Here is a 115,343-nt window from a genome sequence, read left to right as displayed (position 1 = left end):
TATCTAGCGCCAATGCCAATTATAGTTTTACTATTATTTTTCTTGATGCGTAAAGACTTAAGTGGCGAGCGCGAATATCGTCCTTTCTTGTTGACTGTGGCACTGTTTTTGATGGGCTATATCGGGGTTTGTTTCGCAATGTTCCCATACATCGTACCGTATCAGATGACGATTTATGAGGCAGCCGCAGCTGACACCTCACTATCCTTTATGTTAGTTGGTGCCGTCATAATGCTACCGATTATCCTGAGTTATACCGCTTTTGCCTATTACACCTTTAAGGGTAAAACGGGACATGAGCATATGTACTAAGGGTAAACAAAGGATATAAAAATGTGGCTACTGCAAATATTAGCAGTGGCTACACTTTTTAAAGCGCATTAACACGTAGTAGGAGGCGAGCATGAAGAAGCTCAGTAAGAAACAGTCACAATGGGCATGGTTCATTGGGCTATATATAGCAGGGTTTGCAGTTATTTTTACGATTGCTCAATTGATCAAGTTGGCTATGGGCATCTAGCAATCATTTGCAGCCCACTTAGCCATGGCTATATCACATAAAAAAGCAGCGTCGATGAATCGGCGCTGCTTTTTTATGTGATTACTTATATAAGATTAATAAGAATTAGGCATCTTAATCTAAGCGCCTTGATGGTGATCAACACCGTTACTTTTGATAAATTCATTTACCTGCGCTAAGCGTTCAGGCGTGCCCACATCTATCCAATTATCAGAAATGATTTCAGCCGTGATTTGGAACTTTATCATCGCTTGCTTGAGCAATGGTGCCAACGCCGCTGGCTGACCTGATACCAACCCATCGACCAATCGTGGTGACATCACACTAATGCCAGCAAAGGTGTATTTGTCTGCATCACCAATCGGCTGCTCGCTGGCTAAACCATTATTGATGGCAAAATCACCGCCGTTATTATGCTCTGGATTGTCAATCAATAACAGATGTGCGCGCTGATCAGCGCCAAGCTTATAATCTCGCAACTGCGCAAAATCATAGGTCGTCCATACATCTGAGTTCACTAAGATAAATGGCTCATCGCGCAGCTTGCCAGTTTGTAACGCTCGAAAAATACCACCTGCGGTCTCTAGAGGCTCATCATTCTCTACTGACCAATGTAATTTAACACCGTATTGACTGCCATCACCCAGTGTATCCATCAGCTTATCAGCCAGCCATGACGCATTAATGGTGATATCAGTGATACCAGCCGCTTGTAGCGCTTTAATGTGCCAGACGATAAGCGGTTGCCCACCCACCTCTACCAGAGGTTTGGGCGTATCCAGTGTTAACGGACGCAGACGCGTGCCCTTACCAGCAGCCAAAATCATTGCTTGGGTAATCATTGCTCGGTCAATCTCAGACATGTGCGCTCCTTTTTTTATTTTATGGGATTATACATTCAGATTAAAATTTGCTAATGTTTTAACGTAACTTATCAAATGAGCATTACTTATCAGATGAGCATTCGCGTCAAATAAAGCTCGCAAGTGGTTCGTTCTAAATATATTGCTGTACAAACTTACTCTGATAAGCTGGCAGTATATTATCCCTGAGACTCTCATTAAACGGCGCTACTGCTCGTTGCATATGCGGTCTACCGTGCGCCTCTAACCATTCTAACTCGAACATTAAATCACGCATCACCTTAGGTATATCCGCCAAATAGCGGTCTTTGCCATCTCGCTCAGACAAGCGAATAAAAATCCCCAACACTTTTAAATGTCGCTGCACGCCCATGACATTCATATCGTTTTCGAGCTGCTTTATGCTATCTACCGTAGTCAAGCCTGCCTGCTTTTGCAACTGCCAAAAATCATTAATCCATGCAGAGACTTGGCTCTCTGACCATTCTACATAAGCATCTCGCAGCAATGACACCAAATCATAGGTATAAGAGCCGATGACGGCGTCTTGAAAGTCAATCACGCCTAAGCGCGAGCGATCCGCTTGGTCTTGCATCAAATTGCGACTGTGATAATCACGATGGACGATGACTTGTGGTTGCTGCAAAATCTCTTTTATCAAGGCTTCTTTTAAAGTATTCCATAATGCTTTATCAAGCTCGACACCGATATAAGGTATAAACCAATCGCTAAATAAATCCATCTCACGATCTAATAACTCGGTATCATAATCTGGCAGTTGATGTTGCGACTTTGCTGTTTCAACTGGCACGGTCTGTAGCGCGACCAACGTCTGCATTGCCAACTGATAATGCTCATCTATCTGCGCAGGCGTCGCATCAACGAGCAGATGGGCGAACTCTATCGCACCAAAATCCTGTAACACCAAAAATCCTTTCGTCACATCTTGCGCAATGAGTGTCGGCACATTGATCGCTGGTGCCATCAGCTTAGTCACATTGATAAACTGGCGCATGGCGTCTTGTTCGTCCGCTGAATCCATGACAATATAATGTGCGACTGTCGTGTCATTACTGTCTGACAGCTGGATTCTATGGTATTGGCGAGCACTTGCGTCACCGGGTAGACTATCGAGTTGGAACGTTTGACCAGCAAATACTTGCTGCAACCAGCTCTCTAATTGTTGTAGACGGCTATTGAGTTTGGTATCGATCATATTAGGCTCTAAAAGTATTTTATCAGTCATAATGGGCATCGCAGGTTAAATATAAGTCATAAACAATTAAAGTAGTGATAAGTCAGGCAAAACCTTGTTAAAATAGCAACGTCTTGAGCCAAAAAAAACTGCGATAGCAAGCGTATTGGGATATCATTCGACATCTAGCGCTGAGCATAACCTCAGCAACCATTCAAAAAACAGCTCGGCTATATTATAAATTTTGGTAAATAGTGTAGCTGATTTGGTTTTTTTTGACTATGATTAGTCGTCATTATATGTAAAACAGCCAAATTCTTAAGATAGCATTATCAATCAATGATTTTTTAGTCGTTTATTAACCGCCATACATGATTAATAATATGGTTACTAAATTCAGTATCGCAATCCAATAGGCTCTGCAATCATAGGTGTGCCCTTGTTATATTCTCCGCTTTACCAAAGCATCCGTTTGATCTTATTTGGTGCCTTAGGCTTGTCCAGCCTAACCGTTAGTGCTGCGCCCAGCAATGCTGACACACAGCAAACTGAGTCGCTAATCACTGACAGTAGCACCCGTTATGTCTCTGATGTTACACCTGATGCCAATCGCAGTAGCGTCCAAAAAGACAGCGAATATAATGATATCCGCTATCAAAAAACTGACTTTCAGCGTAATACGTCTCAAAAGGCTGCTACTGATAACAATATTTCAGACAGTAGTTTTGACAATACTTTTAATGAAAGTACCTTTAGTGAAAGCCCCTTTAACGACAGCATCTCTAATGAGCGTGCTATTAATAAAAGCCCCTTAGACAACCGCCCTCTAGAAATTACCGCCATTAACGAGAGTGATGATCAAGGTTTTATACCAGCAGCAGATACGATTTCGACCACTCAAAACAATAGCACTGCCCAGCTTGCTGAAACCACTGCACCTAAAGCCGCACAGAAGACTGGTAAAGTTGATGTGAGTGATGAAAGTATTCAAGATAGTCTGCTGCGTTTAGCAGAGTTTTATGAGCTGACACCTGATACAGATGCCTCAACGTTAAACAATAGTGATAATGCTAACCAAGATATCATTCAAAACGAGCTAACACCTACCCCGCAAACCATTCCAAAAGTGGGTAAAAACTTACAGTTATTACCGAATGCCGTAGATAGCGCCCAACGCTGCGAAGGTCAATGGGTTTATCCAAAGAGCAACCCCAACTATCAACGCGCGGTCAATGAGGCGGGAGCAACCAATGGACAGCCTGCGCCAAACTTAAATGGTCTCCCGAATAATCAAGCGCCGCTGTTTTCAGAATCAGATTATGGTTATTACGACAATGTCGACTATGCAGAGCTGTCGGGCAATGTCATCATCAATCAGGGTACCCAGCAGATAGAAGCAGAAAAAGTCTTGTTAGATTTGAGCAATGGCATTGCCGCCGCTCAAGGTAAAGTCATGTTTACTGACCAGGCGACAGGTCAGCAAGTATCACGCAGCAACGCACTAAAGAGCAATACACCAAACCGCTCATCGAATAACCCCCAAGCCAATTTCACTGAAAAAGCATCAAAAGGCGGGCTTATTGGGGTCGCCGATAGTTTAAATTATAATACTGAAACTGGACAGTCGACAGCCAATGATGTGGCTTTTGCTAGTGTAGAATTGCAAGCTCATGGTTATGCCAAGCGCTTGAACAGACCGAATGACAGTCAATATGAGCTAGATGATGTCATGTTTAGTACCTGTCCACCAACCAATCGTAAATGGCAGTTTGATGCCAAAAGCATTGATTTAGATACCGATACAGGTCGCGGCGAAGCCTATAACACTACTTTCCGTATCGCTGACGTGCCTGTGTTCTATTTGCCTTATTTCAACTTCCCGATTGATAATCGTCGCACCAGTGGTTTTTTATTGCCGAATGCCAGTATCAGTAGTGAAAGCGGTCTTGAGGTTGATATACCCTACTATTTCAATTTGGCACCCAATTATGATGCCACGCTCAATACCCATATTTATACCGATCGCAATCCTATGGTGTCAGGCGAGTTTCGCTATCTGACCGAAAGTTACGGCGAAGGTATTTTTAATGGTTCATATTTGCCTAATGACAAAGAGTACAATGACGAAGACCGCTCTAGCTTCTTTTATGATCATTATTGGTCATCTAAGAGCATTCCACGCTTAAGCGGTGATGCAAAATACAGCTATGTGTCAGATTCAGACTACCTCAATGATTTTGACACACTGGGTCTATCAGACAGCACCATAAACTTACCACGCCGTGCGCGTGTCAATTATTATAATGACTATGTTGATGGTGAATTGAAGGTAGAAACCTTTCAAACTCTAGACGCTTTTACCAGTAATGGTAAACCCTTAGAAGATAAAGATAAGCCTTACTCAAGATTGCCGCAGCTCAAGCTCGATTATCGACTGCCTTGGGCGAAGAGCTTCGATATCACTGGTGTACACGATTCCGCTTATTTCAAAAAATCCATCGACGATGGCTCTGAGAATGAAAAAAGTGGCGGGCGAATTTATAATAAACTCAGCGCCGTTTATCCAATGGAAAAATCTTGGGGTTATATCAAGCCCAAACTGAGCTTACAACATCTCTATACCTCTTATGACGAGGACAGCTTAGCCGACAATCAGTTGAGTGATAAAGATGGTAGCCAGTCGGTATTTGTACCGCAAGCCAGTATCGATGCAGGTCTGAATTTCTATCAAGCAGGCTCGCCTTTTGGCGCATTCGACGATACCATGGGTGGCTATCGCTTGCTTAGCCCGCGATTGAAATACACCTACTCGCCATATGAAGACCAAAACGATATTCCAAACTTTAATACGCGTATTGCCTCTATTAACTATGAACAGCTGTTCTCTGACAGTTGGTTCTTAGGGCATGATCGCTTGCAAGATTTGCATTCGCTTACTCCTGGTATCAATTATCGTTACATCGACGCAACGGGTGTGACACGTTTTGATGGTAGCATTGCAGAGCAGTTTTATATCGATAATGGACGTGTTACGCTTGATGATCAGCAACCTGTCTTCACCTCTTCATCTTCAGGGATGGTTTGGGATACCAGCACGCAGCCTTACAACAACTTTTGGGTTGATGTTAGTGGCGCACTGACCAATGATTATGATTTAAATTATATTACGACTGAGCTGCGTTATCAGCCGTCTGACAACAGCTTGTTTAATGTTGGATTTGTCAAACGTCAACGTGATGAAAACACCGATCAGCTGCCGCTCTCTGCTTTTACCGCATCGGCTGTCTTTCCAATCAATAACAGCTGGCGAATTTTGGCTCAAGGTCAATACGATTACAATCGTGATAAAGTTCTTGATTCGTTGGTCGGCGTTGATTACGAAGATTGCTGCTTTGGTTTTGCAGTTTATGGTCGTCGTTACTATAATGACTTAAATGTCAAAGACAAACCAACGCAAGCTATTATGGCAGAGATTAGATTGAATGGTTTGGGTAGTGGTAGCAGCCGCCTGACTCGCTTACTCTCTGATAAAATCTTGGGCTTTGAACCTGTCCAGACTGCTTGGAAAGATTAAGACCGTGCTTGTATAAATATTTTTGCTATGTATTTCATAACCTAGTTTGTAACCCTATTATGGTCAACGCTGCCTAATATTTGACTGTTAAAAGTATTAAACAGCGTTGACCAACTACCATCCGATGCGATGACATTGATGAGGAGCATCATGAGATTTTTTTCTTTACGTCAAACCAGCCGTGCTGTATTGCTATCTATGAGTGCCAGCCTTGCGCTTACATTGAGCGCCCAAGCTGCCACCGTTAAACCTGCAAAATCACAAGCGCCTCAAGCAAATGCCGTGACCGCGCAGAATAACGTCAATCGTTTGACGCCAGCCAATAGCACCGACGGCATTATTGCTTTAGTCAATGAAAATGCTATCTTAAAGAGCGATTTGATCGATGCTATCACCCAAGCACAAGCACGTGCACAAGCGGCTGGTGAACCAATAGCAAACTCAGCACAGCTACAGTCTGAGGTGTTAAATGCGCTCATATTGCGTGAGTTACAACTGTCCATGGTCAAGCGCGTCGGTTTAAACCCTGATGAAGCGGCTATCAATCAACGCCTCGGTCAAATCGCTCAAGCAGAAGGGCTGACGAGCATCTCAGCTTTGCAACAGCGTTTGGACGCAGCAAAACCTGGTAGCTATGCGGCGCTACGTGCGCAATTAATCGAAGATGCAGCCATTCAAGCCTTGCAACAGCGCCAAATCGGTAACCGCGTGCGCATCAGCGAACAAGATATTGATGCATTTTTGGCCTCGCCTGAAGCCAAGCGCTTAAACCAGAGTGAGTATCAAACGATTCATGTACGAGTACCTTACATGGATGATTACAGCCGACTATCAGAAGCCCAACGCAATGAAGCGTTAAAGGTAGCAGAAGCTCTGCGTACTCGCCTGCTTGCACCAAACGTTGATGTCGCTGAAGCGGTCGCTGCTAGCCAAGGCAACTATCCTATTCCGCTACAAGGTGGCGATATGGGCTTTCATAAAGCTGCTTCTCTACCTACAGAGCTATCAAGTGAGATTACCAAACTTGAGGTTGGCGCGGTCAGCGCACCATTAATAACGCCTGAAGGTATCGATATCATCAAACTTGCTGACAAAAAAGCCAGCGACACCATGCTGATACCGCAGTGGCGTACTCGTCACATATTGGTGAAAGTTGATGAGCTACAGACAGACGCGCTTGCTGAGCAAAAGATTAATGATTTGTATGAACAGCTACGCAGCGGCGCTGATTTTGCTGGTTTAGCATCGACCTATTCAGATGATCCCGGTTCCGCTGGCCGCGGTGGCGATCTTGATTGGGTGAGTGAAGAAGATATGATTGGTCCATTCGAAGCCATGATGAAAAACACGGCGGTTGGTGACTACTCTGCTCCTTTCAAAACCCAGTTTGGCTGGCATATATTGAAAATAGAAGGCAAACGCCAACAAGATGTTAGCGATCAATATCGTCGCAATATGGCACGTCAAGCGCTTTATCAGCGCTTAGCACCGCAAGCCAAAGAAGACTGGCTACAAGAGCTACGCGCAGGTGCTTACATCCAAGTACTTGGCTAACTGATATAGGCATCGATAAGTCAAATCTAATAATGCTTTGTCAAAAAGGGTATATGCTAATGCATGTACCCTTTTTTTATTGACGTTCATTTATGCGCTAAAAATAATCAGAAGGTCATCTCAAATATATTGCAGCATGTCCAAACACAAGAATATCGAATAAAATAAATGTAAGCATTACACACACAAAGAAAAGCCCCGAACCTAGGGCGATTGGTTAGGGGCTATGGCGCTTCATATTGTTGTTATTATTTCTTCCATGCTGACTCATCCTAAGTCATAAACAGTATCCTATAAGACAGCGGGCTGACCTGTGCTTTTATTGATACTGTCTCAACACTGCATCCATGCGTATCCTTGTGTTGATGCAGGTATTGTAGGGTAATCAGTTTAATGCGACTAGAGGCTAAAGACCTTATTTAACGTAAGCATATGCTTACAGCCTCTTTTAACATTGCATCATACGATGGCTATAGTATTGGCAGGCTATCAACCCTAACTTCTCTGCTCTTCTGCATGTTCCTTTGAGACTTTTTCACCTTCTTTTTTACCTTCTATTATTTTATGATCGGTCTCTTCAATATCTTCCGCTTCTGCAGTAGGGGCATTTTGCGCTTGATTGCTCTCCTCTTCTGGTTCGTATTGTAAAGTCGTCATAACAGGAAAGTGATCCGAGCCTATCGAAGGCATACGCCGAATATCCACTACCGTAAAGCAAGCACTATGGAAAATGTGATCAAGCGCCCAACGTAAAAATGGATAGCTGACATGAAACGTATTGATAAAATGTCGACCAATACGCGGATCCAACAATCCTGAGATACGTTGAAAGCGTCGAGTCGTCTTTGACCATGCTACATCATTGAGGTCGCCTGCCAATATCGCCGTTTGCTTGTTTTCTTTGATGTGTTTGCCAACCATCAATAGCTCAGCATCGCGGGTAGTAGACTTATCCGCTTCCGTCGGGCTTGGCGGCATGGGATGCAAGCAATACAACCAAATCACGCGACCACTTTGCAGGCGCAGTTGGGCATGAATAGAAGGTATGTCATCAATCATCAAGTACTTAACTTCAGGATCAATCAGCTCAAGCTTAGAATAAAGATGCATCCCATATAGATTGTCTAGTGGCACTTTCACGGTGTAAGGATAATCAGCCTCGATTTGATACAGTGCTTTTTCCCATTTGTCATCACTCTCTAGCGTAATTAAAATATCAGGCTGTCTTTGCTTCACCAAATCCACCAGTTTTTGGGTGTCATCATTGGGCGTTAGTACGTTTGATACCATTATTTTTAGTTGATGCACCTGCCCTTCTGGCTTGTCTTTTGCCTTTTGAACTTCTTTTTTCCATAGCTTGGTATAAGGCAATACCATCCTGAGCTGAAAGGCTAATGTAATGCTTAAGACGATAAATAACAGCCACTGTCCCAGCTGCCACTCTGACCAAAAAATCAGCATACCAATCCAAGCGATGACACCCAACACCATGATCTGAATACGCGGAAATTCAACACCGCGCACCCACCAATTATCCAGTGGTATCCAGCCCCAAATCGTCACAAATGCAATGAACCCTGCTAGCCACTGTATGCTGTAATATAATAGTGAGAGATCCATAGTATGTATTAGCCGTCTATTAAATGATGAATATCGCCATGGTTTTAACTGAACTGACGTTAGCTGTTTACTTTAGCATTTCAGAAGGTTATCGCCTACTAATGAGCATGGATTATTCGTTAACCGCTATAAAACATTACACTTTTAATTCGCCCACCATAACGGGTACTATGGACGAACTTATTTTTAGGGCTATCTATTTGTGGCGAGTGAGGCGTCGATACTATCGCCATTAGGTTAATAACTTAAAGTTATACTGAACATCATTAATAGTGTATGAAAAACCACTAAAAACGGCCAAAACGCCTTGCTTTTTATGGCTATTCACGGCATTGTTATCGGCTGGCAATGCAACAATTTATGGTAAAAAGGATTGAGTTTCATGAGTAATTTAACAGTAGGCTTGGTAGGCTGGCGCGGCATGGTCGGTTCAGTATTAATACAACGTATGACTGAGGAAAAAGATTTTGACGGTATTACACCCGTGTTTTTCTCAACCAGCAACGCAGGTGGTGATGCCCCAAGCCTTGATGGTATTCATACCGGCCAATTAAAAGATGCTCATGATATTGACGCGCTAGCTGCTTGTAATGTCATCATTACCTGCCAAGGCGGCGACTATACTTCGCAAGTCCATCAACCGCTACGTGATAGTGGCTGGAATGGCTACTGGATTGATGCGGCAAGCACCTTGCGAATGGAAGATGACAGCATCATCATTCTCGATCCAGTCAATCGCGCCGTTATTGACAGCGCCCTAGCCAATGGCAAAAAAGACTTTATCGGTGGTAACTGTACCGTGTCATTGATGCTCATGGCGATTGGTGAGCTGTTTAATAAAGGCTGGGTAGAATGGGTCAGCGCCATGACTTATCAGGCTGCTAGTGGTTCTGGTGCTAACAACATGCGCGAATTAATCGCTGGCATGGGCGTGCTACACGATGCGGTCAAAGACGAGTTGGCTGATCCTGCCAGCGCCATCCTTGAGATTGATAAAAAAATCGCTCAGACTCAGCGCTCAGATGACTTTCCTAAACAGTACTTTGGTGTGCCATTAGCAGGTAGCTTGATCCCCTATATCGATGTTCAGTTAGAAAACAAGCAATCCAAGGAAGAATGGAAAGGCGGCGTCGAGACCAATAAAATCCTTGGTAACGCAGAAGCTGATAAGATTGCTATCGATGGCATGTGTGTGCGCGTTGGCGCGATGCGCTGTCATGCGCAAGGCCTTACCATCAAGCTCAAAAAAGACATTCCGCTAGAAGAAATCGAAGCAGCACTTAAAAACAGCGGCAATGAGTGGTTGGACTTGGTCGAAGACGACAAAGAAGCGACTATGAACCGCTTAACGCCAGTAGCCGTGACTGGTACATTGACAGTTGCACTAGGTCGCTTGCGTAAGCTCAATATGGGCCCTGAGTATCTAGGCGCATTTACCGTTGGTGATCAACTATTATGGGGTGCAGCCGAGCCGCTACGTCGTATGCTGAATATCATCCGTGAGCAAAAAGACTAAGTTTATTTTCTTAAAAAGTCAGTACAAAAAAGACAGCAAATGCTGTCTTTTTTTATGGGCATGCCACTTCCAAAAATTTGAATAGCACGGCAAACAAATGCAAGTCCTACTTATAATAAGCTCAGCAAATGTGACAACGCTCATCTTATACTTTGAGGCTAGTATTACTTTGGCTTGTAAGCAATCATCACTTCATTACGGCGCAAAAAAGGCAGCGTCCAAGGCGGATTATAACGTGCCAGTTCAGGCTCGCCCGTTATAGTCAAATTTTGGGTTTGCATCCAAAATTGTAGCTCTTCCGTTTTAGTCGCTACTTTTTTACTGCCTGCTAACCCTGAAAACTTAATCACACCATACGTCTGTGCTGGCACCTCGGTAATCGTGATGTTTGGATTATTTGGCTTTGGCAGTGTTTGCATCGTGTATTTACTGGGCATAGTAAATTGTACACGCCACTTACCATCGTCTTGCTGCATGCTTACTGGTGCTGTCATCGCAATTTTTTGTGATTCGCTATCACTCTTTTTGTTATTGGGCTGCATCGTAACGGGCGCAGTCATGCTAATTTTACTACTGCCGCCAGCTGGCGCTGTATTATTGCCAAATATATAGTCGGCTAACACTTTAAACCCTTCGCGACTCGCTGAGTCTTGGTCACCACTTACCAACGTTTGCGCTACTAGCTGCTTATCGTAACGACGCAGCTCAAAGTCATCCATTTGCGACAACACTGTATAATTCGGCTCTTCGGTCGCCATAGCTGCTCCTGAGGTTAATAATGAACCACTTAATAATAAGTAGGTTGCCTTTTTCATAGTATGTCTCCAGCAGTTAAAACATCGCTTAGCAATGGTTACTGTCTCGCCATTATGATTTCTACTTTACCAACTACTCATAAGCACTGTCTGTGTCTTTTGGTTATGACAAAATACTATTAACCAAAAGACATATTTGTCAGATATATCAATACCTCATAAACATCCATGTCCAAAAAAACTGCTAACAATGCTATAATTAGCACCATTTTCATAGCTTACATAGCGGTTATCATATGCAATTTGTCTTACATAAAACGGCCAGCGGCGACACGCGTGCGCGCCGTGGTACGGTTCATCTCAATCATGGCGACGTACAAACGCCAGCGTTTATGCCTGTTGGCACTTATGGCACGGTCAAGGGCATGCTGCCACGTGATATCGAAGCCATCGGTGCTGATATTATTTTGGGCAATACCTTTCATCTATGGTTACGTCCAGGTACCGAGGTGATCGATAAGTTTGGCGGCTTGCATAAGTTCATGCATTGGGACAAACCTATATTGACCGATTCAGGTGGATTTCAAGTATTCAGTCTGGGTGCCATGCGTAAAATCACCGAAGAAGGGGTCGACTTTAAATCCCCTATCGATGGCGCTAAGGTATTTCTGTCGCCAGAAAAATCGATGCAAATTCAATATAGCTTGAACTCAGACATCGTCATGCAATTCGATGAATGCACGCCCTACCCAGCCACTCATGATGAAGCCAAAAAATCATTAGAGCTCTCATTACGTTGGGGACAGCGCTGTGTTGATGAGCATAATAGGCTGGGCAGCACCAACGCATTATTTGGTATCGTACAAGGCAGTATGTATCCTGATTTACGTCAGCAATCACTTGAAGGCCTGCTCGATATCGGCTTTGATGGTTATGCCATCGGTGGCCTGTCTGTTGGTGAACCAAAAGATGAAATGATAGATGTCCTAGATTACCTCCCTGATGATATGCCAGCAGATAAGCCACGCTATCTGATGGGCGTTGGTAAGCCTGAGGATTTAGTTGAAGGTGTACGTCGCGGTGTCGATATGTTCGACTGTGTGATGCCGACGCGTAACGCGCGTAACGGTCACTACTTCGTCACAGGCGATGCAGACAATGCTGGTGTGGTACGTATCCGTAACAGCCAGTATCGCAATGACGAAGGTCCATTAGATCCTGAGTGCGACTGCTATACTTGCCAAAACTTTAGCCGTGCTTATCTCTACCATCTTAATAAGTGTAAAGAGATGCTGGGCGCTCAATTAGCGACTATCCATAACTTGCGCTATTATCAGCGTTTGATGCAAGGTATTCGTGATGCCATTGAACAAGACAAATTTGATGAGTTTGTCAGCGAATTTTATAACAAACGTGGACAAACAGTACCTGAGTTAAATCTACGCTAATCATATTTTTGCCATTGTCATAGCTATAAAAAGGGCTTAAGAATTATCTTAAGCCCTTTTTAGTGTGTTGCTTTTATTATTTCTAGTTAATCAGTACTAGCCCATTAACGAGGTTACAAATACCACGAGCACGGCAATTGGTGCTACAAACTTAGCAATGATTTGCCATAATTGCCATGCACCATTAGACAGACCAAGCTCTTGCTGAATACTGCGTTGATCCATTTGCCAACCAACGAAAATAATTGCAGCAAGACCAGTTAGAGGGAGAAGAAATTTACTAGTAATTTTATCCAATGCATCAAAGATGCCATTACCCATGATAGTAAAGTCAGACCATAGGTTAAATGATAGTAGTGCCGCAACGCCTAATAGCCAAATCACCGTACTGGCAACGATGGTTGATACCGTACGACTCATCGGTGTACGTTCTTCTAAAAACTCAACGGTTGGCTCAAGCAATGAGATTGATGAGGTAATAGCAGCAAAAGTAATAAGTAAGAAGAACAATGTACCAATGATCGTCCCTGCACCCATGCTACCAAAAGCGATCGGTAGGCTGACAAAGATAAGACCAGGGCCTGAAGCAGGGTCTAGACCATTGCTAAAGATGATTGGGAAGATTGCTAGACCAGCAGCCAAGGCAATAACCGTATCTAAAATTACAACGGTACGGGCGGTTTTTAGTAAGTTCACTTCACGACCCAAATATGAGCCATAAGCAATCATAATACCCATACCAATAGATAGAGTGAAGAAGGCATGACCCAATGCTGCAAGCATCACATCGCCAGTCAACTTGCTAAGATCTGGTGTAAATAGATAAGCCACTGCTTCGCCAAAACCACCATTAATCATGTTATAACCAACGATGACGAACAAAATCACGCCGAGTAGTGGCATTAAAACTTTAGCCGTAGTTTCGATACCTTTGGTCACACCAATACCGACAATCAAAGCAGTAATAGCCATAAACACGGTATGCCAAATCGTCAACGTCCCTGCTGAAGCCAACATAGCATCAAAGGTCGCAGCAATAGAATCACTGTCTTGACCAATAAAACTGCCTGTACCTGCTTTAGTAATATAGTTGAGTGCCCAACCGCCAATCACACTATAAAACGATAGAATTAAGAAACCACCTAAAATACCTGACGCGCCAATGACGCCCCAACTGCGCGACTTACCTTCACTTGCTGCAACATCCGCAAAAGTGTTGACTGGGTTCTTTTGCCCACGGCGACCAATCAGCCATTCAGCGACTAGAATCGGAAAACCTACCAGCGCGATACAGAATAAATAAGCGATAACGAAAGCTGAACCACCGCTTTCACCGACCATATAAGGAAACTTCCATATGTTTCCCAAACCAACTGCTGAACCAACCGCTGCCAATACGAAGCCAAAACTTGAGCTCCACTGTGCATGTTCTTGTTTATTAATAGCCATTTTTTCCGTCCTCGTGCTTCAATTAACATCACTGATAATCTTCCTTGATTATCATAAATAGCCATGAGAAATATCAGGCTATTCAATAAACACCTCAATGTGAGGCGTCCAGCAACATTAAGAAAGAATTGTTTACAATATCGTAAAGGCTCAGTTTCTGCTAAGCCACCAAAAAAGTCAAGCGCTCATAAACATAAAAAGCCATAACAAATGGTTATGGCTTCTGGTAATTTTATCTATAACTGACAAGAGTTTGGCTAATTAATGAATGCATACTATATATGATCTTAAGTAAAAGCCAATCGCCGTTCTAGCGCACCACACCACGACGACTTTTTTGTAGTGAATCAATGAGCAACTGGATTTTCGGCTCTTTTGGTAGCAGCTCATTATTCAAAACCTCAAGCGCTTGCACGGTCGTCAGACCAGATCTAAAAATCATACGATAAGCTTGACGCAATACCTCAATTGTCTCTTTTGACCATCCTTTACGACGCATGCCTTCCACATTGAGACCATGAGTCGTTGCTGGATTACCAGATACCATGGTAAAGGCAGCTACATCTTTTAGAATCAGACTTGCGCCCCCAATCAAGCTATAGTCATCAACCGTACAAAACTGATGAATACCTGAATTACCGCCAATAATCGTGTGATTACCAATAGTCACATGCCCTGCAACGCCAACATTGTTGGCCAATACATTATGATCGCCAATCACACAATCATGAGCCACATGAGTGTTCACCATCAGTAGATTATGGCTACCTATTTTAGTGAGCTCACTATCTTGTGCGGTGCCGCGGTGTAAACTACAGGCTTCTCGAATGGTATTATGATCGCCAATCTCAAGCCAAGTACGCTCACCAGCATACTTCAAATCCTGAGGATCTTCGCCAATGCTCGCAAATTGATAAAACTCATTGTGTTGACCAATACGAGTCAATTTGGTAACAACTACATGGCGATGCAGAACCGTGTGAGCGCCAATAGTGACCTCATCACCGACGATACAATACGGACCAATGATAGCAGTCTCATCAATTTGGGCGGACGGTGAGATGAGTGCTGTTGGATGGATCTGACTCATAATGTGGGCCTTTGTATGATCTGATGCGAGTAAATGGTAAAACAAATACAGCCAATTTAGTTTTATGGAAAAACCTAAGCATGGCTCTGCTGTTAAATGCGAGTGTCAATTATAATGCTTATGACCCGCTTTGACCTAATTCTTTAGATGCTTTGTTTAAAGAATTAGGTCGGCTACGAGCCACAATAACTATTGGTAAACGTTATTGTTCTTGGCGAGCAATCATTATTTGCGCACTGGCGGCTAACTCATCGTCAACATGTACAGTACAGTCGAATTTATAAATACCGCGCTTCTGCATCACTGTTTTAGCACGGATAGTCAGCTGATCACCAGGAATCACTCGACGCTTAAAACGGACTTTATCAACACCTGCAAACAGATATAAATAACCATCTTCTGCGGTTAGACCAGCACTGATAAATCCGAGCACGCCTGAGACCTGAGCCATGCACTCAACCATGAGTACCCCTGGCATAATCGGCTCATCAGGAAAATGACCATTGAAAAATTCTTCATTGATAGTCACATTCTTAATACCTGTAATGCACTCACCAGGTGTGCAATCAATAATCTTATCTACTAAAAGAAAAGGATAACGGTGTGGCAAATAATGCTTTAACGTATGATAAGTTAATGGCAGCGTAAGACCTTGCTCAGCTAAGCTTTTCATTTCTTTATCATTCAAAATATCGATATCGGTGCTGCTCATAATGGTGCTTCCTTGCTATGTTTCAAATCGCTATGATTTTACTGTGTTTGTATATATGCATTGATATTTGCGCTAATCACGCCCAAGCTGACGGAAGCGTACAGCTGCCCGTCGCCAGTTAGCTGTCGGCATAGCAGCCGTTCCAGAGGAGTATGAACCAGCGGTTTTGATAGATTTGGTTACCATGGTCATCCCAGATAAAGTGACATCATCTGTAATCTCGATATGACCTGTGATACCGACCGCACCGCCAATAATACAGCGCTTGCCGATACTAGTACTGCCCGCGATACCCGTTTGAGCCGCGATGGCTGTGCCATCACCGATACGCACGTTATGAGCAACTTGTACCAAATTATCAATAATAACGTGATTGCCAATGATCGTATCATCAATGGCACCTCGGTCAATGCAAGTTTGACTACCAATTCGCACATGGTTGCCAATTACGACCCGTCCTAACTGAGCAATACGCTCCCAGCCACTGGTACTAGGATCTTTGGTTGGTGCGAAACCAAAACCTTCTGCACCCACACTGACACCCGCGTGTAACCTCACATGATCACCAATGACACAATCATGCCCAATCACCACTTGTGATTTGATAACACCATCAGTACCAATAGTCGTATTTTCTTCGATCACCACATGCGCCGCAAGTGAGCTACGCGCACCAATTTGCACATAATCGGCAATCACACAAAAAGGTCCGATATTCACCTGCTCACCAATGACAGCACTATCAGCAATCACAGCGCTAGGATGAATACCACCAGACAGTGACTCACGAGCAAACAACTGGCTAGCTCCAGCATAAGCTAAGTATGGGCTTGCGACGACTAACGCTATCGCTGTGGAGGGCACTTGGTCGCGATATTCTGCAGTAACCAATACAGCCCCTGCCTCGCTGATAGCCAGACTAGAAATATAATGAGGATCGGCCAAAAAGCTTAACTGATTATGACCAGCCGTGGTCAAACTACCAATACTACTGAATTTTTGACGTAACTGTTTAGCGCTGATTTCAGCCTTATTGGTAATGGGCTGACGCTGCTCAATCCGAGTGATAAGTTGCTCAATCGTTATCATAGTGACTATTAATATAAATATTGTTATGAATAAGACAATCGCCAAGCTGAACAATCACCTTGGCGATCTACTAATATCTAACAGATGCTGCGTTCATGTAAGTAACTGCTATGGTTAACGACATGAACGCAAACAATCATGCTACGTTAAAACGTATTACCAATCTGGAACTGAACTTTTTCAGTTTCATCGCCTTCTTTATCACCAATAGGTATAGCATAACTTAATGAAATTGGACCAATTGGCGTATACCAGGTTATACCTGCACCCGCACTAAAGCGCATACTATTGTCTTGCGTCAACAGTGGTACGCCCGTATCAGTACCGTCATTAGGATTGATAAAAGTGCGATCTTCCTTATCAGTCGTATCAAATACCTGACCACCTTCAGCAAACAATACCGGACGCACTTGATCTGCCCAATCGCCCTTAAACGGCATTGGCAAAATTAGCTCACTACCGAAGCTGACTAGCGCATTACCACCGATATCTTCGTCTTTGTAACGCACATCATCATTTATGGCATCATAATACGTTTGTGATTTTGGCCCAAGGGTTGAGGCCTCATAACCACGTACAGAGCCATAGCCACCAGCATAAAAGTTTTCATAAAACGGCAAATCATTACCATAGCCAAGCTTAGTATAACCGCGTGCTACCCAGTCTTTGTAGAAGGGATAATAGATGTTGCCGCTATAAACAAGTTTTTGATAGTTGGTATCACCCAAGCCAATGGTGGCATCGACCGTATGGCTCATACCTTTGGTCGGGAACACTGGACGATCTAAGGTGCTATAGTCCCAGCCGAATAGTAGGTTATAAGTATTGTAATCATTTTTGAAGCCTGTGCGTCCAGAAGCTTCATTTTCATCATTGACAAAGTTCTCAAACGTACCGCCATCATCAATAATTTGCTGAACGTTTGATACACCCAAGAAGCGACCACCACGTACTGAAGTATTATCAACGTTCAAACCGGCACTAACGCGTTTGGTTTCATCAACAGGATAACTATAGTTCAGCGTAGCACCATAAGAATCGGTGACATAGTTACTGACGTTTCTATCATCGTATTTCGTTTCACGATAATAGGCACTAAGACCTTGTGAGACGCCGTTTTCGGTAAAGTACGGATCGGTATAGCCCAAACTATAAGAATCACGGGTTTCTGAGCGCGATAGTGCCGCTTTCACACGATTACCTGTACCCATAAAGTTGTTTTGTGTTAGATCTAACTGGAAAGTCACACCGCCGCTTTGCGAGTAACCCGCAGCAATCGTTGAGCTACCAGAAGGCTGCTCTTCAACCGTATAATTGATGTCTACTTGGTCTGGTTGGTTCGGTACTGGTTTTACATCAACGTTGACAGCTTTAAAGAAGCCAGTACGCATCAGACGTGTCCGTGACAACTGGATTTTGTCACTAGTCGCCAATGCGCCTTCTAATTGACGCATTTCACGGCGCAGTACTTCGTCTTGAGTTTTGATGTTACCAGTAAAGTTAATACGACGAACGTAAATAGGACGTGCAGGGTCGATGAAATAATCGATATCCACTACTTTGGTTTCGTCATTGATACGTGGTACTGGTCTCACCTGCGCCAAATAATAGCCTTCATTACCGTAACGACTCTTAAGTGCCGCGGTGGTTTCATCGAGCTTGGCTTGCGAGTATTTTTCATTGGGTGCAAAAGTCACCAACTCTGTTAGTTCATTGTTCTCAAAAGTCGGCTTACCTAAGAAATTCACTTCGCCAAACTGATATTGTTCGCCTTCGCTTAGACTCACTTCGATAAACACACTGCTCTTATCTTCACTGATGTTAAGCACCGCATTATCTACTGCAAAACGCACATAACCATCATTTTGATAAAGCGCTTTTAGATTCTCTAAACTGGCGGCCAGCTTTTCTTTGGCATAACGATCAGATTTAGATAACAGACGTGTCCACGAGGACTCTTTTACCGCAAAAACGTCTTTGATTTCTTCATCACTAAAGTGTTTATTGCCAATGATATTGATATCGACCACTTTGGCAGGTTTGCCTTCGACAAAACGCACGTCGAGCTTGACGCGATTGCCATCAAGTAACGTTTGATCAACCTCGATATTGCTGTTGTAATAGCCTTGGCTGATATATTGCTGCTGTAGCTCATTGGCGACGCCTTGTAGCGTGGCTTGTTTCAGCACATTGCCCGCAGACAGACCAGCATTGTCCAACCCTTGCTCTAGCCCTTCTTTTGGAATGAGCTTATTGCCCTCAAAATTGACTTCAGCAATCGTTGGGCGCTCAACGACATCAAACCGTAGCTGTCCACCTTCGATACGGCTTTGAATATCAGCAAAATTTTCGGTCGCATAAAGCGCCTTAATACTGGCTGCTAAACTACTGTCATTTACCGTATCCCCTACCGAAATAGGTAGAACCGGATAGAGGCTATCGGGGGTTAAACGTTGCAAACCATTGAAACCGATGTCAGTGACTACAAATTCTGCAGCCTGTACTGGCATACTCATCATCGCTACAACTAACGGCAACCCTGCCGCGCTCATAAATAAAGGCGTACGCATAAACACTATCCGTCAATAAAAAACTTGCTTAAGTTAAGTTAAAAAGCCCATATTGTCTAGCGCATCTCGCATGAAATTTAAGCGCATACGCAGCAGACTCAGAACACTTTATATAAAATGCATCACAAAATAAACTAAAAATTACGATTAGTACAGAGGCCATGATACAAAGCATGCTACCTATCATGGTCATAATCATCCCATAATAGGCGTAAAACCATTAGTATCTCGTGCCTTATCGATCATATTAGCGATTCGCTGGTCAAAACAGCCGACTGATATCATTACCAATTGCTAACACCATGAAACCTGCCAGCAAGAGTAAGCCGATATTTAGTCCAATCATTTGCACCCCTTCCGAGAGTGGCTTACCGCGAATCAATTCAATAAGATAATACACAATATGACCGCCATCCAACACAGGAATGGGTAAAAGATTGAGTACACCCAGACTCAAACTAATCAAAGCCGCCGTCGATAACACCATCTGCCAACTGATATCAAAACTCTGTTTGGCCACTTTGGCAATGGTAATCGGACCTGACAAATTATCCAAACCAATCATGCCTGATAGCATCTTACCCATTGAGCTGACGGTCATCACTGCGAGCTGTTCAGTTTTCTCAAATGATTTCACCAATGACTCACCAGGGCCATAGGCTACGGTGGTCTTGTAAGCGTCAGGAATAATAATTTCGGACTGCGCCACCATAGCACCAATTTGCCCATAATCGTTACCCAAATTGTCTTTTTTGCCTTGCGGCATAATCTGAAGCTGTACGGTTTTACCATCACGCAATACTGTGAAATTGAGCAAAATTTCAGGACTGTCGCGGATGATACGAGTGGCACTGATCCAATCTTTAATTGGTTGATCATTGATAGCAATAATACGATCACCTACTTTTAGACCTTGGCGACTGGCGGCACCATCAGCGGTCAAATCACCTACTATAGGTGCAATATCTGGTTGCCATGGCAGCATACCAAAGCTGGTCAACGCATCTTTACCTTGCGCGCTGCCTTGCATAAACTGAGTTACGGGCGCTTGATAAGTTTTGATCGCATTATCAGCTTGCGCCTCTGATTGCAGAGTAATACTGACATTATCCGTCTCACCCATCCGTCCGGCAAGCCGATAGTTGATGCCTTCCCACGTTTGTACCTCATGCCCATCAATCGCAACGATTTTATCACCAACTGGCAACTGTGCCATAGCAGCAGGCGTCTCGGGTAATACCTGCCCAATCTTCGTCGCCAGCTGCTCTGATGGTGTCATAAACAACACCCAAAACAGCGCAATAGCAATGATGAAGTTCATGATAGGACCAGCGGCGACAATCGCAATCTTTTTTAGTGGATGCTGACGATTAAACGCCAAATGTTGCTCAGCTTTTGCTACCTCGCCTTCGCGCTCATCGAGCATTTTGACATAACCACCAAGTGGCAAAGCGGAAATACGATAATCAATACCGCTTTTTTTGCTCGTCCAGCCAAAAAGTTTAGGACCAAATCCGATAGAATAGGTCAAGACTTTAACGCCGCAAAGACGAGCGACGATATAGTGTCCCCACTCATGTAAGGCAATAAGCGGACCTAAGACAAATATTGCCGCAAGGAGCGTTAATAAAAACGTCATGATCTTTTCTCAGTATGGTTTCTCAGCATTCTTTCTTTGCATCTTTTATTAACATCATTTTTTAACGACGCAGTTGTTGAGACATTCACACCAACTTTGCCATAAGTTTTTCTGTAAGGTGACGTGCTATTTTATCAATTGCTAGTATATCTTCTATGTCAGCCGTTTCGTTTAACGGTGGCAGCTGTATGTCATTCAAAGCCTGCTCGTTGATATCAGCAATGTCAGTCAGGCGAATTTTTCCAGCCAAAAATGCCGCCACGGCAATTTCATTCGCTGCATTTAAGACAATCGTCGCTTGTGTGCCCGCCTGCATCGCCTGTCTTGCCAAATGCAAACACGCAAATTTTTGCAAGTCAGGCTCAATAAACTCTAAACCACTAAGTGCAAATAAGTCTAACGGCTGCGAGCCGCTCTCAATACGATCAGGGTAACTGAGCGCATGGGCAATGGGCGTTTTCATATCGGGACTGCCGAGCTGCGCCAAAAAGCTACCATCGCTATATTCTACCATTGAGTGAATGATACTTTGTGGATGAATCACCACATTTATCTTATTTTCAGGCAAATCAAACAAATGGCAGGCTTCGATTAACTCTAAACCCTTATTCATCATCGTTGCTGAATCGACGGATATCTTTTGACCCATTGACCAATTTGGATGTTTGACCGCTTCAGCAACGCTCGCTTGCTGCATCTGTGCAAACGATTTTTGCAAAAACGGTCCACCAGAGGCCGTTAGCCATAACTTGCGCACGCCGTGATTTGGCTGATGGATTTGGGTATTGTCCTGCTGAATAGCCAGTGGTAAACACTGAAAAATAGCGTTGTGCTCAGAGTCAAGCGGCAGCAAAGTAGCGTTATGCATTTTGACCGCAGTAATCATCACTTGCCCTGCCATCACCAGCGCTTCTTTATTGGCTAGTAAAATACGCTTACCTGCACGAGCAGCGGCTAAAGTAGAAGGCAGACCAGCTGCGCCTACGATCGCAGCGACAACGGTATCCGTCTGCGAATCAGTGGCAATGTCGACCAGCCCTGCTTCGCCGCCTACCACATCGATGTCAAGACCTGCCGCACGGAGTCGCTGGGCGAAATCATCGACTGCGGCGGTCGGTACACTAACGCGCTTTGGCAAAAACTGCTGGCAAAGTGCAAACAGTTTGTCTAAGCGGTGATACCCTGACAGAGCGTAGACCGTGTAAAGCTGTGGTTGCGCTGCTAATATTGCTAACGTGCTATCGCCAATTGAACCTGTCGCGCCTAGTACGGCGATGCGTTGCGTCATAACCATCAGTGCCTGTAAATGATACTCTAAAAAATTAAATAAGAAATCGATAAAACGCCTGATAAATAAGAGATGGACGATATCCAATGTATTGACTAGTCACTCATCTTAACCACTATAATTAGGGCGTATCATCGTCTATGAATTATTTTTTCAGTCCTAAACCACTATCAAACCTAACTGCTGTATCGCCCAAAAACCAAGCGCAAATATCGGTGTGGCAGAGAGCAGTGAGTCGATACGGTCAAGCACGCCGCCATGCCCCGGTAAAATCGTTCCTGAATCTTTGACATCAGCGCGGCGCTTAAGCATCGACTCAAATAAATCGCCAAGTACCGAGGCTAAAATGGTCAAGGCTGATAATGCTACAAATGCGACTAACGGCACACCCGTCAATTGCAACTTAAATACACTGATGGCAATGACCACGAGCAGACCGGTGACCAAGCCACCAGCCAGCCCTTCCATACTTTTATTGGGTGAGACGTTCGGTGCCATTTTGCGGCGACCAAGCTTACGCCCCACAAAATAAGCGCCACTATCTGCGCACCAGACCAAAAGGAACACATAGAGCAACCACCATGCTGACAGTTGCCACAAATAAAACATCGCCGTAATCGATGCGGTCAATATCACCGCACCCATCAATGCCAGTTTTTTGCCATACCAATTGGTATGAGTCGGGAACACTCGCACCCAAGACAGCGCCATTAGCCATATAGCCAGTGAAGCCACCCACCAAAATAACCATGTCACTTTAAACATGAGTGATACTAGGGTCAACACCAAAACCAATAGCACAAACAGCGCAGGATGACGCCACTTGGGCATCAGCTTAGTCCATTCGTGAGCGGCGATAATGACGCCAATCGCTAACAGCGGTGCAAATAAAATAGGAGTTTGGCTCGCAAACATTGCAATACCAACGATAATAACGAGAACAACTGCCGTCTTAATTCGTTGCCACATACTTATTGAGCCTTATAATAATGAAAAACGCATGGTCAAAACGTGCATTATAGCAGCTAATCTACAATAGCCCACTAATAGCAGTTGACGCTTATTGACGCGGTTTATTATTTCACAAACAAGCAATATTAACTACTTATACGATAGCGGCTTTGTAAGAGCTTTTTCCTTTACAAAATAACAGGCAAATGCTTAACACCATTAACGACTTGCTTGCTCTATCACTATCTGCTCACTGGTTTTGCCAAAACGGCGCTGCCGCTGAGCAAACTCTTTTACCATTGCTGCCAGCTCATCGGCTGCAAAATTTGGCCATAATGTCTGGGTAAAGAATAGCTCGGCATAGGCTGACTGCCACAATAAAAAGTTAGAAATTCGGTATTCACCGCCTGTGCGTATCAGCATATCTACTGCTGGTGCATCTGCTAATTGCACATAGTTACCGAGCAATTCTTTATTAATATCATCAGCACGTAACTGACCAGCCTCTACTTGCTGCGCCAGCTGTTTTGCCGCATGGGCAATATCCCATTGCCCACCATAACTGATAGCGATGACTAGAGTCATGGCTTTAAAGTCTGCTGTTTTCGCTTCAGCGTCCGCCATTAATGCTTGCAAATCATCACTCAGCTGACTGCGGTCACCAATAAAACGTAGACGAATACGATACTCATTCATGCGTGGTATTTGCTCATGAATGGTCGAGGCTAACAGTTGCATGAGTAGTGCCACCTCACTGGGCGGGCGTTGCCAATTCTCACTAGAAAATGCAAATACCGTTAATACTTCGATACCCGTATTAACGCAATACTCGACGATAGGATCGAGTGCATCTTTGCCAGCCACATGCCCTTGGCCTTTGCCCAAATCATTGGCTTTACCATAACGATTGTTGCCATCCATGATGATAGCGATATGGCGTGGAAGAAGATCAGGAGCCAAAACGGCTGAAGTGGACATAGGCGAAAGTGCTTATTGTTGAGGTAAAATAATAATAACGGCTGCGATAACGATTAGAAAGCGTCATAACCATAATTCACAAACTTATCATAAACCCATCTATGGGCGTGATTTAGTTTGCAAGATAGCGCTTATAAAATACAGTTTACAAATCTGAGAAAGCCTATTGCCGTATCCGATTGATATAACATTGACGCTATTATCGGTCCCGTCTACACAATAATAAGCAGCCAATAGTACTGACAGATTGGCTGCTTATTATAAGGATATGACATAACGGATTTTTTCTAAAATGATCGAAAAACCAGTGCTTTACACGTCCATCAAGTCAGTTTCTTTTTTGCTCAAACGTTTATCGATGGTTTCGATATACTTGTCAGTGATTTTTTGAATGTCATCACTAGCACGGCGCTCGTCGTCTTCTGAGATCTCTTTTTCTTTGGCCAATTCTTTGATGTCATTCATCATGTCACGGCGAATATTACGGATAGAAACACGGCTACTTTCTGCTTCTCCACGCGCAAGCTTTTGCATGTCGCGGCGTGTCTCTTCTGTCAATGCTGGCATTGGCACACGAATCACATCGGCGGTCACTGGGTTGAGACCCAAATCTGCTTCGCGAATGGCCTTGTCAATTGCTTGTACCATGGTACGGTCAAACGGCTGAACCATGAGCGTACGTGAGTCTTCAACGTTGACACTCGCCACTTGATTCAAAGGTGTAGGCGACCCGTAATAGCTAACCATCACGCCTGACAACATACCCGGATGCGCGCGCCCTGTACGGACTTTGCTAAAAGTACTCTCAAGCGCTTCCAGTGTTTTTTGCATACGCGCTTCGCCGTCTTGCTTAATCTCTTTGATCATTAGATATCCTTATTTATCGCTGTCGATAAATCATTCATTTGTTAGTAAATATACGGTTGTTCACTACTAATTATTAGCGACTGGTAGTTATTAACGACCAATCTAAGTTTAATGACTGGTATTCTCGTATTAATATTTAGAGTATTTAGGCAAATCAGTGATAAACGCGTGTGCCTTCATTTTCGCCCATAATGACGTTTAATAACGCATTAGGCTTGGTCATATCAAACACTTGTAGCGGTACGTTATGCTCACGGCATAATGCAATAGCGGTCAAATCCATCACGCCAAGCTTTTGCTCTAACACTTCATCAAAAGTTAAACCATCATATTTAACTGCATCGTCATGTAAGCTTGGGTCTTTGTCATAAACGCCATCTACTTTGGTGGCTTTTAAAATCAAGCCCGCTTCGATCTCGATACCGCGTAAGCAAGCGGCTGTATCAGTGGTAAAGAAAGGGTTGCCCGTACCAGCAACAAAGATACATACTTCACCATTTTTGAGATAGCGAATGGCATTACGGCTGCTATAGCTTTCGGTCACTTCACCGATTGGCAAGGCTGACATCAGGCGAGTTTTAATATTGCGGCGCTCAAGCGCATCACGCATCGCCAGACCATTCATAACGGTTGCTAACATACCCATTTGATCACCAGTCACACGGCCGACTAAGCCTTCTTGTTGCAACTGCGCGCCGCGATATAAGTTACCGCCGCCGACCACGATACCGACTTGAACACCAAGACCACGCAAATGGGCGATAGACAAGCTCATCTTATCGAGCACTTCGCTATCAATTCCCATCTCTTTGCCACCAGCTAAGGCTTCACCAGAGAGTTTCAGCAAAATACGAGAGTAACGCGGGTTTTTGTCAGACATGAGGTCACCTTGTTAGCATTAAATTATAATTAAAATGAGCGGTAAAACACAAATAGAGTTTGCCTTCGAATTTACTCGAAGTATCATCACCGAGGTACTATATAGGAAGCACCGCAACTGATGACAAACGTGTAAAAAGGCTAAATTGCGCTAATTGTAGCAAAAACTGCCCGCGATTGGGCAATTTTCACTCGTATATTGTAGTGACTAATCAGCTACAGTGACTGCTTAGCCTTTGTAACTGGCAAACAAATCATACTCGCTAGCGTCGTCAATCGTAACCGTTAGGAATTGTCCGACCTTAACTTGAGCAGTAATGTCATCGACATAGACATGACCGTCAATCTCTGGTGCGTCAGCATAGCTACGACAAATCGCAACGCCCTCTTCACTATCAATTTCGTCGACCAATACCATCAAGGTTTTACCGACTTTCTCTTGTAGCTTTTGCGCTGAGATGTCTTGTTGCAGCGTCATCAAACGCTCATAGCGCTCTTGCTTAATCTCTTCTGGCACATGATTTGGCAGGTCATTAGCCACTGCGCCTTCGACTTCTGAGTAAGTAAACGCGCCAACACGATCAAGGCGAGCTTCTACTAACCAATCGAGCAAGCATTGGAAATCTTCTTCTGTCTCACCAGGGAAGCCCACAACGAAGGTTGAGCGAATGACGATATCAGGACAAATCTCACGCCATGCATGGATACGCGCCAAGGTGTTTTCGCTATGCGCTGGGCGTTTCATCGCTTTTAGGATGCGATGGCTGGCATGTTGAAACGGAATGTCGAGATAAGGCAGTAGCTTTTTCTCGCCCATTAGCTCAACCACTTTATCGACATGCGGATATGGATAGACATAATGCAAGCGCACCCAAATGCCTAAGTTATTTAAGGCTTGGCATAAGTCATAAAACTTCGACTTCAGCGGCATACCATTCCAAAAACTGGTCTTATATTTCAAATCCAGTCCATAAGCAGAGGTATCTTGCGAAATAATAAGCAATTCTTTCACGCCAGCATTTTTCAGTGCAAGCGCTTCATTCATCACGCTATCAATCGGACGTGAAACCAAGTCTCCACGTAAGCTTGGAATGATACAGAAAGTACAACGATGGTTGCAACCTTCTGATATTTTTAGATAAGCATAATGGCTTGGCGTCAATTTGATACCCGCTTCATTAATCAAATCTATCTTTGGATCATAACTAGCGTCCTGACTGCGGTCAGGCTTGGGCACATGCAACGCAACGGCTTTAATGACCTCATCATAAGCATGCGCGCCCGTCACAGCTAGCACAGCTGGGTGCATTTCACGGATTTTGTCTGCTTCTTTACCCAAGCAACCTGTGACGATGACTTTACCGTTTTTGCTAATCGCTTCGCCGATGGCATCAAGCGACTCTTGTACTGCTGACTCAATAAAACCGCAAGTATTCACGACAACTAGATCTGCACCTTCGTAATCACTCGCCACTTTATAACCATCACGGCTAAGCTCAGTGATAATGCGCTCACTATCGACCAAGGCTTTTGGGCAACCTAGTGACACAAATCCAATCTTTGGCGCTGTATTCACTGGCGCATTTTCAGTCGATAAAGCACCTGAAGTCACATCGCTGCTTTGCTCAATGCTACGGTTTTGATTGTGATTGGCTTTATGATGGTAAGGTTGGTTAGTATTTGCTTGACTGACATCTGCCTGATTGTCTTGTGCTATATTTGGTTTGGCAGGATTAAAAACGGTGGCAGTGTCTTTTAACATAGAATCTGTTGGCGTAGAAGTTGACGGTGAGGTAGTAACAGTCGTATTAACCGACTCGGTAGAAGTGTTGGGCATGGCTGACCTTGCTAGATATAAATTGGCTGTGCGCATTGTACGTTTTTTTTGCAAAAATCGCCAGTTTTGCCGTTCTATAGTGTTGATTTATGGTTAAATATTATATCGCGTCTTCTTTTATTCTAGGCAATAGCCATGACAACCCTTTTGACAACCGTAAAACCGACACCTGACTTAGCATTTATGTCACAGCATTTGTTCACCGCTATTTTATGGATCAATGATGACTTATCGATCACTTGGCTAAATGCCCAAGCCGAACAACTACTCGCTATTAGTAGTGGGCGCTTACTGGGTCAGTCTATACTGACACTGCTTGCATCCGAAACATCCAAAGCATTGAAATCAGCCGATAGCAATCATGACATTGACAACCATGTAACTGTCGATAAAAGTAGTGGTGAAGATACTCATGAACAAACTTGCTCTTTAAAAGAACGATTTCAGCAAGCAAAGCAGTATCAACAACCCTTTATCGATCATGATCACCTTATCAGCACACCGCTAAATGGTAATTTATCATTCTCGGTTGATTATAGCGTGACCCCTGTCATTTATGAGCAGCAACCTTATTTTATTATTGAGATGTGGGGCAAGGATCGCCAAAGTCGCATATCAGAGGAACAACGCCAGCAGCAACAATATAATGTTGCCCGTCATATGCTGCGCTCGGTCGCTCATGAAATCAAAAATCCGCTTGCTGGTATTCGCGGGGCGGCGCAATTATTACAGCGGCAATTCATCAAATTCAGTGACGCCTCGCCTCTTAATAGTGCTCCTCCTGCTATTCTTAGCACAAACCCTATGGTAAACCCGAATAGCCACCTGCAAAAAACGGCTGAAAAACTACGTAATTATACTGATATTATTATTTCAGAAACGGACCGTCTAACCCATCTTATCGGGAAATTCCTTGGCTCCAATCAATTACCAAATTGGCAAACGCTAAATATCCATGAGCCACTGGAGCATGTTTTATCTTTGGTCGTCAATCAATATCCGCAAGTGACGCTACAGCGCGATTATGATTTGTCATTGCCTGAGTTATGCGCTGATAAAGATCAGCTAATACAGGTGTTTTTAAATCTGATTAATAATGCCTGTGAATCGATGACTGAGTTTGAGCAAACGCTGCAGCAAAGAGAGTTGTCCGAACCTAAGGCGCAACAACCTGTCACTTCACAAATGAGCAATCACGACAGCGCCAGTTACAAGCCAACGCTACACATTCAAACCCGAATTGCCTTTCAACATACCATTGCTGGGCAACAGCACAAGCAAGTGCTACAAATCAATATTGCCGATAACGGTTCAGGCATTGATCCTGCATTGATCGGACAGATATTTTTCCCAATGGTGACCAGCCGTGCCGCAGGAACGGGGCTAGGATTGTCTATCGTGCAAGATATCATCAGTCATCACCATGGTATGATTGACGTGAGCTCCCAGCAATCAAAAAGCCTTAACGACAGTGTCAAAAACAATCATAAACATCAACATACCAGTTTTACGCTGTACTTGCCTTTCAATCAGCCAACGCACCATGCTTAAAACAGCCAGCACCCAAGGCTTAGAAACCATGACCTAACCGATGAAACAATCACCCTGAATCACTTGCTTATTAGGCCTGATAAATGACTGCATATAATGACAACGCCACATCTAACAGCGACAATCAAGGCTCTGCCCAAACATCAGACAATCAAGAATCTAGTAACCGAGAGTCTGATAATCAAGCTACAAAAGTAACGGTCAATAATGCACCTGATGCTAACCCTGCAACGTTATGGCTCATCGATGACGATGCGGCCCTGCGTTTGGTGTTGGCAGATACTTTTGAAGACGCAGGCTTAAACGTTATTAGCTTTACTCAAGCACAAGCGGCGTGGACACGCCTCAACGATATTTTGCAACAGCAGGAATCAGCCGCTCAGTTGCCCGATGTGATATTGACCGATATTCGTATGCCCATGATGGATGGTTTGTCTTTTAGTGATTGGGTACATGAGCATTTCCCTAAGCTGCCCATTGTCATTATGACGGCGCATTCTGACCTCACCTCTGCTATTAATAGCTATCAAACAGGTGCTTTTGAATATCTGCCAAAACCTTTTGATTTAGATGATGCAGTCGTCACGATTTATAAAGCCATTAATTATCAGCCCAATATGCTGGCAGCGGCGGCAGCAAAATCTACAGCTGAACCTGCTCCGAAGACAATTACCAAAAAACTATCAAGTACTTTATCTAATATGCAGGTAAAACCTGATACCAGACCCAAGCTTGCTAGCAAGGCTACTCTGGTCAGTAAAACCAATAAAACATCTAGCCCTAAAATCAAAGTTAAATCTGCCATCAGCGCTAATGACAATCCGAGCGGCATCATTGGGCAATCACAAGCGATGCAGACGGTGTTTCGTGCCATTGGCAGACTGGCACACTCACCCATTACTGTCCTGATTACTGGTGAATCAGGCACGGGCAAAGAATTGGTCGCCAGTGCGTTGCACCAGCATTCACCGCGTCACCAGCAACCTTTTATTGCCCTAAATATGGCCGCCATTCCACATGATTTGATTGAATCTGAATTATTCGGTCACGAAAAAGGAGCGTTTACTGGTGCGACGACGACGCGACAAGGACGTTTTGAACAAGCGGATGGTGGGACATTGTTTTTAGATGAAATTGGCGATATGCCTTATAGCACCCAAACTCGACTGCTACGAGTACTGGCCAATGGTGAGTTTTTTCGCGTCGGTGGACAGCAGCCTGTCAAAGTGAATGTACGCATCATTGCCGCTACTCATCAAAACTTAGAAGAACTGGTCAAACAAGGCAAATTCCGTGAAGATCTGTTTTATCGCCTTAACGTTATTCGCTTGCCCCTGCCACCATTACGGACACGACCTGAAGACATTCCAGCATTAGCCCATTACTTTATGCAGCGGGCTGCTGAACAGATGAACAGTGCAGAGAAACAGCTACACCCGACAGCACTACATATCATGCAGGCTTTTGAATGGCGCGGCAATGTCCGCCAACTTGAGAATGTTTGCCTTTGGTTGACCGTAATGGCCACAGGCGACACCGTGATGGTGGATGATTTGCCACCAGAGCTGCTTGAAAATATCTCGTCTGATTTAGAAGAATATCAAGAGCAAAGTCAGCCTTCACAAGCTATGACTCACAATGAGCAAATACGCCCTCATTCCCACAGTTCAAGTTGGCAACAAGCATTGGCTGCTTGGGCTGAGCAATCGCTACAAACAGGAGAAATCGATATTTTGCAGACGGCAACCCCTGAGTTTGAACGCGTTTTATTAACGGCAGCGCTCAACCATAGTGGTGGCAAAAAGATCGCCGCTGCCAATTTACTCGGTTGGGGGCGCAATACCCTGACACGCAAATTACAGCAATTAGATATCTCTTCAGCAGAAGGGCAAAATAATCGTTATTAAAGGCGCAAATCCATAAACATTAATACTATTAATATCAATAGCTTATAAAAGTAAGTGAAAATAAATGATAAATATTTAAAAATAATTGCAAATAGGGGTTGCCAAACGTTTCAAACTCTATATAATAGCCAACCACTGAGACGCACTACCGAATCAGTTAACTGTCTATACTGTGTTTGAGTTTAAACGCTAATAATGATAGAGTAACGGAAAATGGGGCTGTGGCGGAATTGGTAGACGCACCAGATTTAGGTTCTGGCGCCGCAAGGTGTGAGAGTTCGAGTCTCTCCAGCCCCACCATTTTCGGATAGTACATCTTAGACCAAATATCAAAGCCTGCTTTTTAGCAGGTTTTTTTGTGTCTATATTTTGTCGGAAAACAAACACTCACTTCAAAACTAATTCAGTTCTCCTTCGCTTTTCTTTAATACCAGATTAGTATTTTGGAATAAAAACCCACACCCATCTAATAATTACAATAAAACAATATTTATAATTAATTAGTAATACTAACGACTAATTGTTTACATTAGTTAACTTTTTGTTTACATTACCCTTGACAGGCTTAGGTATGAGATATTCTATAAACATCATACTTAAATAAGAGAGTTAAGTTTATTGATAGTCCAAAAGGAAAGATAATGAAAACTATAGTTGCCTTGTTGGCTGCCCTATCATTGGTTGGTTGTGTTTCAGCATCTGAGCATGCTACCCAAGTCCAAAACAATGGAAACATCTCTGTAGGGGTTGTTCAAAAACAGATTAAAGTTGGAATGAGTGGCGCAGATGTGTTGCAGGCGCTTGGCTCACCAAATATGGTTTCTACTGACGACAAAAGAAGAGAAGTTTGGGTTTACGATAAGGTAGCAACAGATACCGTGCAGTCATCAAGTACAGGCTGGGTATTTGCTGTTTTAGCTGGTGGCCAGACTAGCTCAGGAGCATCGTCTAGATCACAAAGAACGCTGACTATCATAATAAAATTTGATGAGCAAAACTTGGTAAGAGACTTTGCATACCATTCCTCAAAATTCTAAAGGCCAGCTAAATGAAAAAACTGAAATATATATTTGTTGCTTGTGCCTTAGGAATAACAGGCTGTGCAACCACTCCACCAGAAAACTTATTTCAAGTAGCAGAGACTTCATTACAAGATCGACAAATGCAATCGAGATTTTTTGAAACAAGCAACGAGGTAGAGCTTCTTTCGGCTGGGGTAGCTGTGTTACAAGACATGGGATATTCAATAGATGAAACAGAGACAAAATCAGGTGTTGTGACCGCATCTAAAACTGTAGATGCTACTAACAATGCGCAGATAGCGGGTGCTGTATTACTAGCGGTACTTGGTGGCGGAAACATGTCGATTGATAGCCAGCAACAGATAAAAGTTAGTTTCGTAACATTACCGTCTAAAAACAATAAAAATGGTTATTTAGCTAGAGCTACTTTTCAACGCATTGTGACGAATACACAAGGACAGGTAACCAAAGCCGAAACAATGAAAACAGAAGAGCTATATGCTGAGTTCTTTAACAAACTATCTAAATCAGTATTCTTAGAGGCTCAAAAAATATGAATACATTAAAAATAGCTTTATTCGCAGCTTGCCTAACTTTGATTACTGGTTGCGCAACAACTCATGATGCCAGAATTTTAGGCGCTGACAATCAAGTAGAATTACGTAGTATGCAAACTAGATCTTTTGATACTAGTGATAAAACTGTAGTTGTTAGAAATGTCATATCAACGTTACAGGATTTGAGTTTTGTAATTGATAAGGCTGATACCGACCTTGGTACTGTTTCAGCGACGAGATTGTATAATGGCAACAAGGTTAGAATGACTGTAACCGCGAGACCGTCTTCTTCTAGCAAGTCTGTAATCGTTAGAGCTAACGCTCAGTACAACCTAAAGCCAATTGAGAATCCTAAAATATATCAAGATTTCTTCTCATCTTTATCGAAGTCGCTTTTCTTATCAGATAATGCTGTAGAGTAAAACATAATATCCTAACCATTAAAAATAAAAAAACTCACTAAATAGTGGGTTTTTTATTTAACTTCTTCCACATAAAACTGTACTCTTAGTAAATTCGTAATTGCTCTAAACTCTTCAACACCTCTTCCATATTCTGATACCTTCTCTCCACCCGCTTTGCCAATGCTTTATTAATGATACTTTGATAGTGACTATATTTTAATGACAAGGTTGGAATAGGTTGTTGGCAATGCTCAATAGCCCATGCTTGTAATTTATCATCGCTGTTAGCACTTATCTGAAACGGTCGCTTGCCTGTTAGTATTTCAACCATCATGATGCCAAACGCATAGATATCACTTTGCACTGTTGCACTCTGACTTTGCCAGCGTTCAGGGGCAAGATACGCAGGTGTACCAGCAGGACTTGCCAAAATTGGGGCGTTAAGAAATTCTGCTAAGGCAAAATCGGTTAACAATAAATCAGCCTTGATACAGCTATTATCCGCATGATTTGGCAAAAAATCATCTAGCAAAATATTACTGGGCTTAATATCATTATGTAACCAGCCAGCACTATGTAGAGTGGCGATAAGGTGCGCAGATTGCGCAATAAAATGATGCTTTTTTTGAGTGGTTAATAACGAATGATTTCGAACATTAAGCTGAGTTGCTAAGCTACCACTGAGATAATATGGCATGGTAAGTATCGTCAGCTGCGAAAACTGATCTAATACCTGTACCCTTAGAGTTTCATAAGCGAGCATTGGCGGAGCAATAGCAAAAAGACTGTCTTGAAATCTATTTTGATTGGCTGATAAATTATTGATAGATTTTAGAACACCGATTTCATGGGTTAGGCCCGCCAAACTTTGATTGGTAGCAGCCGTTAACTGCCATTTAATCATCACTCGACCAAATTGTGGATGCTGGGCACGCGTCAAGCCTTGAAAGTCATTCTCGCTATTCTGAGCTTGCTGGCTGAGTCGTTGATGCGAAATATCGTTATAATTCAGGCTTAAGAATAACGTAGTCAATGTTGGCAACATTTGCTGCGCTTGCGTTTGTAATGCTTGTTTTGCACACGCTTTTGCATTAGAGGAATTACTGGCACTATTTTTCATGGTAAAGTGAAGCCTTTATACGTCTAGTATGCCACACGTTATTTTAATTTTTATGAGCGACTGAGTATTATGCCCCAATCCACTAAGCCTGTTACGAATTACGCCCTACCCGACCATTTATTGGATTTACTTGGACAGTATTTACAAGAGCAAGTCACGCCCACTATCGAGATTGATCCTGCACAGCTCGCCTATCGCTGGGTCGGTGGTCATAATGGACATTTGGAGCCATTGGCAGTGAACTTATTTTTAAGTTTAGATGATTTGCATGGTATCGATACGCAAAAGGCAAAACTGGTACAAAACACACGACAATTTCTAAAGGGCTATCCTGCCAATCATGTCTTGATGACAGGGACACGTGGTGCTGGCAAATCATCGCTGATTCGGGCATTGCTACAAGCCTATCATAGTGAAGGATTACGCATTATTGAAATTGCCCGTGATGACCTGCGCGTGCTTGATAAGATACGCGCCGCCATTAATGCACTGCCGACCGAGTGTGGTTGTCACTATGTGGTGTACTGTGATGACTTGGCGTTTAACGGTCAAGATGAAAGTTATCGAACATTAAAAAGCGTATTGGACGGCTCGCTAGACTCAGAGCAAGATAAGTTGTTGGTTTATGCGACCAGTAATCGCCGTCATCTATTGCCTCAGCTAATGAAAGACAATGTCAATATTTATAACGGTCAAACCGATGAGGTCAATCCTTATGAAACCATTGATGAGACGGTATCGCTGTCTGATCGCTTTGGGCTTTGGTTGTCCTTTCATCCAATGGATCAAAATACTTATTTGCACATCGTGCGCCATTATTTATCACTTTCGCCAAACCGCCATCTAGATAATGCGAATGACGTTAAAGAAAGTAATAATGAAGAAAAAAATAAGACGCTACCTGATAACATCAGAGCAGCAGCGCTACGTTGGGCATCAGAGCGCGGTGGACGTTCAGGACGAGTGGCGTATCAGTTTAGCCGCTACTGGATAGGACAGACACGATTAGCAGCTGAAGACAGTCCATCGTAAGCTTCATTAAAAGTTATTTTTATGATGACGCTCAGTGCTTAACGACCGCGTGCAGAACCCAAATATTGTACGCGGTTATTTTCGTTAATATCTGCTAAATCAACGGCACCATCGACCATATATTGGTCAAAATCTGCGGCTAACCATAGATTACCTTTGTAAACACTTTCGGCATCCAAGCGAATATGCGCCATGTTGGGCGTGCTGCTGCTTGGATTATCAAAACCCTGATAACGCGCGCTAAAGTGAGTCAAAATTAGATTATTTACGCCACTATTTTCTACAAAACCCGCCACCCATTGCGCACTACTATGCATTGGATCAAACTCTAGGTTTTTGCCTTGAATCTTAGTCAATACCTCATGCGTATACGTCGCTTCATGCACCAATAAATCCGTATCAACCAACGCCGCAGTGAGACACGCTGGCGTATCGTTATCACCAGCCACCACTACTCGCGTTCGTGATAGTTCATCATTGACATAATCTACTGCACATAACTGCTGACCATCTCCAGTGATGACATCGTGACCTTGTTGCAATTTACCCCATAGCGCGCTTGCAGGAATACCTTGCGCCAGCAGTTTGTCCGTATCAAGCATGCGATGATGGATAGTCTGTGTGATACCAAATGCATGAGAAGCAACCCGATGTGCTAGCAACGTGATATCAATATCAAGCTGATGCTGGTCGCTTAATCGGATATTCACCTTGTTTGTATCACTTTGCTCAGACAGTACCTCTTCAATGGCTACAAAATTGAGAGCAAAGGGTAAATACAATTCCGTGGTTAAGGTAATGGCTTCGAGCAATGTCGCGATGGCTTTTGGAGCAATAAGGGTCAATGGCTCATGGCGTCCTGACATCGCGGCACTCGCCAACAGTCCTGGCAGACCATAACAATGATCGCCATGCACATGGGTAATACAAATCGCTTGGAGCTGATGCAAAGAAAGCTTGGTATGCAATAGCTGCTGCTGCGTGCCTTCACCGCAATCTATCAGTAGCCATGGACGCGATTTTTTATTTTGATTGGCATTCTGTGATTGATTGCCTTGCTGTGCGCCAGATAAATAAGGATTCAGACATTCAATCGCCAGTGCGGTCACATTACGCTGCTTGGTTGGCACACCGGCAGAGGTACCCAAAAAAGTCAGCTTCAACATAGATTACCTCTCTTACACATGATACTTATCTGCTATGACAATTGGCACATCATGGTTTTTTGCGCTGCAACCATCTGCCCACCATTGGCCGTACATTCACTGACCATATTGGACTCATAAGATTTCCAGCCGCCATAAAAGCTGGCAACACATAGAATCACTACGAGCAATTTTTGTGACCATGCTTTAATGGATACCTGCTGATGGTTCACATTGTCAGCAGTAGTATCAAGCGCGGGCTTAGCAGCAATACCAGTATCGACATCAGTATGCTTGTTATGCGATTTATTTAAGTCTGTCATTTCTTATCCTAAAAAAGGTTTTGTCTATGAATAAACAAAACCCTTCATTTTAATATCAAATCAGTCATTTATGAACGATTAAATCCGCCGCTTTTAGAACTGCAAACGACCACCCTTTTCTTCTGCACGCTTAAAGGCATCGCGCTCTTCACAACGTTTTAGCCAAATTAAGATATTGGCGTATTTACTGCTATCTAATCCTGTACCAGCATTAGCACCCACAACCGCAAGATGCATTTGGATATCAGCGGCACTAAATTCAGCCCCTGCAAACCAATGATTGTCTTGCAAATGCTGCTCCATCATCGCCAATATAGCATCTAGACTTTTGCTTATCATATTTTTTTCGACTTGATTGCGAATGCTTTTGCTCACAGGCTTGATGAGCATGGGCGACTGCTCAACTACTTTGGTAAATACCAAACGCATGACCAATGGCGGCATCACTGATGCTTCAGCGAAATGTAACCAAAACGTGTAAGCCTCCCACGCCGCTTCATTATCATCCGCAGGCTTGAACTGTTTCTCGCTATCATAATGCTTCAACAAGTATTCGATAATAAAACCTGATTCGATGAGCACACGGTCATTTACTTCTAACATGGGTGCGTGACCGAGCGGATGTATTTTTTTTAAACTGTCAGGCGCACGGTATGCTTTATTACGCTCATAGCAAGTCAATTGATAATCGACGCCAAGCTCTTCTAACAGCCAAATAATACGAAATGAGCGCGAATTTGCTAAATGATGAAGGTGTAACATAAACCATCCTAGTTATAATGTGAATAAGTTATCGTATGAATAAGTCATAATATGTATAGTTGGTGCCACGCATTCCATTAATAAACGTTGTTAAACGTGGCAGCAATGCTATCGATAATAGCGTAATTAATGCCTCTTTGACACAGAAACTGTGTAGAGTAATGACGAAAAATACTGCCCGCTAAGTCAAGTCTATATCGACTTGCTGGCAGGTGCTACTTTGAATGCAGCTCTTCAATTTTGCGTGTCATCTTATGTATTTTTTGCTGATACTTTCTAATTTTGCGGAAACGATGCGCGGTTAATACACCTTTAATACGGCGGTTTTTCAGACGGCGACGTGGCGGGAAGCTACCCACTTGTGGCTCATTATAACCATGCAAACGGTCATCACGCTTACGTGCCAAGTAACCAAGCGCACTATCCACAATCATCATCAACAACGCGACAAAAATCATGCCGTACATAAATAAAGAGCCGCCCTCATCGATACTTTGATGCAAAATCGTGATGGAAAATATAAATAAAAATATCGGCTCAAGGTAGCATAAGGTGCCAAATAATGAGACGGGCAGCTTTTGACTGGCAACCATGGTCAATGACATCGCAGCCGTACTGATAATGCCTAATAGTGGCAACAGATACCAAAACTTATCGGTAGATATCGCCAGCGCAAATCCGCCATTGAGATATAAAGCAATCAACACCACCGGCGTCAATAAAACAAGGTCAGAGATAAGCCCTGTAATCGGCGGCACTGCCAATTTACGACGCAGTAGATAATAAGGCGGATAACCCAAGCAAACAAATAAAGTCGCCCAAGAAATACTGCCGTACTGAAAGACGTCATAAGCAATACCTGCGCCTGCACAAATGGTGGCAATCCATTGTAACAAGCTCATATCTTCGTTATAAAAAAACCGACCAACCATAATCATAATCATTGGATATAAAAAGTAACCCAATGTCACCTCAAGTCCCAACTCATTGACAGGTGCCCACATAAATATCCAGATTTGCGCGCCCAATATTGGTGTGGGTATGATAAATAAAAACCATTCTTTGGGCGTCTTCAGAGTTTTTAGATAATCAAAGATATGCTGCCACTGCTTAAGCACACTAATCAGCAGCACCAGACTCAATAGCATCATCAGTACGCGCCAAGAAGCGACTTGCGTCCCTGACAACGGCTGCATCAATAGACCAAATAAGAATAGCAATGAATATAAAAAATTTGCTGCCACTGCAGCGATGGTACCCTGCGACGTTTGATTCGTGGTGAGCATAACGACAACCTTGAAAAATGAGCGCACGTCCTTGGCAATTTTAGAAAAAAACAAAAGCCTCCGACGCGGACGTCGAAGGCTTTTTGATCTATAAACTCTGTTATCTACAACACAATCATATAATATTGAGATAAATACTTGGAATATATCGTGTTTATCTTGTGGTCGGTATTATGTCAAAGTCAGAATAGATAAGCAATACACCTGCTTTACTAAAGCGCCCACCTACCCATTCAGCATCTTACTTTGCACTCAACTGCTCGATTTTTTGCTGTATTCTATCCATCTTTTTTTGATAGCGCCGAATCTTGCGAAAACGATGCGCGGTTAAAACCCCATCAATACGCTGATCTATGAAACGACGACGCGGCGGAAACCCGCCCACTTGTGGCTCTCGATAGCCATGCAAATGATTGTCACGGCGGCGCTTAAGATAACCTTTTATACTATCAGCAATCATCACCAGTAACGCCAAACTTACCATACCATACATAAATAGCGAGCCGCCCTCATCGAGACTTTGACTTAGAACAGTGATGGATAAAACAAACAGCAGCATAGGCTCGACATAGCTTAGCGCCCCAAATAATGACACGGGTAATTTGCTACTGGCAATCATGGTTAAGGACATCGCCAGCGCACTAAAGGCTCCTAGCAGTGGTAATAAATACCAGAACTTGATGTCCTGGGCTGCCGTACTAAAGCCACCGCTAAAATACAACATAATGAGCACCACTGGCGTTAACAAAGCCAAGTCAGACAACAGTCCTGTGATAGGCGGCACAGCCAGTTTACGCCGCAGCAGATAATAAGGTGGATAGCCCAAGCACACAAACAACGTTACCCAAGATACTGAGCCATATTGAAAGATATCATAGCCAATACCTAAGGCTGCACATAGCGCGGCCACCCACTGTAACGCACTCATATGCTCGTGATAAAAGAAACGACCAAGCACTATCATCACCAGCGGTAATAAAAAATAGCCCAAGGTGACATCCAGACCAAAGCCATTGACTGGTGCCCACATAAATAGCCAAATTTGACCACCCAAAATCGGTGTGGGCAAAATAAATATCAGCCACTCTTTCGGAGTTTTTAAGGTTTTCAAATAATCAAAAACGTGTTGCCATTGCTTGGTAAAACTGACCAACAATAGCAAACTTAGCAGCATCATGAGCACGCGCCATGAGGCTACCTGCGTACCTGTCAAAGGCAGCATAAATAGCCCAAACACAAACATCATCGAAAATAAAAAGCTCGATGATATCGAAGCAAGGGTTCCTTGAAAAGTTTGATTGGTCGAAAGCATAACAACAGCCTTAAAAATAGAACTTTATGGGCATCATTTATAAAAAATCAGAGCAGCAGAAACTTAAAGGCAGACTCTAACAATAGATAACATACAGAAAAAATAAAAGCCTCCGACGATAACGTCAGAGGCTTTTTATAGAACAATCATATAAGACTAGATCAAAAAGCTAACTACTGAGACATTTATTCGTCGTCTGCGTTTTCACCGTCTGTACTATCAACATCTAATTCATTGTCAGTAGCAATATCCATAATGTCATTCGTTGCTGTGTTGCCAGTCGCTGCATCGATATCTATCTGCTCTTGACCTGCCACATCAAATGTACCGTCTTCTCTCATGGCATCAACCAGCTCATCGTCACCTTCTTCATGCTCAACACGCGCCATAGCGACCAGCTTCTCGTCTTTTGATAAACGAATCAGCGTCACACCTTGCGTATTACGACCAGAGCTAGCGACATGCTCAACGGGCGTACGAACCAACGTACCTCTGTCAGAGATTAAAATAATATCGTCTGTAGAGTCAACCTTAGTGGCTCTTACTAGCGCACCATTACGCTCACTGGTTTTGATAGCAATTACACCGCCGCCGCCACGATTTTGGGTATTGAACTCATCGATAAAGGTACGTTTACCAAAGCCGTTTTCACAAGCAATAAGGATTTCGCGGACATCATCTTCGATCACAACCAATGATTTTATAGACTCATTAGCCGCCAAACGCATACCACGGACACCTTTAGCCGTACGACCCATCACGCGAGCATCATTTTCATCAAAACGAATGGCTTTACCACTGGATGCAAACAACATCACTTCTTGGCTACCATTAGTGATACGAGCACTGACCAGCTTATCGCCCTCTTCTAGTCCAACCGCAATCAAGCCGTTCGAGCGAATATTGGCAAACTGCTTAAGCTCTACCCGCTTCACCGTACCATTGGCAGTTGCGAAGAATACAAAAGGTGGCTCTGCTTGCGTGCTGTCGTCTAATGCATCATCATCCCCATCTATTAGAGCATCTGTTGACGCTTCACCTTTTACCGATAGCTCTTCCACTATTTTTGGAATCGGTAGTATAGTAGTAACAGTTTCATCAGGATTTAAGCCAATTAAATTCACTAATGGACGACCGCGAGCACCGCGACTGGCAATCGGCACTTCAAAACCACGTAAGCTAAAGACACGACCGCTATCCGTGAAGCACAATACGGTAGCATGCGTTGAGGTCACAACCAAATGATCAATCACATCATCTTCTTTCATTGCGGTTGCAGACTTGCCTTTACCGCCACGTTTTTGCGCCACATAATCGTCAATCGGCTGAGTTTTTGCATAACCAGTACGTGAGACCGTCATGACAACCGTCTGTTCAGGAATCAAATCTTCACGGTTAAAGTCAGTACGTGAGTCAATAATATCGGTACGGCGCTCATCACCAAAGTTATCACGAATCTCAATCATCTCATTGGAGATAATGGTCATTAGCTTATCAAAATCACCAAGAATAGACTCTAAATGAGCGATTTCACGTAGCAAATCCTGATATTCTTCGGTCAATTTGTCTTGCTCAAGACCCGTTAGACGATGCAACTGCATATCTAAAATCGCGTTGACCTGCTCCAGTGATAAGCGATAACGTTCTTCGCCCTCAATCAAGCCAAATGGTGCTTTAGGATCTTCGCCTTCGATATAGTCAGGACGCACAGATTGGCTACCAGCAGCGGTAAGCATCGCCACCACGCTACCTGAACCCCACGTATTATTTAATAGGCTTTCACGTGCCAAACCGCGGTTAGCAGAGGCTTTGATCGTTGCAATAATCTCGTCGATATTGGCTAACGCAACGGTCAAACCTTCGAGTAAATGACCACGTACGCGCGCTTTGTTTAACTCATAAATCGTACGGCGTGTCACCACTTCTTGGCGATGACGTACAAAGGCGGCAATCAGCTGACGCAAAGTTAGTAGCTTAGGCTGACCATTATCGAGCGCCACCATATTGATACTAAAACTTGATTCGAGCGGCGTTTGCAAGAACAAGTTATTAACGATAACTTCAGCTGTCTCACCACGACGCAAATCAATGGCGATACGCATACCATCTTTGTCAGACTCGTCACGAATCTCGCTAATACCTTCAATCTTTTTATCACGTACGAGTTCTGCGATACGCTCAATCATTTTGGCTTTATTAGATTGATAAGGTACTTCGGTAAAGACAATACGCTCACGATCGCGGTTGACACCCGTATCACTCATGGCTTCAATATGATAGCGACCACGTATGTGCAAACGACCTTTACCCGTGCGATAAGCATCTAAAATACCAGCGCGACCATAAATGATACCGCCTGTAGGAAAGTCAGGACCTGAGATGTGTGACATCAACTCTTCAGCTGATACTTGTGGGTTTTCGGCATAAGCCAAACAAGCATTAATCACTTCTGTCAGGTTGTGCGGCGCCATATTAGTCGCCATACCAACAGCAATACCAGTCGCACCATTAATTAGTAAGTTTGGAACACGCGCGGGCATGACGCTAGGCATACGCTCAGAACCGTCGTAGTTGTCTTCCCAATCAACCGTGTCTTTGTCTAAATCAGCAAGCATCTGATGCGTCAGCTTGGTCATACGTACTTCGGTATAACGCATCGCTGCCGGAGGATCATCATCGATCGAACCAAAGTTACCTTGACCGTCAACCATCGGATAACGCAAACTAAAATCCTGCGCCATCCGCACAATGGCATCATAGACCGCACTATCACCATGTGGGTGATATTTACCAATGACATCGCCGACGACACGTGCAGACTTCTTATATGGCTTATTATAGTCGTTAGATAGCACGTGCATGGCGTACATCACACGGCGGTGTACAGGTTTGAACCCATCACGCACATCAGGCAGCGCACGCGAGACAATCACGCTCATCGCATAATCCAGATAGGATTGCTTTAGTTCCTCTACGATGCCAATAGGACTGACCGATTCGCTCATATACACTCCTTCACTCACATTGTTTTTCTAATGTTGACACGTTTGTTCAAGATACTCATGGGTTATACAAAAATATAGCTGCATCAATGCGCAGCTACTATCAGAATAGTGACCCTAAAAAAGCACTGTCAAAGGTGCAAAACAATAGGAAAATAGTGATACGGTTTTTGTTAAAAATAATGTTCAATTAAAGAAGCTATTTTAGCACAAATTTGCTGATTTAGGGGCGTCTGGCTGTTATTAAAATTAAGCAAAACAGCTGATTAGCGGTTTTTTTCACTCTAATAACAAGGGTAAAAACAACTTTAACGACATACTTGTTTTGATTGACTGATTTTGCCGTTTTTGCAAACAAATTTACCATCTTTTGAGCAGTGAGATACGCCGCCCATTTTGCCCGAACAAGGTGTATTCTTAGCCTGTGCTTGACTGATCGGAGCTATGATAAAGACACAGGCAATTAGTGATAATATTATCGATTTCATATCTTTCTCTTATTGAGGATTAAATGATATTCATGAAAAAACTGCATCCAGTGGATACAGTTTTTTCGATAGTCAGGCTATTTTTTTATGATTAAAATGACCTCTATTAAGCAGGTTTAAATTCCTGATTAAAGAACTCACGTGTGGCTTGCGTACAAGCCGTACTGACCAGACCGCCGTGATAGTTGCCCAATACAGCAACGCTTGCAGGTATGCCTTGCTGTGCTCCTGCATCTATTACGCGTTGAAGATTTTGAACAAAGTTACTTTGAACACTTGTTACCACAGAATTAATATTCCATTGGTTCATGGACGCCTGTCCAATAAGTTGAACATTAGGAGTATTAGGACGATCATTAGCTGTCGTCGCATCAACATCCAATACTGTCACGTTAACGGTAAGGGCTGGATTTTGTGCGACACTCCCTTGAATAATAGCGGCCATTGAACTGGTATTTAGGTCATAAAAAACCGTTGGATCTTGATTGCCACCACATAACAGAGTTGGCATTTTTGGTACATACCCACGTAGATCATTGGCTTTTAAGGCTTTTCGTAAGTTGTTTTGTGGATTGGCTGCTGGTAATGCTCCTGTCATCGCGATTAGGCTATCAGGGTTCTGTAATGCATCTGCGACATAAGCGGTACGGAAGTCTGTTTTGATCAGATAATTATCATCCGCGAAGCCAATAGAAGCAAAGGGAACGGTAGGCGCTGGTAGAAGATCAAGCGTGGGATTGTTTTCAGGATCTTTTTCAAACAGCGCATTATCGGGCAGTTTATTAGCAGCGACCAACTCACCAAAGCTCAATAAACTTGGTAATTGTGTGTTTGCATAATTGGCAGTGAATATATCAGCAGTATTGTTATAGACATTGCCATACGCATTTTGGAGACCAGATGCCAGTAGCGGTGCAAAACGCGATGCGCCGATATTGACGTTACCCGAAAATATTGCATCACCAAACGCTGCCAGTGCATAAGGCCCTGATAAAGGTGCAATGGCAGTGACAGGCTCATCATTTTTCTCGAACATTCTTGCAGTTGCCATCGCCACATGCCCGCCCTGTGAGTAACCACTGATAAATAACTTACCAGAGTCATCAAGGTTGGTATAGTCAGGATCATTAGCGCGCTGTTGTCTTGCAATGATGGTACGGGCACTGTCTAACGCATCAGCCATGTCAGTGGCTTGTTGCTCAGCCACAAGGTATGGATGGTAATCAAGATCAGACTCATCATAACCAGCATAGTTTGGTGCAACGACGATGTAGCCTTGAGCCGCAAAGTTGGCAGCGATTAATGTCGACTCACCAGCTGCTGGATTTTGAGGATTAGCGACTTGACTAAAATCGTAGCCTTTGTCCGTAGTTGTGCCATGGGCATACAGCAAGATAGGTCGATCGCCTTGACAGTCAGCACTGTCACCACTTGGTAGCATCAAAGCTGCTGTCGCGTTGGTACGCTCACCCGCTGCACCTACTGTCGGATAGCTAACTTTTTCGATTTTGATATCGCATTTGGCATCAGGGGTTGCCGTACCATCAAGACCGAACTGGGTATTTATTTGCGCGGTGTTAAATGAGCTGATTGATTTAACTGACGTCGCAGAGTCAGAGCCTATGACAGCATCAAAGTCATTGTCATCGCCACAACCGACGAGTAGCAGGCTACTGGCAATAGCGACGGATAATAGGCAGCGCAGCATCACAGGCTTGCCCATAGTAATGGATACTGATTGATGGGTACTGCTAGGCGATTTGTCATTTATAGCGGTAATAGATTTAGATACGATCATGGTTGCTGTCCTTAGCGGTGGTAGATCAGACGTTTGCTGAGAGTCCTTGACAATAAAAAATTTCAGTATGGCAGACTCTTTTTATTGAATGGTTTTCATTGAATACATTGGAGTATAAAATATTTTCAATAAAACTTACTCAATAATTGTTTCTTAAACCTTACTACTTATACCGTAAAATATTGTGAAAAGCTACTGGAAAACAGGTATTTAATGGCATCTTTAACGCTATGGTAAAGCTAGTATTAGCGTCAAGCCTAGCTTAGATTTTATCTTTGTTGTACGATGTTCCAAAATACCACCCTAATACAGATAGCGCTTTATGCAAACCAATAGTGAAAGTACAAAAGAACATGACAACCAATCGCTTAATCTAACACAACAAATCGACACATCAGGAGATATACGTGCCGATCGTAGCTTCGATGCGATTGCGGATCATTTTGAAAAAAAGGTCTACGGTGGCTTAAAAGGCGATATTCGATTGGCGGTGCTACGCCGTGATATCTTTGAATATAGCGCGCGAATGAGTGAAAGCCTTGGGCGACCTTTACGTATTTTGGATGTGGGTGCAGGGCTGGCACAGATTGCAATGGAGCTGGCAGCTCAAGATCATACATTGGTCATCAATGATATCTCAGGCAACATGCTAGAAAAAGCGAAAGCGAGTGCCGCGCAGATAGACGAAAATCTCGATATCACATGGTATGTTTGCCCCTATCAGGAGCTGCCAGAAAAGTTAAGCACAGAAAATAGTGAAAAGTTTGATTTAATCATGTGTCATGCGCTGCTTGAATGGTTGGCAGAGCCCGCTGCGGTAATGGACTTTTTTGATCAGCAATTAGCGGATAATGGTGCGCTATCTTTATGCTTTTATAACCCAGCAAGCTTTGATTATCGCAACCTAATCATGGGTAATTTTAACTTACTTGATAATACAGAATATAAGGCTGATAACAAAAAAAGCCTCACGCCCAACCATCCTGTCGCCAAAGAAGAAGTTGAATCTTGGTTGGCTGCGCATCATTATCAGACCATACGCACCAGCGGTCTGCGCGTCTTTCATGATTATGCCCCGCTTAAGCGTGGTGGACACAATGACCCAGATGCCGTGATACGCATGGAGCTGCGCTACTCGCAATTAGAGCCGTATAAATGGTTGGGACGTTATTTGCACATATTGGCGACACGATAAGCTTAAGTGCAAGCACCTGTTTTTTGGAGGGAGTTTTAATCAATATAATCGCAGCAGTGGAAAATAGGTATAAAGTAGATACAAGGCAGCCAAGCGTCAATAGCATGCTGTGTGCATATCGCGAGGTTAATTCCCTAATCATTTATAAATGCTTTGATTATAACGACTATTCTGACTCGTCAACTCTCTCTGACCTATCATACTCTGACCAAGTCGTCGCATTGATGTCTTTTTCATCAAATACCACGACATGCTCTAGGATAGGTAAGATACCAATCTGCGATCCAATCTCATGATTATGGTGACTGGCGACTAAAGACAGTACCGTTTGCCCGTCATCGAGCTGCAAGCGATATAAATAGTTGGCACCGCGAAATACGCGTCCAACCACTAAAGCAGTTTGTGTGCTCTCATCGTCATGAATGATATCATCAGGACGCACCAACACCTTTATCGGTGTGCCATTAGGATAATCGTACTCGCAATACTGTGGATACCCTGATTCATCGTACACTTCCATACGCCGATAGATATCGCCTAATGCCGTCTCAACATGGCCTTCTTTGATGATGCCATCTATCATCGCACCTTCGCCGACAAACTCAGCGACAAAAGGACTGATTGGCTCGTGATATAGCTCACTTGGGGTTGCCCACTGTACCAGCTTGCCTTTATGCATCACCCCCACTTTATCAGCCAGTGCAAAAGCTTCGTTTTGATCATGAGTGACCAATATTGCCGTGGTATTGGTGCGTTTAAGAATATCACGGACATTCATTGCCAATGATTCACGTAGCACCACATCTAGATTAGAAAACGGCTCATCGAGTAGTAATAGTTTTGGCTTTGGCGCTAATGCACGGGCTAATGCCACCCGCTGCTGCTGACCACCTGACAGCTCATTTGGACGTTTGTCAGCATGCTCAGACAATTCAACCAGCTCTAGCATCTCAGCGACACGGGCTTTTTTGTCAGCAGCCGACCATTTATTCAGACCAAAAGCGATGTTTTTTGCCACGCTCAAATGCCCAAATAACGCATAGTCCTGAAACACCATGCCCATACCGCGTTTGGCGGGTGCGACGGCAAATGAGTTACGGTCAGTTTTATCAGTAAGACATTGATTGTTTAAGAGAACCGTGCCATCACGGCTTTGTTCCAACCCTGCAATCGCTCTTAGTGCCGTGGTCTTACCGCAGCCGCTATAACCTAAAAAGCAACCAATCTCGCCTTGCTTCAATTCCAATGACAAGCCATTGACGATAACCGTATCGTCATAACCGACGATTAAATCTTGCACACTAAAATAAGGACTAGTAGCCGTATTTGTCTCAACATCTTGGCTAAAAGCCCTACTTTTTTCTAAAGACTTACTAGACTGGGCGGGCGGCGTCTTAACTTGAGCAACTGGTAATTTTTTTATATGCTCCAGCCTTGCCTTGGCTTTTATGGACTTGGCATTGATTGATTTAGAGTCTGCTGAGCCTTTCATTGAATCAGTGTACATAGACGGTACCAGTTAGCTATTAGTAAATAAAACCCATAGATAAAACAGTGAAAAAAATCATAAAATGGAGCGCTATCGGATGATGCAGATTCACTCTGAAAATACCTTAACCTTGCTTATCGCTTTGACGCAATAATATCCAAACAGGCAGCAGCCCAACCAGCACAATCAATAAACTTGGCAACGCAGCTCGTCCCCACATGCCTTCACTGGTCATCTCAAACACCCGCACCGCCAGCGTATCCCAGCCTTGGCGACGCGTCATTAACGTAATCGGCATCTCTTTCATGACTTCAACAAACCCCATCAATAGTCCAGTCAATATTCCTGGACTAATAACGGGCAACATCACTTGACGCCAGCGCTGATAAGGACTGTCACTCAATAATTTGGCAGCCGCTTCTTGATTGACCGTTAGTCGCTGTAGCTGTCGATCAACTGGCTGAAAACTCACCGTCATAAAACGCGTCGATAATGCCAATAGCATCACTATCACACTGCCTGATAGTACTTGCTGCGTGGTAATCCCGAAGGCAATCATTTGGTTGTCTAGCCAAGCAATTGGGATAAAGATGCCCACTGCCAATACTGTGCCCGGCACCACATAACCCAAATTTGCCAAAGTAGTCATGAGCTTGGTCAATTTATCAGGATACTGCCGCTTAATCCACGCAATAATAATCGCCAAAAAGGCAATAAAAATCGTGGCCATGCTAGCAATCATGAGGCTGTTGGTCACAAAATCAATATAGCGCGCATCAAAATCTTGGCGAAAATTCAATGCCGTCCAGTAGATAAGCTGCAAAAATGGGATTAAAAAAGCGCCAGCAAATACCAAGGTACACAGCAATGTCATGCCCAATTTCGCAGGCGTGCTGGCATCAAAACGCTGACTGCTGCCTTGAGTCACATTATTGCCGCGCTTGGTTTGCCAATACTGCTCAAACAATACCACAATAAAGATTACACCGATGAGCAAAGCTGCCAATTGTGCCGCAGTGGTCAAACTAAAGAAGCCAAACCATGCTTTGTAAATAGCCGTGGTAAAGGTATCAACATTAAAGACCGACACGGCACCAAAATCTGCCAAGGTCTCCATACTGGCAAGCAATAGTCCGCCAATAATCCACGGCAAGGCTTGTGGTAATGCCAACCGGAAAAACACGCGGCTACGGCTTAAGCCCAGCATTTGTCCCGCTTCAATCGCTCGCCTGCCTTGCGATAAGAACGCTTGACGCGCCAGCAAATAGACATAGGGATAAAATGCTAGGGACAATACCAAACCTGCGCCCCAAACATTACGGATCGAAGGAATCGCTGCATCAAAGCCTAGGTCGCGCAAACCTGTCTGTAATGGTCCACTAAAATCAACAATACCAATGGTGACAAATGCTAATACATAAGCGGGTATCGCCAGCGGTAACATCAGCGCCCACGAAAAAAACCGCTGTCCAGGGAAGCGGTACATACTGGTTACCCAAGCAAGCGCGGTGCCAATAGTGCCAGACACGACCGTTACCATCAGCAATAAAATCGAGGTATTTTTAAGCACTTGCGGCAGCACATAATCTGCCATGTGCGTCCAGATATCGGCAATTGGCTGCGTCCAAGATAGCAACACAATCAAAATTGGCAAAAGCATAAACGACGAAATCAGTCCTAAGACTGATTTTGAGATAATACGTTTACGGACGGCGTGGTCTTGGCTGACAGTCTGCTTTCCATCAATATTATTATGCATATTGTTGACATTAGCACTATCATTGACTGTATCGTTTTGACGTACAGACGCGTCTGGCGTTTTGATCATATCATTATTACCGTGTCATACGCATAAAGACCTTATAACATTATACCAAACTCAAAAATACGGTTAAAAACACTGTCTGCTTTGAACATAAACACTATCATTTAGCCTATCAAGCTTGATACTCGTCCTTGATAGGCATTGTCATTTTTGAGAATGGTATGACTGTTAATACCTTATTTATAGCCTGCTTTGTCCATCAACTGAATGGCTTGGGTTTGTAGCTCGCCAAACTTTTGCACATTGATATCGTCTTTTTTGAATTCACCCCATGATCTAAGCATTTCTGACTCATCAACCCCTACTTTTACTGGGAATTCTTTGTCTGAGCTGGCATAAAGACCTTGCGCCTCATCAGAAGACAACCACTCTATCAGTTTAAGCGTACCCTCTGGATTGTCTGAACCTGCGACCACACCAGCACCTGAAATATTTACGTGTGTACCAGTCGTGCCTTGGTTTGCCCAAAATATTTTCACAGGGAAGTTAGGTTTTTCATCGAGCAGACGACCGTAGTAGTAACTATTGGCAATGCCCACTTCGCACTGACCAGCAGCGATGGCTTCTAGCATACTGGTATCATCACTGAACACGTCAGTAGCTAAGTTAGCGACCCAACCACGGACGATTTCTTCGGTTTTCTCTTCGCCCAAATGCTCCATCATACTGGCCACAAGCGACTGGTTATAGACCTTTTTAGAGGTACGTAGGCATAACTTGCCTTTCCACTTCGGATCAGCTAAATCTGCATAAGTAGATAATTGGTCGGCACTGACTTTGCTTGGGTCATAAAAAATCGTACGAGCACGCAATGATAGCCCTGTCCACTGACCTTTTGGATCACGATATTTGGCAGGGACATTTTCTTCTAACACAGTAGAGGATACTGGTTGCAACAAGCCTTGCTGAGCGGCTTGCCATAAGTTACCCGCATCAACCGTGAGCAGCATGTCGGCTGGCGTGTTCTGACCTTCAGCTTGCAAACGCGCCATGAGCGGACCTGTACTATCTGTGACCAGCTCAATCTTCACACCTGTCTGTTCGGTATAACGGTCTAGCAATGGCTTAATCAGCTGCTCATTTCGCGAAGAATAAATAGTAATCGTTTGACCACCTTCACTCGTAGCACCATCAGTAGCAGCTGGTTGCTCAGTAGCCGCCGCTGATGTCTCCGCCTCCACGCTCTCTTCTGTTGTAGATGAATTGCTACAACCAGTCAGTCCCAACATCATGCCAAATACGGCAACAGGCAAGATAAGCTTAGTAGAAGTTAGGTTAGCGCTAATGGCATTCAATGACATGGTTTTCCCCATAATGATGCTACGAAAAGGTGAGATAAATAGACGAGATGACAATAAGATAAGACGGCGCTAAAGACCTCTAATAATAAGGCTCAATCACGCGATAATCTCTGAAACAACATACTAATAGAAATGAGATTAATTATCAATACATTTGTTTAACTCAGAAATGCAAGGATAATTTGGCTCAACTTTCACTTTTTAAGGATAAATTTATAGATCTTCATGGAGCAATCTATAGATTTTCTAAGTGATGGCATGTCTTAATTATCTTTCAATGATCTGCTGATTCACGACAGCAACCATTGACCTAAAATCACATTGACGGCGGCTTCTGTACGCAGGATACGCGAGCCTATGGTGACTGCCGCGCAACCTTGAGTGGCGAGCAGTGCTATTTCATAATCAATCCAGCCGCCCTCGCTACCGATAAAAACCAGACTTGGCAATCCTAACGATGGCGGCTGTTGTAGATACTGTGTAAAGGATAGCTCACTATACGGGTGCGCCACGATGGCTCGATTGGTTACCAAACCTGCCAGCTCATCTTCCACGAATGGCTTAAAGCGTTTTTGTAAAGTGATACGAGGCGCTATGGTGTCAACCCCTTGTTGCAGCCCTTCTAATACAAACTCATCAAGGCGCTCAAGCATCGGACTTTGCCAATAGCTTTTTTGCGTGCGATAGCTGTTGATTAAGATGATATCGCGCACCCCAAGCGCGGTCATATCCATGATTAAGCGGCGTAGCACTTTAGGACGCGGTAGTGCCAATACAACGGTCAAATCTAGCTTTGGTGGCGGCGAAGTGGTGAGCTGAATATCACGCAACTCAATAGCATCAGAGCGGATGCTCTCAATTACAGCAGTGCCCATTTGACCGCCCATTTGACCGCCCATTTGACCGATTTTCAGCGTATCACCAACTTTTGCTGTTAGCACTTTATTGACGTGATTTATTTGTGATAATTCATCAATATATGCCGCATCCGAAGAGAAGTTTTCAATGGGTAATAATAAACAATTCATAGCAGCTCTTGGCTTGGTTGTTGAATAGCATGCTGCTCGACAACCTCTTTAACCATGGTAAATTGGCGGGTCAATACGGCTTGCTGTTGTCTTGTCATTCGCGCGCCAGCTTGCCCTGCTTGTTCCGCTACCTCAAGATCACTGAGCCAAGACACTAGCTGCTGATAAATGAGCGCTACATCCTCTTTAGCGGCAGGCTTCTTACGAGAGGATTGTTGATTCGTATCATCATTAGTAGTAGCCATATTAACAGTAACGGGACGATAGAAAACATTGTTTGGCTGATATAACGCGCCAACATCCGCCAATTTATCCACCACGCTTTGACAAGACTGCGTATAGCGCCCCATGAGTACAGGCGTTGCCACACTCGCTGGCTCAACGGGATTATGACCACCGACATCCACTAATGAGCCGCCGACCAGTGCCACATCTGCCAACTTATACCACGCCATCAGCTCACCCATACTATCAGCCAGATAGACTTGTGTGCCTACATGAATACTATCTTCTGCACTACGCCGTGCCATTGTTAATTCAGACGCTTGAATGAGCGCTGCTACTTCATCAAAACGTTCAGGATGTCTAGGTACAATGATAAGCAGCGCGTCAGCGAGCGCGGGATGAGACAATAGCTGTTGATGCAGTGATAGTGCGGTCTCTTCTTCGCCACTATGGGTACTTGCGGCAACCCAAATCGGTCGACCAGCGATATTCATCTCTTTTGCTAATGTGGACTCTTTGACCGATTCAGAATATTGGTTTGGTACGCTAGGATTTTCTGTATCAGCTTCTATATCAGCCGCTTTATCTTCAGTTTGAGGCGTATTAATCACCCATTTGAGTGAACCTGCGACACGAATTTGCGCGCTATTCGCACCCAATTGTCGAAAGCGTTTCGCTGAGTCGCTGTCTTGGGCGATAATCAAAGTCAGATTTTTCATCATGCTGGCACTGACCGCAGCAATTTTTTGATAACTTTTAAAAGAAGACGCTGACAACCGACCGTTGACCAAGATACTGGGAATATGGTGTTCGGATAATTTGGTTAGGATATTTGCCCATAGCTCTGTTTCTACAAACAAAGCAGCAACAGGTTGTACATGATTTAAAAAGCGCTCAATCACCGCCGGACTATCAACCGGCACATAACTATGACTGAAGCGACCCTGCTCAATATCTTCTGCAAATCGGCTAGCACCGCGCGCAAAACCTGTCTGCGTGGTATTGGTTAACCATATTTGATAGCCATCAGCCAATAATGTATCTAATAATGGCGCGACGGTATTGGTCTCGCCCAATGACACCGCATGACACCAAATCACACCTTTATCGGTTTGCGCATGAGTCACTTTAGCCACTGGTCGTGGCGGATATTGTTTGCCAAAACGCTGCGCCGCTTCTTGCTGATAGTTGTCGCGGTTGTGTGAGCGTTGCCAAACTTGCAGTCGATATAGCGGCTTAAGTAAGCCAATGGCGCACTGATAATACAAAGGCGCAGTATAAACAGTGCGGCTGGGCAACGATACTGGGTCAGTCGCTTCTAAAGCACAATCAGAGGATATAGGAGAAGATGGCATAAAGTTGCCCAGATTAGTAATGGCTTAAATAATATAGTCAATTCACTATAAAAGAGTGACGGAATTAACCTCTTTAAATTAAATCGACTATAGTAAGGTGGCGGTAAAAAATGCGCCAATTCTACCTGAATTTAGCGATTAACAATACGCTTTACAGCGTGTTGCCATAAAATATTTTAGACAATAATTAGGATCAATATTGCCACTACGAGTATGGCGGCGAATAACAACTGATAACGCTTCATGCTATGTTGCTCGTGTTTTTGTGTCGTTATCAGCGCTTGCGCCTGTTGCCATTGCCCTACTACGCTCGCCGCTTCCGCGTGTCCATTCTCCGCTGCTTGATCTAGCCAATATTTGCCAGTGTCTATATCTTGCGCCACGCCGACCCCTTGGTAATACATCTTGCTTAGTAGGCGCTGCGCACGACTGTCATTTTTGCTGGCTGCCTGCTTAACCCACTCAACCCCTGACGCTTTAGCAGCACCCTTATCAACCGCTAATCCTTCACCAAGTAACTCATACATTGCCAAATGTAGCATGGCAGCGCTATTACCCGCATGCGCCGCCTCTTGTAGTGTTAATAGCGCTTGCTTTTTTGTCGTCAAATGACTCTCTGAAAAGCGCATTTGCGTGCGCGGCTGACTTTGCTTGGCAATATGCTGTTCTAACTGCTCCAACACTTTATGGGCTTGCTGATATTCGCTATTTCCAGCCGTTTGAACGACTTCTATGTTATCTAGCTCTACGAGTAGTTGCGTAAAAATCGCAGGCGTTGGCAATTCCTGAGGAGAAGGCATTGACAATGGTAGTGGCTGCTCTAATACCGTATTTTCTGAGGTCGTATGAGGTTGCACTGTTTCTGATTTAGACAGCACAGGCTTAGTGTGGCTCTCTTGCTGAGACAGGTTCTGAGATTTTGGCGCATCATGTGGCGTATGACTCAACCTTTGTTTTTCTAACGGTTTCTGACTATCAATCATTTTAATGCGCTCTACACTAGCACTTGTATTTGGTGTGCTGATATTAATGGCTGGTATGATCGAATTAGCCACGTGATTGTCGTACGCATGTGGCAACCTTGCGCTAACCGCTTGATAAAGACCACTCGCCACTTGACCGCCTTGTACCGCCTCAAACGGCCGATCAATATGACCAAATAGACGCATCCCTATCGGCTCTAGCGCAAAAAACAATGACGTAACGCTATTAGCATCAGCCGACTGACAATAGATAACCGCCAGATGTTGATAAAAATCATCGGTTGTAAGAGCCAGTTCAGGATAGCGCTTATGTAGCTCAAACTGTCCATACCAATGCGGCGTACTTTGCCATTGCTGTGCCAATACTCGCCCTGCATAAAATGCCAAAAATACCATAAAGTTACGATAGCGTTCATCGAGCAATAATGTCTCTTCATGCCATCGACCAGTTTTAACCATCTCACGGCGTATGTGCGACAGCAGCGTATCGACTCGCTGTAAGCTGGCCAATGACTCATCTAAGATACAATCACGAAGCTCACTTTCGTAAGCAATGCCACCAGCGATAGGACGATCCGCTAGAAAGTCTTGCCAATAGCCTGCTGCAATATAGTCAAAGGGCGTTAGAGGTGATGCAGACGATGCATACATAGACAAGCGCATCCTTTATCGGGATAAATTAATAGTAATAAAAATAAGGTCATTATGGCACTAAACTAACATCAGTCGTTTACCTTACCCTAAAATCGAAAATGCTACAATAAAGGACTAAATAAGCGTACCACATTATCAAATAAACGCTCTGCACCATGGCGCTGTTGCCACTGCTCTAAACTCAAAAAACGGCAACTTTGTAAGTAGACTTCTTGGCAATCAGCCACTTGAGCGACCATCTCTGGTGTATAAATGGCCAAGCTCACCTCCATATTTAGATAAAAACTGCGCATATCGATGTTTACAGTACCAAATAAACAATAATCATCATCGATAACCACTGTTTTGGTATGCAACAAACCACCCTTAAACAAGGCAATCGTCACGCCTGCCTCGAGCAGCTCTTGATAATAGGCTTGTGACGCATGCTGTACAAGAAATGAATCCACCTTTTCAGGGACAATCAGCGTCACCTCAACCCCGCGTTTGGCAGCGATCGTTAATGCTCCCGAGAGCGCCTCGTCAGGTACAAAATACGGTGTGGTAATGCGAATGCGTTTATTAGCGCGATGAATAACGGTCACCAATGTATTGTAAATCACATGGGCAGTCACTTGCGGTGCGGAGGGTATCAGCTGCGCCAGCACCCCTTCTACCATCGGCATCTTCGGTATCACAATCGATGTCGAGCCAATATTTGGCTGCTTATAATAGTCAATCTCACCAGCCAATACCTTTACCCGACTGTTTAAATCATTAATGGTTGGGTTCATCACATATAGTTTACGAGTATAGCCATTCACTCGCTGATTGAGCGCGTCTAGATTGTCATTGTTTTCCGCACCAATATCCGTGGCCACCACGATTGCCATAGCGGTCGTAATACTAATAGAGTGTTGACTGGTCGTGCGTATCGCCACATCGATCCATTGTCCAACGTTTTTATTTTGTTTAAAAAATCTTGGATCGACCAAGTTAAAGCTACCGATATAGCCAATGTGCTCATCAATCACCACAATTTTACGATGATTGCGCAAGTCAGAGCGCTTAAATAGCGTTTTAAATAAACCCACTGGTAATGACTGATGGACAAAAACACCTGCTTTTTCTAATGTACGATGCGCGCTACTATTAAAAAAACTAAAGCTGCCTACGCTATCGGCCAAGATATGACACTCAATGCCACGCTGCGCTGCCGCTGACAGCGCCTCTATCACCTCTAGTACTTGTCCTTTAGGATAAACAATATAAAACTCCATCAGGATAATACTCTGAGCGGCATTTATATCTTCGATTAATCTCTGAAAAATAGTATGAGGATCTGTCAATAGCTGCATATTGTGATTAGGAAACACGCCCAGCCCCGTCCAGCGCGTGCCTATTTGACTGACACCGCGGTAGTTGGCTGGCAGCAGCTCTTGTCCCTGATCAAAAACCAAATTCTCACGCCGTGCCATATCATCCATCAATAAGCTTGCTTGGTCTACCCGTTGACGATAGCGCCGCCCTATCATCGGCTCACCCAATAGTATATAAGCGATGAAACCAAAAAGAGGCACGGTATAGAGCACAGCAATCCAAGCGATAGATACACCGATATTGCGCTGTACCGATACAACACGTAGCGTCATTACTATCATGAGAACAATATGCAATACCAGACCCAAGCCTGCAAAGTCTCCCCAAGACCAGGTCGTAAAAGTTTGTTCAATAGTGGAATTTTCTATGCCCGCCTCCAACAATCAACATAAAATAAAGCATGAGTCGTAAAACACCCTCAATAGTATAGTAGTTTTTGACCATCAAACAATGACTAACCATAATAAGTTTTTAGGCAGCAACCTTAGTAAACACGTGCCTCAGACTACATTAATAATAAATTTCAGACAGTATTTTCAATTATTTTTCAAAATAGTTAAAAAACTGTTTGACAGCCATGTGTAAATCTATATAATACACACCCACAGCAGCAGAGCTTAGTGACAAACTTAGAGCTCAGTTGATGTTGAATAAATTGCATAGCAATTGTTCGAAGGGTGATTAGCTCAGTTGGTAGAGCGTCTGCCTTACACGCAGAATGTCGGCGGTTCGAATCCGTCATCACCCACCACTATTTAGTATAGCGTTACTCTCAAGTAGTAGGCTAAGTGGTTAAATAAACTAAGTACGACCTAAGCAGCGGTAGTTCAGTTGGTTAGAATACCGGCCTGTCACGCCGGGGGTCGCGGGTTCGAGTCCCGTCCGCTGCGCCATATTTAAAACGAATTTAAACTCTCGAGTTTAAGCAAGTTTCGCCTCAAGTATTAGTTTACTTGAGGTTTTTTTGTGTCTGAATTTCCGCTTAAAGCCTTTATCCATAAGGGTTGGTTATTCTTTCTTTATCAACCCTTAAGAAGTAGTCCACTCTTTAATAATGTATTTTCTATAAGTCTGCATACATGCACTCTGCTTCTTGAAAATCGGTGACCAAGTGCTCGGTGACCAAACGGTGACCATTTTGTGACCAAGATTATTAAAAGTTGCTGATGGTAACTGACCCCCAAATTTTATGCTTATCGATAAGTTCAGGAGCTTAAAGGATCAGCCTCAAACTAAGTTTGAGGTAAAGACGGAAACCTTTCTACCCATTCACCGATAACCACTTTGTCAGTTTCAATACAAAATGGTATTGCCCACAACCTCAATTTTTCTGCTAAATGAAAACATTCCAAAGGTGTTTCGAACTGATGATGCTTAGAGTAAATAAGCATCCTGTCCCCACTACCATCCAAATACTTATAACCATAAGCAAAGAATTAATAAATATCAAAGTTATTTTTGCTATCATCTAAATGGATTAGTATCCATTTAGATGATGAGGATGATTGCCGTAACTAGTTAATCAGGTCTCAATTGAAAGCGAGCTTTTACACCTTTTTGATCACAAATTTAATTGAGCTATGCTGAAAAAACTGTAGAACCAAACTTGGTAAACTAACTATGAGTACAGATTTTTTAAAGCTATCCGATTTTATTCAACAATCTTTTATTTATTCAGTGAAACATGACATCGCGACACTTTCTTGCGTCATACAGGTATGTGTCTATAATTCTTCGCATTTTAACCCCTCCTTATATAACGAGTTGCCTTTTTCCGAGCCAAATAATATCAAACAGTCGATAAACAAGAGACGGGCAGAGTTTTTAGCAGGTCGAATTGTAGCAGCAATGGCTTTATTCAAAGAAGGGTCACCTATACTCTCAGTGACTAATGGTGCGCGTAGAGAACCGATATGTTATTCAAACTATAACGTTTCAATAACACACACTAATGAAATGTCTGCGGCAATAGCTAAAAAATCGTCTTTTATTTATGGAGTTGGTGTGGACTGTGAGAAGATAATGAGCTTAAAGACAGCGAAAAACCTATCAACTGCGATATTATGTGGCAACGACCGCTCTTTTTATCATAAAGATCACATATCATATGAATTTTTCTGTACGCTGGTCTTTTCTGCAAAAGAAGCTTTGTTTAAGACAATATATAGTCATATAAAATGCTATGTAGGTTTTGAAGCGGCGATGCTAACAAAAGTTGATTATAAAAAACAAACATTCGAGATAATAGTATCTGAAGATATTCAACTCGCTGTTTCTAACAATTTTAGTGGGGGATATAAAGTATATGGCAACCATATTATTACGTTTATAATCAAATAAGAGAAGCGCGTACATAAAATGTATATGAGCTATCTTTAACTATAACCTTACTTTCTTTTAGATAGTTGTTTATTAATATCGAGTACGATTTTTTCAGTCGCTTGCCAATCTAAACACTCATCGGTAATCGACACACCGTATTGCATACTCTTAATCTCAGAGCTTACAGATTGTTTCCCTGCATTAATATTGCTTTCAAGCATCATACCAACAATTGAGTGGTTACCTGCCACTATTTGCTTCACCACAGAATCCGCAACTAAGCGTTGTTTTCTATAATCTTTATTCGAATTATTATGGCTACAGTCTATAATAATAGCAGGTAAAACACCTGACTCTCGCATTTTATTAGCATAGTTTTTAACCTGTTTACTACTATAATTAGGCACCTTACCCCCTCGTAGAATCAAATGAGCACAAGTATTTCCTTGCGTTTTGATTTTGCAAATATCACCTTGTTGGTTGATACCTATATAATGATGTCCCTTAGAGGCTGCTTTTATTGAATTAACAGCAACTACAACATTCCCGTTGGTACTATTCTTAAAACCTATAGGAGCTTGCAGCGAAGACGCTACTTCACGATGGATTTGTGATTCGGTGGTGCGCGCACCAATCGCACCCCAACTAAAAACATCATCAAAGTAGTGGCAGACATAAGGATCAAGGACTTCGGTAGCGAGGGGTAAGCCTATTTTAGTTAATAGAATAGAGAGTTCCCGTGCTTTTAACAACCCTTTTTCGATATTGCAGGTGCCATCACAGTCTGGATCGTTTACAAAACCCTTCCACCCTACAGTGGTACGTGGCTTTTCAAAATAGGTGCGCATCACAATATAGATATCTGAATTAACTGTTTGCGCTAATGCTTTTAGCCGATAGGCGTAATCTACGGCTGCCGCCGGGTCATGTATCGAGCAAGGTCCGCAAATTAATAACAAACGCGAATCAGTGCCTTGAATGATATTTGTTACAACTTCTCTATGTTTAGCAATTCTGCCTATATCGTCCTTGGCTAAAGGATAGCGTAACTTTAAATCGTTAGGAGTTAGCAGGCTAGAAAACTTACGACCTATGTCATCGTTATGTATCTTATTCTGAAAATCACTCATAAACTGCATTGTATATTTTTCCTTTAATTTAAATAAAGGCTATTAGGTCACCTAGCTAAAACCAACTGTATTCAATAGCTAGCCATCTAAAAGAATTTTATTCTAAGTAATGAACTTTGAGCGGCGGAAAACCATTGAACTCAACCGAGGAATAAGAATAGGTGTAAGCGCCTGTAGTTAGCCAATACAGCTTGTCCCCTATTTTATTCTCTACGGGTAATTGATACATGGTTTCTTCATACATGATATCGGCGGAATCACACGTCGGCCCTGCTAAAATCACGCTTTCACATTGCTTTGAGCTTGCCATAGCGGTGGTATAGATGGGATATTTAATCGCCTCGCCCAAGGTTTCGAATAACCCCTGAAACAATCCAACGTCAGTAAACACCCAACGCGCTTTATCGCTGAGCGATTTATGCGATATGAGGACAATTTCGCTGACCAATACCCCAGAGTTACCGACGAGCGAGCGCCCTGGTTCCAAAACCAATTCTAGGTCTTCACAGTTGGGAAAGTACTCATCTATATAACGATTAATACTGTTAGCGTAATCTTGCAGGGGGTTAATATATTTTTTGTACCGAGCAGGAAACCCACCCCCAAGATTAATCATATTTAGCGTAATGTTTTTCTCTTGTAATTGCTTAAATATCGCTTGAACCTTAACCAGCGCCTCATTCCATGACGAAATATTTTGCTGCTGGCTGCCGACATGAAACGAAACCCCATAAGGCACTAAGCCGAGCTTCTTTGCTTTGATTAAAAGATGCACGGCCATGGTAGGGTGGCAGCCAAATTTACGCGACAGGGGCCACTCTGCGGTGTCCCCTCCATCGACTAAGATACGTACAAATACTTTAGCGTTTGGCGCAAACTTGGCGATGTTCTCTATATCGGCATCGGAATCGGTCACATACAATCTCACCCCTTTGCTATGCGCATATGCTATGTCTTCTATCTTTTTTATCGTATTGCCATACGATATCTTATCGGGGTGTACGCCGCTTTCTAAAACTTTATCCAATTCATAAGTAGACGCACAATCGAAATACGATCCCATCTTCTTAAGCAGATTAATCACTTCATGGGCAGGGTTTGCTTTCATGGCATAATAGATATTAAATCTAGGAAATAGCCCGACCATATCCATATAGTTAGATTGGATACAGTCCAAATCTACCACCAAAAAAGGCGACGATTTGGTCTCAGAGAGTCGTAGTATTTTATTCCATTTTTCATGTTGTAAATACGTATTAATATCAAACATCATTGTTCCCTTTAAATAAAATATCATTTTATTTGGTTTATCATTTTATGTGTGGCGTATGGTTTATTTGGATCTTATATAAAGTTATATTTATTATATCCATGGCTTAAGCAATACATATCGGGTGTTATCCCTCATTTAATAATACGTGTTTTAAAACAATCCATATAAGACTATTCATAACAGTCCACCCCTTCATTCCACTCATTTTTTAGTTTAGAACACTGTTTTTTGGTTCGCATCACTACGACCATAGCATAAGGTTTTAATCGTAAATATCTGTGGTCATTAGCGATACATATTTGGAATATGTATGTTGTCGCCTCATCCGATTACTTGCTAAAAGGCTTTATATCTACAAATATAAGTTTATAAATATAAAGCATTTTCTTCTTCCTTTTGTTAGCGTTCTTTGGCTCTTTAACCCAGTATGCTCTCGTACGTTTTTCACTTACCCCTAATGATTATTTAGGCATATTTTTATGGTTTGTATGCTGCCTGCTCTTAAAAATAACCTGCAGTTTACCCCGTTTATAACGGTGTAATTCTTAGCGATGAGTCGTTACATAGTAGATTTTTATACCTCATAAGAACGTTTCTACCATCCATCGCCTAAAAATAAATCACTAACTATAAAATGATAATAATTATCATTATCATTATCATAACCTATTATCTGAGTAAAGTAACTAGGGCGTGTCCTCAATTTATTTTGCAATGAATGATAGTGCAGGCCAAGTAAAGCATTGACTTAAAGTTACGAGCTAACTTTTCATAGCGAGTGGCTATACTGCGGAAATGCTTAAGTCTAGCGAACATATTTTCAACAAGATGACGCAGTTTATACAAATAGCTATCAAACTCTGGATTAGGGTGTTTGGTATTCTTTCTTTTATGAATGACGGGTATCATATCGCAGCTTCGAGCTTTGTCTCTAATAGACTCTGAATCATAGCCTTTGTCAGCAATCAGCTTGTCCAATCATTTTAATCAATTCACCTGCAACTTGACTGTCATGGACTTCACCCCCAGTGATTTTAAAATCGAGCGGATATCCATCGGCATCACAGGATAAATGTATCTTTGTAGTTGCTCCGCCACGGCTTTGTCCAATTGCTCGACATTCACCAAGCCGAGCTCCACTTGCATGCTGATGACACCGTATATAACTTCCGTCGATGAATACTTATTCCGTATCAACTTCCTTTCGTAAGCCAAAAAAAATTCTGCCACAAACCAGTCTTTGACCATCGATTAAAACGATTATAAGCAGTTTTCCACGGGCATAACTCTTTAGGTATGTCACGCCAAGGAGCGCCTGTACGGAGTTTCCAGAGAATAGCTTCCATAACCTCGCGATTCTTTTCTTTTTGATAGCAACCATGCTGTGCCATAGTTACCTGTAACTGTTCCCAAAGGTTATCGGTTAATGCTTGTCTGGCCATCTTAGTTATTTGCCTCATATCTTCTAAAATGCATGCTTTATTTTAGAAGATATATGCGCTTTTTCCAATTAGGGACACGCCCTAGCAACATTAATTTTTCCTGCTATTCATCGCTTTTTTTAATGATAAAACCATTTAAACCTCATAATAACGCTAACCTATTGGCGGTTCTGCTTAAAACCGAAAATATCTAAGATTTTAAAAAATCACCCAAAAAAAATATTCTTACTATGCAAAATATTATTAAATATCAATATCTTATATGTTATTGACAACTAAATTTATATTCATAACTATTAAAAAATTTATTTTATACACATTTTTACATAAAGTTACAATAATAATTATTGTATATGAGTGTCTGCCTAGACAGCTGATTATTCTAGGTCTATGTTGCTATTTGTTAATGATAATTGTAAAGTTAATGATAATTATTATCATTAACATTGAAATAAAAATCTTTTGTATATATAATCCCCAAATGCTTAAAAAACCTGCAGTCGTTACTATCGTCTGCGTCTACAATAAATTAAATGAGAGTATTTTTAATGAACAATAGTTCATTGTTGTACATGGTAAAAAATATAACCAATAAATAAACGAGACGTTCAACTTAAGTATTAAAAAATACGAAAAAAGTGACGACGTATGATTGGGAATGTTTAAAAAAACATCGGAATTTTTTTAGTAGACTTATCTAGATATGTTTGCTCACTGGTTAAGAAACTCTTTACTTAACTCTGATGCAATTTTATCTGTTTTAGAAAAATAAAGAAAAGATAATAACTACAATTTAAAAAAGGCATAACAATGTTTAATACTCTTCAAGAAGAAAGAAGCCGTTTTGTTAAAGAAACATCCCAAAACAGCACATATGCCCCCAGCAACTATAGAAATAATAAAATATCTACCCAAAATGACGCTTATTTTATTGCCGATAAATACCAAATTCACGCCAGTCAACTTGTGTCCTGTATAGCAACGCCAGCAAAAGATACTGCCATCCTAAAAAACCACATTGATCATGAGTTTTCTAGGTTAATAGCAGCAGGCAACCCAAACCCTATCCTAATGGGTGCTATTCCTTTTGATACGCAGCAAAACTCCAGTTTAAGCTTTTACACTGAATCCACAAAAAGCTGTCTCGATGACTTATTTGATAGTAAGCCACAAGAATTTAACGTTCACCAAGTTAAAAGCTCGGTGTCCGAACAAGATTTCAAAGAACTGGTAGAACACGCTTTGGACACCATTGAAAAAACCGCGTTAAGTAAAGTTGTCCTATCGCGTATGTTGCAGTTAGAAATAGACAGTGCGCCAAACGTTGCGAGTTTGGTTAAAATCTTGGTTGAAAAAAACCCGCAAGCTTATACCTTTGCGGTGCCGGTATCGGATACTGAAACAATCGTCGGGGTAAGTCCGGAATTATTATTATCTAAAGAAGGGCACCGCGTAAAAAGTAACCCCTTGGCGGGGTCGTTGGCACTGACCAAAAACCTCAAACAAGACCTAAAAAATAAAACAATCCTAAAAAGTTCGCCGAAAGATCAACGCGAGCACAGTTTGGTTGTCGATAAAGTAGTGAGCCATTTAGCGCCCTATTGTTCTAGCTTGACGGTGACAGAAACACCAGAAATTTTAGAAACCTCCACCATGCTCCACCTCTCCACAGTGCTCAATGGCACCTTGCGACACAACGCCCCCGATGCGCTTACTTTAGCATTAAACCTCCACCCCACCCCCGCGATATGTGGCACCCCGACAGAGCAGGCAAAACAGTTCATTCAAAGCAAAGAGACGTATGAGCGTGGATTTTATAGCGGTTTGATTGGCTGGATGGACACGCAAGGCAACGGTGAATGGTTAGTGACCATTCGCTGTGGGCTTTTAGAGAGTAATCATATGTCTTTATATGCAGGTGCTGGTGTTGTTGCAGGCTCGTGTCCAGACTCAGAATGGATAGAAACTCAAAAAAAGCTAGAAACGATGTTAAATGTGTTTACATTACATGAATAACTTAATCAACATCGCGTATACGCCCCTGACATAATCCAGTTAATCCGCCATTAAAGTGACTAAAAACAACAAATAGATTGATTATCGAATGCCCTCACCATTCATTTTACCTACGGCATAAGGCTTTTTATGAGCATTAGCAAAATAAATAATTACGAGCTTATCCAGCAACATGAGTATCCAACAGCAAAAGTGAATTGGACCATAGATGCCAATAAAACAGTCTTATTGATTCATGACATGCAAGACTATTTCTTAAGCTTCTATGGTGCTAATAGCGTGCTTATTGCCTCTGTTATTGAGCATATAAAACAGTTAAAACAATGGGCGAAAGACCATAATGTTCAAGTGTATTATTCAGCGCAGCCCCAAAAACAATCTACAGAAGATAGAGGCTTATTAACAGATATGTGGGGGAAAGGGTTGACAGAACCCGATAAATTAGGTCAAGAAAATATCACTGCCTCAATAGCGCCAGAAGACAATGATATTATTCTTGAAAAATGGCGTTACAGCGCCTTTTATAGAACTCAGCTAGGCGAGGATATGCAAAACCAGAAAAAAGACCAAATCATTATTTGCGGTGTATATGCGCATATCGGCGTATTACAAACTGCTTCTGTGGCATTTATGGACAATATAAAGCCTTTTGTTGTCGAAGATGCCGTCGCTGACTTTTCTAGAGAAGACCATATTTTCGCTTTAAATTATGTGCAACGCAATCTAGGAAAAGTAGTAACCACAGCTGAAATTATTCGTTCGTAGAAATAGATATCAATAAGTGACTGTTATGACACAACAAATTATATGGATCGTTGGGGTAAATCAAGGTATCGGACTGGCGTTAACTGAATCTATGCTTGCTAAAGGTTACGACGTAATAGGTTTGGATAGAGATTTAGATAACATATCAAAAATCATTAAGCATCCTAAACTGTCCTTATATCTTTGTGATGTTACCAGTGAAGAGCAAATTGGCGCATTATGTGAACAGCTGTTACCCACGCACCCACCGCTATATGTTGCTTATGTGGCTGGCGTTATGTACACCGATAAGCATGAGGATATCACTAGCCAACAATGGAGGGAGATGTTTGCCATAAATGTCGATGCTGTTTTTTATTTTATGTACTATTTAATACCGCATTTTAGACAACAACAACAAGGCAGTATTGTTATTGTTTCCTCAAACGCTGGAAGAACACCGCGAGTAGGCATGGCCGCGTACGGTGCGACAAAAGCTGCGCTTACCCATTTTGCGAAAGCCATTGGTCTTGAATTGGCGAAATACAATGTTCGGGTGAATATAGTCTCGCCTGGCTCTACGATGACGCCTATGTTAACAAGTCTTTGGGATAACTGTTTAGATAGTGAGGCAAATATACGCTATACCATTAATGGTGATCACGCTAATTATAAAGTGGGTATTCCGCTCAAAAAACTCGCTAATCCTAAAGATATTGTTAACGCTATCATTTTCTTACTTGAGCCTACCGCTGCCCATATAACCATGCATGACATCGTTATAGATGGTGGGGCCACGCTGGGTATATGAATAAACAATACCGAACAAATACAACAATAAATATGGTAGCTTTATGAACTTACAATGTGATTTGCTAGAGCAGGTTAGACAAGTCCTGCAAAATGAAAATATAGAGACGCACGATAATCTTATCGAATTTGGTTTACATTCATTAATTGTGATGGAACTTGTCGATGCCTTTAGCGAACAATACAATAAGGAGTTTTCTTATATCGACTTTGTGACCGAACCTAATGTTGATTCATGGTTGCAAATTATCCAACATGAAATTGAGGGTGCAAAAAACCCTACAAATATGACAAGCGAGGAAGCAGTCAGCGATAATGGGTCAGCATCTTCTCAAAGCATTATCGAAAATAAGTATGCCACTTCTGATAACGAGGAGTATGAACTCTCTAACATGCAGTATGCGTATTGGGTAGGCAGACAAAGTGAAGGTATGTCGGCGCATATTTATCTGGAATTTGATAGTCCAACTCTTCGTATTGGTCATCTGAAAACATCGGTTCTAGAGCTAATTCAACAACACCCCATGTTAACGATTCAAGTCTCTAATCAAGGCAAGCAATCATTTGCAAATTTTTATCATCCTGATAACGTCATCCATGTTGATGACTTAACCAAACAGTCTGCCGCAGAGATACAAGCCTTTTTAAAAGAAAAAAGACGCACCTTTGCTCATCAAAAGCTTAACATCAGCCAAGGGCAGGTTTTTGCTATTAGCGTGAGCGTCCTACCTCATCATAAAACCTACTTACATATCGATGTCGATATGATCAGCGTTGACCCCGTGACGTTGCTTACCGCTTTAGAACATCTCAGCACTGTTTATAATAGCTATAACATTCATAACAATAATAGCCCTCACCATAATGAATTATCGCCACCATGGCATCAAGCGGACGCTAAACCCACCGCTTATTTTGACTATCTCAACGAAAAAAAACACAACGCTATTCATAGTACAAAGGTAGAAGCAGATAAACGGTGGTGGCAAGGTAGATTAGATACTATTGCGCCCATACCCCAATTACCGCGTATTGCTGAGGGACTCAGAGGCGAGGTTATCGAAACTAACAGTCTCTGCCATACGTTATCAGCGCAAGAAACCGAGTCTCTACACGCTTTTGCCGTCTCACAATCTTTAGGTATGTCAGAGATATTGTTAACCTTATTTGGTTTAAGTATCGGCAGATGGTCGACAAATAACTATTTTCGTTTAAATTACCCTTTATTTAACAAACCTGATGCTTTAAAAAATGTGATTGGTGAATTTTCAGAGTTTACTTTATTAAATATAGCACTAAGTGGTCAGCAGTCTCTTATAGAGACTTATGAACAGATTCATAATGAATTAAGCGCTATAAAAGAACATACGGCTTATTCGGGTATTCATGTCCTTCGAGACTTATCAGACTTCACCCATCAGCATGAAATTTCCCCTATTGTCTTTTCTTCCTTATTAGACTCTAAAGAAATTTTTTCAAAAAACTTCCAAAAAACCTTTGGTGAGCCCGTATATTGTGTTTCCCAAGGGCCAAAAGTTGATTTGGACGCACAAATTGCCTACCTAAATAGTAGGCTTGTGATTAATTGGGACATACGCCACGATGCCTTTAAAGGCAATAGTGCAACTGACATGTTCAACTACTATATCCATGCTATCAAAGCATTTGTAGCGGGTACGATAAAGACAGATGACGCCTTGACAGATGTTTTCCACACGCTAGATACTCATTTAGCCACTTCTAACAGCATCAAATCAATAATTAGTCCGCCCCTGCCTCATATCCCCATCTATAATAAATTAGGATTGACTTGTCCGGCTTGGGTAATAGGCACGCTGGCGACTCAAGAACCCCTGACAACTCAAAGGCGTGAGACACCATCGAACACCGATCACAACATGCGACAAGTGCATAGAAAATCTGATTTGGCCTATTACGATGATACATTTGAGATTCAACAATATACAAGTTATCACTCCTATATAGAGCGTCAAGGTTGCTTCATACCGACACAAATAATCGCAGATAAGATACGCAGATTAGATGGTATTGCCAACGTCTGTGTCTGTTACCATGCCGAAAAACTATTTGCCTTTTTAATTGCCGATTCGACGCCTACCCTACTCATCAATAACTATATTACTGAACAATTAGTAGAAATGCTCCCGTCTTATCTTATGCCACATTTTTATCAGACCGTTGATGAATTCCCAGTGTCTGATAGTTATAAAGTAGATGTTGACCGGTTACTGTCAAGTTACCTCTCTTCTAATCAACTGCAAGAAAAAGCGCAATTTAATAGCGCCGTTGAGCATGTCATTGTCTACATAGCTTCTAAAATAATTGGCTTAGCCATGTCCGAGATTGCGGCAACGGACGATTTTTTTGATATTGGTGGTGATTCTCTCACGGCCACCCATTTTGTGAATGCCATTAATCAGTATTTCCAAAACGCTAATTTAACTATTGTAGATATTTTTATCCAGAGAACAGCCAGCAACCTTGGCAGTTTGGTTGAAGAAAAAAAACCCGAAACGGCAATGCCGATTGCTACTGCATTTTTATCAGTAATAGAAGGTGAACTCGTATGATTTTAACACGGTCCGATTCTTTAAATCCTCTACAAAAAGCGTATCTATTAGCAAGAGAAAATATTTTACCCCTTAGTGGCTTAGCAATGCATGATTTTAGGGAGTATAGAGGCAATATAGATGCTGAGACTTTACAAAAGAACCTCGAAAGACTGGTGGATAAATACGATGTATTACGCACCACGATTGATGCTGAAAAACTACAAAGTAACGTTTGGCAATCGGGAGACAGTCAGTTTGAGGTTATCGACTTATCCGATAGCAGTCCTATAGAGGCTCAACACACTTACGAACAATTAAGAGCGCGTTATTCCCATTATCAGCACCTTTTGAAACAGCCACTATGGAAATTCTGGTTGTTCAACCTGCCCGCCAACGCTAAAGAAGATAATGAATCCGATAAAGAAACTATTATTTTTACAAGCTTTGATGGTTTAACATTTGATGGTTATGCCATAAATCAAATTATACTAGACGCCTTTAGTGAGAATAAGGACACTATTAAGGAACATCCAAGCAAACATACCCCCCAACAAAATAACAATAAGGCGTCTATCCTTTATGACAATAAAGACGTTGATAAACAATATTGGCAACAAAAGCTAGCACCTATAACCACCGTCATGCAACTGCCTTGGGAAAAAGAATTAGATAGCATCTATCGTTCTGACTCTGGCTGTGCTCAATATAGTAGAAAAACCATCTCAATTGATGGGCAAGATTACAAACATTTAATAGCAATAGCGGCTAAAGACAAACTATTACCAAATAGCCTGTTAACCACCCTTATTCTTATGGCGTTATCTCATTATACGGCAACCAATGAGATAATAGTGTCACTGCCAATATCGAATTCAGCGATGATTAATACCTTAGGCACACATTCCTCTTTTATTGTTCTTGAAAGCAGATATAACCCCCAAGAGCAGATATCTGTATATGCTAAATCAGTACAACAAGACATATTAGCCGCCATGCAACATGCGTCATTCTCTGGTATTGAGTTAGGTAAGCTGCTGGTTAAGCAAACAGGTAAAATTATAAGCTTACCTGTTGCTATTACTAATGGATTATCTTGGCGCGAACCCACCTTAGAAACACATGGCGTTCGTTACCATTCTGGCCTCACCCAGACGCCACAATTAGCCCTTGATATTCGTCTTTCATTATCCGCAGACAACCGTCTTGTTATGGACCTTGATTACGCCACTGACGCATTATCTACGAGTTTTATCGAGCAATTTGCGGCTACCCTTGAAACTATCTTTTTAAATGCCGCTGCGGTAGACCGTTTATCAAAAGCTCTTGTTGATAGTTTTATGACGGCTAATAGCTTGACTTCAGACAACTCACCGCCTGCTAGCAAAACAGACCATGAGACAGACACCGTGGCTATAGAGGACTACCTAGGTAAGATATCTTCGAATTTATGGACAACCATACCCCATAAAGCGGCCATTATATTTGGCGATACAGCCATCTATTATGAAACGTTAGGCAATGAGGTGGCAAAGGTTATCCAAGCGCTAGAGAAAAACAACATAAAGCGTGGCCAGGTTTTGGCTATTTGCCTCGATAGAAGTCCTGAATTTATTTATAGCCTCTTGGCTTGTGCGCTCCAAGGGGTGATTTGGGTACCTATTGATATCCAAGCCCCTACTAAAAGAATCCAATACTTTTTAGACAATAGCAATGTAGATGCCATCATCGGCTCTAGTAAAGCGCTAGAAGGAGATTGGGATATTGCAGATAATATTAAATGGCTTGATATTGACAATATCTTGTCTGCTACTGCTACTGCTACTGCTGTTAATCTCACACTCAATCATCAGTATACTATAGATACCACGCCAGCTTACTATCTATATACCTCAGGCAGTACAGGCACTCCCAAATGTGTGGTACTAAACCACCTTGCCACAGCAAATGTAGTCGAACAATCGGTAAAAACATGGCGTTTAAATCAGTCAGATGTCGTCATGGCGGTGACACCTTTTCATCATGATATGTCCAATTTTGATATCTTTGGCGGATTATCTGTCGGTGCGACACTGGTATTGCCCACACCCACCCAAGCTAAAAGTGCCATTGATTGGGCCAATCTGGTCGATATTCATCATATTACGTTTTGGTCTAGCGTGCCCGCGATTGTCGATATGTTGCTAACCTGTGCTACGGCTTCGCAGCTACAGTCCATCCGCCATATTACATTAGGCGGTGATTATATTAAGCCTTACGTTATCCAAGAGCTCAGAGAGCTAATCCCTCATGCACAGTTTTACTCTATAGGCGGCCCTACCGAAACAACCATTTGGAACATTTGGCATAACATCCAAAAAGAGGATATAGAGGTCATTCCTTATGGGAAAGCCATGGCAAATAATGAACATTATATTGTCGATGATGACTTACAGGTTTGCCCCTATAACGTTGTTGGCACGATATGTATGACGGGCGGTAACTTATCTAACGGCTATTTAAAAAATAAAAAATTAGATCAGTCTGATTTCGTTAATATTACCGATAGTGAGGGGCAGACTAAACTCGGATTTTTGACAAGTGATTTAGGGTACTTACGTGAAGATGGCAATATCATCTTTTCGGGCAGACACGCAGGCTATCTGAAAGTGAGAGGGGTACGTATTGCGTCTTTAGATGTAGAACAATCCATAGCGAAATTGGAAAACATTACCTCGGCCATCGTCTTATGCACGCATAATGCCAAGCTAGATACAGATGAGCTGGTGGCTGTTTATCAGACAAAAGACCATCAGGCTATTTCTGCTAAAAAATTTAGAGAATGTTTAAACAATGAGCTCCCGAGCTCCCATATTCCCTCCAAATGGTTACATGTAGAAAGTATACCGCTCACCGCCAACGGTAAAGCTGATAGAACATTGATAAAAAATTTGGCTCAATCCAGCCTTTATGATAATGAAGCGGCCACCAAGTCTTTGACCCCTAGTGTGGTCACTAAAGCCGCGACAACAAACCAGTCCAATCATACCAAACCAGATACAACGCTAACAGCGGTTACAAGATATATTAGCGAATGTTTTGCATCCGTTGTACCAAAATCACAGGACTACCTAACTGTTGACCTGCAAACGTTAGGCATTAGACCCAAACAACTGGCTGCCATTAAAGAGAAAATCAACGCTCACTTCCAAATTTATATAGACGTTTACGCGTTGATTGCCTGCTCGACGATACAGTCGCTGATTCATTTAGTACAACAACGAATAGCACCACAATAAATCATCTAAACAACACATTATCTCAGTCGCTCATCCGAATGGTTTCACGATAATAAAACCAACCTTAGACAAGTTAGTTTGGCGATAAGTCTAAGTGGGTTATAACGTTTATTATTACATTTATAGTCAAGCGATTTTAAAATCGATACAAGGCAAACGAGCGCAGATAGCATATTCAGCGAGCTTAACACCGTATCGGTTTAAAAACGGTTCGACTATATAAGCATAAAAAGGTTCAGTTATGAATGACACTGTCTTAAACAAAGATACGCATATTGCTTTTCAGAAAAAGTTAGAGGCGCTTGGTATTTCAAACTCTAATATCGTTACTAATACCATAGACACTAATACCGTTGTTGATACGACTATAGACCAAGACCATACAGTCTCCTCACAGTTAACTTTAGCAGAGCAACGTGCCTGGATGCTGCATCAACAAGACCCTTTATCTGCTGCTGGACCTTTTAGTATGGCTTTAGAGCTAAAGGGAGGTTTAAACAAAAAACAACTTGTACAGGCGATTAAACAACTTTATAGGGCAGATTCAAGTCTCAACCTCGCGTATCAGTTAGATAGTGACGGCGATTTAAAAAAAGAGCATTTAACCTGTTATCCTGTAGACGTTCCTATTTTATCTATAGAGAGTATACCAGCGGCTATCAATTATATATTGGAACTCCAATCTATTTCCATAAACCTGTCTAAAGAGCCTTCTATTCGATTTATACTTTTTTCGGTTGATGCCAATACAACGGTTCTAGGTATTATTGGTCATCATATATTACTAGATGATACGGCTTGGCAACCCATTTTTAATGCCTTAAATCACTATTATGCTAAAGAAAACTTGCCGTCACAGCCATCTGTATTTACTGCACCGCAAGAAAGCTTACAAAAATCAACGTCGTATTGGCGCATGCAGTTTCCAAATGGATTAATAAAGACCACCTTGCCAAACAGCTATTTAAAACGACATAAAGAAACGTTATCGATTAGTCATGATGGTTGGCACAATTATTTAGACATATCACCTGCCGCCAATAGATTTCGTACTGTTATTGCTATAGACAGTATAAAAAAATTTAGTCACAACACAAAAGTTAGTATTACCCATACTATAGTGGCACTTTTTAGCAATTATATAGCCACCTTGTTCACTAAAGAGTTTATAGATGTTTTAATGCCAGTCGTCGATACCAACGCTATCACTGCGCTCAATCAAATAAAAACCAGCTCTAATGTGATACCTATTCGCATAACAAAGGTAGATACTAATTTCAATAATTTTGTCGAAGACACACGTAATCAGGTTTTAATGGCGATTGAAAATAATAGGGCCATTGAAGAAATTATCACGATCACCCAATCGCAGCGTCAGGCTTTACCCAATATACTGATTACCCAGTTCGATGATGCAGCGCAACATTTGAACCTAGCAAATATAGGGATGAAAAGCTTAGCGGTACCACCGCTCAACACAGACCAAGATATTACGTTGGCTTTTAGAATAGAAGCCAATGAAAACCTTCATCTAGAAATGACCTTAAAGGACATCGTAGAGCCCTCACTAGGGACGTTTTTATTAACTCAGTTTGTTGATTACTTACAGGCCATTGTCATAGGCAAGTCCCCTGTTGTAGTCAGTTTATTCCCTACTACAGACACCTTATTCTCAAGTTTTGTAGCACAAACTGCCAATAATGTGGCAGTGAGCACGAATCGAGAGGAGTTGGCGACACCATCAGTACAGTCCCCCAATTTAGCGCTAGAGCGACAACAGACAACGGATATTATTCTTAACACGTTTAAAGACGTACTAGAGGATAAAGACCTCACAGCAGACGATAATTTCTTTGAGTTAGGCGGGCATTCGTTATTAGCCAGCAAAGTTATTGGCAAACTCAAAACAAAACATAATTTAGACATCCAAATAGTCGATTTTTTTAATCATCCTTCTGCAAAAGAGCTGGCAAAAAAATCAGTGTCTCCGGGGTCATTGGGCTCTACAGGAGACGTACAGACTCCTACGGACAAACACGAAGACGATGAACACAGAGAGGAGAAACAAAAAGAGAATAAACAAGTGGGCAAAAATAATCTTAATCGAGCTCCGCTCAGTCTTCTTCAAAGCTCTTACATTGAGCTCGCTGATTTTGGTTTAAATCCAATGTTCAATATCCCCTATGCCTTACGCTTTTCTGACTCAGTCGATGAAACCCTATTGCAACAGGCATTTTTAGATGTCATTGAAAGACATCCTACGCTGCGTACGTTATTTCTTCCAGAAGACGATAGCATCCTACAAAACGTCATCCCGATGGCAGATTTGGCAGACTACGCCTGGTTTTTAGACTCAAGCCATCAAAATGGCGAACATTATCAGCAAATATTGGACCGTGAAGCAACGACAGGGTTTAATCTAAGTAAAGAGATACCTATTAGAGTACGGCTATTAAAAGATGATAAATATCAACAAATTTTATCGTTATTGATATATCACTTGTCATTTGACGAGTGGTCTACGGCAATCTTTATGCAAGAGCTGATAACTGCTTATCAAACACGGGCGAACGGTCAGCTCCCCATTTGGCAGTCGACACCTAAATCCTATATAGAATATGTGTTCAATCAGGACCGCGAAGAAATATTAGGTAAGCATCTTGATTATTGGAAAACCTATTTAGGTAAGGTTGAGAAAGGACGCCCCTTATTTAGTCAAGAGAATGAGTTACCCGATGACATAGATTACACCGGCGCTATTGTTGAAATAGAGTTTGACAAAACAGTGCATGCAGCCTTGAGCAGATGGGCCAACATCCATAAAGCCTCATTATTCCATGTTCTGTATGCCTGTATCACCCTAGCACTATATTATCTCGGAGCCGGTAAAAAAATCTTGGTGGGCACCTCAATGTTTAGCCGTGAAGCGGTGGCGTTTCAAGACACGATTGGCTTTTTTACCAACGTTGTTTTGCATCAGGTCGCTATCAACGAACATCTAACCTTTGCTGAACTTATCGCCCAAGTAAAAACGTCTATTTTATCCAGCCTTCCTTATAGCGATGTTCCATTTAGCATCGTAGAAGACGCCGTAGCCGTAGAAGAAGTAACCGACAATCTATGTGAATTTTATATCCAATTTCATACCACCAATATGCTAAATGGTGACATAAAGACGGCCGATAAAACAATAAATATCGAGCTTTTGGAGCCCATACGAGATTTATCAAAGTTTGGTTTACATTTTGAGATGTTCGAACAGCAAGCAGATCCACTTGCGGCCTTAAGAGTGCTGATATGTTATCGCACTCAAAATTATAATGACCAACAAATCGCCCTTATTAAACAGACCGTACACGCTTTAATAACAGCGACTGCCCATACTGAACATACAGCTACTGTCAGAACCCTTAGAAAACAGTTATTTCATAAGATAGCAAAAGGTGAAAACCTCTAATAGGAGAGCATAATGCTTGCAACCGAAGACTTAACGGCAGACTTAGAAAGTGACTATGTCTCTTTTGATAAACAAAGAATTTCGACCTACCAGAAAGAAGGACTGTGGCGGTCACATAACCACATCCAGTTCTTAGATAATATCCAACAAAAATATGGCAACAACACAGCGGTTATTGATGGCAACAAGCAGCTTACCTACACTGAGCTTTATACCAAGGCTAGACAGTTTGGTAGCTACCTGAAGTCTCAAAATCTCAAAAAAGATGACTTCATTATTCTACAAGCGCCCAATACGATTGAGTTCTTTATTGTCTTGTTTGCCATCTATACCATCGGCGCAAGGCCCATATTTTGTTTAGATGGCTATGGCGCCTATGAAATTGAAAATATTGCTAAGCAGAGCAAAGCCGTGGGTTATATCAAAATAAAATCTGTAAATGCTCATCAAGATGATGCGATGGACATAATAAATAAATTTGCTTATCCCAATTTCACGCTTTGGTACAGAGAAACCATTACTGTTCAAGAGACAATAGAGCAGTCACTGCCTATGATAACGGAAGACCATCAGCCGTTAGATATCAGTGAGGTGAGTGCAACCAAAGTGGCTTTTTTACAGTTATCAGGTGGTACCACCGGTATTCCAAAACTCATTCCTAGAACCCATGCCGATTATCTGTATTCGGTTAAAATGAGCGCCGATATTGCGGGTGTCAATGAACAAACAAAGCAGTTGGTAGTGCTGCCTGTGATGCACAACTATGCGATGAGCTCTCCGGGGTTTTTAGGCGTATTTTATAAAGGGGCGACTGTCATTCTTACCGCTGAAACCAGCCCCAGACAGTGCTTTAAACTCATGCAAAACCAACACGTTACCCAAGTCTCATTAGTGCCTTCTTTGATGTCATTATGGATTAACTCACCTGCCCTCCCTAAGTATGACCTATCCAGCTTAAAGGTGATACAAGTGGGAGGCGCAAAATTGCTTCCCGAAATGGCTAAAAAGGTGATGCAAACGTTAGACATTACGCTGCAACAAGTCTATGGGATGGCAGAAGGGCTCGTTTGCTTCACAAGGTTAGACGACGATGAACAAACCATCATCCATACGCAAGGTCGTCCCCTATCCCCCCGTGACGTCATTAGCATTATTGCGCCAAACGGGAGCGTATTAAGTCATGGCGAGGTGGGTCAAATTATGACTAAAGGGCCTTATACCATCAACGGATATTACAATTCACCGCTGATAAATAAAGACAGTTTTACCCCCGATGGTTTTTATAAAACAGGCGACCTGGGCTATCTTGATAATCAGCAAAATATTGTCATAACGGGGCGTGGCAAAGAGCAAATTAATAGGGCTGGCGAGAAGATAGCACCAAGTGAATTAGAGAATTTAATCCTAACACATGACGCCGTGAAAGACTCCTCTGTCGTGGGCATTGCAGATGCGAGATTAGGAGAAAAAATAAAGGTTTTTGTTGTTTTAAAAGATGAAAGCCGTACCCTAACGCTGCAGACCTTACGCACCCATCTTATGCAAAAGAACATTGCCCATTATAAGTTACCTGACGAATTAGAACTGGTTACCGACTTTCAATATACCTTGGTCGGTAAAGTGCGTAAGTAATTGGCTTGATTTGCACTGCCTGATTGGCAAATTAAGCCCGTCTCTAATCAATAAAAATAATTCACTATAAGTAACCGTTAAAAAATGGACACAATAATGACCTCTCACAATCACATGAATAATACGATTTATGATTTAGTTGGCATTGGCCTAGGACCTTTTAATTTAGGTATGGCTGCATTGACTAATGATTTAACAGACATAACTGCCTGTTTTTTTGAAAAAAAGCCTAATTTTGATTGGCATACAGGTATTATGCCCGAATGGAGCACCTTACAAATTCCTTTTATAGCCGATTTGGTAAGTTTTGCAGACCCCACCAGCCGATTCTCTTATCTTAACTATTTAAAAAAGACGGGCGGTTTATATCAGTTTTATATTAGAGAAGATTTTTGTCCCTTAAGGTCCGAATATAACCAGTACTGTTCATGGGTATCTAATCAATTAGAGAATCTAAACTATAGCTGTCATGTCACCGATATAACATATGACGAGCAACAAAAGCTATATACCGTTTTCGGACAAAACGGCTCAGACTCCAATTTTGCCGTGCAAACGAAAAACATCGCCCTCGGTACAGGCCGCGCTCCTATTGTTCCTGACTTTTGTAAAATAGATCAAGAAGACATTAATTTGGGCGCTCATTATTCAATAAACAAACCTAAATATCAGCAGAAGAAATCTATCACTATCGTGGGTAGTGGTCAAAGTAGTGCAGAGATTTTCTATGATTTATTGCAAGATATAGATGTCTATGGCTACGAGCTTAACTGGGTAACCATGGCCAATCGTATTTTTGCGATGGATTTGGGTAAGCTGTCTTTAGAGATGACCTCGCCTGATTATACAGATTACTTTTTTTCATTGTCTGAAAGTACCAGAAATCAGGTGATTAGTAGACAAGATCACTTATATAAAGGCATTAACCTAAAACTTATTAATGATATCTATGACTTGCTCTATATCAAAGCGAAAAAAAGTCCGATTAATGTCAACATGCTCATTAACGTACGCTTGAACGATGTAGAGAAAAAAAATGACCAGACACTCTCCTTGCAACTGAATCATCTAGATTTAAATAAAGAATTTAAGATGGATACCCAAGCACTGATTTTAGCACTAGGCTACGAATATAAAACACCAGAATTTATCCATTCTATCTCTGAAAAAATCAATAGAGATGATACGGAGGGGCGTTATCAAATCGCTCGGAACTATAGCATAGATGATGACGAAACTATCTTTGTGCAAAATGTTGGCTTGTATTCTCATGGTATCTCTGTGCCGGATCTCGGCATGGGATGTTATAGAAACTCGATCATCATCAACCAAATATTGGGTGAAGAATATTATCAAGTAGAGAAAAAAATAGCGTTCCAAGACTTTCTACCCAAAGCTTTACAATAGCCTTACTATAATAAAGAGAGCTTGATATGCCAACCCTATCGCAAATATTGCCAAATAATTATGAAAAAAAAATAGCGGACACAGTATATGGACTAAGGAAAATTCAATACCCCGACGATATGCCACTGATATATGACTGGATGCATAAAGAACACGTTATCCCGCAATGGCAATTAAATGAGCCGATGCCTAAACTACTGGCCTACTATGAAAAGATGATTGTAGACGACCATCAAAGGCTTTATTTCATAACGATAAATGGTAGGGCTGTGGGGTACATTGAAGTGTATGAAGCGGCCCGAGATCGTGTCCGTTTATATTATGATATTGAGGCGGCAGATATGGGCTTTCATATCCTACTAGGAGAAACGGACGTCGTCGGTAAAGGCTATGCTAAACCCATTATACGGTGCCTAACGGATTTTATATTCCAAAACAGTCGCGCTCGTAAAGTTATCGTAGAGCCTGATAGCAAGAATAAACCCATGTCGAAGATCTTGAACGCTTTGTCTTATGAGCCTCAAGGTGAGCTTGATATGCCCGAAAAAGTGGCAATGTTATATTTTTGTTACCGGGACACTTTCTATAACGCTCAAAATACGTCACCGGTAAGCGCTTAAGGCGTTATCAATGATAAAAAACGTAGGGTACAAAAGGAAAGCATGACGACATATGATATGTATTGTTTACCGCCAGCAGGGAGTAGCTCTATGTTGTATAGCGCTTGGCAAAAACTACTCCCAAGCTATCTTAATGTGATACCAGTAGAATATCCAGGCCATGGTATTAAAATGAGCACGCCATTATGCGATTGTCCAGACGTTCTTGCCCAAGAAATCGCTGAAAATATCAATCGAGACGTTAGCAAAAGACAGCACTCTTTTGCACTTTTTGGGCATAGTTTGGGAGCAGCGTTACTCTGGAAAGTCATTAATTATTTAGATGCGTCTACTCGCCCCTTTCTTAGTCTCATTATCGTCAGTGGTAGACCAAGCTATCAGCATACTCGGCATATGCCACTCAAGCATTTATTAACGGATGAGGAGTTAATTGAGGCATTAACGCATTATAACGGCACACCAAAAGCAATTCTTGACAACAAAAACACCTTATCTTTCTTTTTACGTATTTTGCGTAATGATTTTTTAGTGAACGATAGATTATTAGCAGACAATCCAAAGAAGACCACCGTGCCGCTACTGGCATTATATGGCGATGACGACACGGATATAGCTGACAAGACCAAAATGGATGCTTGGTCAGCTTATAGTGAAAACTGGCTAGGAAGTTACGTTTTTGCAGGCGGTCATTTTTATTTTAACAATCGTGAGGTGTGCAAAGAGATGCTACAAATAGTCACTTATGCCATTGAGTATACAACAACTACCATCTGATATATCGAACCGTATATAAGAACGCAGCATAAGTACCCAATATAAAAGCTGGTATCCGCCCAACATTTAGTAATAAACCCCTATCGCCTTATTTTTTGAAGCCTATTTAAAATGACAAACTCTACCATCATTAAACCTATTTTAAAGCTTGCTATTCCATTGATACTCATACAGCTTTGCCAAGCCTCGCTCGGTATCGTTGATGCGATGGTTGCTGGACAATATAATTATAAAGATCTAGCCGCCGTGGGTTTAGGCAGTGCCATATGGACACCTGTCTTTCTTTTTTTTACGGGTGTGTTATATGTCTTTGTTCCTAAATTTGCCGCCCTTAACAATACTGTTGATACCAATAACGCCGATGCCAATAACATTTATCACGGCAATACACATATAGCGGCTCAAAAGCTCTTTTTACATGCCAAAAACGTTGCTTTTTGGCTGTCTATTATTGGATTCGTAATCATTGAACTATTAGCCTTTTCAGTCACTTGGTTTATTCAAGATGACGAGGTCAGTTTAATCACGAGAAATTATTTAATGTTTGTTGGCCTTGGGATGCCAGGTATTATTCATATGCTTATGTATAGAATAACGGGTGAAGGGAATAGTACCCTAAAACCTATTGTTTTAGTGAGCTTTCTACTGGTTATTATGAACGCTTGTCTGAATGTTATTTTTATCCATGGTTTTTTAGGGTTTCCTGAAATGGGTGGGATGGGATGCGGACTGGCGACGGCAGTAAGTGGGTATATCGCTTGTATGTTCTTAAAAAAACAGATTACTCAACAGTTACCTTGGGTTGCCAGTGCTGGTCATTCGGTCTCTGGTAATAATGTTTCTGTAGACAAACAAGACAGTAAACGCTTACTCATAGAAGGATTGCCCATTGGTTTTTCTTTTTTACTCGAAGTCATGGCGTTAACCGTGTTGGCTTTTTTAATCTCCACCTACAGTATTCGGCACATTGCTGCGCATCAAATTGTTTTAAACATCACCTTGATTGCGTTTATGATTCCTGTGGCTATTGCGAATGCAACAACGATTCGCATCGCCTACTTTAATGGTATAGCGGATGCGTCAAACGCTGCAAAAGTGGCAATATTCACCCTGTTGGTTACGGTGGTGTATGCAACGATTATGGCCGCCTTATTAGTCGTTTACGATGATAAGATAGTGGGCTATTTTACCAATGACGATGGCGTAAAAGAGATAGCCACCATTCTGATGACATATGGCGCTGCTTTTCAATTTTTTAGTGCCATGCAAATGCTCATCAGTGGTGTTTTACGAGGTTTTGAAGATTTCGTAAAACCCTTATTGGTGATACTTATCAATTATTGGCTATTTATTGTTCCCGTCGTTATCCTCTCTATTAAATTTAATTGGATAATGAGACTGCGCGTTGAAGACATATGGTTATTAATGGTAGTGGGATTGGCGGTGTCGTCATTTGTTCTTGCCATAGTATGCCGAAGAAAGTTTAAACATATACAGCTAGGCAGCTAGGCTGGACTAGCCGCCTAGCCATATCAATCAGTAGTGGCTTTCCAATATCCTTTAATATGGTTCTGCTTGCCAGTTAACTGGCGCTCATTACGTAAATAATGACGCACGACTTTACACGCCTTGCTTTCAAACGCGCCCCATACCCCGTCTATAGACTCAATATCTTTTAATATCTCAAGGGTTTTTAACCCTTGTTGATTATATGGGCTGACAATACGATGAATAGTCGCTCCTACCGGAAATTCATTATCGTCAAAGTAATCTTGTTCTAACGGTTGTTGACTTAAGATAACAATATGAGGCGGTATATCGTTTTGCCAAAAGTCCAGAATACCCGCCAAAGCAGGATAAGCCGTTTCATCAGCAATTAACACCGTTTGCCCCTCCTGTAAATGCGCGTGCTTGTCATCGGTTTCTGTACGACTAAAAACAATATCGCCCAAATTTACTGTTTCAATCCATAAGCTACCTGCACTATTTCCATGCGTGAACACATCCATATAACCTTGATTATTAAAATCAGATTTTTTACTCTTCCAAGCCGAGCGTAGTGTGTACAGACGAATATCTTTATTGATGGTTTTTACAATCTTTTGCCTTCTATCACTAGATACTTTTTTAAGCAGCCATAAGAATGCTTGATTGCCTCGTTTTTTTACTTGTTTATTAACCTGTTCTTTTATGGAGGTGGTTAGCGAGGTGATTTGCTGCTTGTCTGCTACTGTCTGCTGAAGGGGTGTTTTATTCAGTACTTTTAGTATCATTCCATAAGCATAGCCGGCATAATTTTCTGGTAGCGGCGTCTCACTATGTAGCGTCAACCGCGTCATGTTTGGCGTTAATTTTTGTTTACCAATCACCTCAAAGTAATGCTTTTTATTACCTGTTAAATCGCGACCTTGCTCCGCCATCGCAGTATATGCCAAATAAAGCACCTGTTCTTCTAAATCACCTTCAAGTTTAAAATCGACAAACAACTCTTGGGGTTTATTATTTACCTGTGCTGATATCAGCATCCCTTCTTTATAAATATCTATAATAAGGGGATTTGTAATTGCTAAATCGGGGTAATAATACGCTGCAATCGCTTGTACTTCTTCGATATGGTCTTGATTAAGATGCTCGATGATGTCTAACTTGGCATCTATATCTGCTATCGGCGTATAGGGGGGGGTTGCTGGCATAAGGTAACCTGTGCTGTGCTAGTGAATAGAATTTAGGGTTTATTAAACAATTAACAGACCCTAGCGTAATAGAAGAAAATGTGTAGAAGCGATACTATAGTTGCCTACCCTTAAAGAGTTACGATGTAAGACTCGCTTAGCCTACTACTGTAGTACTTGCAATCATCTGCCGTGTACTACTTTTAAGGTTGATTAAGACTAGGGTCTGTCTAGGGCATGTCTCCAATTGGATTATAGAGATAAAAATGAGATAGATTGTTGTCAAACGCGAATGATTTCGCAGTTAATATAGACATATTGACTACGAATTAGACAAAGTTTGGCGGTAATATAGCCATTTTTAGCCCATAAATTGTAAATGAAGACACGCCCTAGATTAAGTGACTGAGATCTAGCTATTAAACATGGTTTGTTTTGCGCGCATAAATAAGACAATGATGAGGGTGAGAGAGATACTTGCCATTAGCACTTTGCTGTAGCCAAACGTATTGGCTGCCGTCATCGCTACACCTGCACAAACAAAGCCCATAAAAGAAAAAGTACCCAGTTGCAAGGTAAAGAACGTGGCTTTGGCAGATTTTAGGCTGGCTTTATCCATCGCAATTGTGGCAACAGTCGCCATGAGTGCAGGGTTTACTAAAAAGTAGGTGGTCACTGCACTATATACCATAAGCTTATTGGTGTAACCATAGCTTAGAGGTAAAAATAACATCAGTACCAAAGCTTGCGCTACCGTTAACACGAGCAATGTTTTAACTCGGCCCATTTTGTCAATAAGAAGACTGGCACTAAGCGCAGAAATCACCCCAATCACAGAACCGTATACTTTAGTCACAAAACCTATATCTGCAAACGTCCAGTGCGCATCCACCAGTATTGGATTCAATAGGGTAAAACCGGCACTAAATCCGACAGGGTAAATTACTAATAAAATAAACCATGCCAGATTACTTCTTATAAATTGCCACATGGCGACTAATAAGATAACTAACGAGCGCGTTAAAGACGTCTTTTGCACAAACTGCGTAGCGGCTGTGCGGGTATCAGCATTGTCTGGTAACTCTATTGTCGGCTCTACATAACGCAGCAGTTGTAACCATGAGATACTTGTTAATAACGCTAGCACAAGCAGTGACCCTTGCCATTGTAGCCAAGGATATGCCATAAGTATCAGGCCACCACCAATAATATTACCCACAAGATTACCAGAGAACTGCACACTGTTTGCTCGTTGCCGCTCATTTTTACTAAAGATTTTGTTCGCAAGGCCATCTACCGCAACATCTTGCACGCTCACGGCCAAAGCATAAACAAGCATTAATCCTATCATTAGACTAAACTGTGTCGCAATATCTAGCATACCGATGATAACCAATAAAATCATCATTAAAAACTGCGCTATAAGTAACCAACTGCGATAACGCCCTTGTAACTGTCTGTGCATAAATGAGGGTCGAATAAGGTCTATAAACGGTGCGTAAAGTATTTTCAGTAATAACGGTAAGGCAATGAAGTTTAATAAAGCAATTTTATTTAATGGCATCTTCATGTCACGCATGATGGCAACGGAAGAGGCAAAAATAAAAGCCAGCCCGATATACTGAGTGATATAAATACTGGCAAGCAAAACCCAAGGCTTGCGATTGGAAGATATTTTCATCTGTTGTTACCTTAATAGTAGTGACAGTCTTAATAGTAATAACTATATTTAAGACCATAGCTTCTATCAGTTCCTAATATACCAACATTCATCGGATATATTTTTATATGCTCGTAGCGTTCATCTGTTAAGTTTTTACCCCAAATGCTTAGTTCGTGGTTGTAGCTGGTGAGTCCTAGACTAGCGTCAACCAAACCATAACTCTCAAGCTCAATACCATTGTACGCTTGCGCATAACGGTCACCCACGTAGCGATATTTTGCATCAGCGAACCACTGCGCTTTACCAAATACTGGCAATGTAAACAGTAAATCATCGTTGTATTGCATACCAATACTGCCACTGAATTTTGGCACTTGTGGCATGTGGTTATCTTCTGCCGTTAGCGGTAACATCCCCGGACTAGCGGGTGGTGGTACTTCGCTAGCATCAGTGACCTTTGCATCGGTGTAGGCAAGTTGGGTTTTTATCTGCCAATTATTGGTTATTCGCCAATCTGCGGATAGCTCGATACCTTGACTACGGCTATCAACGTTGAACGTTTCACTTTTATATTCAGGAGGTGAGGCTGTTACGCTCATATGGTCGTCTTTCATTTTGTTACGATAAAGTGCCAACCCCAAATTTAAGCGATTGTCTGCACTGCGATATTTTGTACCAATCTCAGAGGCATCAATTGTCGTCGGCTTGTAATATGCAAGGGGGTTACCATAAGCCATGTTATTGTCATAATCGGCAAACCCACCGAACTTATGACCGCGTGATTGTAGCGCATATACCCGCCAATTAGGACTTATAGCATAGCTCAAACCAAAGCGTCCCGTCGTTGCGGTGTCCTCCAGCGTTTTACTGCCACTTTTTACATCATTACCCAATGGGTTATTATCATTGCCTTGCCAAACGGCATCGTGTGTTTGCTCTTCATTTGCCAAACGTAGCCCTGCTATCACATCTAGACTTTCGGTCGCAGGATACGTTATTTCACCAAATATGGCTTTCGTCTGAGTATCAAATGTTTTATCGGTAATTGCGTTGTTCGCACTACCAAGAGTGCTGTTTTTCAATAACCCATCTGGCATGTCATTTAAGTTCATTCGGGCATCGTTTTTCCACACCCTATCTTTGTTTGCGAAGTAGAGTCCTGCGACCCACTGGACTTCGCTCTCTGGCTTAGAGACCAATGTTATTTCTTGCGAAACCTGTTTAATCGATTCCTCTAAGTATTGACGATTGTTATCAGGATGGGTAAGAACCTCACTGAATATGGGCTGTTGGTCTTCTGGAATTCGGTATCCGCTGAATTGTAAGGACAACATCTCTGGCGGTAGGTAGGGGCGCAGAATATCGCTATCATAATGGTGATAACCTGTTTTTGACTCTATATCAGCAAAATCAAAAGCGGTACTATTCACCACTAAATTCATGCCCTTAGCGGTGTTTGTATTTTCATGTGGTAGATTAAACGTGGCAACTTTATAAGTATCAAAATCTTTTTGTAGGACAGGAACATTATTGGTTTGCTCATCATGATAAGCGGTTAAGACGACATTATTGTCTTCGTTATCATCATGCCAACGCAACTTGGCTTGTATGCCTTGTTTGTCTTTTTTATTAAGCGGTTTGCCATCTTCTCGTTTTATCAGACTATTATCACGTTCCTCCAGCATACCTGCAATGCGAAAAGAAACATTATCCGTTATAGGTAGATTTAGCATCGCCTCGCCACGCTTAAGATTATGATTACCCACACCCACACTGACCCTGCCTTCTGTATAATCTGATGGGTCAAAGGTTTTGATAATGATACCACCAGCCTCAGCACTTGAACCCAATATTGTCCCTTGAGGACCTTTTGCGACTTCAACTTTTTCAACATCAATTAAGTTTCGTGCCAATCCCGTTTTACCATTACTGATACCATCTATTCGGACATCAACAGAATTATCATCAAGACTGGTAATACTTAACGAGCCTGTACCACGCATCCATAGTGTCGAGTAGCCCACATTACCACCATCGTGGATATCTATACTAGGTACATCTCGCAAAGCATCTGTTACCGTCACATATTGCTTGTCTTCAATTTCTTGCGCGTCAATCGTATCAACCACAAAGGGGGTCTTTAACTCGTCTTCTTCAATACCTCGAGCATTAACAGTAATCGCATCAAGGGTGACAGTAGGCATGTCATCAGATGTCATTTCATTAATACCATTATTTTGTTCAGCGAGCTCTTTCTTCTCAGCAAATTGTTCCGCATTAAAGGTTTGCACATTTGAGGACAGGCTATTTTCATATGGGACTGCCAATGCTGTGATAGGAATATATAAACTGAGTAATGGCGCTAGATATAAGGAGGGTATATATAAAGCATTAAATTTGTTAGTCGTTTTGATATCCTTACTGAGATGACGGTCACTGAGATAATATTGAAGGGAAGATAATTTGCTAGGCAACATATATAAATCCAAAGTAACATAAATGAAAAACAATGTTAATGATAATCAATATCAATTACAAAGTTAACACAAATTTTTAGACTATACGTAATTATTTAGTAAAATCGGGAAAGCTATTGATTTATATCAATTTATCATATATTAATCCGGCATATAGCCATAAAACTTGTAAAACACCCGACGAAAATATTGAGTACTACTAAAACCAAGCTGATTAGCAATTGGAGCAATTTTTTGTCTCTCTTGTAATAGTTTCATGGCTAACTGCATGCGTTTATGAGTTCGATAATCACCAATCGTTCGAGTCGTTAATTTCTTAAAGTCGGCCTTTAAATAACATTCATTTGTGCCTGTTTTTTGCGCAAGCTCTCGTATCGTCCAATTCTTATTGTAAAACTCATCAAGAAGCAGTTTGGCTTGATAAGCAGAATTAAGAGCCTGTACTTTAGCCCCGCCTATTTCAGTAATACATTGTTTCAATAATAAACTCGTAAAGGTTAAGCATTGTCCTTGTAGTGCCATAAATTTAATATCATCAGTGGGACTAGGCGTGTTATAAACCTCCCAGCCCTGCATTACAAAATTTGCCGCTTTGGTAGTCAGATTTAAAGGTAGAATTGACGAATCGGACATAGTCATTAATTTGGATATGATTAAGTTATTGGCATCTGTCTGCTGCTCTATTTGTGCGGCTAATTTACCAACAAAGTCTTTATCTAGCTCAATATATAAGGCTTTAATGTCTTCCTTAGCGCTAATAATTGTGCTCAATCTCCCTAAATCGCCTTTTATTAACCAAATGGCAGGCGCATTTATCGTTACTTGCTCAAACTGTTTTAGCTTGATTCTATTTACCTGCCTTGCTTCTGTTCCTACTTCTGTTCCTACTTCTGTTCCTACTTCTGTTCCTACTTCTGTTTTTACTGTTGCTTTTACTCCTACTTTTTCTTCTATAGTCACTTTGTCGTCTAGCTGATATTCATAGCTCCCTTGCAAAACAATGTATAAAACATAACTGGTTTGGCAATTAGGATTAATGAATTGATGATTTCTATGAAAGTAGCAATTGACCCGTGATAGACCAATGCTACCGAAATCATAACGTTCAAAGTAGCCATCACCAATAGACTTATCAATATAAATGATTTGACTTAACTGATTAAACCGCTGTACATTTTTTACCATGCACCAGTCATTAATCATTTCTAATTGCTTATCAAACACATATTTCATTTTATCTCTTCTTATAATACTTTTAGGGGATCAATCGTCCACAGGATTGACCTATGCTGTCAAATCTGTAGACATTGACTTGGGAGATTTTAGTTACTCAGCCTGATGATAAAAGTCAAACCACACCTGTCTTGGCGTTTTATAGCCCAAACCCTTTTGGATTCTAGTCTGGTTATACTCAAGCTCAATATATTTAATGATGTCATTGATAGCTTCGAATCTCATTTTATAATCCTGATGATACACTAACTCATTTTTCAATATACCCGAGAAACTCTCTATCGGAGCATTATCAAAGCAATTACCACGTCTAGACATTGAGCCCTTAAATTTATGCTTCTTAATGATCTTATGATAGTCATAACTACAGTACTGACTGCCTCTATCAGAATGCACAATCAGCCGTTGGTTGGGTCGTTTGTTCTTGATGGCCATATTAAATGCACGGCAAACTAAATCTGCTGTCATACGCTTGTGGATAGCATAGCCGACCAGCTCTTTAGTGTAGAGGTCCTTAACCCCTGCTAAGTATAGCCGACCCTCATCTGTCCATATGTAAGTGATGTCACTAACCCAAGCTTCGTTAGGACGACTGGTATCAAATTTTTGATCGAGCAGGTTTGGATAGATGAACTTGTTATGGTTTGAGTTGGTGGTAACTTTTAAACGCTTGTGACGACGGCAAACAATGCCGTATTCTTCTTTAATGCTTCTTACCATGTATTGACTGATATGATGGCCTTGCTCTGCAAGATGAGCATGCAATCGCTCACAGCCGTAGCGCTGCTTAGTTTCATCATGAGCCACGCGCACCAGCAGCTCACACTGATTGCGGTGAATCTGCTGATTGCTAACACCACGATTTACCCAGTTATAATAGCTTGAGGGCTTGACATCTAATATGTGACACATACAGGTGATGCTAAATATCTTCTGGTTATCCTTGATAAAGACGTACTTCATCAACTGTGTTTCGCGAAGTACGCCGTGGCCTTTTTTAGAATATCTCGCTCTTCCTGAGCAACTTTGAGATCACGTTTAAGACGTTTATTCTCTTCTAGTATAGCCATGAGCTCAGGATCATATTCTTTAGTACCGATCAGCTTGCCTTTATCAGCTTTGTTTTGCCAGTTAGATAATGTCTGCATGGCTGTGCCAAGCTGCTTTGCAGTCGCTGAAACATTGCCATTATTATCTGCTATCTTTTTAACGGCTTCAGCTTTGAATGCTGCACTATAGGTTCTGATTTTCTTAGTCATGATAAACTCCTCATTGAGTCGTTAGTTTACCAAGTTTGGTTCTACAGTTTTTTCAGCATAGCTCAACTCAGGGACAGCTTAAAAGAGCAGTTAATATGGGTTGTTGGTTCACCGTTGGTCCTGCAATGCTTAATACTAAAAAAGGGCAATCTTTGGTATCAATGATGCCGAAAGATCGGATTCTTACTGAAACTGATGACCCATTTGCAAAATATAATAAAAAGTCTCTAATGCCATGGGATAGTGATATTGCTACTAAGCAGTTATCTGAATTGTGGCAAATCCCTGTTGCCTTAGTTCATGAACAGTTAGAAATGAATCTAAAATATCTAGTAAAGTTTAATCATTAATCAGAGAAAAATTAAACTTTGAGCTTTTCAATTATTTCCGTATATTCATAAACAAATCACATTTGCAAAAAAACCAGAGAGCATTAGCAATCTGGTTATTAAGTAATCTTTAAATTATCATCTGCCAACTATAAGCTGCCCGCCAGAAAAACTAATACATGATTCGCAGAACCAAGATGACTGTTTTCTGATATAAGGAATATCAGCTGGTACATAAAGTTGATAAGGGCGTCCACAATATTCACAGTGTACATCATCTAAGTAAGCCTGACATTTCGCTAACACGCTGAACAGAGTATGATAGTCGATACGATATTGTTTACAGAGCATCTCTATATGTTCTATATAGCGTCCATCATGCCCATATGCCCAATAGTCTTCACATAATTGTATGTCGGACTGATCTGCATTAGCGCTAAAAATAAGTTTTAAGCTCATGGTTATCTCCAAACTAAGTAGTTGACGTTAATCACAATGAATACGGAATCTCGTAATGATTCATAATGTCCAAAAACTTGGTCTCAAGATTCTTCAAAGTATAACGGTTTAGCGCCAACCCCTCATTTATCTCACGTTGCACCCATATTCTAACTGCCTCATCATTATAAAATATCGAATTTACGCCGAGCATTTTCGCTAACTGCGAACCTTGTTGTATTTGCAAGTTTACCATGAGCTTGGTAGATAGCGATATTGCCTCAGCACTCAGCCAAATTGAAGCATGCGGCGGTTTAATAAATGTGTTCATGTATAATCTCCTGTAGATTAATATTTACCTCTGTTAGTATTAATGACTTCCTACAGATTAAATTATACATGCATTTTGAGCTATTGCAACTTAAAAAAACCTTCTATAGATTATTTTATTATCAAATAGATTATTTAACCTACTTGAAAAATCATAGTTGGCTACGTACTGTTTAATATAATGACTGATAAGGGTAGCACTGTATTGCATATTCAAAAGAGCGTTTATTCTTCTTTAACTACCTCGTAAAGGTCACCTACCTCAATATCCAAATATAAGCATAGCTTCTCTACAACTTCTAAATCCACTCTAGTGGCTTCTTCATTATACATACGTGTGATTGTGCCTCTGTTGATATCCGTATCTTTAGATACGTCAGAAATCTTAAGTCTTTTCTCACCCATAATTCTAGATAAATTACACTTCACCATAACCTCCCCCATAATAAAATAACCTACTGTAGATAAAAATGTCTTGCAAAAGATTATTTTTAGTGTAAATTACGTTCTATAGCAGGTCATAAAGCTATTAAATAATAACACTTTAATCTTTAGTAAGGATTTTACTATGAGTTATACCTATTTAACAACCGAAGAGCTGTCACAACGTATTAAATATGACAGCAAGACCATACGCAACCAACTTAAGGATGCGGTATTTATCGAAGGGGTTCACTACATAAAACCCTTTGGCGGCAGAAAAATCCTTTTTATCTGGCAAAAAATTGAAGAGTTGATGCTGACAGGTTCTGACGATAGCATTCCATTTGCAGCGGGAGCATAGTCATGGCGAGTATCAATACCCGTAATGGCAACCTTTATGTAGACTTCCGATACATAGGTCAACGTTGCAGAGAGCAAACCTTACTGGCAGACACTAAGCCTAATCGAAAGCGTCTAGAGAATTTCGTTAACAGAATGGAAGCTGACATTCAATTGGGTAGTTTTCGATATGAAAACTATTTTCCACAAAGTAAAAAGCTTGCGCAGTTTCAAAGCTTAGAGCTTATGAAAGCAACAAATAGTCATAAGGACTCAATCTCAGGCTTTGATAGCTTTAGCAAAATTTGGTTAGAAGAGAAAAAGCCAGAATGGCGAGACTCTCAGATAAGTAATATAGAGGGTATATTTAGAATTTACCTAACTCCTCATTTTGGCAATGTAGCGCTGAATACCATTAGTAAAGCTAAAATAATGGCTTTTCGGGGCAAGCTAGTTAAAGAGGGAAATAACGGAAAAATTTTATCATCGTCTCGTATTAACCATATTATGACTCCATTGCGTATGGTGCTTACCGAAGCATCTGAGCGTTTTGATTTTGAGAGTCCATGGAAAAATATAAGACCAATTAGTGAGCCTAAAAGCAAAGTAAGTCCTTTTACTTTAGAAGAGGTTATGCTCATTATTAATAACGTAAGAGCCGATTATAAACCCTACTATGTCGTACGCTTTTTTACTGGCATGCGTACAGGTGAGATTGATGGTTTACCTTGGAAAAACATAGATTTTGAGCGGCGGCAAATCATCGTGGATCAGGCAATTGTGAATGGAGTTATAGGTAAAACTAAAACTACAGGTTCGAATCGTATCATCCAAATGAACCAACTGGTTTATGACGCTTTGATTGCACAACAGAATGTAACTAAACAGCGTAGCACGTTTGTATTTTGTACTAATACTGGTACAGCTTTAAACCATCGCAACGTAACTCGGCGGGTTTGGTATCCATTACTAAGGTATTTAGAGCTTACTAGACGTAATCCTTACCAAAGTAGACATACAGCTGCAACGCTTTGGCTTGCTGCTGGTGAATCGCCTGAATGGATTGCCGCGCAAATGGGTCATAGCAATACAAAAATGCTATTTACTGTCTATTCCCGTTACGTACCAAATCTCACTCGTCAAGATGGCAGTGCTCTTGATAAGCTTCTCATGGAACGAGGTATACTATAAAACTGTTAAAAATGCCTATAAACAGCTAAAACCACTAGAAATAGTGGTTTTTTTTCGCGTTTTTAGTAGAGATTCCAAAATAGAAGAGTTAACTTCTTCTACTTATTGTAGAAGGAGTCCAAAATGAATGAATCAGCTAACAACAACTATCACAACATGTGGTTGCAAAGTAATATATTCGACTACTGTAATGAGTCTGAAATGCTGTGTTTATTATTTGAACTTAGATTCTTGAAGGACGTATTACCTGAACAGTATAAACAGGAGTTGAAAAAGGAATATTTAAGCTTATCTCGCTGGATAGATGAAAAAGAGACAAATATTAAGGTTGTCGAGTCTGAAAAAATCAGAATATACGAACAAGGTGTTAACCAAAAGCTATTTATAAAGAGTATGAGAGAACAACATCAAAATTTGAAAGATCTATATCTCATTACTTTTTTAATCAGCCGTTCAGAGTTCTCTAAAATTAATACTATTCGCGCTCTTTATTTCTTTCTATGTTTGAAAATGGTGGAATTAACCGATTATGAGAGTCGAATTAAAACTACACTTGATGAATGTCGCTTTCTAACTAATAAAATTCGTGATTTTTTAGTGATTTTTTTGCCTGATATAACACAATTTGAGAGTCTGAAGGGTCTTCGAAGTTATCTTATGGAGTCGCAAGATAACGATCATTATACTAGATGGTTAAATAGAAACCCTCAATCATTTGAAGATGAAATACAGAAGTATGAAAATAAGCTGCTAAGTAAAAATACATCATTATCCTCGAGTATTGCTAAAAACTATATTAATGAGCGTATAGCTCAGTACCTTTATGAATATATCCTACCAATAGATAACTTTTTTAAAAATGATTCGGGCATTATTCGTGTACCCAGTACCATTTCTGAGGTTGTTAAAGGTCCTTCATATTATGACGATACAACAAGGAACACAATCAATGACCTAGCAAACATCTTTGAATCTACAAATAATACCGATACTTTTGAAGCTAATGAACGCCAAGATAACGAGAATGAATGTTTTGAGCAAGTGACTATAGAAACTCCAAGTAACTATTATTTAGATCTGGTAAAAGCAGAGGGCCAATCAAACAGTCGTCGAAAAAATGCTATGAGTCAGGTCACTGATGTTAATACAGCACATGAAGATGAAATAAAAAGATTGGTCGAATATATAGCTAGCAAACTAAGCAGCCTTGACTTTAAGTCGATTGGTAAACAGTACAAATATGAGCATGAATATGAAGAAGGAAAGTTCAGATTTGACATATCTGATCAGTCTGCATTGTATCTATACATGCTATTACTAACCGGCATTCATGATATATATACTTCCGAAAAACTCGAATCGGGATTTAACGCTTATCGTTACCAGCTGACATTTTGCCCATCACGTAGTCATATCGCTGATGAGTGGGATAAATCACTATGTGCCCATAATAAATCGGATAAGCTGTCTCTTTTTATGCCTTTTCCGTTAGGTTCAATGCATATTGAGATGATTCAAAATGCCGATGATAATACAACTGGCTCTGTTACTAAAGAAGCAAAAGAGTCTCTCCGCAGAATTAATAAAGAGTTTGGTACAAGGCTTAGTATAAATAAAGTTAAAAACTATTTACCTCAATATTTATCTCAAAAGAATATAGATAAAGCACTTATAGAGGTATCGATCAACTCTCCTGTTCATCATCTCTCAGCGCTACCTTATTACAATGTCAGTCAATATGATTTATTCCGATGCCAACGAGACTATATGGATCATCTAATAGAACTACTTGGAAATAAATATGATCCAAATCAAACTAAGACAAAGCTAAACATGCTTTTTGAACTATCTGAAGAAGGATTAACGGCCCATTGGGATAGGACTATAGGGAGCGCATTAGCTATTAACGAACTTAGATTAAAAGAGATCGTGGTCACACTAAGGCAAGAAGTAGAGGTCGCTATTGCAGGTTTAAAACTAAATAATTTAAATTCACTGGTTTGTCTTCATAACAGTTTTATGGACTACTTATATATTTTGATGTCTATTGCAAGTGGGTATCGACCCGTTACTGAGCCATTTGGTAGATTATCAGATATAGATACTAGAACAGGACTTTATTTTATCAGCGATAAGGAAATGCAGACTGAGAAGCTTGGCAGATTCATTTATCTACCGCAAATAGTATGTCATCAAATTAAAGAGTATAAAAATTTTATCAAAACCAATGGTAGTCTTTTCAATAAGTTGGGTAATAGTATCGGTCAGATATACATGGATATTTTAGATAGCAGTGTTGGACTAATAAGTTATCTAAAACTAGATGAGATAACTAACACGGTGATTCAGTTGAAGTTAAACAACGGACTTATAAAAGAGCGTATGTCATCACACATATCGCTACCTCTTAACTGGCACCGGCACCATATACGCTCCCTTAAAAATTCAGACGTCGGCAAATATTCATACGCTTCGTACTTTGATGAAAAACCAATTGGATATGACGTTGTTAGTGCTTGGATGGGACATTCTGATGAACTAGGTTTTGGTTTTTATGATCGTTTCAGCGGTTTAAAACGTTCTGAGCTTAAAAATTTTGCAGAAGTACTAGATAAGCTCATTAAGGAGGCTGGCTTTGAAGTTATCCAGTTGGAACGCTAAAAATGGTAGATCAACAATCTGGTACTCAAGGAAGAGCAGAAAAAAGAGATAAGCAAGAAGAAAGACGCTTTTCATTAGCTTGTAAACTTATAGACAAACATATCAATTTTGTAGAGGTATTAGTAGCTAAAGATCAGCAGAAGTGTTTTAGTTTGATGTGGGCTAAATTTGATGAAAAACTATTTAACAATAAACAATTCCAAGACGTCGAAAAATATTCGACCGCTTACAATCATGCTGTGAAGTACTGTCAAGAGCGTATAGAAGATAACAATATTTGGATAGGCTTTCCTAAGTTTATCATTCGATCATCTCGTCCTAGCTCTTTTCGCACACAAGAGTGGTTTAATGACGGTAAAGATGTATTAGATTTCTATTTATGCTGGATTAAAAGTTTAGAGAGAAAAACTGTTACCGACATAACTAAAGCTGATGTTTTTCTAACATTAGTTTTTCATAGTGCAGTGCTTAAAGCACCTATATTGCAATCAATATTTGAACAAATATCTGACAATAATTTAGCAATTGAGCAAGTTTATGGACTGCCAACAATAACTATGATTGTTAGGGATAAATCTTATCATACAAATACTTATATAGAATCAGAGACAGTGCACCAAGCGCAAATTTTCATCTCACCTGTATCAGCACGCATTATTCAGTCATATTTTAAAAGTAAAGAAGTATTAGTTGCAGATCAGCGTATAGATTTTAGCATCCACAAGCTTTACCAAAGTATACAGCAAAAACACAAACATCAAATAAATAGTATGCAATTTGGCTTAACACGCTTTTTAATAGCAGCAGTATATATTTTAGAAAGTCACCTCTCTTTTGACCTGCCAGAGTATATTTGGTATGTCGTTATTGGCAAAGAGAATACATATAGTTTACCAACATCTAATTGGCAGTCGCTAATTTACAATATTCGACACGATATACATACTCAAGAAAAATTAAATGATCAAGCATATATTACTTCTAATATTGATTCTATAAAACCAAATCCTCAATTAGTAGTTGAGATAACAAAGATTTTCAAAAGCGATAGTAGTTCTAAAATTTCTAAAAAACTATTCGTTGAAAAATTACAGGAACTTGATCAAAGATTAAAAAATAGTCACGCGCCTTTAAATGAAAAGGCAATCGTTGGTTGGCTGTTATCAATGACGACTACTCATAAAGTCTCTAGTATTCAGACTTATAGCAATAGAATCACTAACCGATGGTTGACACTTACAGAAAATGTGAATTTGAAAGACTATCAAGAAGAGGATTTTGTAGCGCTATATGGTGAGATGATTGAACTTAGTAAAACTTCAGAGGCCAAGAACGCAGCTGCTAAATCAATTAGTAAAGTCCATCAGTATATGGTTACACATTATAATCTTGAATCTATACCTTCGATTTATACCGACGATAGACCTCATCACAAAGTAGGCTATATCTCAGAAAATATGTTCCAAGCTATACTTAATAAAATTGATAGTCTTATTATGACCGTTGATGAAAAGCAGGCTTTAAGCTTAGTACTTATATTGGGCCATCGCTGTGGTCTTAGGATTGGTGAAATCGTTAAGATAAGAATACATGATGTAGCAGAGACTCAAAATTATTTAGAAGTTCGGAATAATAAATTTGGTAATAATAAAAGTCTTTCTGCGTGCCGTCGTGTTCTGTTAGCACAATTATTGACAGAGCCTGATATTAAACTGATAAAGCGTATGTACATCAAGCGCTTAGGTTACAAGGGCCAAACACTGATCGCAAATCAAGCTGGGCTGCCATATAAAGCTCAGGCAATATCAAAAGTGCTTAGTAGTCTTATAAAGGAAGTTACTGGACTAAGATACCTCACTACACATCACTTACGGCATAGTTGCTTAACTAATTTTCAATTGATGTCATTTCTATACGATAAGGATTATCAATTTAATAACCATTCAAGTACAAAGCTTTTAAAAAGCTTACTACCTTACAAAGATAGTCAGGCTTCTGACATCATTAATTATTTCGAGACTAATCTTGCCTACAAAAAAATATACGCTTTAGCAGGAGTGGCAGGCCATGCTAACCCTAGTACGACGTTCGCTTCATATGTGCATTTCACAGATATACAAATTGGCTTGTTGCTTTGGCAGACTAATTTCGGACTATCTGTTGAGCATGCTGAGCTACTAAAAATACCTAGGCGACGAAAGTATGAAATTGAACAAGATCCATTGGGAATTAATAAATATCTTATGCATAAGCTACAATTACCAGAATTACTGCCGCCCAAGAGTAGCAAAGCAGTTAGCGAGAATCTAACTAAACAAACTGATCAGACCAAGAGATATGCTTTCGATGAAGTAAATCAAATTCTAGAAGCCTATATTCAAAAAGGTGATTATGAATATCTCTTGCATATCTATGATGTCAGTCAAGACACATTTGAAAAATGGCTTTTTAATGCAAAGCAATTGAGAGAAGCATCAAAGTTTCAAACTACAAAAGGTAATCCTAGGCTATTCGATTTAAACAACAAGTACGGTCTACTACCTATAAAAGATAAATATGGTGATGATAGAAAAAATATGATGCGAATGACAGACAAATTTCGTGATATTTACAAAGAGAGTAAGGAGAAATCTTCTATTCATAATTTGATTCTTCACACACTTATTAATGCTCAACCCAGCAAAAACTTTATCACTTTTAAGTACGCAGATGTCCTTTACGACTACCTTCAAATTGTCTGTCAATTAGTGTACAAAAAAGATATTAGTTTAAAGATCTATAATTATGAGCAGGCAGCAGAAACAGATCAAACCTCCTGGGATATTGCGTTAAAGGCTATACCTCGGTCTCAAATAGAAGTTATTAATCCTGAACAAACGAAAGATATATCGTATCAAAAACAGATTCGAGCTGAGCTTTCACTGTCAAGTCAAACTCAGTCTATAAGAATTAAAAATAGATTTGATTCCAATAATCCCATTAAGCAGTGGAACGTCAGGACATTACAGATATTTTGCCACTATGCATATATTATGATAGGCGATAGAATCAATAAGGAGGCGAAAAAACATGAAAATATCGGCTAAAACTATAAAGTTAAACAGTAAATCAAAAATAAGATTTCATCCGCTTGCTAAAAAACTTTATGAAATATTAATGAATGCATATATCGCAAGCAATAAGGAAGAGTATCTTAAAGATATTAATAATTATTTTGGTAATAGGAATAATATACCATTGCATATTATATCTATGATACCAAGAGAGACTAATAGCTATGAAATCATTGGAGGTTGTTTTTCTCCAATTTTCGACATCAAGGATATCGTAAATGAAAATAGTATTATTTCTAGCTATGTATCATCGACAAGCTTAGATAGAAAAAACAAAACAGATGAACAATTCAAGAGAATCAGTAAAAAAAGAGATAAGGAGTTCAAGCAAGACATTATAGACTTTATTTATATGGATTTTATTCGTACAGTATCAATACTGTCGTTATCAAAACCAGGAGCCATGTATAAAGAACTTGGTCTTTTGACGAAGCAAGCTAGTTTTGAAACAGATATATGGAATGATGTATTTGAGAGTAATAGTATTTTATTGAAGGATTTCGCGCTACTTATCGATAGACCAAGAGACACTTTAATTAAACAATCACGCTTTAAAAGCTGATTATTTTTAAGTTTATTCTACTTATCTCAGTTTGATTCTATGTTCGAGCGCTGCGCTCAATATGTTAATATTATTATATTGGCTGTCAATAATTAGTTAGGATGAACAGTTATAAGCTGGGCGTATGGCTTATCTGTAGCTGTATCAATATCTTTAGGTCACCATTTTCTGCATACCACGGACTTAAATTTATTCTCAAAGGCGAGAACATAATAACCAAGTTGATGTAGTAACTTCGTATTTATAAATGCTAAATCTTGAATGTTAAAAACAGGTGACACACTATTATCGATCACTCTAATCTAACATAAGTTTGTATGACAATCTTGTTGGCCATAGACAGACTCAAAATCAAATGCTACGGTAACATTGACCTTTTTAAGAAAAAAATTCAACGCTTCATCATAGCTCTATACAAGTATCATACAAGGCGTTAAGGTGGATTCTTCGGTGCTTGTACCTACCACTTCTTTTAAACCAGTCGAAAGCTACTCCACATTTACACCTCTACAAATTGCTATTCGAAATAATTTATTAGAGCTATCGTCACATCCATTTTCTAAATCTGAAACTGTTCCTTGCTTAGCAGCAATATTATGAGCTAGCTCGACTTGTTTTATACCAGCATATTGTCGCCCTCTCTTAAGTCTTTTTCCTATCGTATCAAACATCAGGCCTATCTCTGCTTCAATGACACTTAATTACGATAAAAAATAACAACGTTTTGGCGTTAGATGAATAGCGTATAAACGTTACATTAAAAGTCGGTACATGCTTCATATTTCCAACACGCAAATCGGAGAAATATAGAGCATCGTGTAATAGTTTTTTTGGACGTTGACTATACTCTATAAGTAGGATCACTTATTGCCATTTAAGTATCTGGATAGCCAACTCATCATCAGCAAAGAAATAAGCAGGCGGTACATTTAGCGTATTGGCTATTGCGGTTAATATTTGAAAATCTGGCTGGTGAATGCCTCTCTCATAACGATTGATACGAGTACTAGCGACAAACTCATCTAATCCAATAGCAAGACCCAGCTGTTCTTGCGTAAGCCCTTTTGCCTTTCGGGCCTGCTTAAATCTTTTAGTAAATACAGTCTGCAAATTCATAGATCATCTCAAAGTAAACAAACTACGAATTTCGTCTATTTCCTCTTGATTTTTACTACGAATAACGTAGTATTGCTATTTATCTCTATAAATCTGATTTTTGTTGTATAGATGGCAAGAGATATTAACTTGACTTTTAATCGATTAGAGAATGATAAGTATGGCCATTCAAACTGTATTTGCCCCTGACAATAACGCGCCTGAATTTAAATTAGGTAAGCCTAGCAAGCTAAGACAGCTTCTTACCGTTAAGAAATTTTGGATAGGGGTGGTTGGTCTATCAGCGCTATTCTTAATGGCAGGAGGAAGTTTTTTTTCATTGATAGGTTTTTATTTCATGTTTATCATGCTGGCCGTCGCATACTCTATATTCACCTCGTATTTTAAAATCTTTACGACACTTAAGAATTACAGCAAAGTTCCGCCTTACTACCAGCAAAACCATGACTACTTTAAGAAGCACTTAGTACAAGACCATAATTTCCATGTGAACTATGAATCGGTCGGTATTTTGGTAGATGCGCAAGCTAAGCGTATCGCCTTTACTCTTGATCCTAAGGTAAGACCTCAAGTGACCATCTGTAATTTTGCTGATGTTCAGCGTTGGCAGGCATATTCGCAAGGAGTAGAAACTCAGAATGAGTATGGAGTGACTCAAAATTCAATCAGTAAGCATTATATGAGTGTTTATATTAGAAACCCTGACCAGCCGAGATATGATTTTTTTACAGCAGATAGTGTCGATGCGGACCAGTGGGTGGCTAGATTGGATGCCTTGTTAAATTAATAACGTTATAATATAAAAGCAGACTAAAATCGATTGAATATTAAATTATAAAAGGATATGTATTATGAATAAGCAAACTCTTTGTCTTAGCATTATGCTTGGTTTAACTGTCAGTACTACTGCTATGGCAGCTGATTACAATGGCTTCTTATCACCAAACTCTTTAGGCAAAGACGTCAAGACAGTAAACAGTCAGTATAAGCTCGGGCTCAAAAAACAAGAAGGTGGTAGTTATAGTAATAGTGAAGCATACGACTGTAGTATCGACGTTGATACAAACAGCCGAAACATCATAACGCGTATTCGAATCTTACCTAACAACGAAAAATGCAATTATAAAGCGACATCAAGTGGTGTTAGCTTTAACTCTAAGAGTACTAAAACGGTCGACATTCTTAACCAAACAAAGATTAATGATATTACATTCATTCCAGGCTGCTTTAATTGTCCCTCTCGCATTGAGTTATCTGACAGCTTGGTGATTAATAGACCTCAAGATAAGTACTATACCGAGTTTGAAATATCAGGTTATAACCGTGACTATCTTAGCTTTATGGCCAAAAAGCTGTTTGGTAACTTTAGGCAAGATGACTACTATCCAACCATGGATAAGTTAGGAGACAAATTAGGTAATAGCCCAAGTAGTTATAATCGCAAAGACTTCAAACTTGAAGCGATTAAAACTTATGATCTTAAACAACAACCATGGGGCTACACTGTCGGTCTCAAGTAGTTCGTCAAAACGAGCGTGCTTAACGATGGCAATGTTTTATTTGCATAAGTAACGAAGAGGTTGATAAGGATAAGTATGAAGACGATTTTAAAGACATCTGGGCATGCAGTCACACTGGCGGTGGTATTTACTGCAGGCGCTCTGTTGACAGGCTGTAGCGAAATGAGTGCAGTCATGAATGACTTGCAAAGTATGACTACCTCAAACCCAACTAAACAAAGCGTTGCGCAACCAACTAACAAAACCGTTGTTTCGGCACAGACCACGGTCTCATCAAAAACAGACTTGGTTGGATTGGTCGGATGGTTTGAAAACAGCTGTGGTTTTGATCAAGCGTCTTATACTGAAGGCACTAAAGAGAATCAGGTTCAGAAAAGATTTAATGCTTTTCAAGAGAGTTTCATGGCAAAGCAGTATAAGCCTAACGGTAGTTATACCGCTTATGTCAAACCTGATTATCGATCGAAACTTCCTGCTAATTATAGAGAGGCCATTAAAAATATCTCTGTGGTAGAAGATGATGAAGGTGTCCATTATTACGTAGATTTTAACAATGCAACCTACCGTGGGTATGGCTTGTCACGTTTGGAGTTGTTTTATCAACCAGAAAGTGATTATGTCTACAATGCACTATATTTCAAAAATGATAACTTTTTAAAGCTGCAACCTATTTTTAAGACGACAAGAGATGATGTAGATGAGCTTCGAGGCGGAAATTTTAACGCTAAGAATCGTTCGGTGATGTGTTATTTAGGGTTGTAGATTGAAGCTATAAAGTCAAAGTTCTATAAATGTTTGGGCGCAAAGGGTGAATACTCTTTGTGCTTTTCTATTTTTGTGAGCACATGTTTATATAATAAGTATAATACTACTTATTGAACCTTTTAAAACTTAGAGCTCCTGAAATATATGAACTCACTCAATCGTCGTTGGCTGACATACTGGTATAAAACTTTAAAATATGCTGAAATCAAGCCTATTGAGGTCATTAATGACCCGCTCATACAAGATAGTTTTCACTGTATTAAAGAGCTAGATAAGCTCCTCGTTGATAAGCTATGGCGCCAAGCGCAGGCTAGAAAGGAAGATACCAGTATAGAAATAGCACTTTGCCCCGCACAGTCACAGATGGTCATGGAAGACCAATATACTGAAGATGACTCCGTGGAACTATTCTGGATCATTGTTAAACTAGATAGAAACGGAAGGCTGTTTGTAGATTCTGACAACAAGCCAAATTCAAAGCCATTTTTTGTTCGTGATTACTTGTCTCCAAATCCAAAAAACTATACCGCCTTGTCGGATATAGAGACAGTTGATAATGCTCTAGCCTCATTTAAATTTAATGGTCAATCTATTGAAAGTCACTGGAGAGAGTGCGAAGCACTATTCCACAAGATTACAGGCAAAAATTTTAATGCATTTAACAATTTTGAGAAATGCCATCTATATATAGAAGTTGCTCCAAGACGTGGCATGGCTGCTAATGTTTTTAAGCTATATAAGTATTTGCTCAAAGAAGATAACACTACTGATACCTTGAGCCTATTATCAAATATTATTAACGATAAGCCGATAGCTAAACGGCTATATCCTAAACCACAAAAAGTATTGAATGATGAAAGCCATATCGGACAGTTCAGTGGACAATTCCCATTGTCAAAATCACAAAGGGTTAGTATGTCTGCTTTCAATACTCATGCTGATGGTGAAGTAATCGCTGTTAATGGTCCACCTGGCACAGGAAAAACAACTCTTTTACAGTCTATCGTTGCCAACCTAACCGTACAGTATGTTTTAGATGACAAACCGCCACCATTAATCATGGCAAGCTCCACCAACAACCAAGCTATTACTAACATATTATCAGGATTTACACTTCCTGACGATGATGATCCTCTCACTAATCGTTGGTTACCAGACATACCATCACTTGGTTTATACATGTCTTCTAAGAAATCTAAAGATTATTTAATGTATGCTTTAAATAAAAAAAACAAAACTGTAGGCTTCTTTGGAGACTATGAAGCTCGTTCCGCAGATGAGCTTGAAGCATCATTTATCAGTAACGCACAAGATTATTTGGGTATAAGTATTCGCTCAGTTGTTCATGCGAAGGCGTTACTAAAGTCTGAAATTATCAAACGTCAACAACTGATTATTTCAGCTCTAGATACTGCCTCAAATTTTAGCAAAATTGAACAAACACTGATTGATTTAGGTTTTCAGAACTTAACCGCACTACAAGGTACAATCATTCAATTGGAACAACATTATAGTAAACTGGCTAGTAACATAAAGAAGTGGGAGCAAAGTAAAGAAGACTTATATAAAGCTTACGACTCTCAACCTTTTCTCGCCAAACTATTTCGTTTTTTGCCATTTTTGAAGCAAAGGCGTGCAAGTCAGTTTAAGCTTATCGTCTCTAAAATAGATGTATCAATGTTGGAAGTCAGCGACTGGAGTAATCACTATCATATTATAGAAAATATAGATAATTTACTGATCAAAAATTATGAGAAGCTGAGGGTGCAAAGGGATAATTTAACATTAAAAACTAATCTCAAAAAGAGCATCGAGAAGCTTGAGCAAGATTGGCAGAGTTTGACCAAGGACTGGAATTGTACTTATCAATCTAAAATGAATGTGCTTTACGATAAGACTGGCGAAGAATATAGAAACTTGGATGTTCAAGAGGATATCAATATTAAATTGGACATCTCCTATCGTTATGAGGCATTTTGGCTAGCACTGCATTATCGAGAAGCTGATTATGTATCAAAGCTTGCGAAAATTACAGATAAATCCAGTCCAGAATATGGTCATAAAACATATAAAGAAAAACTACAACGTTATGCCTGTCTCACGCCGATATTTATTTCCACGTTTTACTCTGCACCCAAATACAGTCGATATTATAGCGGTAAGGAAGAGCGCCCTTATGATGAACTGTATGATTATTTAATAGTTGATGAATCGGGTCAGGTAGCGCCTGATATCGCGTTACCTACGTTTGCTTTAGCTAAAAACGCATTAGTAGTTGGTGATACCAAGCAAATAGAGCCTATATACTCTGTCAGCCAGTCTATGGATACCGTGAACTACGGTCTATACGTGTGTAACGACCTTGAAAATATAAGTGAGAAGCAGCTTGATATACATAAGTCCCAAGGTAAACTTGGTGGTTGCGGTTCACTCATGCAGATGGCTCAACACGCCAATCTTTACGAAGATAATCCTTCAAATAATACTGATACCAAATATTTAACCAACGGTCTGCTGTTGACTGAGCATAGGCGTTGTCTAGATCAAATAATATCTTATTGTAATGACAATATTTATTACGGTCAGCTTGAACCTATGCGTGGAAATAAGTGCAATATTAACCTAGATTTCGTTTTAGGCAATAAAGGCTATGTTCATATTGATTATCCCAGTGAGCGACGTGGTAAAAGTCGCATTAATGCTTTAGAAGCATTAGCGATAGCTGCTTGGATTGATAGTAACAGCGAGGTTCTAGAAAAAGAGTATGGTAGAAATATCCATGACGTAGTAGCTATAGTAACGCCTTTTAAACCACAGACTTTAGAAATAAAAGAAGCATTAAGCCAGTATAAACCAGCTTTTAAGAAAATAACGGTAGGTACAGCGCATGCGCTTCAAGGTGCTGAAAGACCGCTTGTACTGTTTTCTTTAGTAGCCAGCCCAAAAGACAGTGTGAGCTTTATAAATAGCCAATATAATTTGCTCAATGTGACAGTCTCTCGCGCAAGAGACCATTTCGTATTATTTGGGAATATGGAAACACTTGCCATCTCACCACGAACCCCTTTAGGTAACTTAGGGAAATGGCTATTAAACAACCTTAATGCACAAATTGATAATAGTTTTGTCTATGACCTCGTTGGGGAAAAGAAGCCCTCTAAAGTTTATGCTAATCTTATTAAAGAGCACATTAATCAGCTTGATCGTCACGATGAAATACTTATTGAAGCTTGTAAAAGAACAATTAATGAATTAATCATTGTATCTCCTTTTTTATCAGAAAACGCATTGTCAGATAATCTAAAACTAGAACTGAAAAACGCTGTTAGTAGAGGCGTTATGGTTATTGTGTATTGCGATGCTAGGTTAGATATCGATAACACAAAGACGCGCAAAAAAAATTCTAAAGAAGCTATATCAGTTTTAAAAAATATTGGTGTAACTGTCAAAGTGATTGACGGTATCCATTCAAAGTCAATGATGTTTGAAACAGACAAAGGGGTGGTATTAGTAGAAGGATCATTTAATTGGTTGTCAGCAGTGAGAGATAAAGACAGTTATTTTAGCCGCTATGAAGCTTCTATTTTACTGGTAGGTGAAAGCATTAGACCGCGTATAGAATCAGTCAAGAAGCTACTTAAGGAGCGCAGTCATAGTATTGGTTGTTAAATATATTATAAAATTTTAATGTAATAGTTTTAATAGCTGGCTCAAACATGAATGATTAAGAAGTTTATTCTAAGTAATTTCAGTATAAAATCTATACTTATTTACGACTAATAAAGTATAAATTTTATACATCCTCAGCGACCAAAATGTATTTTTTATACTTACTAATATATGTTAAAATACGCTAAACGTCTTAATGAAATAATCTATACAGCCCTTATAAGGCAGGGGTTTATAGGTTAACATAGATTAAAGTTATTTAATGAAATATGGTGGGTCTAGCCTGTCACGCCGGGGGTCGCGGGTTCGAGTCCCGTCCGCTGCGCCATATTTAGTAAAAAGCTAAAAAGAATTTAGACTTTCGACTTTAAGCAAGTTTCGCCTCAAGTATTAGTTTACTTGAGGTTTTTTTGTGTCTATTAATTCTGCCATACCTCTATTCACTTTCCTCTCATATCATTTGTTTCAAAATACCCTACCAGCGCTTTTCACTACTCTGAATCGTAATAATTATTGCTAGTGGTTTAGCCTACCAACTACTTCGACATATCTCCTTGTTTACAAAAATAATAAAGCTGACCATTTAGTCAGTTAATTTAATAAAATCATAAACTTAGGTAATATCAAATACTTAGAAGGCTTGATAGACCGTTATTCTTAGCCAGCTTATGGTTGTCACTCATTATAAAACATGCTTAACTGTTTCAAAGTGTTAAGAATTATTGCGGATAACATAGCCAACAGAGCATTTTTTATCCTTTTGACAATACTTATATTGATAGCATTTATCTTCATTATTTTAGATTGCTATCGAAAATTGACCGCGATTTATCCTTAGCAGCATTGACCCGTTTTGACAGGAAGTTAAAATGCGCTTTTGTCATATATCCAACCTGCTAGGATGACCCACTCTATATAAAGGAATATTACTGTGCGTTATCACTTATTTGCAAACCTGCCACTGGCTAGCCAATTATGTAGAACCAATATTCAGAAAAAACTGTTTTTTAGTAGCTTATTAACCACCGCTTTAGCCGCGATCGTTGCCTTAGGTACGATGAGCAGCAGCCATGCAAAGGTGCTTTTCACCGATACCAGTCTTTCTGTACTGTATGGTAATGACTATGAGCTGGTAGAAGACGGAGAATTGACGACCATCACTCTGGAGCACGCATCTACCCATAGTTGGGGCGGCGTATTTTTCTTCGTCGATCGTCATCAAGGCGCAAATGATATTGAAAACAATAGATTTAAAGAAACGTATGGTGAGTTTGCGCCCAAGCTTAAGCTCACAACTTTCGATGATAGCTTTATCAAACAGCTCAATCTAGCGGGGCAATATGAGTTTGGCTCGAACAGCAAAGGCTTTAGCCAAGACAACTATATGATAGGACTAGGGGCAGATTTGAATGTCCCTATTTCAGGTATGAAGTACGCCTCTGCTTCCCTATATCATGTCTTCAATGATAATACTGATGATGACCAGCAAATCACCTTAACTTACGGTTGGGAGAAAAATAACGTTGTGGTCGATGGTTATGTAGACTACTCTTTTAACAACGACGACTTAAAAAACCAACTACATATCAATCCGCAAATAAAGTATAACTTACAACCACTATTAGGCATTGATAATCGCTTAGAGGTCGGTATGGAATATAGTTACTGGAAAAATAAGTATGGCAGTGATACGACTCAAAACGTGCCTAGCGCTCTAGTGAAGTTTCATTTTTAACCGTCTAATTGGTTTGACGAATAGTTCTAAAACAGCTCTCAACAGTTTCTCAATAAAATAAACAGTTTGTTAATAAAACAAATAGTCCTCATGCAAAATTGACAGCTTGCATGAGGATTTTCATTGTATATTTGGTAGATTAAACCTTAGGATTCCACTAATTCTCAAGCTGGATACGCATTCATACGTTTTATAAGGCTGTTACGACGTATAATTATTGGCTATTTATATCCACTAAATAATCATCTTTAATTGACTTTATCAATGGCTATGTTTCAAACTTATTCAGCATTTTTTTATTATAAAAGGGACAAAATATGGAATGTAACCACATACCCAGACAATCATTGGGCTTCTTCCCCACTCCATTGATAGAGCTTAGCAGATTGAGTAAAGCGCTTGATGGCCCTACTATTTTTATGAAACGAGATGACAACACGGGACTGGCATTGGGTGGCAACAAAACCCGTAAGCTTGAATTTATCATGGGTGATGCCCTTGCTCAAGGTGCTGATTGCGTGATTACGGCAGGTGCCGCACAATCAAACCATTGTCGCCAAACTGCTGCCGCAGCGGCAAGCTTGGGACTTGAATGCCATTTAGTATTGGGTGGAGAAGAACCCGAACAACCAAGTGGCAATCTTTTATTAGACAAAATTTTTGGATCGCATATTCACTGGGCAGGCGCCAATCGTAAAGGAGAAGACATTCCTAAAATCGTTGAGCAATTAACAAATAAAGGCAAAAAACCATATGTCATACCCTATGGCGGCTCCAATGAGCTGGGTGCTTTAGCGTTTGTAGAAGCTTTTAAAGAGTTAGAATCGCAACGCGAAAGCATGGACGTATTATTTACTCATATCGTTTTTGCTTCTAGCTCTGGGGCAACACAAGCCGGTTTGATGCTTGGCAAAAAAATACTTAACTCACCTGCGCATATTGTAGGTATCAATATCGATAAAGGTGAAACAGACAAAGTGCCTTTTGATCAGTATACCGTCGCGCTTGCCAATAGCACGGCTTCCCTTATCGGTGCTGATCATCAGTTTTCAGAAACCGATTTAATACTCAACTCTGATTATGTGGGCGAAGGCTATGGCGTGGTTGGTACATTAGAAAATGAAGCCATTGCAATGACAGCTCAAACAGAAGGCATACTTTTAGATCCTGTCTATACGGGTCGTGCGATGGGCGGACTCATAGATATGATTCGGTCTGGCAAAATCAAGAAAACCGATCGTGTCTTATTTTGGCATACGGGCGGTGCACCAGCTTTATTTGCCTACTCAAGTGACTTAGATATGATGAAAAGAAATGCATAAATAAATTTTGACGCATTAACTCAAGCTATAGGTATTAACTGCAATATTATGAGCGTTGATTCAGCCGGCTCACACTAGCAATCAGCGCCACCATAACCACTCCCATAATGATGAGAATCCCAGACATCATGTGCGCTACCTCGTAATTTAGCGCCTCTACTTGCTCGTATATCGCAATCGAGACCACTTTAGTCTCATCGGATATACTACCCCCTATCATCAAAACCACGCCAAACTCACCAATAGTATGGGCAAAACTTATTAAGCTGCCGAGCACAATACCGACACGCGCTTGTGGCAGAGCGACTCTGAGAAACCGTTTGAAACGGCTTGGCTCCAATAAATGTGCCACTTCCATCACGCTTTGTGGAATACGTAAAAATTGGGCGTAGACAGGCTGAATATAAAAAGGCAAGGAGTAAATAATGGAACCAATGACAAGACCTTCAAAGGTAAATATCAAGGGGCTGATATGATGTTCGCTAAGCCATTTACCAATACCGACACTAGGGCTTAACAGTAATAAAAGGTAAAAGCCGATGACGGTAGGCGGCAAAACCAATGGCATAGCAATGATGCCCATAAGCAAGACTTTAAGACGTGCCACAACTTGCCTACGGCTGGGCTTAGCGAGCCAATAAGCCACAGGCGTTGCAAACAGTAATAGACAAATGGTAGTGACACCAGCAAGCTTAATACTTACCCAAAACGGACTAAGCATATCGGACATAAGAGACTGGTCTATCATAATGTCACTGCTCGTTGCCATTCGTTATGAGGATAAAGGATTTATTGTATCTAATATTAAAAGATTGAACAGACAAATATAATGTCAGCTCTTATAGATAGCGCGTTGATAAACAAACAGTGTAGCCTTTATCAGTCACAGTATCAGTCTTCTTGTGTCCATACTATTTATTAAAACCTGATAAGATTAAAGTCTGTTGAAAAACAATCATAGCGTAAAATAAAAAAGCACCTTATTAGGGTACTTTTTTATTTTATTCACTAAGCTCATCGTATTAACTATTACCATCAAAAATGATGGTTAAAAAATTTCTTTTAACACGCTAATATTAGAATCAATACGAGTCAAAAGCAGTGCAATCAACCTGCTTCACCACGAAGCTAACGATGACGCACTACGCTGAGTAATAAAGCCGTCTGGAGTCTGACCATTGTCTGCTTGCCAGCGCTGGAACGCCAACCGAGTATTGGTACCCACGATACCGTCAGCGCCTTTAGTATCATAGCCTGAGTTGGTCAAACGCTGCTGTAAATTTCGTACTTGAGCTGTGGATAATGGACGCTCATAACGCGGCCATGATTTCTGTAATCCGCCTTGTCCAGTAAGCGCTTTACCCAATAAGCTGACACCTAGCGCATAGCTCGATGAGTTATTATAAACCTTGATCACATCAAAGTTTGGACTGAGTAGCAGCACTGGACCATCCTTGCCGGCTGGTAGCCACAGCTCCATTTCGGTATTGGCATCCAAATAAACATCAGCTATCGTATCAACACCCATCGCGGCCCATCTCGCGGCAGGCTGCTTACTACCAACCATGGAGTAATCGAATGAGGCAGGAATAGTCGCTTCGTAAAATGGCGCTAGACCTCGAACCCAACCTGAGTTGCTCAAATAATTAGCGGTGGACGCCAGTGCATCGCCCGTTGCCCACGGATTACGGTGACCATTACCATCGCCATCCACTCCGTGCTTCAGCCAAGTATCAGGGATAAACTGCGTCTGTCCCATGCCGCCTGCCCAAGAACCATCGAGCTGCGACCAAGACACATCACCGCGCTGCAATAGCGTCGCTAATGACAACAACTGAGTTTCGGCAAACTCTTGGCGACGACCATCATAAGCCAGACTCGCAAGTGAGCTTGGTATGCTGCTATTACCCGTCACCACGCCGTATGACGACTCCATGCCCCAAATGGCAGCGATTATTTCTGCATTGACACCGTACTGCGATTCTAATTGCGACAAAAATGCCCGTTGCTCGGCGAACTTACGCTTACCAGTACTCACACGCCCATCAGATACGGCAGAATCGACATATTCCCATGGCATCTTAGAAAACTCTGGCTGTCCTGAGTCAAGTGAGATGACTTGCTGGTTTAAATAAGCGGTATCAAGTAGACGACGCACCGTCGCTGCATCATGGCCTGATGAAATCGCCCGCATAGAAAAATCCGACTTCCAATCAGAGAAGCTGTTATAGCTTGGCTTTGCCACTGGCTGCGGCTTGATGACAGGCTTCGGTGCTGGCTTCACTTGAATGGTTTGAGTTTGGGTAATCTGAACGTTGCCTTGACGCACGGGTTTGCTAGGTTTTTGCATCGCCTGTTGGCTGGTACACCCAACCATCACTAACGCAGGAAACAGGGCAAGATATTGTTTTTTTAACATTATAAAATTCTCAAGTATGAATAAGTAAAGCGACTCAAATAAACCGATTTAGTTAAGGTGGCTTTATTCAAACACTCTGAAATTCAAGCACTCTGAATAAAGCCACTAAACTTGCCAAATCAGTCACAACTTGGCATCACGTTTAACGCCCCAGTACCGCACGTGGATCAATAGGATTGCCATTTAAGCGCACTTGGAACTCTAAGCCGACCTGATTGGTTTGGCCACTGTTACCCATGTTTGCAATGCGCTGACCGCGCTGTACAGCATCGCCTTCTTTGACCAGTAGCTGACTATTATGCGCATAAGCGGTGATGTAATTATCACTATGACGAATCATAATAAGATTGCCATACTCTGGCAGACCATCGCCAGAGTACAGTACCGTGCCAGATTGGCTAGCAAGTACGGGATCACCGATATTACCAGCAAACCACATACCCATCGTGCCCGCTGCCGCATCAAAGTTACGGGTCACTTGATTGCGACTTGGATATTCATAGCCTGACGTTGCGTTAGCCGTCACTTCGTATACAGGGCTTTGTGAGCTATTGTTAGGCACGCTCGTTACAGGTGGTGTGTACGTTGGCTGTGTCGTTGTAGGCGCGTTATAACGATTGTTGTCGGCTGGCGTACCTTGCCACAGCTTGAGCCATTGACCACTATAAATCGTATATTTGCTGTCCAAACCATTGAGCGAACCGATTTGACGGTAACTGAGACGATAGCGCTCAGCAATTTGGCTGACTGTGTCGCCACGCTGTACTCGATGGTAGTTAGGAACGCCTTGTGCATTGGTAATAATCTTAGGTCCCGCTTGGTTGGCTGATTGGTAAGTAGGCTTGGTTGCACAGCCCACCATCATTAACGTTGCTGCTGTTAAAGTACCTATCAATGCCACTGTTGCAAAGCGCGATCCAGCAATAAGCTTCTTCATACAAGATTTCCTATTCTTTATGTTACTCACAAACTCCTTGTGTTACTCACAAGCATTTTGCTAACTTTTATACCGTTTAGTATTTAGTATTTGGCAAATACCATTATCAATCACTCGATAGTAAACCATTTTTTAAGGCGTGTCCTCATTTTGAAAATGGTGATAAAAATGAGATAAATGGCAGCCAAATAAGAAAAATAGCGCAGATAATATCAGGATATTGACCAGCTGTTTGACGCATTTTGGCAGCGTAAATTTATAGCATTAACGCCGACAGCGTTTTAAGCGTGTCTGCTGGCGTATGATGCAGGCGCACTGGTGATAAACTGATATAACCCGCCGCTACCGCTTGATCATCCGTCATATCTGTTGCAGAGGACTGCAAATCTTCAGTTTCTAATGGCAACTCATGTGGGCGTTTACGTAGCGACAACCAATAAGCATCACGCCCACGTGGATCGACCACATGATGTACAGGACGCGCAATCTGACGGTGCCCTAACGCCGTTATTTTCCGACCTTTGATCTCATCAGCACTATCCACATCAGGAATATTAACGTTTAATACATGATAGGGCAAATTTTTGCAAGCATCTAATATCGGTGTTTCTATCAATAATTTAACAATTTCAGCTGCCGCCATTTGATAATGACTGGTCTGCTCTTGCCCTTCTCCTTTGACGCCGCCGCCCACTAGGGAGGTCGCAATGGCAGGTATTCCAAAGAGCTGTGCGGTTAATGCAGCACCAAAGGTACCTGAAAATAAAACGTCTTGACCAAGATTGGCACCAGAATTGATACCAGTAATCACACAATCAAAACGCGTATCAGGATACAACTCATGCAGTGCCAAATGTACACAGTCCGCGGGCGAACCATTTACCGCTATAAAACCAGAATCCAATCGATGAGTATATAATGGCATCGATAGGCTCAAAGCACTCGCGCAGCCACTTTGCTCACTATTTGGCGCAACCACTACCACCTCTGCAATAGCAGACAGGGCTTGATATAATGCCAATAACCCTGGTGCATAAACCCCATCATCATTACTAATTAAAAATTTCATTCTCACTCAATATACTCATTAATGACCGCCTGTCCACTTATGAACTTTAGCCGCATAAAATTGCTATAATCAGATCCGAAAATGGTGGTTAGATTGTGTGATTATACTGTTGATGCTGACATCTACATTGACTTTTTCTGCATAAATAGTATTTATACACAGCATTTGGCAAGCGTCAAATGGTAGCTGAATTTACTATCAAAGTTAAAAAGCCATACCGCGATCAAAGTAAAATGACACTGTGTTGATATCACAGCATGCATATGAAAAAACTGATATAGCAAAACGTGTATGCCACCATAATTTTGGGCGATTATACCCTAATAATACGCTGACACGAACCCAGTCTTTGCGCAGAATCTATCCAATTTATAATTTTATCTCTATGATATATGCATCAATAACAGCAAAAAAACTTGGCATGACGTTACAATAGGCAACACCTTACAACAATACAAACTTATATTTTTATGCTGACGTAACTTATGAGTCTATGCTGCTGATATGTTGCTCAAAAAGAGCTTTGGCTCACAAGATATCTACACATAAATCAATATTTTATGTGACTTTTGTTTTTTTACCCATTAACATATCACCATTAAATAAAGATAAGCGAGTGTAATACTGCATGAAAAATCAATCGATATTATCTATAGCTTCTGTGATAGCAAAGACGGCGTCCAAAATTAGTCTTGCAGGACTGGTAACCTCTGTTGCTATGCTGTCTCAAGCATCCTTTGCGGCGAATAATTCTGCTACAACCATACCTCTAGATATGTCTGGCATCAATGTTACCAAGCATGAAATTGCGGTCATGCAAGTGCTATCAGAGATATGTCCACCGATGCTCAATGGCAAACAAAAACAGCGCTTTTATAAATCTTATAACGTGCAGCTTCACGAGTTGATGCCGTCTTTAGAAGATCCAAAAGCAGCGATTCAATATCTATCCACTCAGCAAGATTATCGCCAGATATTACAAGGCATTCGTAGCTGGACAATGGGCTTCTCTAAACAAGACAACAAAGCTCTATGCGAAGATTTGGCGAATGCTGAATACCAGTAGTGGATCATCATAACTAAGCTCAACAATTACAACATTATAATTG

85 protein-coding genes, 3 tRNA genes and 1 pseudogene (1 of these 89 only partly in view) are annotated in these 115,343 nt (G+C 41.1%); 41 read left to right on the top strand and 48 right to left on the bottom strand.

All coding sequences use genetic code 11. The features are described from left to right. On the top strand, nt 1-312 hold the final stretch of the coding sequence (gene cydB / locus AK822_RS04360) for a cytochrome d ubiquinol oxidase subunit II (protein WP_045445007.1). 705 nt of this gene lie to the left of the window's left edge; only the last 312 of its 1,017 coding nucleotides appear in the window; the start codon falls outside the window, past its left edge; its stop codon occupies nt 310-312. 91 nt (nt 313-403) lie between these two features. Further along, entirely contained in the window at nt 404-520 is a 117-nt protein-coding gene (locus AK822_RS15240; protein ID WP_372815413.1) for a DUF2474 domain-containing protein, read from the top strand. Between the two features lie 119 nt (nt 521-639). Here AK822_RS15240 and murU read toward each other — a convergent pair whose 3' ends face one another. After that, nucleotides 640-1,383 (bottom strand): N-acetylmuramate alpha-1-phosphate uridylyltransferase MurU, encoded by a 744-nt coding sequence (gene murU / locus AK822_RS04355; protein ID WP_060490697.1) that lies wholly within the window; start codon nt 1,381-1,383, stop codon nt 640-642. A 133-nt stretch (nt 1,384-1,516) separates the two neighbouring features. Then, complete coding sequence (locus AK822_RS04350) at nt 1,517-2,629, bottom strand: aminoglycoside phosphotransferase family protein (protein ID WP_228139060.1); 1,113 nt, start codon at nt 2,627-2,629, stop codon at nt 1,517-1,519. Between the two features lie 388 nt (nt 2,630-3,017). Here AK822_RS04350 and AK822_RS04345 point away from each other — a divergent pair, with 388 nt between their 5' ends. Both AK822_RS04345 and AK822_RS04340 read left to right on the top strand, forming a co-directional pair. Then, on the top strand, nt 3,018-6,152 hold the full coding sequence (locus AK822_RS04345) for an LPS-assembly protein LptD (RefSeq protein ID WP_060490695.1): 3,135 nt from the start codon (nt 3,018-3,020) through the stop codon (nt 6,150-6,152). 150 nt (nt 6,153-6,302) lie between these two features. Further along, nucleotides 6,303-7,706, top strand: a complete 1,404-nt coding sequence (locus tag AK822_RS04340) for a peptidylprolyl isomerase (protein WP_060490694.1) — start codon at nt 6,303-6,305, stop codon at nt 7,704-7,706. A 495-nt stretch (nt 7,707-8,201) separates the two neighbouring features. On the opposite strand, the gene AK822_RS04335 is transcribed toward AK822_RS04340, so the two are convergent. Beyond that, entirely contained in the window at nt 8,202-9,326 is a 1,125-nt protein-coding gene (locus tag AK822_RS04335; RefSeq protein WP_060490693.1) for an endonuclease/exonuclease/phosphatase family protein, read from the bottom strand. A 382-nt stretch (nt 9,327-9,708) separates the two neighbouring features. Here AK822_RS04335 and asd point away from each other — a divergent pair, with 382 nt between their 5' ends. Further along, nucleotides 9,709-10,842 carry an aspartate-semialdehyde dehydrogenase gene (asd, locus tag AK822_RS04330; RefSeq protein WP_060490692.1) on the top strand — a complete coding sequence of 378 codons (1,134 nt, stop codon included), beginning with the start codon at nt 9,709-9,711 and terminating at the stop codon, nt 10,840-10,842. Between the two features lie 164 nt (nt 10,843-11,006). Here the strand turns inward: asd and AK822_RS04325 are convergent, their stop codons facing one another. Then, complete coding sequence (locus tag AK822_RS04325) at nt 11,007-11,657, bottom strand: SOUL family heme-binding protein (RefSeq protein ID WP_060490691.1); 651 nt, start codon at nt 11,655-11,657, stop codon at nt 11,007-11,009. A gap of 236 nt (nt 11,658-11,893) precedes the next feature. Between AK822_RS04325 and tgt the strand changes: the two genes are divergently transcribed. Then, nucleotides 11,894-13,045 carry a tRNA guanosine(34) transglycosylase Tgt gene (gene tgt / locus AK822_RS04320; RefSeq protein ID WP_060490690.1) on the top strand — a complete coding sequence of 384 codons (1,152 nt, stop codon included), beginning with the start codon at nt 11,894-11,896 and terminating at the stop codon, nt 13,043-13,045. Between the two features lie 96 nt (nt 13,046-13,141). Here the strand turns inward: tgt and AK822_RS04315 are convergent, their stop codons facing one another. The 12 genes from AK822_RS04315 to rimO form a co-directional block, all read right to left on the bottom strand. Beyond that, entirely contained in the window at nt 13,142-14,494 is a 1,353-nt protein-coding gene (locus tag AK822_RS04315; protein WP_060490689.1) for a sodium-dependent transporter, read from the bottom strand. Between the two features lie 310 nt (nt 14,495-14,804). Continuing rightward, nucleotides 14,805-15,584 (bottom strand): acyl-ACP--UDP-N-acetylglucosamine O-acyltransferase, encoded by a 780-nt coding sequence (gene lpxA / locus AK822_RS04310; protein WP_060490688.1) that lies wholly within the window; start codon nt 15,582-15,584, stop codon nt 14,805-14,807. Between the two features lie 202 nt (nt 15,585-15,786). After that, nucleotides 15,787-16,296: a 3-hydroxyacyl-ACP dehydratase FabZ gene (gene fabZ / locus AK822_RS04305; protein ID WP_045444990.1), complete on the bottom strand. Its 510-nt coding sequence runs from the start codon at nt 16,294-16,296 to the stop codon at nt 15,787-15,789. A gap of 72 nt (nt 16,297-16,368) precedes the next feature. Continuing rightward, on the bottom strand, nt 16,369-17,385 hold the full coding sequence (gene lpxD, locus AK822_RS04300; RefSeq protein ID WP_060490687.1) for a UDP-3-O-(3-hydroxymyristoyl)glucosamine N-acyltransferase: 1,017 nt from the start codon (nt 17,383-17,385) through the stop codon (nt 16,369-16,371). Between the two features lie 146 nt (nt 17,386-17,531). Further along, the gene (gene bamA / locus AK822_RS04295; RefSeq protein WP_060490686.1) at nt 17,532-19,955 is read right to left on the bottom strand and encodes an outer membrane protein assembly factor BamA; all 2,424 of its coding nucleotides are present in this window, start codon (nt 19,953-19,955) and stop codon (nt 17,532-17,534) included. Between the two features lie 262 nt (nt 19,956-20,217). Beyond that, nucleotides 20,218-21,594 carry an RIP metalloprotease RseP gene (gene rseP, locus AK822_RS04290; RefSeq protein ID WP_060490685.1) on the bottom strand — a complete coding sequence of 459 codons (1,377 nt, stop codon included), beginning with the start codon at nt 21,592-21,594 and terminating at the stop codon, nt 20,218-20,220. Between the two features lie 85 nt (nt 21,595-21,679). Next, on the bottom strand, nt 21,680-22,888 hold the full coding sequence (gene ispC / locus AK822_RS04285; protein WP_060492171.1) for a 1-deoxy-D-xylulose-5-phosphate reductoisomerase: 1,209 nt from the start codon (nt 22,886-22,888) through the stop codon (nt 21,680-21,682). Between the two features lie 153 nt (nt 22,889-23,041). Further along, the gene (locus tag AK822_RS04280) at nt 23,042-23,851 is read right to left on the bottom strand and encodes a phosphatidate cytidylyltransferase (protein WP_045451791.1); all 810 of its coding nucleotides are present in this window, start codon (nt 23,849-23,851) and stop codon (nt 23,042-23,044) included. A 201-nt stretch (nt 23,852-24,052) separates the two neighbouring features. Continuing rightward, a complete protein-coding gene (gene uppS, locus AK822_RS04275; protein WP_060490684.1) occupies nt 24,053-24,811 on the bottom strand; it encodes a polyprenyl diphosphate synthase in 759 nt (252 codons plus the stop codon). Between the two features lie 312 nt (nt 24,812-25,123). Continuing rightward, on the bottom strand, nt 25,124-25,678 hold the full coding sequence (gene frr / locus AK822_RS04270; protein WP_045451790.1) for a ribosome recycling factor: 555 nt from the start codon (nt 25,676-25,678) through the stop codon (nt 25,124-25,126). 154 nt (nt 25,679-25,832) lie between these two features. Next, nucleotides 25,833-26,558, bottom strand: coding sequence for a UMP kinase (pyrH, locus tag AK822_RS04265; RefSeq protein WP_045444979.1), 726 nt, complete (start codon nt 26,556-26,558; stop codon nt 25,833-25,835). A 228-nt stretch (nt 26,559-26,786) separates the two neighbouring features. Next, nucleotides 26,787-28,394, bottom strand: coding sequence for a 30S ribosomal protein S12 methylthiotransferase RimO (gene rimO / locus AK822_RS04260; RefSeq protein ID WP_060490683.1), 1,608 nt, complete (start codon nt 28,392-28,394; stop codon nt 26,787-26,789). Between the two features lie 135 nt (nt 28,395-28,529). On the opposite strand from rimO, the gene AK822_RS04255 reads away from it, so the two are divergent. From AK822_RS04255 to AK822_RS04230, 6 genes are all read left to right on the top strand, one after another. Beyond that, nucleotides 28,530-29,945 carry a two-component system sensor histidine kinase NtrB gene (locus tag AK822_RS04255; protein WP_060490682.1) on the top strand — a complete coding sequence of 472 codons (1,416 nt, stop codon included), beginning with the start codon at nt 28,530-28,532 and terminating at the stop codon, nt 29,943-29,945. Between the two features lie 83 nt (nt 29,946-30,028). After that, a complete protein-coding gene (locus AK822_RS04250; protein ID WP_060490681.1) occupies nt 30,029-31,852 on the top strand; it encodes a sigma 54-interacting transcriptional regulator in 1,824 nt (607 codons plus the stop codon). Nucleotides 31,853-32,067: 215 nt separating this feature from the next. Then, nucleotides 32,068-32,152, top strand: a tRNA-Leu gene (locus tag AK822_RS04245). A gap of 341 nt (nt 32,153-32,493) precedes the next feature. Further along, on the top strand, nt 32,494-32,889 hold the full coding sequence (locus AK822_RS04240) for an outer membrane protein assembly factor BamE (protein WP_060490680.1): 396 nt from the start codon (nt 32,494-32,496) through the stop codon (nt 32,887-32,889). An 11-nt stretch (nt 32,890-32,900) separates the two neighbouring features. After that, complete coding sequence (locus AK822_RS04235) at nt 32,901-33,431, top strand: hypothetical protein (RefSeq protein WP_060490679.1); 531 nt, start codon at nt 32,901-32,903, stop codon at nt 33,429-33,431. Further along, nucleotides 33,428-33,853 carry a hypothetical protein gene (locus AK822_RS04230; RefSeq protein ID WP_060490678.1) on the top strand — a complete coding sequence of 142 codons (426 nt, stop codon included), beginning with the start codon at nt 33,428-33,430 and terminating at the stop codon, nt 33,851-33,853. Before AK822_RS04235 ends, AK822_RS04230 begins: the two co-directional genes overlap by 4 nt. Nucleotides 33,854-33,938: 85 nt before the next feature. On the opposite strand, the gene AK822_RS04225 is transcribed toward AK822_RS04230, so the two are convergent. Beyond that, nucleotides 33,939-34,955, bottom strand: a complete 1,017-nt coding sequence (locus AK822_RS04225; RefSeq protein WP_060490677.1) for a protein kinase domain-containing protein — start codon at nt 34,953-34,955, stop codon at nt 33,939-33,941. Nucleotides 34,956-35,024: 69 nt separating this feature from the next. Between AK822_RS04225 and AK822_RS04220 the strand changes: the two genes are divergently transcribed. Further along, nucleotides 35,025-35,987 carry an ATP-binding protein gene (locus tag AK822_RS04220; RefSeq protein ID WP_060490676.1) on the top strand — a complete coding sequence of 321 codons (963 nt, stop codon included), beginning with the start codon at nt 35,025-35,027 and terminating at the stop codon, nt 35,985-35,987. A gap of 38 nt (nt 35,988-36,025) precedes the next feature. Here the strand turns inward: AK822_RS04220 and AK822_RS04215 are convergent, their stop codons facing one another. The 8 genes from AK822_RS04215 to AK822_RS04185 form a co-directional block, all read right to left on the bottom strand. Further along, a complete protein-coding gene (locus AK822_RS04215) occupies nt 36,026-37,153 on the bottom strand; it encodes a ribonuclease Z (protein ID WP_060490675.1) in 1,128 nt (375 codons plus the stop codon). Between the two features lie 32 nt (nt 37,154-37,185). Beyond that, nucleotides 37,186-37,455 carry a hypothetical protein gene (locus tag AK822_RS04210; RefSeq protein WP_060490674.1) on the bottom strand — a complete coding sequence of 90 codons (270 nt, stop codon included), beginning with the start codon at nt 37,453-37,455 and terminating at the stop codon, nt 37,186-37,188. A 93-nt stretch (nt 37,456-37,548) separates the two neighbouring features. Beyond that, on the bottom strand, nt 37,549-38,217 hold the full coding sequence (locus AK822_RS04205; RefSeq protein WP_045444962.1) for a glutathione S-transferase: 669 nt from the start codon (nt 38,215-38,217) through the stop codon (nt 37,549-37,551). A 215-nt stretch (nt 38,218-38,432) separates the two neighbouring features. Further along, on the bottom strand, nt 38,433-39,503 hold the full coding sequence (gene rarD, locus AK822_RS04200) for an EamA family transporter RarD (RefSeq protein WP_060490673.1): 1,071 nt from the start codon (nt 39,501-39,503) through the stop codon (nt 38,433-38,435). 241 nt (nt 39,504-39,744) lie between these two features. After that, the gene (rarD, locus tag AK822_RS04195) at nt 39,745-40,815 is read right to left on the bottom strand and encodes an EamA family transporter RarD (protein WP_060490672.1); all 1,071 of its coding nucleotides are present in this window, start codon (nt 40,813-40,815) and stop codon (nt 39,745-39,747) included. A gap of 185 nt (nt 40,816-41,000) precedes the next feature. Next, nucleotides 41,001-43,820, bottom strand: a complete 2,820-nt coding sequence (gene gyrA, locus AK822_RS04190) for a DNA gyrase subunit A (RefSeq protein ID WP_060490671.1) — start codon at nt 43,818-43,820, stop codon at nt 41,001-41,003. 305 nt (nt 43,821-44,125) lie between these two features. Beyond that, nucleotides 44,126-44,305, bottom strand: a complete 180-nt coding sequence (locus AK822_RS14620; RefSeq protein ID WP_087814632.1) for a YdcA family protein — start codon at nt 44,303-44,305, stop codon at nt 44,126-44,128. Nucleotides 44,306-44,411: 106 nt separating this feature from the next. Next, entirely contained in the window at nt 44,412-46,103 is a 1,692-nt protein-coding gene (locus AK822_RS04185; protein ID WP_060490670.1) for an alpha/beta hydrolase family protein, read from the bottom strand. A 322-nt stretch (nt 46,104-46,425) separates the two neighbouring features. Between AK822_RS04185 and AK822_RS04180 the strand changes: the two genes are divergently transcribed. Next, nucleotides 46,426-47,298: a methyltransferase domain-containing protein gene (locus AK822_RS04180; protein ID WP_060490669.1), complete on the top strand. Its 873-nt coding sequence runs from the start codon at nt 46,426-46,428 to the stop codon at nt 47,296-47,298. Between the two features lie 166 nt (nt 47,299-47,464). On the opposite strand, the gene AK822_RS04175 is transcribed toward AK822_RS04180, so the two are convergent. The 7 genes from AK822_RS04175 to AK822_RS04145 all read right to left on the bottom strand — a co-directional run bounded on the left by AK822_RS04175 (nt 47,465) and on the right by AK822_RS04145 (nt 57,897). Then, nucleotides 47,465-48,805 (bottom strand): ABC transporter ATP-binding protein, encoded by a 1,341-nt coding sequence (locus AK822_RS04175; protein WP_205628060.1) that lies wholly within the window; start codon nt 48,803-48,805, stop codon nt 47,465-47,467. 106 nt (nt 48,806-48,911) lie between these two features. Further along, nucleotides 48,912-50,615 carry an ABC transporter permease gene (locus AK822_RS04170; RefSeq protein WP_060490668.1) on the bottom strand — a complete coding sequence of 568 codons (1,704 nt, stop codon included), beginning with the start codon at nt 50,613-50,615 and terminating at the stop codon, nt 48,912-48,914. A 173-nt stretch (nt 50,616-50,788) separates the two neighbouring features. Beyond that, nucleotides 50,789-51,913, bottom strand: coding sequence for a Fe(3+) ABC transporter substrate-binding protein (locus AK822_RS04165; RefSeq protein WP_060490667.1), 1,125 nt, complete (start codon nt 51,911-51,913; stop codon nt 50,789-50,791). Between the two features lie 290 nt (nt 51,914-52,203). Continuing rightward, entirely contained in the window at nt 52,204-52,941 is a 738-nt protein-coding gene (locus tag AK822_RS04160) for a 16S rRNA (uracil(1498)-N(3))-methyltransferase (protein WP_060490666.1), read from the bottom strand. Beyond that, a complete protein-coding gene (locus AK822_RS04155) occupies nt 52,938-54,521 on the bottom strand; it encodes a 3-deoxy-D-manno-octulosonic acid transferase (RefSeq protein ID WP_060490665.1) in 1,584 nt (527 codons plus the stop codon). The genes AK822_RS04160 and AK822_RS04155 overlap by 4 nt, the downstream gene beginning before the upstream one ends. A gap of 176 nt (nt 54,522-54,697) precedes the next feature. Beyond that, nucleotides 54,698-56,155, bottom strand: coding sequence for a tetratricopeptide repeat protein (locus AK822_RS04150; RefSeq protein WP_060490664.1), 1,458 nt, complete (start codon nt 56,153-56,155; stop codon nt 54,698-54,700). A gap of 104 nt (nt 56,156-56,259) precedes the next feature. Further along, complete coding sequence (locus AK822_RS04145) at nt 56,260-57,897, bottom strand: cardiolipin synthase (RefSeq protein ID WP_060490663.1); 1,638 nt, start codon at nt 57,895-57,897, stop codon at nt 56,260-56,262. A gap of 295 nt (nt 57,898-58,192) precedes the next feature. On the opposite strand from AK822_RS04145, the gene AK822_RS04140 reads away from it, so the two are divergent. The 3 genes from AK822_RS04140 (at nt 58,193) to AK822_RS04130 (ending at nt 59,857) form a co-directional block, all read left to right on the top strand. After that, a tRNA-Val gene (locus AK822_RS04140) sits at nt 58,193-58,268 on the top strand. A 65-nt stretch (nt 58,269-58,333) separates the two neighbouring features. Continuing rightward, a tRNA-Asp gene (locus AK822_RS04135) sits at nt 58,334-58,410 on the top strand. Nucleotides 58,411-59,137: 727 nt separating this feature from the next. Beyond that, on the top strand, nt 59,138-59,857 hold the full coding sequence (locus tag AK822_RS04130; RefSeq protein ID WP_060490662.1) for a 4'-phosphopantetheinyl transferase family protein: 720 nt from the start codon (nt 59,138-59,140) through the stop codon (nt 59,855-59,857). A gap of 47 nt (nt 59,858-59,904) precedes the next feature. On the opposite strand, the gene AK822_RS04125 is transcribed toward AK822_RS04130, so the two are convergent. The 3 genes and pseudogenes from AK822_RS04125 to AK822_RS14615 all read right to left on the bottom strand — a co-directional run bounded on the left by AK822_RS04125 (nt 59,905) and on the right by AK822_RS14615 (nt 63,684). Continuing rightward, nucleotides 59,905-60,978: a 3-deoxy-7-phosphoheptulonate synthase gene (locus AK822_RS04125; protein ID WP_228139058.1), complete on the bottom strand. Its 1,074-nt coding sequence runs from the start codon at nt 60,976-60,978 to the stop codon at nt 59,905-59,907. A gap of 88 nt (nt 60,979-61,066) precedes the next feature. Next, complete coding sequence (locus AK822_RS04120; protein ID WP_060490661.1) at nt 61,067-62,239, bottom strand: type III PLP-dependent enzyme; 1,173 nt, start codon at nt 62,237-62,239, stop codon at nt 61,067-61,069. Nucleotides 62,240-62,941: 702 nt separating this feature from the next. Beyond that, nucleotides 62,942-63,684: pseudogene (locus tag AK822_RS14615) on the bottom strand (IS5 family transposase). Nucleotides 63,685-64,494: 810 nt separating this feature from the next. Here AK822_RS14615 and AK822_RS04100 point away from each other — a divergent pair. From AK822_RS04100 to AK822_RS04050, 11 genes are all read left to right on the top strand, one after another. Further along, nucleotides 64,495-65,700 (top strand): isochorismate synthase, encoded by a 1,206-nt coding sequence (locus AK822_RS04100; protein WP_060490658.1) that lies wholly within the window; start codon nt 64,495-64,497, stop codon nt 65,698-65,700. Between the two features lie 129 nt (nt 65,701-65,829). Continuing rightward, complete coding sequence (locus tag AK822_RS04095) at nt 65,830-66,465, top strand: isochorismatase family protein (protein WP_060490657.1); 636 nt, start codon at nt 65,830-65,832, stop codon at nt 66,463-66,465. Nucleotides 66,466-66,490: 25 nt separating this feature from the next. Then, a complete protein-coding gene (locus AK822_RS04090) occupies nt 66,491-67,255 on the top strand; it encodes an SDR family NAD(P)-dependent oxidoreductase (protein WP_060490656.1) in 765 nt (254 codons plus the stop codon). Between the two features lie 43 nt (nt 67,256-67,298). Beyond that, entirely contained in the window at nt 67,299-69,845 is a 2,547-nt protein-coding gene (locus tag AK822_RS04085; RefSeq protein ID WP_060490655.1) for a condensation domain-containing protein, read from the top strand. Beyond that, a complete protein-coding gene (locus AK822_RS04080; RefSeq protein WP_060490654.1) occupies nt 69,842-73,102 on the top strand; it encodes an AMP-binding protein in 3,261 nt (1,086 codons plus the stop codon). The genes AK822_RS04085 and AK822_RS04080 overlap by 4 nt, the downstream gene beginning before the upstream one ends. A 241-nt stretch (nt 73,103-73,343) precedes the next feature. Then, nucleotides 73,344-76,559 carry a condensation domain-containing protein gene (locus tag AK822_RS04075; protein ID WP_060490653.1) on the top strand — a complete coding sequence of 1,072 codons (3,216 nt, stop codon included), beginning with the start codon at nt 73,344-73,346 and terminating at the stop codon, nt 76,557-76,559. A 12-nt stretch (nt 76,560-76,571) separates the two neighbouring features. Next, nucleotides 76,572-78,191 (top strand): (2,3-dihydroxybenzoyl)adenylate synthase, encoded by a 1,620-nt coding sequence (locus AK822_RS04070; protein ID WP_060490652.1) that lies wholly within the window; start codon nt 76,572-76,574, stop codon nt 78,189-78,191. A gap of 96 nt (nt 78,192-78,287) precedes the next feature. Then, nucleotides 78,288-79,598 carry a lysine N(6)-hydroxylase/L-ornithine N(5)-oxygenase family protein gene (locus AK822_RS04065; RefSeq protein WP_226950300.1) on the top strand — a complete coding sequence of 437 codons (1,311 nt, stop codon included), beginning with the start codon at nt 78,288-78,290 and terminating at the stop codon, nt 79,596-79,598. Between the two features lie 26 nt (nt 79,599-79,624). Further along, a complete protein-coding gene (locus AK822_RS04060; RefSeq protein ID WP_060490651.1) occupies nt 79,625-80,218 on the top strand; it encodes a GNAT family N-acetyltransferase in 594 nt (197 codons plus the stop codon). 42 nt (nt 80,219-80,260) lie between these two features. After that, a complete protein-coding gene (locus AK822_RS04055) occupies nt 80,261-80,992 on the top strand; it encodes a thioesterase II family protein (RefSeq protein ID WP_060490650.1) in 732 nt (243 codons plus the stop codon). Between the two features lie 111 nt (nt 80,993-81,103). Next, complete coding sequence (locus AK822_RS04050) at nt 81,104-82,501, top strand: MATE family efflux transporter (RefSeq protein ID WP_060490649.1); 1,398 nt, start codon at nt 81,104-81,106, stop codon at nt 82,499-82,501. Between the two features lie 23 nt (nt 82,502-82,524). Here the strand turns inward: AK822_RS04050 and AK822_RS04045 are convergent, their stop codons facing one another. From AK822_RS04045 to AK822_RS04025, 5 genes are all read right to left on the bottom strand, one after another. Continuing rightward, entirely contained in the window at nt 82,525-83,685 is a 1,161-nt protein-coding gene (locus AK822_RS04045) for a siderophore-interacting protein (protein WP_060490648.1), read from the bottom strand. A 391-nt stretch (nt 83,686-84,076) separates the two neighbouring features. After that, complete coding sequence (locus AK822_RS04040) at nt 84,077-85,345, bottom strand: MFS transporter (RefSeq protein WP_087945558.1); 1,269 nt, start codon at nt 85,343-85,345, stop codon at nt 84,077-84,079. 29 nt (nt 85,346-85,374) lie between these two features. Continuing rightward, a complete protein-coding gene (locus AK822_RS04035; protein WP_060490647.1) occupies nt 85,375-87,804 on the bottom strand; it encodes a TonB-dependent receptor in 2,430 nt (809 codons plus the stop codon). A 141-nt stretch (nt 87,805-87,945) separates the two neighbouring features. Further along, the gene (locus tag AK822_RS04030) at nt 87,946-89,037 is read right to left on the bottom strand and encodes a helix-turn-helix transcriptional regulator (protein ID WP_060490646.1); all 1,092 of its coding nucleotides are present in this window, start codon (nt 89,035-89,037) and stop codon (nt 87,946-87,948) included. Between the two features lie 93 nt (nt 89,038-89,130). After that, a protein-coding gene (locus AK822_RS04025) for an IS3 family transposase (protein WP_087945557.1) occupies nt 89,131-90,296 on the bottom strand; the annotation gives its coding sequence in 2 pieces (ribosomal slippage) (nt 89,131-90,038 and nt 90,038-90,296; 1,167 coding nt in all). 35 nt (nt 90,297-90,331) lie between these two features. Between AK822_RS04025 and AK822_RS04015 the strand changes: the two genes are divergently transcribed. Continuing rightward, nucleotides 90,332-90,646 (top strand): TatD family hydrolase, encoded by a 315-nt coding sequence (locus tag AK822_RS04015; RefSeq protein WP_228139057.1) that lies wholly within the window; start codon nt 90,332-90,334, stop codon nt 90,644-90,646. A gap of 469 nt (nt 90,647-91,115) precedes the next feature. Here the strand turns inward: AK822_RS04015 and AK822_RS04005 are convergent, their stop codons facing one another. Together AK822_RS04005 and AK822_RS04000 are read right to left on the bottom strand one after the other, a co-directional pair. After that, a complete protein-coding gene (locus tag AK822_RS04005) occupies nt 91,116-91,394 on the bottom strand; it encodes a hypothetical protein (protein ID WP_060490642.1) in 279 nt (92 codons plus the stop codon). A gap of 224 nt (nt 91,395-91,618) precedes the next feature. After that, entirely contained in the window at nt 91,619-91,837 is a 219-nt protein-coding gene (locus tag AK822_RS04000; RefSeq protein WP_228139056.1) for a helix-turn-helix domain-containing protein, read from the bottom strand. 124 nt (nt 91,838-91,961) lie between these two features. Between AK822_RS04000 and AK822_RS03995 the strand changes: the two genes are divergently transcribed. The 5 genes from AK822_RS03995 (at nt 91,962) to AK822_RS03975 (ending at nt 99,682) form a co-directional block, all read left to right on the top strand. Next, nucleotides 91,962-92,177: a hypothetical protein gene (locus AK822_RS03995; protein WP_060490641.1), complete on the top strand. Its 216-nt coding sequence runs from the start codon at nt 91,962-91,964 to the stop codon at nt 92,175-92,177. Between the two features lie 2 nt (nt 92,178-92,179). Then, nucleotides 92,180-93,346, top strand: coding sequence for an Arm DNA-binding domain-containing protein (locus AK822_RS03990; protein ID WP_060490640.1), 1,167 nt, complete (start codon nt 92,180-92,182; stop codon nt 93,344-93,346). Between the two features lie 123 nt (nt 93,347-93,469). Continuing rightward, nucleotides 93,470-96,007, top strand: coding sequence for a hypothetical protein (locus tag AK822_RS03985; protein WP_060490639.1), 2,538 nt, complete (start codon nt 93,470-93,472; stop codon nt 96,005-96,007). A gap of 2 nt (nt 96,008-96,009) precedes the next feature. Further along, nucleotides 96,010-99,093 carry a tyrosine-type recombinase/integrase gene (locus AK822_RS03980; protein ID WP_060490638.1) on the top strand — a complete coding sequence of 1,028 codons (3,084 nt, stop codon included), beginning with the start codon at nt 96,010-96,012 and terminating at the stop codon, nt 99,091-99,093. Next, nucleotides 99,077-99,682 (top strand): hypothetical protein, encoded by a 606-nt coding sequence (locus tag AK822_RS03975; protein WP_060490637.1) that lies wholly within the window; start codon nt 99,077-99,079, stop codon nt 99,680-99,682. The genes AK822_RS03980 and AK822_RS03975 overlap by 17 nt, the downstream gene beginning before the upstream one ends. A gap of 488 nt (nt 99,683-100,170) precedes the next feature. On the opposite strand, the gene AK822_RS03970 is transcribed toward AK822_RS03975, so the two are convergent. After that, nucleotides 100,171-100,353 carry a helix-turn-helix domain-containing protein gene (locus AK822_RS03970; protein WP_060490636.1) on the bottom strand — a complete coding sequence of 61 codons (183 nt, stop codon included), beginning with the start codon at nt 100,351-100,353 and terminating at the stop codon, nt 100,171-100,173. 193 nt (nt 100,354-100,546) lie between these two features. Next, the gene (locus AK822_RS03965; protein ID WP_060490635.1) at nt 100,547-100,798 is read right to left on the bottom strand and encodes a helix-turn-helix domain-containing protein; all 252 of its coding nucleotides are present in this window, start codon (nt 100,796-100,798) and stop codon (nt 100,547-100,549) included. 160 nt (nt 100,799-100,958) lie between these two features. Between AK822_RS03965 and AK822_RS03960 the strand changes: the two genes are divergently transcribed. The 6 genes from AK822_RS03960 to AK822_RS03935 all read left to right on the top strand — a co-directional run bounded on the left by AK822_RS03960 (nt 100,959) and on the right by AK822_RS03935 (nt 109,809). Continuing rightward, complete coding sequence (locus tag AK822_RS03960) at nt 100,959-101,585, top strand: hypothetical protein (protein WP_060490634.1); 627 nt, start codon at nt 100,959-100,961, stop codon at nt 101,583-101,585. Nucleotides 101,586-101,649: 64 nt separating this feature from the next. Further along, on the top strand, nt 101,650-102,318 hold the full coding sequence (locus AK822_RS03955) for a hypothetical protein (protein ID WP_060490633.1): 669 nt from the start codon (nt 101,650-101,652) through the stop codon (nt 102,316-102,318). A 75-nt stretch (nt 102,319-102,393) separates the two neighbouring features. After that, complete coding sequence (locus AK822_RS03950; protein WP_060490632.1) at nt 102,394-103,080, top strand: hypothetical protein; 687 nt, start codon at nt 102,394-102,396, stop codon at nt 103,078-103,080. Between the two features lie 147 nt (nt 103,081-103,227). After that, nucleotides 103,228-106,752 carry an AAA domain-containing protein gene (locus AK822_RS03945; protein ID WP_060490631.1) on the top strand — a complete coding sequence of 1,175 codons (3,525 nt, stop codon included), beginning with the start codon at nt 103,228-103,230 and terminating at the stop codon, nt 106,750-106,752. Between the two features lie 931 nt (nt 106,753-107,683). Further along, entirely contained in the window at nt 107,684-108,487 is an 804-nt protein-coding gene (locus tag AK822_RS03940; RefSeq protein ID WP_228139055.1) for a DUF5020 family protein, read from the top strand. A gap of 317 nt (nt 108,488-108,804) precedes the next feature. After that, nucleotides 108,805-109,809, top strand: a complete 1,005-nt coding sequence (locus AK822_RS03935; RefSeq protein WP_060490630.1) for a D-cysteine desulfhydrase family protein — start codon at nt 108,805-108,807, stop codon at nt 109,807-109,809. A 46-nt stretch (nt 109,810-109,855) separates the two neighbouring features. Here AK822_RS03935 and modB read toward each other — a convergent pair whose 3' ends face one another. The 4 genes from modB to surE all read right to left on the bottom strand — a co-directional run bounded on the left by modB (nt 109,856) and on the right by surE (nt 114,234). Next, the gene (gene modB / locus AK822_RS03930; protein WP_060490629.1) at nt 109,856-110,557 is read right to left on the bottom strand and encodes a molybdate ABC transporter permease subunit; all 702 of its coding nucleotides are present in this window, start codon (nt 110,555-110,557) and stop codon (nt 109,856-109,858) included. A gap of 369 nt (nt 110,558-110,926) precedes the next feature. Next, the gene (locus AK822_RS03925) at nt 110,927-112,231 is read right to left on the bottom strand and encodes a lytic murein transglycosylase (RefSeq protein ID WP_087945556.1); all 1,305 of its coding nucleotides are present in this window, start codon (nt 112,229-112,231) and stop codon (nt 110,927-110,929) included. A 139-nt stretch (nt 112,232-112,370) separates the two neighbouring features. Further along, entirely contained in the window at nt 112,371-113,165 is a 795-nt protein-coding gene (locus AK822_RS03920) for a M23 family metallopeptidase (protein ID WP_060490627.1), read from the bottom strand. 256 nt (nt 113,166-113,421) lie between these two features. Beyond that, a complete protein-coding gene (gene surE / locus AK822_RS03915) occupies nt 113,422-114,234 on the bottom strand; it encodes a 5'/3'-nucleotidase SurE (protein ID WP_060490626.1) in 813 nt (270 codons plus the stop codon). 628 nt (nt 114,235-114,862) lie between these two features. Between surE and AK822_RS03910 the strand changes: the two genes are divergently transcribed. After that, nucleotides 114,863-115,300, top strand: a complete 438-nt coding sequence (locus tag AK822_RS03910; protein WP_045444876.1) for an MCR_0457 family protein — start codon at nt 114,863-114,865, stop codon at nt 115,298-115,300. Nucleotides 115,301-115,343 lie beyond the last annotated feature (43 nt).

The organism is Psychrobacter sp. P11F6 (assembly GCF_001435295.1).
Classification (GTDB): Bacteria; Pseudomonadota; Gammaproteobacteria; order Pseudomonadales; family Moraxellaceae; genus Psychrobacter.
This window is presented reverse-complemented; position numbering and strand designations above follow the sequence as displayed.

Bases quoted from the DNA above. Each gene is read 5' to 3' on its own strand.
- AK822_RS15240 (WP_372815413.1), top strand. From the start codon at position 404: ATGAAGAAGCTCAGTAAGAAACAGTCACAATGGGCATGGTTCATTGGG.
- murU (WP_060490697.1), bottom strand. From the start codon at position 1,383: ATGTCTGAGATTGACCGAGCAATGATTACCCAAGCAATGATTTTGGCT.
- AK822_RS04350 (WP_228139060.1), bottom strand. From the start codon at position 2,629: ATGACTGATAAAATACTTTTAGAGCCTAATATGATCGATACCAAACTC.
- AK822_RS04340 (WP_060490694.1), top strand. From the start codon at position 6,303: ATGAGATTTTTTTCTTTACGTCAAACCAGCCGTGCTGTATTGCTATCT.
- AK822_RS04335 (WP_060490693.1), bottom strand. From the start codon at position 9,326: ATGGATCTCTCACTATTATATTACAGCATACAGTGGCTAGCAGGGTTC.
- asd (WP_060490692.1), top strand. From the start codon at position 9,709: ATGAGTAATTTAACAGTAGGCTTGGTAGGCTGGCGCGGCATGGTCGGT.
- AK822_RS04325 (WP_060490691.1), bottom strand. From the start codon at position 11,657: ATGAAAAAGGCAACCTACTTATTATTAAGTGGTTCATTATTAACCTCA.
- tgt (WP_060490690.1), top strand. From the start codon at position 11,894: ATGCAATTTGTCTTACATAAAACGGCCAGCGGCGACACGCGTGCGCGC.
- AK822_RS04315 (WP_060490689.1), bottom strand. From the start codon at position 14,494: ATGGCTATTAATAAACAAGAACATGCACAGTGGAGCTCAAGTTTTGGC.
- lpxA (WP_060490688.1), bottom strand. From the start codon at position 15,584: ATGAGTCAGATCCATCCAACAGCACTCATCTCACCGTCCGCCCAAATT.
- fabZ (WP_045444990.1), bottom strand. From the start codon at position 16,296: ATGAGCAGCACCGATATCGATATTTTGAATGATAAAGAAATGAAAAGC.
- lpxD (WP_060490687.1), bottom strand. From the start codon at position 17,385: ATGATAACGATTGAGCAACTTATCACTCGGATTGAGCAGCGTCAGCCC.
- bamA (WP_060490686.1), bottom strand. From the start codon at position 19,955: ATGCGTACGCCTTTATTTATGAGCGCGGCAGGGTTGCCGTTAGTTGTA.
- rseP (WP_060490685.1), bottom strand. From the start codon at position 21,594: ATGACGTTTTTATTAACGCTCCTTGCGGCAATATTTGTCTTAGGTCCG.
- ispC (WP_060492171.1), bottom strand. From the start codon at position 22,888: ATGGTTATGACGCAACGCATCGCCGTACTAGGCGCGACAGGTTCAATT.
- AK822_RS04280 (WP_045451791.1), bottom strand. From the start codon at position 23,851: ATGTGGCAACGAATTAAGACGGCAGTTGTTCTCGTTATTATCGTTGGT.
- uppS (WP_060490684.1), bottom strand. From the start codon at position 24,811: ATGTCCACTTCAGCCGTTTTGGCTCCTGATCTTCTTCCACGCCATATC.
- frr (WP_045451790.1), bottom strand. From the start codon at position 25,678: ATGATCAAAGAGATTAAGCAAGACGGCGAAGCGCGTATGCAAAAAACA.
- pyrH (WP_045444979.1), bottom strand. From the start codon at position 26,558: ATGTCTGACAAAAACCCGCGTTACTCTCGTATTTTGCTGAAACTCTCT.
- rimO (WP_060490683.1), bottom strand. From the start codon at position 28,394: ATGCCCAACACTTCTACCGAGTCGGTTAATACGACTGTTACTACCTCA.
- AK822_RS04255 (WP_060490682.1), top strand. From the start codon at position 28,530: ATGACAACCCTTTTGACAACCGTAAAACCGACACCTGACTTAGCATTT.
- AK822_RS04250 (WP_060490681.1), top strand. From the start codon at position 30,029: ATGACTGCATATAATGACAACGCCACATCTAACAGCGACAATCAAGGC.
- AK822_RS04240 (WP_060490680.1), top strand. From the start codon at position 32,494: ATGAAAACTATAGTTGCCTTGTTGGCTGCCCTATCATTGGTTGGTTGT.
- AK822_RS04235 (WP_060490679.1), top strand. From the start codon at position 32,901: ATGAAAAAACTGAAATATATATTTGTTGCTTGTGCCTTAGGAATAACA.
- AK822_RS04230 (WP_060490678.1), top strand. From the start codon at position 33,428: ATGAATACATTAAAAATAGCTTTATTCGCAGCTTGCCTAACTTTGATT.
- AK822_RS04225 (WP_060490677.1), bottom strand. From the start codon at position 34,955: ATGAAAAATAGTGCCAGTAATTCCTCTAATGCAAAAGCGTGTGCAAAA.
- AK822_RS04220 (WP_060490676.1), top strand. From the start codon at position 35,025: ATGCCCCAATCCACTAAGCCTGTTACGAATTACGCCCTACCCGACCAT.
- AK822_RS04215 (WP_060490675.1), bottom strand. From the start codon at position 37,153: ATGTTGAAGCTGACTTTTTTGGGTACCTCTGCCGGTGTGCCAACCAAG.
- AK822_RS04210 (WP_060490674.1), bottom strand. From the start codon at position 37,455: ATGACAGACTTAAATAAATCGCATAACAAGCATACTGATGTCGATACT.
- AK822_RS04205 (WP_045444962.1), bottom strand. From the start codon at position 38,217: ATGTTACACCTTCATCATTTAGCAAATTCGCGCTCATTTCGTATTATT.
- rarD (WP_060490673.1), bottom strand. From the start codon at position 39,503: ATGCTCACCACGAATCAAACGTCGCAGGGTACCATCGCTGCAGTGGCA.
- rarD (WP_060490672.1), bottom strand. From the start codon at position 40,815: ATGCTTTCGACCAATCAAACTTTTCAAGGAACCCTTGCTTCGATATCA.
- gyrA (WP_060490671.1), bottom strand. From the start codon at position 43,820: ATGAGCGAATCGGTCAGTCCTATTGGCATCGTAGAGGAACTAAAGCAA.
- AK822_RS14620 (WP_087814632.1), bottom strand. From the start codon at position 44,305: ATGAAATCGATAATATTATCACTAATTGCCTGTGTCTTTATCATAGCT.
- AK822_RS04185 (WP_060490670.1), bottom strand. From the start codon at position 46,103: ATGATCGTATCTAAATCTATTACCGCTATAAATGACAAATCGCCTAGC.
- AK822_RS04180 (WP_060490669.1), top strand. From the start codon at position 46,426: ATGCAAACCAATAGTGAAAGTACAAAAGAACATGACAACCAATCGCTT.
- AK822_RS04175 (WP_205628060.1), bottom strand. From the start codon at position 48,805: ATGTACACTGATTCAATGAAAGGCTCAGCAGACTCTAAATCAATCAAT.
- AK822_RS04170 (WP_060490668.1), bottom strand. From the start codon at position 50,615: ATGATCAAAACGCCAGACGCGTCTGTACGTCAAAACGATACAGTCAAT.
- AK822_RS04165 (WP_060490667.1), bottom strand. From the start codon at position 51,913: ATGTCATTGAATGCCATTAGCGCTAACCTAACTTCTACTAAGCTTATC.
- AK822_RS04160 (WP_060490666.1), bottom strand. From the start codon at position 52,941: ATGAATTGTTTATTATTACCCATTGAAAACTTCTCTTCGGATGCGGCA.
- AK822_RS04155 (WP_060490665.1), bottom strand. From the start codon at position 54,521: ATGCCATCTTCTCCTATATCCTCTGATTGTGCTTTAGAAGCGACTGAC.
- AK822_RS04150 (WP_060490664.1), bottom strand. From the start codon at position 56,155: ATGTATGCATCGTCTGCATCACCTCTAACGCCCTTTGACTATATTGCA.
- AK822_RS04130 (WP_060490662.1), top strand. From the start codon at position 59,138: ATGAGTACAGATTTTTTAAAGCTATCCGATTTTATTCAACAATCTTTT.
- AK822_RS04125 (WP_228139058.1), bottom strand. From the start codon at position 60,978: ATGCAGTTTATGAGTGATTTTCAGAATAAGATACATAACGATGACATA.
- AK822_RS04120 (WP_060490661.1), bottom strand. From the start codon at position 62,239: ATGTTTGATATTAATACGTATTTACAACATGAAAAATGGAATAAAATA.
- AK822_RS04100 (WP_060490658.1), top strand. From the start codon at position 64,495: ATGTTTAATACTCTTCAAGAAGAAAGAAGCCGTTTTGTTAAAGAAACA.
- AK822_RS04095 (WP_060490657.1), top strand. From the start codon at position 65,830: ATGAGCATTAGCAAAATAAATAATTACGAGCTTATCCAGCAACATGAG.
- AK822_RS04090 (WP_060490656.1), top strand. From the start codon at position 66,491: ATGACACAACAAATTATATGGATCGTTGGGGTAAATCAAGGTATCGGA.
- AK822_RS04085 (WP_060490655.1), top strand. From the start codon at position 67,299: ATGAACTTACAATGTGATTTGCTAGAGCAGGTTAGACAAGTCCTGCAA.
- AK822_RS04080 (WP_060490654.1), top strand. From the start codon at position 69,842: ATGATTTTAACACGGTCCGATTCTTTAAATCCTCTACAAAAAGCGTAT.
- AK822_RS04075 (WP_060490653.1), top strand. From the start codon at position 73,344: ATGAATGACACTGTCTTAAACAAAGATACGCATATTGCTTTTCAGAAA.
- AK822_RS04070 (WP_060490652.1), top strand. From the start codon at position 76,572: ATGCTTGCAACCGAAGACTTAACGGCAGACTTAGAAAGTGACTATGTC.
- AK822_RS04065 (WP_226950300.1), top strand. From the start codon at position 78,288: ATGACCTCTCACAATCACATGAATAATACGATTTATGATTTAGTTGGC.
- AK822_RS04060 (WP_060490651.1), top strand. From the start codon at position 79,625: ATGCCAACCCTATCGCAAATATTGCCAAATAATTATGAAAAAAAAATA.
- AK822_RS04055 (WP_060490650.1), top strand. From the start codon at position 80,261: ATGACGACATATGATATGTATTGTTTACCGCCAGCAGGGAGTAGCTCT.
- AK822_RS04050 (WP_060490649.1), top strand. From the start codon at position 81,104: ATGACAAACTCTACCATCATTAAACCTATTTTAAAGCTTGCTATTCCA.
- AK822_RS04045 (WP_060490648.1), bottom strand. From the start codon at position 83,685: ATGCCAGCAACCCCCCCCTATACGCCGATAGCAGATATAGATGCCAAG.
- AK822_RS04040 (WP_087945558.1), bottom strand. From the start codon at position 85,345: ATGAAAATATCTTCCAATCGCAAGCCTTGGGTTTTGCTTGCCAGTATT.
- AK822_RS04035 (WP_060490647.1), bottom strand. From the start codon at position 87,804: ATGTTGCCTAGCAAATTATCTTCCCTTCAATATTATCTCAGTGACCGT.
- AK822_RS04030 (WP_060490646.1), bottom strand. From the start codon at position 89,037: ATGAAATATGTGTTTGATAAGCAATTAGAAATGATTAATGACTGGTGC.
- AK822_RS04005 (WP_060490642.1), bottom strand. From the start codon at position 91,394: ATGAACACATTTATTAAACCGCCGCATGCTTCAATTTGGCTGAGTGCT.
- AK822_RS04000 (WP_228139056.1), bottom strand. From the start codon at position 91,837: ATGGGGGAGGTTATGGTGAAGTGTAATTTATCTAGAATTATGGGTGAG.
- AK822_RS03995 (WP_060490641.1), top strand. From the start codon at position 91,962: ATGAGTTATACCTATTTAACAACCGAAGAGCTGTCACAACGTATTAAA.
- AK822_RS03990 (WP_060490640.1), top strand. From the start codon at position 92,180: ATGGCGAGTATCAATACCCGTAATGGCAACCTTTATGTAGACTTCCGA.
- AK822_RS03985 (WP_060490639.1), top strand. From the start codon at position 93,470: ATGAATGAATCAGCTAACAACAACTATCACAACATGTGGTTGCAAAGT.
- AK822_RS03980 (WP_060490638.1), top strand. From the start codon at position 96,010: ATGGTAGATCAACAATCTGGTACTCAAGGAAGAGCAGAAAAAAGAGAT.
- AK822_RS03975 (WP_060490637.1), top strand. From the start codon at position 99,077: ATGAAAATATCGGCTAAAACTATAAAGTTAAACAGTAAATCAAAAATA.
- AK822_RS03970 (WP_060490636.1), bottom strand. From the start codon at position 100,353: ATGTTTGATACGATAGGAAAAAGACTTAAGAGAGGGCGACAATATGCT.
- AK822_RS03965 (WP_060490635.1), bottom strand. From the start codon at position 100,798: ATGAATTTGCAGACTGTATTTACTAAAAGATTTAAGCAGGCCCGAAAG.
- AK822_RS03960 (WP_060490634.1), top strand. From the start codon at position 100,959: ATGGCCATTCAAACTGTATTTGCCCCTGACAATAACGCGCCTGAATTT.
- AK822_RS03955 (WP_060490633.1), top strand. From the start codon at position 101,650: ATGAATAAGCAAACTCTTTGTCTTAGCATTATGCTTGGTTTAACTGTC.
- AK822_RS03950 (WP_060490632.1), top strand. From the start codon at position 102,394: ATGAAGACGATTTTAAAGACATCTGGGCATGCAGTCACACTGGCGGTG.
- AK822_RS03945 (WP_060490631.1), top strand. From the start codon at position 103,228: ATGAACTCACTCAATCGTCGTTGGCTGACATACTGGTATAAAACTTTA.
- AK822_RS03935 (WP_060490630.1), top strand. From the start codon at position 108,805: ATGGAATGTAACCACATACCCAGACAATCATTGGGCTTCTTCCCCACT.
- modB (WP_060490629.1), bottom strand. From the start codon at position 110,557: ATGATAGACCAGTCTCTTATGTCCGATATGCTTAGTCCGTTTTGGGTA.
- AK822_RS03920 (WP_060490627.1), bottom strand. From the start codon at position 113,165: ATGAAGAAGCTTATTGCTGGATCGCGCTTTGCAACAGTGGCATTGATA.
- surE (WP_060490626.1), bottom strand. From the start codon at position 114,234: ATGAAATTTTTAATTAGTAATGATGATGGGGTTTATGCACCAGGGTTA.
- AK822_RS03910 (WP_045444876.1), top strand. From the start codon at position 114,863: ATGAAAAATCAATCGATATTATCTATAGCTTCTGTGATAGCAAAGACG.